This is a genomic window from Roseivirga sp. YIW32, assembly GCF_057219245.1.
In genome coordinates, this window is record NZ_JBXVVG010000002.1 from 1,037,647 (window position 1) to 1,152,989 (window position 115,343).

The following is a 115,343-nucleotide window of genomic DNA, read 5'->3' on the forward strand; positions in this document are numbered from 1 at the left end:
ATTGGTGGGTGTCAACAATTTTGGTTTTCGGCTACGGCATCATGTATTGGACCAATGGCTCAAAGAAGGCAGAATCATTCATGATGTGCTGGAACACCTGAGAGATGCGGCTTTTGATCCTGAATTCTATCGACCGCATGAAGAAGCGATCTTAACACAATTCAATATGGAAAATGGTACACAGCTCAGACTTAAAAAGAGAAGTTGGAAAAGAATTTTAGCATTAATCTCCTAACGAATTCACATGGCACAAGTAGAACCAAGTTTATCCCTGGCTAACCCAGAACCTGCACAAACCGATGCCTTGCAAAAGGTAGGGCTCACCTTGGCGGGCTTAGGTGTGCTGACTTTCTTTCTTGCCTGGGGGAACTTGCCCATACCCTCAACGCTTGGCTTAAGCTTCGCGATAGGGGGGATTTTGATTGGCACCACCTTGTATGCCTATCGTTTTTACATGAAACAACCACCAGGTATCAAGAACAACGGGGTCATGTTCAAGAGCCTAACCAGTCGTGGAGTTCTGGGTTGGATAACAGGAGTGATTTTGACCGCTTTCTATGTGATCATCTATTTTTATCCTGAGTATTTAGGTTATAAAGCGTCTGGAGCCAATGAAGGCTTTGTCGCACTTTTTGATCCGCTGAGCATGCTTTTCAAAGGAAAACCTGCCACTCAGTGGTTTTTGTATGGCACCATCTACACCCTGTCCATTGTGGCCTTAGGCATCAAGTTCTTGTTCAAGTACCGTGGCAATGCTTATCAGACCAAAAGAACATTGGTGGTGATGGCCGCCCAATTGTTCTTGGCTTACCTTATTCCCGAGGTCTTAGCTGGATTGAATTACAACGATGCAGTGAACGCACAAGGAGAGTATTTAGGCTATTATGACACAGACATCAAGAACATGTGGCCCTTGGATTACGACTATTTCTACGATTGGCACCTCGACGCTATGCAGCAAGAGGCTTATCAACCGGTAGGCGTGCTGTATTTGATCGTTGGGATAGCCATGTTCTTGGTGGTAACACCTATCGTCACCTATTTCGTGGGCAAGCGATGGTATTGTAGCTGGGTTTGCGGTTGTGGTGGACTGGCCGAAACGGCAGGTGATCCTTTTCGACATTTGTCCAGCAAAAAACTGAGCGCTTGGCAGCTGGAGCGCTGGTTGATTCACTCAGTGATGGTCTTTGTTTTTATCATGACGGCAGCTACGGTTTATGGCTATTTCTGGAATACAGGAGAGGTCTTTGGCTTGAATATCTACAACACCTTTCAAAAACCTTACGGATTTCTGATTGGAGCGACCTTCTCTGGTGTGATCGGTGTTGGTTTTTATCCATTATTGGGAAGTCGTGTCTGGTGCCGATTTGGTTGTCCGTTGGCGGGTTACATGGGCATCATTCAACGATTCAAGTCAAGATTTAGAATTACCACCAATGGCGGACAATGTATCTCTTGTGGTAACTGCTCTACTTATTGCGAGCAAGGCATTGATGTACGCGCCTATGCCCAGAAAGGACAAAACATTGTTCGCGCGAGCTGCGTGGGTTGTGGGATCTGCTCTGCGGTTTGTCCAAGAGGGGTATTGAAGTTAGAGAATGGACCTGAGGAAAAGCGTACAGAACTGCCTCCTATTATTATTGGGAATGACTCGTTCCGCGTGGCGGAATAACCCTGCCTCTTGAGTCTGAAGAGAGTTCAAGATGCAGACCTTAAGAATCAATGCTCATCAAAGCCCTGATCTGCCCAAGGTGATGTCTCAAATGAACGACGTAATCTTCCATCAATGACCCTAGTGTTGTGGGCTCATTCTCAGGAAATGTTTTGAATGCGATCTCATGGAGGTTGTGCTTCGTCCGGGCTTTATTTCTTACCTCTTCTTCGGTGATGCGCATCAAAAGAGCGATTTGCATATTGAGCTGACGCCAAGTAATGAGTAGGTCCTGCCAGTTTTGCATATGATACTCCTGAACTTCAACCCAATTGTCCTGATCGTAACCTTCCCCAATGAGTGCATCATTGTGTTGTGCTCTAACGAATCTACCATGATTGATGGTGGCGGAATCGATCAAGTGGCCTAGAATTTCCTTGGCGCACCATTTATCGGCGCTCGGTTTTAGTGCAACTTGTTCATCAGTGGCTAAGATCAGCTCTTCGAAAGCGGCTAGCGTGATCTCTTTGAGGTTGTAGTCGGTGTTCATGCTGCGAGTTTAGCGAAAACCCCTCAGAACGTCATGCCGGAAAATTAATTCTTACGTTTCTGTAAGAATTAATTTACCCGGTATCTGAATGAATGCAGTGAGAAATGAGATTCCAAATATTCTTCTTTGGCTCAAAGCTGCAAAGCAGAATTTTGGAATGACGGATGCGCTCAGAATGTGATGCTGGAAAATTAGGTCTTATGGTTTTACAAGAATTAATTTATCGGCATCTCAAATTTCTCAGAATAAAGGAGATTCCCGCTTTCGCGGGAATGACGAGTACAATTAAAAGCTCATCGGTACCTCAATGGCCAATACCTCTGCATAGGAACCAGCTTTTACTTGAAATGAATCCATTTCGCTGACGCCAACCGCATCGCGGGTATCTAATTTTTCACCAGCAGCGGTAACCTCACCATTCAAGACAAAGAAATAAACACCATTACCCGGATGCTTTACTTCATAGGTCAATTCAGCACCAGCGTCCAAATTGGCCAAGCTGAAGGTGGCATCTTGGTTGATCCATACGGCACTTTCCTCAGTTGGGGAAACCACCGTTTGCCATTTGTTCATGCGGTCTTCAGCAGAATAGCTTTTCTGCTCATAACGGGGTTCAATGTTTCGTTTCTTCGGGAATACCCAGATCTGCAAGAAATGTACTTCCTGATCCTTATTATGATTGAACTCGGAGTGCTGGATACCCGTTCCTGCTGACATGATCTGCACATCTCCTTGTCTAATCACTTCATTTCTTCCGGTAGAATCTTTATGCTCAAGGTCTCCTTCCAATGGAATCGAAACGATCTCCATGTTATCGTGTGGGTGAGTGCCGAAGCCCATGCCTTCTGCCACTTGGTCATCATTTAGCACCCGCAAAGCACCAAAATGCATGCGTTCTGGATTGTAATATCCTGCAAAGCTGAAGGTATGTCTACTCTTTAACCAACCGTGATCTGCCAATCCTCGACTGTCTGATCTATGTACTACAGTTTTCATTTATTGTCCTTTCTTTTATTTGTATGTATATACATACAATATACACATTTCGATAGGCTTTGGTTCCCTACGGCAGTTATTTCTTCAATTACATGCAATAGAGGAACTAAAGGCGGCTTCTTTGGTTTAGGCTAAGGTACTTTTTCTACATTTGCACCGATTTTGACGAGCCTAGCTGCATACAATATTAAGGTGATCATTCCTGCTTTCAATGAAGAAAGGTCTATCGGTAAAGTAATTGCTGATATTCCGGACTTTGTAAGCGAAGTGATCGTGGCCAATAACGGCTCAACAGATAAAACTGCCCAAGTAGCTCAAGCTGCCGGAGCCACGGTGGTCGATCAACCCATTCCAGGATACGGAAATGCTTGTTTGAAGGGTATGGAGTACGTCAAAGCAATGGAAGTACAGCCAGATGTGATTGTTTTTATTGATGGGGACTACTCAGATTATCCAGAACAATTACCTGAGGTAGTAGCACCAATCGTCCATGATGGAATGGACATGGTCATTGGATCCAGGGCGTTGGGGAATCGGGCGTCAGGTTCTATGACCTTCCCGCAGGTCTTTGGAAATTGGCTGGCCACTACCTTGATGCGATGGATCTATGGCGCTCGCTTCACAGATCTTGGCCCTTATCGAGCCATCAAATGGGACCGGTTATTGGAATTACAAATGCAAGACCGAACGTATGGCTGGACAGTAGAAATGCAAGTGAAAGCGGCAAAGAAGCAATATCGTTTTTGTGAAGTTCCTGTAAACTATAAAAAACGTATTGGTGTTAGCAAGGTGTCCGGAACTATCAAAGGAACCTTTATGGCGGGCTATAAGATCCTTTGGACTATCTTTAAATCGATTTAATGTATTGGCTAGAGCTTCTCATATTGACCTTGTATACCGGCGCCTTGTCCTTCATTTTTATCTACAGTCTGTCTCAATTGAATTTGGTCTATTCCTACAGGAAAGCCCAACGCAAAGGGCTTATTTCTGCCGCAGCCGAGATCCCGGCCAATTATGAATACCCCTTCGTTACGGTGCAGCTGCCTGTCTACAACGAATTGTATGTGGTTGAACGGCTAATTGATGCTGTCGCCTCTTTTGATTGGCCAAAGGACAAATTAGAGGTCCAGGTATTGGATGATTCTACAGATGAAACAGTGGAGCTCATTGCAAAAAAGGCATTGGAATGGCAGAAGAAGGGAGTCAATGTGCAACAAATTCGAAGAACTGACCGAAGAGGATTCAAAGCAGGAGCGCTCCAGTATGGTTTGTCCATTGCGAAGGGCGAGTTTATCCCGATCTTTGATGCAGATTTCGTTCCTGAGCCGGACTTTTTGAAAAAAACCATTCCACATTTTGGGCAAGATGCACGCATCGGGGTGGTCCAGACGCGTTGGGGACACATCAATGAAGATTACTCGCTTTTAACGCAGCTACAAGCTTTTGGCCTGAATACGCACTTTTTCGTTGAGCAGAACGGTCGCTCACAAGGCCAGCATTTTTTGAATTTCAACGGTACCGCTGGGGTTTGGCGAAAAGAATGCATTGCTGATGCTGGCGGATGGAAGGCAGATACGCTGACCGAAGATTTGGATCTGAGTTATCGTGCCCAGCTCAAGGGTTGGAAAATCTTCTATACCCCTGATGTGGTCGCTCCAGCAGAATTACCTGCGGCCATGAGCGCCATCAAATCACAGCAATACCGATGGACGAAGGGTGCTGCGGAGACTTCCAGAAAATTACTTCCCAAAGTGTTGCGATCTGCCCTTCCTTTGGGCACCAAATTTCACGCGACCTTTCACTTGCTGAATTCCGCGGTATTTATCTGTATTGTGGTAACCGCGCTTTTGAGTGTCCCCGTATTGTTTATTCGCAATTCCTCCGATAGTTGGAATTTGTTGATGAACATATCGATGGTCTTTTTGATGGGATATGTATTTTTGGCCATCTTCTACTGGAATGGGTTTAGTGATAAAAAACAAGGTTTTTGGAAGACCATGAGGCAGTTCATTCCGAAAATGTTCATGCTTCTTTCCGTCTTCTTAGGCTTGAGTATTCACAATGCCATGGCCGTCATTGAAGGCTTGATCGGTAAGAAAACACCCTTTGTAAGGACACCTAAGTTTAACATTACCGATAAAAAAGGTACATGGAAAGGGAATAAGTATTTCGCCAGAGGCATCAATCCAATGACGGTTCTGGAAGGGCTCTTGAGTATTTATTTTTTCGGTGGACTGGGCTTAGCCTTCTACTTTAACGACTTTGCCCTTTTACCCTTTCACTTGCTTCTGAGTTTAGGATTCCTTTTGGTATTTTACTATTCAGTTCAGCACACGCGCAATGCATAAGCAAAAGCAATCCATCTTATTCACGAGTCTCATTCTACTGGCGAGTATGTTACTGGCCATGGGATATTTTGTGCCTCGTGAAGAAACTGTTTTTCTCATATCAGGAATGGGATTGGCCTTTCTTGGCTTTTTCGTTTTTATGCGAAAGGCCGAAACAGAGGATGCGGAATTAGGCTATTATTGGGGTATTCTGGTCAGGGTCCTGCTGATCGCATCAATTCCAAAATTATCTGATGACGTGTATCGATTCATTTGGGACGGTCGTCTATTATTTAATTTGGAAGACCCCTACAAGTATTTGCCTGCACATTATTTAGGCAATGGACTAACTAGTGTGACAGAAGAACTTTTTCAAAAGATCAACTCTGCGGACTATTTATCGGTTTATCCCCCATTGAATCAAATGATCTTCTTTTTGGGTACCCTTTTTTCACCCAATTCTGAGATTTGGTCAATTGTGATTTTACGGGTCATTCTTTTGATCTTTGAGTTGGGGAATATGGTGTTGATCCAGCGTCTGTTGGCTCATTACAAACTCCCGCAGTCGTACGGCCTGCTGTACTGGTTGAACCCTTTGGTGATCTTGGAGTTAACCGGCAATCTTCACTTCGAAGGCATCGTGATATTCTTTTTGTTATTGGCTTTGTTGAAGTATGAGCAAGGTAAGCTGATGAGTTCTGCCATTTATTTTGGGCTCTCTGTGGCCACTAAATTTATTCCGCTCATCCTACTGCCCCTTTTGATTCGAAAGATCGGACTTAGGAAGGCATTTATTTATGGGATGATCGTTATGGCAACGGTAGCAATATCTTTCCTGCCACTGATCAATACAGCTCATGTTTGGGCCATTTGGGATAGCATGACCTTGTATTTCCAAAAATTCGAATTCAATGGCAGCATCTACTATCTGACACGGTGGTACGGGTTTGAAACGGAGGGTCACAACATCATTGCCAAGTCTGGAAAATGGATGATGTATGCAACATTGGCCTCCATCATCTGCTACTCTTTTTTGGCGAAACCAAAAGGCGCCTGGGTAGGGCAAATGGTGTGGGTATGGCTCCTTTACTTGCTTTTTGCCACAACCGTACATCCCTGGTATCTCATTCCGATGCTTTCCCTCAGTGTATTCAGCACCAAGCGCTTTCCAATGATCTGGTCTGTCATGATCTTCTTGACCTACATCAATTACATGGGAGGCGACTATACTGACCGGCTGGATGTAGTGATCCTTGAATATAGCATTGTCCTGATTGCCGTGCTTTTCGATTTATTCGGCGATCGTCTGAATCGTTGGTTCTTGAAGGCTGGAGAAAAGCCATTTTAACCAATTCCTGATGCATTGGCTATTCCCCCTTTATGTAAAGGGGGCTAGGGGGATTAGTCTTCTGTTTAGGTCATAGCGAGATGCTATGACCAGTTGTGGGGCGCTCAGACGAGCAGGGATTTGCCTAAGACAAATTTGAACGTCTTGCCGGAAAATGAATACTTAAGCTTGGGCAAGGATTCATTCATCAGGTGTCTTAATGTATCAATGATTTGAGATTCCACATATTTTTCTTTGCGCGTATAATCTGCAAAGAAAAATTCTGGAATGACGGTCCAAACGGTTAATCTTCCATCAACTTCTCTAGTATCTCTTGCGCAGCTTTAGCGATCACGGTGCCCGGCCCGAAGACCGCAGACACACCGGCATCAAAAAGAAACGCATAGTCATTCTGAGGAATGACTCCGCCAGCAATTACCATGATGTCCTCTCTGCCCAGTTTTTTTAGCTCATTGATCAGTTCAGGCACTAAGGTTTTGTGTCCCGCAGCCAAGCTAGAAGCGCCAACAACATGTACGTCGTTTTCAGCTGCCTGCAGAGCAACTTCTTGCGGCGTTTGGAAGAGTGGCCCAATGTCGACATCAAAGCCTAGGTCGGCAAAGCTGGTTGCGATCACCTTTGCTCCACGATCGTGTCCGTCTTGCCCCATTTTTGCCACCATGATCCGTGGCCTTCTACCGTCCAGTTCTGCAAACTGATCCGAAAGTTCACGCGCCTTGATAAAGTCTTTGTCTTCTTTCACCTCACTCGAATATACACCCGTTATTGATCGGGTTACTGCTTTGTGTCTGCCAAATTCTTTCTCCATGGCCATTGAGATCTCACCTAGGCTGGCTCTGACTCTTGCTGCTTCAACCGCCAATTCAAGTAAATTGCCTTTTCCCGTTTTAGCCGCTTCGCTAATGGAAGCCAATGTATGATCTACTGCATCCTGGTCTCTTTCGGCTTTGAGTTTAGCCAATCTTTCTAATTGTGCCTTTCTCACCGCCGTATTGTCCACTTCGAGCAGGTCGATCTCGGTCTTTTCATCCGTTTGGTATCGGTTGACCCCAACGATCACGTCTTTGCCTGAGTCAATCCGAGCTTGCTTTCTGGCGGCAGCTTCTTCAATTCGCATTTTTGGTAAGCCTTCTTCAATGGCTTTAGCAATACCTCCCAGTTCTTCAATCTCTTCAATATGGGCCCAGGCTTTTTTCACCAACTGGTCGGTGAGGTACTCCACATAGTAGGAGCCTCCCCACGGGTCGATGACATCCGTTATACCCGTTTCTTTTTGAAGATAGAGCTGTGTGTTCCGCGCTATTCGGGCCGAGAAGTCGGTTGGCAAGGCAATGGCTTCGTCGAGTGCATTGGTATGTAAGGACTGTGTATGTCCCAAGGCTGCTGCCATGGCTTCGACGCAGGTCCTTGCCACATTATTGAAAGGGTCTTGCTCAGTGAGGCTGTATCCTGAGGTTTGGCTATGTGTTCTCAAAGCCATTGATTTTGGGTTTTTTGGATTGAACTGCTTCACGAGCTTTGCCCATAAGAGGCGTCCGGCACGCATTTTCGCGATCTCCATGAAGTGGTTCATGCCAATGCCCCAGAAGAAGGATAGACGAGGGGCGAAGGCATCAATGTCGAGGCCCGCGGCGATACCCGTCCTTAAGTATTCTAATCCGTCGGCTAAGGTGTAAGCCAATTCGATATCCGCTGGTGCACCCGCTTCATGCATGTGATAACCAGAGATCGAGATACTATTAAAGCGAGGCATATGTTGGGCAGTGTATTCAAAAATATCACCAATGATGCGCATAGATGGAGCCGGTGGGTAGATGTAGGTATTGCGTACCATGAACTCCTTCAAAATGTCATTTTGTATGGTTCCACTCAATTGACCTTTATCCACTCCCTTTTCTTCAGCAGCGACGATGTAAAAGGCCATGATCGGAATCACAGCGCCATTCATGGTCATCGAAACAGACATTTTATCAAGTGGAATTTGATCGAATAACACTTCCATGTCTAAAATAGAGTCGATGGCGACACCGGCTTTTCCGACGTCCCCAACCACGCGTGGGTGATCAGAGTCATAGCCTCTATGGGTGGCAAGGTCAAAAGCTACCGACAATCCCTTTTGTCCAGCAGCTAAGTTTCTTCTGTAAAAGGTATTTGATTCTTCTGCAGTGGAAAAACCGGCATATTGCCTGATCGTCCAGGGTCTGATCGTGTACATAGAGGAGTAGGGGCCTCTTAAATAAGGAGGTAAACCGGCAATGAAACCCAAATGCTCAATATTTGCGGTATCTTCTTTGCCCAATACTGAAGGAACGGTGATGCCTTCGGCTGTCAGCCAGGTCTGTGGTTCGTTTGTTTCCGCCTGGGTCTGTGATGTTCCTCCGACCAAGTCTTGTGTTATGCGATCTATAAAGTAGGACCCTGCAGCAGGATCTACCACTTTACCCAAATGAGACTCCTCTCGCAGTAAGGTCGAAATGTTTCTTGCAATGCGTTCTGCTAATTCCGGTTTGGCCGGAAAAACAGGGTAAAAAGGTTGCACAATCACGCCGTCAACTCCACCAAGTACGGCCGACATCACTTGAGTGGTGGCGTGCAAAAGATGAGAGTGCATGTCGTCTATTTTTTCAGTGCAATCTGGTGTACAGCCGATAATGGAAAATCCATTACCAAAACGCTGTTTCAGCAACTGCCTCAGTGCCCTGAGTTTGGCAATTTCAAGGAAATAATCAGAGCCAAGTTCAGTATATACAGCCAATTGGTCGGCGGAGATACTTGGTTCGATTCGATCAACAAATTGATGGAGACTTGCTTTGAGGTCGCCGCCTGCCTTGAATCGGTAAGAAGAAGTCTTGAAATTCGGGAAGTGCTCTTGCTGAAAGGGAGTATGGTTGATGAGTTGCCCATGAATTTCCTCACGATGTGCTCCTACGCTGATGACGTAACTCCTGAACTGCTGGAAAAAGTGCGAAACTTCGATCTCTTCAGTCAGTTCGAAAGAGACCTGACAGAAAGGCAACTGAATGTCTTTTAATAGACTATTGAAGTTAGGAATGGCCCGACATCTGAAAAAGATGCCTTCTGCTCCATTATTCAAGGCTTCGAGTGCTTTCTTATTGGCCCTATTGTCGTCAACTACATTGATCAACTGAAAGTTGACCCAGAACCTATCACCGAATTTTTCAGGCTCGGGGTGTCGGTTACTATAATCGGCACTTTGGGGTAGGTCCTCTGCCGTGTAAAAGGGTTTGCCTTGAATTCCGCCTCGCCTCCAGTTTAATTCATTTACTGACTGTCCTTTAAGGTCTGCCGAAAGTTTATCAAGCCATTGCGATGCGGTTGCTTTTTCAAAATCGTTGAGAAGCTTCATAGGTCTACCGTAAGTTAATTGTTTGCTAAATTAATTCAGCAGTTGAAAGATAGCGTCATTTTCATCATTAATTGCTGACCTGCATCATACTTGCCCTAATGTGGAGTTATCCACAATTTTCAATGTGGATAACTTCAATGAGCATGGGGAAAACTATTTAAGGTCAATCGGGTTGATCTCCTTTTTTGTTCGTTCATTTTTTCACAAATTTGTCACCCTGCGTTTCAAAATTCTTGAAACAATTTATCAATCAGGTGAACGTAACTCGAATGGTTAAAAGCGACGTATCGGTATGGGAAGCATGTCTTGATCACATCAAGACCCAAGTAGGAGAGCAAAGTTTTAGAACATGGTTTGAGCCCATCAATCCGATCAACGTAGAGCAAAATGTACTGACCATCCAAGTACCCAGTCAGTTCTTTTATGAATACCTGGAAGAGCACTACGTGCATTTACTGAGAGAATGCATTCACAAGGCGCTTGGTCCTGAGGGAAGATTAGAATATTCCGTCATTGTGGATAGTGGGAGTGCACAGAACCAACCGGTTTCAGTGACACTACCGAACAACAAAACCCAGCAAAATGGCTGGAATAGAGAGCCTTCTGCTCCTCAGGTGTCGAATCCTTTTCAAATGCCTTCCTTAGAAGCAGAAAAGCGTTACTCCAATCTAAATCCGAATTACAGTTTCGAAAATTACATCGAAGGCGACTGTAACCGATTGGCACGGTCGGCAGGTATTGCTGTAGCCGAGAAGCCGGGCATCACCTCCTTCAATCCACTGATGATCTACGGCGGTGTGGGTTTGGGCAAAACGCATTTGGTCCAAGCGATCGGGAATACCATTGGAGCGCATTCGGATAAGAATTTTGTGCTGTATGTTTCGTCTGAGAAATTCACGACACAATTCACCGATGCCATTAAAAACAACAACATTCAGAGCTTTACAAATTTCTACTTGCAGGTAGATACTCTCATCATTGATGATGTACAGTTCTTCAGTGGAAAAGAGAAGACACAGGAGATGTTTTTCCACATTTTCAACCACTTACATCAGAATGGCAAGCAGATCATCATGAGTAGCGATTGTGCCCCAAGAGATTTAAAAGGACTGCAAGATCGTTTGCTCTCTCGATTCAAGTGGGGGTTAACGGCGGATCTTCAAATGCCGGATTTCGAAACCCGGATGGCAATCATCATGCGCAAGATGCAGTCCGACGGTATCTTTATTCCAGACGATGTGGTGGAATACTTGGCCTATTCTGTAGACACCAATGTACGGGAACTCGAAGGTGTGTTGATTTCTTTGATTGCACATGCCACCTTGAACAAAACGGACATTAACCTGGAGTTGGCGAAGCAAACCCTCAAGAATATCGTCCATGATATTGAATCTGAAGTTGGTATCGACTACATACAAAAATCTGTAGGTGAGTACTTCCAAATCTCCGTAGAGGATTTGAAAGACAAAACGAGAAAGAAAGAGATCGTGATTGCTCGCCAAGTGGCCATGTACCTTTGCAAGGAATACACCAACCACTCATTAAAATCGATCGGTTACCACTTTGGTGGAAGAGATCACTCCACCGTTATTCATGCCGTGCAGTCTGTTAGTGACATGATGGACATTGACTCGAAATTTGCCCACTCCATGGACGAATTGAAGAAGAAGATGCGGATGAAACAGATCTAAAGTTCGACTTCCTCTTTTTTATTTCTGTGTCGGATAAACTTTTCCAACACCACCGCCATAATAATGACCAAATAAAACTGTCCAAACAGCCCAATCAAAATAGATGCGCGATGCGCCACATCTGTTGTAGGCACGATATCACCGTAGCCTACGGTGAGTAAAGTGATAAAACTTAAGTAAAGCAATTGGTCGTTCGGTGGAATACTCGGGTCCAGCCCCTGAAAAGAACCCGGTAGATAAAACTCGATGGATAGAAATACAAAAAGACCAACGAGTCCTAAGCAAATGTAGCCGCTCATTAAACCAACCATTACATTATTACTCACATGTTTCGCATTCCACACTTGCGTTATGAGTTCAAAGGTGATAAGCACATAAAAGACGAAGAAGACAAAGAATCGCAAGGAGGTATTGATGGACTTTAGCTCTGAGTCGATGAGAACGATCTCAAGTACCGTAGTGAGTAAGCCAAAAAAGATCAGAACACTGCCAAATCGAAAGAGCAGCTTGTGATGTCTGCTGAGTTGAATGCCCGACAACAGATTCAATGCGTAGAAAATGGGCTCGACAACCGTATCGTAGAGACCAAAAGGGAAAAATACTGACCCGAAAAGCAAAACGAGTAAGGAGATAAAAAAGATCTCAAACCGATAAATAAAGAGTTTCGAATCTTGGCCGGGGAACAACATGGGGATCAATATGCTAATTTTTACATAAAAAAAACCTGATCCCGACGAATCGGAACCAGGGTAAGTTTAAAAACCCTTGCCTCTTATTTGATAGAGACAGATTGCATGAAAAGTTTCCCTTTTGTTTCTACTTTCAATGTGTAGGTTCCAGCTTCGAGAGCAGTTAGGTCAAAACGCGTTGTTTTGTAGCTAGTCACTCTTTCCGTCTTCAATTTTCTGTTCTCATTATCGAAGATGGTAACAAAGGCAAAAGCCTCTGATTCATTGGGCATGATGATGTCCAATTTCTCACCATTCTGACAGATCACAGGTTTCATGATCGTGACCTGATCGGCGACGTTTACAAAAGCCGAGTCATTGGTGATCACAATAGGTGTAGAGATGAAACTCTCTTTGTTCTCAATCTCTAATGCATAGTTTCCAGCTAATAGGTTGTTCATATCAAGTCTCTTACCGAAATCCTGACCATTTTTAGCTGAAGCACTATATAAGATTGAACCGTTTTCTAACTTTAGTTTGATCTGTGTATGATCACTTTCATGACCACCAATAATTACAGCAAAAGCTTTTGCTCCAGATCTTTCTACTTTAACATAAGGCTTACCATTGTTAGCAAGCGCAAGCGTTGATGCTACGACCATCGCAGCTGTCAACATGAATTTGTTTAGGTTTCTCATTTCATTAAATGTTTAATAACCAATTACATGACAAATGTAGGGCGCTTATCTGGACTAGAACACAACAGAATTGGCCAGTATGTGTTCTATATTAACCCATAACTATAAATGATTTATTATTGATGGTAATTACCAACATATTTTGGGTAAATTAGGACTGTTGTCGGAATCATAAGCGACCGATATTCGTTATACAGTCTTTATTATGAATAAATCAACATCCCCTTCTTTAGAGCAAATACTCCCCGCAGTGGGTAGTTCTTTTCTGGTCAGGCGTTTCTCGTCTTCTTGTGAGAACACCTTAGCTAATTGGCATTTTCATCCAGAGCTGGAGTTAGTTTTTGTCCATGGAGGATCGGGAAAGCGCCATATCGGAAAGAACGTATCTTATTTTAACGATGGTGATCTGGTGCTAATGGGTGCCAATTTGCCACACTATGGGTTTACAGATCGTTTAACGGGGAATCGTTCAGAAACGGTGGTTCAATTCAAAGAGGATTTTCTTGGCGATGGTTTTTTCAATATCCCTGAAATGAATGCGGTAAAGAAGTTATTTCGAATCGCAAAACAAGGCATCACCTTTCATGGCAAGACCAAAGAAATAGTAGGTAAGAAAATTGAAACCTTGTCGTGGATTGATCATTATGACCGACTGCTTGGTTTGCTCGAAATATTAAAAGAGTTAGCAAGGAGCGAAGAATACAACATTCTGAATGCCGATGGCGTGGCCTTGGCGGTCGATGCAAAGGAAAATGAGCGGATCAATACGGTCTACAACTACATTAGAGAACACTTTAAGGAGCCCATCTCCTTGGATGAAATTTCAGATCAAGTTCACATGACCACTCCTGCTTTTTGCAGATACTTTAAAAAGAACTCAAGAAAGACCTTTACCAAATTTGTGAATGAATACCGGATCGTGCATGCATCGAAGTTGTTGGCGGAGACTTCCATGTCAGTTACCGATGTGGCGTTTGAAAGTGGCTTCAATAATTTTTCTCATTTCAATAAGCGCTTCAGGGAGTTTACAGGAAAAAGCCCTTCTGAATACAGAAAGGCTTTTAAGAATGTCATTGTTGAGGGCTAGTGCTATTGGAAGGTATAGGTCAGTGTGCGTTCTCTGCCGTTGCGATCGATGATATCGATATAAATGCGCCCGTAATACTTTTCTAGGTAGGCAGCAACAGCCCTTGGATCTGCCGCGCCTCTACGGTTAATGGCAACGATCACATCTCCTTCTTCAAGATCGAGGCGCCTCAAAAAGCCTCTGTCTTTATTGATTGAGGTGACCTTAACGCCCACTTTCAATCGAAGGTCGTTCAACTCGCTTTTGGTCAATACGCGCATTTCGGCTCCTAAGAAATCCGAAAAATAGATATCATCGGCTTTGAGGGCATCAGACCCTAGGATCTCTGTGTTTCCCAAGGCATTTTCTAGAACCAGAGTGGTCTCACGCATGCGGCCATCCCGTTCAAAGGCGACAATCACTCGGTCTCCAGGCGACAGGCTACTCACAATTTCGTCGAACTTTGATTTGCTGTTCACCTCTACATTATTGATCATACGAATAACATCCCCTGATCGGAGACCCGCATTGTCACTGGCCCCATCCCTTTTCACTGATTTGACAAATACGCCATTCATTGAGCCTAAGCCTTCTTCTTTAGCCACTTGACTGTTGATGTCTGACAACTCAGCCCCGGTGTAGGCGATTTGTACCACTTTATATTTCTTGAGATCATCTACGATTTTCACCACCACGTCGGAGGGTACAGCAAAGCCATAGCCAGCATATGACCCCGTCCGTGAAATAATGGACGTATTGATACCTATAAGTTCACCATTGATATTAACGAGTGCTCCACCGCTATTCCCAGGGTTAATGGCGGCATCCGTTTGAATGTAGAGCTCGATGGGAAAATTTTGTCTGACCGCGTTCGCATCGCTTCCAATAGCACTGATAATCCCAGCGGTAACCGTGGAGGTGAGGTTGAATGGGTTCCCAACAGCCAATACCCAATCGCCTACTCTCGAACTTGAGCTTTTTCCTATGCTGATGGCTGGGAGGTCCTTCGCCTCGATCTTGAGTACGGCAATGTCCATATCAGGATCTGTTCCTATTAACTTCGCTTCGTAGGTACTTTTCTCATGTTGTACTTCGATGGCATCAGCTCCTTTTATCACGTGGTAGTTGGTAATGATGTAGCCATCTTCTGAGTAGATCACACCTGAACCTGAGCCAATAGGCATTTCTTCAGTCGGTAATTCTCTGCTTGAGAAGAAGTCGAGAAAGGAGATACTCCTTCTGCTTCGTTGTTTATTGATGATATACACCACACTATGGATGGATTTTTCAGCAGCCGTTCTGAAGTTGACTGCTTCAGCATCAAGGTCTTTTGGGTAATCGTTTGGTGCATAATCGAAAGCGCGAGCTTGCACGGCAGCAGGCACTTCACGAATGACCTCCGTGACCTTGTTCGGCTGTAAGAATTTTTGATAGACAAATGCGCCGGCCAATCCACTCACAAAGGCCACCATCACTAATTTGAATATACTTTTCATCAATTCTTTTTTATTCATTCAACTGCGATCACTAAAATTTAGTTTGATCACTTTTCAAACTTACGTTGAAGGCCAATTTCAAGTTGAGCTTTCTTGTTAATTAAAGTTAAACGACCGAAGTAAAGAGATTCAGCAAAGCCTTAGTCTCAGGGTTTCTCACCACAAATTTGCTGACCGTACAAAAAGGCATAAATTTGCACGGTTTTTAGCCATTCTTAAAGGCACCATTTTAAGCATTCATTTTTGAGTAATAAGAAGACAATCGCTATCCTCGGTTCTACTGGTTCCATTGGAACACAAGCACTTGAGGTTGTAGAAGCCAATCCCGATCATTTTGAGGTCGAGGTACTTACGGCTGGAAATAATGCGGATCTTTTGATCGAGCAGGCAATGGCGTTTGATCCGAATGTAGTAGTGATCGGCAATGAGGCGCTCTACCAAAAGGTTTTTGATGCCTTAGATCCAAAAGGTATTAAGGTGTACACAGGAGAACGGGCCCTGGAGCAGGTGGTGCAGATGGATACGATCGACATCGTGCTGACCGCTTTGGTAGGCTATGCCGGTCTGGCACCGACAATCAAAGCCATTGAAGCAGGCAAGCACATTGCCTTGGCTAATAAAGAGACGCTTGTAGTGGCGGGAGAATTGATCACCACCTTGGCAAAAGAGAAGGGGGTCAATATTTACCCTGTAGATTCAGAGCACTCGGCGATTTTTCAGTGCCTGGTTGGGGAATTTCACAATCCTATTGAAAAGATCATTCTTACGGCTTCTGGAGGTCCTTTTAGAGGGAAATCGAAAGAAGAGTTATTGACTGTAACCAAGAGGCAAGCCTTAAAGCATCCGAATTGGGACATGGGGGCAAAAATCACCATTGATTCGGCCTCATTGATGAACAAAGGACTAGAAGTGATTGAGGCGAAATGGCTATTTGGCTTAAAAGCCGAACAAATTGAAGTGATTGTCCATCCACAATCCATTGTGCATAGTTTGGTGCAGTTTGAGGACGGCAGCATGAAAGCTCAGATGGGTCTTCCCGATATGAAGTTGCCTATTCAGTTTGCCATGACTTATCCGGATAGACTCAAGTCAACTTTTCCACGATTCAACTTCTTAGATTATCCTTCCTTGACGTTTGAACAGCCGGATATGGATACTTTCAGAAACCTCAATTTGGCTTTTGAAGCGCTTGCGAAGGGTGGAAATATGCCCTGCATTCTCAATGCGGCAAATGAAATAGCCGTCGATAAATTTCTTAACGATCAGATCGGATTTCTAGAGATGTCGGATTTGGTTGAACATAGTATGCAAAAAATCTCTTTTATTGAACATCCTTCTTATGAGGACTACGTTCAGACAGATTACGAAACAAGACAATTAGCAAAAGCATTTAAAAATTAATGGAAACCTTAGTACAAGTAGCACAGCTCTTGCTGGCACTTTCGATTTTAGTGGGAATACATGAGGGCGGGCATATGCTTACGGCCAAAATGTTTGGGATGAAGGTTGAAAAATTCTTCATTGGTTTTCCTCCAACGCTCTTTTCATTTAAGAAGGGTGAGACAGAATATGGCCTGGGAGCAATTCCATTGGGAGGCTTCGTCAAGATCTCCGGAATGATTGACGAGTCGATGGATAAAGAACAAATGGCGCAACCGCCACAACCTTGGGAGTTTCGTTCAAAACCAGCTTGGCAGCGTCTCATTGTGATGTTGGGCGGTATCATTGTGAATGTTGTGGCAGGAGTGATTGCCATGATCATCTTAACTTACAACACAGGTGATGAATATTTTTCAAGTGAATTGGTGAAGGAAAATGGCATCCAAGCCTTCGAATATGGAGAAGATTTTGGTTTTCAAACAGGAGATAAGATCCTCAATATTAATGGAGAAGATTTTGAACGCGTGAGCGATTTGACAAGCCCTGACCTATTCCTTGACGCCGGTGCTTATATCACTGTGTTGAGAAATGGTGAAGAGCTAAAAATCAACATGCCGGATAATGCGTTGGATGTGCTGTCAAAAGATAAAGCCTTTAGATCTAAATTCATTTACCCTAGAATGCCCTTCGTGGTCGCTTATCCACCTGATCCGGAGTACCAAGCCAACTCAAACGCCAAAAAGGCAGGAATGCTTGTGGGAGATAAGATCGTTAAGATCGGAGAACAGCCAATCAACTATTGGGATCAGATGAAGCCAGCTTTGGCTTCATTCGCTGGTGATGTTGTGGATGTTAAAGTTGATCGATCAGGTGAATTACTTGATTTCAATATTCCAGTGAATAAGGATACTACCATTGGAATCGCCTTAGCGTCACTACTTGAAACTTCAGTGAATGAATACAGCTTTGGTGAAGCGGTGACCAAAGGAACCGTCGATGCTTTTGGACTTGTCATTACCAATGCACGTGCCATAGGAAAAATGTTCAGTGGAGATCTTTCAGCCAGAAGCCTAAGTGGCCCCATCGGGATCGTTGAACTATTCCCTACAGCATGGGATTGGAATCGTTTCTGGTATACCACTGCCTTTATTTCAATGATCTTAGCCTTTATGAATCTTTTGCCAATACCTGCTCTTGATGGTGGGCACGTGGTGTTCTTACTGTTCGAGATGGTGTCAGGAACGGCTCCTTCAGATAAGTTCTTAGAAGGAGCTCAAAAAGTGGGTATGATCATTTTATTGGGACTAATGGTCTTTGTCTTTGGGAATGATATCTTGAAACTCTTCGGGATATAAGAAAATATGTTCTAGTATAAAAAAGCCCTCAGCCGAGGGCTTTTTTAGTTATTGGTCGTTTCCTTTTGAGGATCTCGGTAAATATCAAACTCAACACGTCTATTCGTTTTTCGGTCTTCCTCCGTTTTTTCTTCCTTGACGATAGGTTTTTGGCTTCCATAACCCATGGCGCCTACGCGCTGTGGGGCAATGGCAATAGTAGCATTCAAAATATAGGTTTTGATGGCGTCTGCTCTTCTTTGGGATAAGATCTGATTGAAGATCTTGTCGCCGCTCGAGTCCGTATGGCCGTTGATCATCAAACTGAAATCAGGATGATCGATCAAAAAGTCAATGACCTTTTGAAGGTCTTCGTGCATCTCTGGAAGAATTTCCGCTTTTCCATTTTCAAATTCTAAAGAGGAGAATTCAAACTTACTCGAAACCCTTTCCACAACACCTTCAAAGGTTTTGTCTCCATCTAGGAAGAAGAATTCTTCAAAGCGGAAAATATCATCTCCTTGAATGACCAAGAGGTAATTTCGCTCATTGATCAGATCAAATTCAAAGGTGCCGTCTGCTCGAGCAAATTTTGGCGCTACTTCGACGCCTTCGTCAAGATCGATGATGGAGACCACAAGGTTTTTTGGGATCTTACCATAGACATCTTTTACGCTGCCTCTCAACTTGGTGGTGGCTAGGGGCTGGCCTTCCATGGGTAATGGAAAGGAGTATAGGTCCAAACCTTTCATGCTTTCTTCTGATCGCGCATAATAGATGTACTCCGATTTTCTGTCGATGCTAAAATAGAACTCAATCCCCTCCCCATTGACCAGTGGCCCGATATTGTAAGGCTCCGAGAAGCCTCCTGAGAACTTATAGGTTTTGTAGATGTCGTAATCACCAAAATTCAGGAGATGGCCATTGCTGCTGAAGTAGAGCACATTGTACAAAGGATGGAAGAAAGGGCTTACTTCATTGCCTCTTGTATTGACAATGGGCCCGAGGTTTTTGGGTTTTTGCCATTCCCCTTGATCGTTCATCGTGGTGTAGTAAAGATCCGACATGCCGAAACCACCGATTCTATCAGAAGAGAAATACAAGGTGTCCTCTGTCGTATTCAATGTAGGATGCGAATCCCAGTTGGCTGAATTTACTTTCTCTCCGAGATTCTCAGGTACCGTCCAAAAACTGGTATCGCGCAACACTTTGACCGTTTTGTATTCCAAGTCATCGGCTGGGTTCCTATTGATATTGCGGAGCACATAGGTAGAATCTGTTTCGATCTCTCCTTCAAAGAAACGCGTGACGTAGAGGTCGCAATTGCCTTGACCATCCGGTGCCCCACAACGCGTGAAGTATATCGTTTTGCCATCTTTGGTCATGTAACCAGACCCTTCCTTATAGCTACTGTGCGTTTGCGCTAAGATTTCTGCAGAAGACCAGTCGCCATCATTGAGCTTGGTGATGAAGAGATCTTCTCGCTCATTCTTTGTGATCCCGTCATAAACGGTGTTTCGTTTGGAGGTAAAGATGACGACAGAGTCATTCATGGCGACAACAGGAGCATAATCTTCTTGTGTAGAATTGACTAAGGCTCCCATTGTCTTCAATACACTTTTTGGAGGAATCAATGTATCCACTTGTCGCCTGAATTCAACCAACTCATAATAATAGTCTATCGGAACATAATACTCCTTCTTATTGGTATTCAATGAATCATAGCGAGCCAAAACCTCCGCAATATTCACGTCTTGACGGTGGTGTTTTAATACCATGGCGTATAGGGGTTTGGCCGCTTCGGCCGATCCGAAAACCTCAGTCAGCTTAGCCAATTGCCAGATGTAATCCGTCTGTAGCGCAAAATTCAGGGGCCCGAATTTCGACACGTATTCCTTCAATTCCGGATAAAGTGTTTCCCAGTCTCCCGCAGCGTCTAGTTTCTGCAGCCGCCTTTGGACCTTTTCATTACGATAAGCAGGATAGCTATTGATGTTGCCAAAATTGATTGGGCTGATTTCAATAGAGACTGAATCTGAGGAGAGTTCGACCTGCTGGGTCTTGTTTTTTTTCCAAAACTGACCACTTGAGCTCGTACTATACCCTATGAGTATCAATAATATGATGAATGATCGTTGTATCAATACTTCTGCCTTTTTTGAGTCACTTAGCTAGTGATGAAATTAAGCCAATTCGAGCACAAACAAAACAATATAACCTGACAGACCGTCATTTGGCATATTGCTTGTAATACCTATGTTCCGCAAAAAGCAGAAGTTTTTGCGTCAGATTGACACTCTTATATGAAATTAGATAGACAAACTATCGGATCCATACTGGCAGCCGAAATAGGGGATGAAGACAATGGTGATTTGATCCAACTCATCTCACCTGATGATGAGGAAACTAAAATCTCAGATCTTCCTGAAGAACTTCCCATTCTAACGGTTCGGAACACGGTCCTTTTTCCAGGTGTTTTGATCCCGATTACTGTGGGTCGTCAGAAATCCATCCGTCTGGTGAAACAAGCCTACAAAGGTGATAAAATCATTGGGGTACTTGCGCAACGGAATCCAGAAGTAGAAGAACCGAGTACAAAAGACCTCTATCGAATCGGTACGGTTGCTAAGATTGTCAAAATGCTGGTCTTGCCCGATGGCAACACCACCATAATTGTACAAGGGAAACAACGTTTTTCTGTGGATTCATTTACCTCAGAAACACCCTTCTTTAAGGCCAAGGTTAGCTATCTGGAAGAAAAATTTCCGAAGCGCTTGGGCAAAGAGTTGAAGGCAGTCATTCAATCCATTCGTGATGCAGCAAATCGCATCATGCAGCTCAACCCAGAGATTCCAAAAGAAGCACAAGTGGCCCTTGAAAATATTGAAAAGCCAAGTTTCCTTGTGCACTTCCTGTCTTCTAATATTAATTCGGAGCCAAAAGTAAAACAAGGGCTTCTTGAATTGAACGATGGCGCAGAACGTGCAACGGCCCTCTTGCAGCATTTGCTTAAAGAGGTTCAAATGCTTGAACTCAAGGCCGAAATACAAACCAAGGTACATTCGGATATCGACCAACAGCAGCGAGATTATTTCTTGAGGCAACAAATGAAGGTTTTGCAAGATGAGCTTGGCGAAGATGGTCCTGAAAGAGAAGTAGAAGCACTGCGCAAAAAGGGAGATGAGAAAAAATGGCCGAAGAAAGTTCACGACCATTTCAACAAGGAGCTGGATAAGATCTTGCGCATGAATCCCATGGCAGCAGAATACCCGATCACCATGAACTATGCAGAATTGATGACGGAGTTGCCTTGGGGCGATTTTTCTGAAGATGACCTCGACTTGAAGAAGGCACAAAAGGTCTTAGATCAGGATCATTACGGGCTTGAAAAAGTCAAAGACCGAATCCTAGAATATTTGGCCGTCCTCAAATTAAAGAATGATTTGAAGGGTCCCATACTTTGCTTATATGGGCCTCCAGGTGTAGGAAAAACCTCTCTGGGTAGGTCGATTGCTAAGGCCTTGGGTAGACAGTATGTCAGGATGTCCTTAGGAGGTGTTCATGACGAAGCAGAGATCAGAGGACATAGAAAAACCTATGTAGGCGCCATGCCAGGCAAGGTGATTCAAAACATCAAAAAGGCAAAGACCTCGAACCCAGTATTTGTATTGGATGAGATCGATAAGGTCAATTCGAATTTTCGCGGAGACCCTTCTTCTGCGCTGCTAGAGGTGCTTGATCCGGAGCAAAATCATGAGTTCACAGACAATTACCTGGAAGTAGAGTATGATTTATCTAAAGTGCTTTTCATCGCCACAGCAAACTCGTTGGATACCATACAACCGGCCTTAAGAGACCGAATGGAGATCATCGAAGTTTCAGGATATACCATCGAAGAAAAGATCGAGATCGCTAAAAAGCATTTGATTCCGAAACAGAAAAAAGAACATGGCCTGAAGGCGAAGGATGTTGCCTTTGATAAAAAAGCCATACAATTCATCATTGAAGGTTACACAAGAGAAAGTGGTGTCCGAAGCCTAGAGCGTGTCATTGGTTCAGTGATACGTTCGGTTGCCAAATCGATTGCCTTGGAAGATGACTACCCTCAAAAAATGACGCTTGAGTTCATTGAAAAGGTTTTGGGAGGGCAGCGTTTTGATAAGGAGATCTACTCGGATAACAAATTGGCTGGTGTAGTAACAGGGCTTGCTTGGACTTCGGTAGGAGGAGAAATTCTGTTTATTGAATCGAGTTTGAGCAAAGGCAAAGGCAAATTAACATTGTCTGGTCAATTGGGTGATGTAATGAAAGAGTCTGCTGTGGCAGCCATATCCTTCTTGAAATCCAATGCAGAGCACTATGGTATTGACTACCGAGTGTTTGATCAATATGACCTACATGTGCATGTTCCTGCTGGTGCTGTTCCAAAAGATGGACCTTCTGCTGGCATCACCATGCTCACAGCACTGGCCTCGGTCTTTACCCAAAGAAAAGTAAAGGCAAAGTTGGCCATGACGGGAGAGATTACCCTCAGAGGTAATGTGCTTCCTGTTGGGGGAATCAAAGAAAAAATACTGGCAGCAAGACGTGCTGGCATTAAGGAGATCATTTTGAGTCAACGCAACGAAAAAGACATCCTTGAAATTGAAGAGCGCTACAGAAAGAATTTGAGTTTCTATTTTGTCGAGCGTGCAGAAGAGGTGTTGGAACTGGCATTAACCAACCAAAAAGCGTCAAATCCTATCAAGTTTGATTTGAAAGATTAAGCGTTTTCTGGCAATAGAGCCTTATCTTACTTGCTGATGAGAAATGTGTTGCTGTTTATTTTGATGGTCACCTTGTGTAGGACTGGCCTTGCACAAATAGGTGGGCAACGTGTGTTCGAGTTTTTGAAGGTACCAAATAATGCACGATTGGCTGCTTTAGGTGGAACAAACATCACCAGTGGCTGGGACGATCTGACGCAATTTGCCAGTAACCCAGCCTTGATCAATTCAACATGGGAAAAGCAGGCGGCCCTGACACATTTAAGCTACTTCGCCGACATTAACAACACTTCCTTGAGCTACGCCAATAAGGTTAAGGAAATGGGCACTTGGGCTTTTAATCTGTCGTATTTCAACTATGGACGTTTTGATAGCTTTGATGAGCAAGGTGCATATCTCGGTGAGGTCAGCGCAAAGGACTATGCCTTGAGTGTGGGCTATGCCATGCAGTTCGGGGTTTTTTCGGCAGGGGCAAGTGCCAAGGTGGTGGTGTCTGATTTGGCAGGATTCAGGGCTTCAGGCTTGCTGGCGGATCTGGGTGGAACCTTTAAGCACCCTGAAAAGGACATGACGATCGGTTTAGCTGTTAAAAATTTGGGTTTTCTTTTTGCCGATTTTGAAGACAACCGAAATAGTCAGCTGCCCCTCGATATTCAGTTAGGATTCAGTTACAAGCCCGAATTCATGCCTTTTCGCTTCTCACTGACCACTAAAAATACGTTGAGAGACGACTTGGTTTATTTCGATCAACCCACAAATGGGTTTGGTCAGAGCGAATCTCCGGGCTTTAGTGAAGAATTATTTAGAAGACTTGTGGTGGGTACGGAATTATTGATCTCCCCAAGTTTCCAATTGCGTGTCGGTTACAACCATTTGCTTAGGCAAGAGTTGAAGTTGGAGAACGCAACCGGAGGAGCTGGACTCTCTTTCGGATTTATGATTAAAGTGAAAAGAATTGAGTTTGCCTATTCACGAGCTCTTTATCATGTAGCAGGTGGTAGCAACACCTTTCAACTCATGATCAACACGAGCGAACTCATTAAACGAAATACAAATGATTGATCAACAGTTTTTAACGCCACGTCAGATCGTGGCCGAATTAGATAAATACATCATCGGTCAAGCCGATGCGAAGAAGAATGTGGCCATTGCCTTGAGAAACCGTTGGCGAAGGATGCATGTGAAGGCGGAAATGCAAAAGGAGATCGTTCCGAACAATATTCTGTTGATCGGTGCCACTGGTGTGGGTAAAACAGAGATCGCCCGTCGCCTGGCAAAGATCGCTGATGCGCCTTTTACAAAAGTAGAAGCATCAAAGTTCACCGAAGTAGGCTATGTGGGACGTGATGTCGAAAGCATGGTGCGCGATTTGGTTGAGCAATCGGTGAAGCTGGTGAAGCAAGGACAGAAGGAAAAAGTAAGAGAGCGTGCTCAACAAAATGTTGAGGATGTCATTCTGGATGCATTGATTCCTCCTGTACGCAATATGTCGAAGCCAGTAGACCATCAGCAAGAGGATAAACCGGCTGCGGAAATGTCAGATGCGGAGCTCAATGAAAGGACACGTGAGCGTTTTAGGGAAAAAGTCAGGTCTGGTGAGATCGATGATCGTAAAATAGAGATTTCAATATCAGCCAATCAAGGCAACTTGGGCATGATCGGTGGCGGAATGGACGAAGCTTCTATGATCAATATCCAAGAGATGATCGGTAACATGATGCCGAAGAAGACCAAGAAAAGAAAAGTAACCATTGCTGAAGCGAAGAAGCTTTTGTTGGAAGAGGAGAGTGCGAAACTCATCGATATGGATGAAGTGAAGGAAGAGGCCATTCGTAAAGCAGAGAACACGGGCATCATTTTCATCGACGAAGTGGATAAGATCGCTGGTGGCGGTAAAAAGAATGGTGGCGGTGGACCAGATGTAAGCCGTGAAGGAGTTCAGCGCGATTTGTTACCCATAGTAGAAGGTTCTGCTGTGAACACAAAGTATGGGGTGATCAATACAGACCATATCCTCTTTGTTGCTGCGGGTGCTTTTCATGTATCGAAACCATCTGATCTGATCCCTGAGCTTCAAGGTCGTTTCCCGATCCGAGTAGAGCTTAATTCATTGACGAAGGAAGATTTTTATCAAATCTTGAAAGAACCAAAAAATGCCTTGACCAAGCAGTACCAAGCGCTGATTGAGTCGGAGGGTGTTTCATTGGACTACACGGATGAGGCACTGCATGAAATTGCTGAAATCGCTTTCCATGTGAACGAGGAGGTAGAGAATATTGGGGCAAGACGACTGCACACCGTCATGAGCAAGTTGTTGAACGATATCCTCTTCGATATTCCGGAAGAAATTCCGCCGAATGCAAAAGTATCGGTGACCAAAGAAATGGTTAGGGAGCGTTTGAATGGTTTGGTCAAAGACAGAGACCTGAGCGAATTCATACTTTAGCTCAGGCCAGGGCTAATGTCAGTGATGCCTTGATTTTGGGAAATCGTAATGGAATTGACGGCCACTAGCTTGCAGGATTTCGCTCCATGAGCTAATGTCAAAGGCAATTCCGAAAACGCTACAGGTTGGCAGATTCCATAGGTCGGCGTCACATAGGTCATTGATAAGGTCTGTTAAGCCAGGGTTATGCCCAAAAAGGGCAATGGTTGTAAATCGGTCATTTGTTTCAGAAACGACACGACGAAGGGTGTTCGAAGAGGCATGATAAATTTGTTGGTCTTGCCTGATCTGTTCAGGCTTGATGCCAAACGCCTTAGCATGCCCAATGGCCGTTAAGAAGGCTCTTTTGGCAGGAGATGATACAAACAAATCGATTGGAATGTCCAGATTTTTCAAGCGCTCTGCCATATCCGGAAGATCTCTTTTCCCTCTTTTGTTCAGTGGTCGATCAAAATCGGTTAGGTCAGGATTATCCCAACTTGATTTGGCGTGACGAATAATTAACAGTCTTTTCACAAGGGAATAGTTGGAAGCTTAGTACTTATGGCTACCTTTAGCCATTATTTAATTTATTACAATTTATTATGAAAACAGGTACCGTAAAATTCTTCAATGATGAAAAAGGTTTCGGATTCATCGTTGACGATGAGGACGGAAGCGAGGTGTTTTTGCACATCTCAGGCACAGTAGATGAAGTGACCAAGGGTGACTCAGTGTCTTTCGAAATCACAGAGGGCAGAAAAGGCCCTAATGCAACGAATGTCAGAAAAATATAAGTACGATTTATAGATTTTTGATTACCAACCCTGACTGTAAAGTCAGGGTTTTTTATTTCTCATCAATCGCTAATTCCAATTAATCATTCCAAATACTATCAGCAGTATAATAGCCACCTTCTCTCTCCCAAAACTCTCCATTTAAGAATCGATAGCCCTTATCCAATTGATTGATCTCCATCATTTCTAATTCACTCAAAGGAATATCGGCAGAAGACAAGTTAGCTTTTAAGCGTTCAGGATTGACTGACTTTGGAATAACGGCCGTACCTCTTGCTTCAGCCCATTTGATCAAAATTTGTGCAGGATGTACGTCGTGATTTTTTGCAATGGCTCTGATCTGAGGAATTTCAAAAAGATCAGGCTCATCGGCTCCTTTCATGCCAGCGGCTCTATCACGAGATCCTAAAGGCGAATACGCAGTATAAAGGATCTCATGCTTTTTGCAGAACTCAAGTAGTTCAAGTTGAGCCAACAAAGGATGTGATTCCACCTGATTCATCTCTGGTATGATGGAACCCTTGTCAATCAAAAGTTGAAGCTTGGGAATGTTAAAGTTCGAAACACCGATATGTTTGGCCAACCCTTTTTCAACAAGTTGTTCCATGGCTTTCCATGTGTCGATGAGAGGATATTCTTCTAAACTTGCAAACCCTGAAGCATCTTCTGAAAAGGTAACGCCAGGTTGATGCGCAATGGGCCAATGCATCAAATAGAGGTCGAGATAGTCAAGTTGCAGTGCATCTAAGGTTTCTTTGATGCCTTTTTCCACATCCTCAGGTGCATGAAACGAATTCCATAATTTAGAGGTCACAAAAAGCTCCTCTCTGGTGATGTCGCCATCAGCAAAAGCGTCGTTGAAAGCATTGCCGATCTCTGCTTCATTTTGATAGATCCATGCACAATCAATGTGTGTATAGCCCGCTTTGATGGCTTCTCGTACAGCGGCATACACTTCACCGGGTTCTGATTTCCATGTGCCTAAGCCAATAGCAGCTAGTTTATCTCCGTTTCTGAATGTTAGTTGGTTCATGTGGGATTACATTTTGTTTATTAATCAACACGGAAAGGTGAAAGCCGTTCAATTGTTTTTTGATAATGTTATTTCAAGCAGAGCAAGACAATATTTTCAACATGATGCGTTTGCGGGAACATATCAACAGGCTGAACTCTTTCCACAGAATATTTTTCATCCAATAGAGCCAAGTCTCTGGCCTGAGTGGCCGGGTTACAACTCACGTAGACAATCTTTTCAGCGGCTAGCTTCAATAACATATTGACTACATCGGCATGCATGCCTGCGCGAGGAGGGTCCGTGATGATGACGTCAGGACGGCTATGATTGGCGATGAACTCATCAGTCAACATGTCTTTCATGTCGCCGGCATAGAATGATGTATTTTGGATGTTATTCAAGGCTGCATTGGCTTGTGCGTCTTCAATGGCCGCTTCTACATATTCAATACCGATCACTTCTTTGGCATTCTTGGCTACGAAGTTTGCAATGGTTCCTGTACCTGTGTACAGATCGTAAACCACCTCCTTACCTGTCAATCCGGCGTAATCTCTTGCAATTTTATACAGTTCATAAGCCTGAAGGGCATTGGTTTGGTAAAATGATTTTGGTCCTACCTTGAATTGGATGCCTTCCATCTCTTCGATGATATGATCCTTTCCATAATAAGTTTTTACCTCAAGGTCATGAAAGGTTTCATTGGCTTTTCCATTGATCACATACATCAATGAAGTGATATCAGGAAATTCTTCCTTGATGAAATTGAGTAGGACTTCATTCTTCTCATCCTCGTATGCGAACTGAACGATAACCATCCACTCGCCGGTCACTGAATTGCGGATAATGAGGTTGCGTAGGTTGCCAGTTTTCTTGACCAGGTCATAGAAAGGAATGTCATTTTCTTTTGCGAATTGAGCAATCGCTAGGCGAATTTCATTGCTAGGTTCTGGTTGATGAAAGCATTTGTCGATCTCCAGGATCTTATCGAATCTTCCTGGAATATGAAAGCCTAAGCCCCGCCTGTCAATTTCACCTTCCTTGTCAATCTCTTCTCGAGTAAGCCATTTCCAATTGGTAAAGGTGTACTCCAATTTGTTTCGATAGAACTGTGTCTTCTCCGAACCTAGAATGGGGCTGATCTCTGGTAAAGCTACTTTAGCGATACGCTCTAAATTGTCGACAACTTGTTGGTGTTTATATTTCAGTTGAATCTCATAAGGGATATGCTGCCATTTGCAACCGCCACACGTGCCAAAATGCGCGCAAAAAGGCTCTGCTCTATCTTTCGAATATTCATGGAATTTGACAGGGATACCCTCCATGAAGCTTGGTTTTTTTCGCGTGACTTGCACATCGACCAAATCTCCTGGAGCAACCTTTTCAACAAAGACCACTTGCTCATCGACTCTTGCCACACACTTGCCTTCAGCCGCAATTCCCTCTATGCGCACCTTGGTTAACACCTTGCGTTTGCCCCTGTATTTTGCCATGGCACAAATGTAGAATTATCAGATGTAAATTGATAGGTAAGGAATAAAAGCTTCAAGTAGCGAGACCCTCTGTCCCTAAAGGGATGCCTAATTTTAACGCTCTAGTTCCCTTTTAGGAGTTAAGGTGAATAGAACCAAGCAATAAGCATCAAGCTTCACACACCAAGCATCCCACACCCAGCATCAAGCTTCCTGCGCCACTTACCCGAGCCAATCGTTTCCATAAACAATATCGGGGGATATCACTTTTGCCGACTGAAAATTTTACCTTTGCAGGCTGAATTGACAGCGTATGAATTTTACAGAAGCTTTTTCAATCATCGATAAAAATCGAATCAGTACGAAAAGCGATATTTTTTCCGGCTTAACCGTTGCCTTGGCGCTAGTGCCTGAAGCGGTTGCCTTTGCTTTTGTCGCAGGAATTTCCCCCATCGTGGGTCTTTATGGTGCTTTTATGATGGGTTTGATCACGTCGATCTTCGGTGGAAGACCAGGCATGATCTCTGGAGCAACAGGAGCCTTAGCTGTCGTGATGGTACACCTAGTGGCGGAAGGTGAAGCAATGGGAGCCGGGCAAGGACTCCAATTCTTGTTTGCCACGCTAATCCTAACGGGGATCATTCAGATGTCTGCGGGCTTTTTGAAACTGGGTAAATTCATTCGCTTGGTTCCACACCCAGTAATGATGGGCTTTGTCAATGGTTTGGCCATTGTCATTTTTATGTCTCAATTGGGCATGTTTAAAATGGGCGGAGAGTGGCTCACTGGCATGCAGCTCTACACCATGTTGGGATTGGTTTTATTGACCATGGCCATTATGATCTTTTTGCCTCGCTTGAATAAAGGAATTCCTGCCGCTTTAGTGGCCATATTGGTGGTGTCGGGTATCGTGATTTTCGGAGGTGTTGAAACCGCGACGGTCAAATCATTTATTCAAGATGGTGGAGGAGATGGCATTAAGGCTGGATTGCCCACCTTTAATGTTCCCTTGATCAGTTTGAATCTCGATACCTTTTTATTCATTTTGCCCTATGCTGGCATTTTGGCTGCGATTGGGCTCATCGAATCTTTAATGACTCTCAACCTGATCGATGAATTAACCGAAACACACGGCAGCGGTAATAGAGAGGCGATCGCTCAGGGCTTGGGTAATTTTGTCAATGGCTTTTTCGGTGGAATGGGTGGCTGTGCCATGATCGGGCAAAGTATCATCAACGTGAAATCTGGTGGTAGAGGAAGACTTTCTGGCCTAGTGGCGGCCTTGGCCTTATTGGCTTTTATTTTATTCGGCTCTGCCTACATCGAAATGGTACCTATCGCAGCCTTGGTCGGCGTGATGTTCATGGTGGTGATCGGCACCTTCGCTTGGTCAACCTTTAAAATTGTGAACAAAGTACCCCTAGCGGATGTGATCGTGATCTTGGTGGTAACGGTGCTCACCGTCATTTTTGATCTGGCCATTGCTGTTTTTGCAGGAGTCATCGTGTCAGCCTTGGTATTTGCCTGGCAAAACGCGCTTCGCATTCGTGCGCGTAAGCACGTAGATGAGCATGGTATCAAGCATTATGAGATCTTTGGTCCCTTATTTTTCGGCTCGGTCAGTTTATTCAACTCCAAGTTTGATGTAAAAGAAGACCCCGACGAGGTCATCATTGATTTTAAAGAATCGCGAATTGCCGATCAGTCGGCCATCGAGGCAATTAATAAATTGGCTGAGAAATATGACAAGGAGGGAAAGACCATCCACCTGAGGCATTTGAGCAAAGATTGTACGACATTGATCAGGAAAGCAGAGAAGATCTGTGATGTTAATGTTGTTGAAGATCCCGACTATTTTGTGGCGGTAGATGATTACAAACAGTACAAGGCCAAGCTCAAAATGGGTTGATCAATTCTTTTATCTTTGATTCAAATCGAGGTGCATGAAAGGTAAGGTAGCCATAGTAACAGGAGGTTCATCAGGTATTGGTAAGGCACTGGCCATCTCCTTTGCGAAAAGGGGAGCCAAGGTGGTCATCACGGGTAGGAGTGAGGAACGTTTGAACGAGGTGGCTACGGCATTGGATGCGCTCAATGCGCCTAATCTGTGCTTACAACTCGATGTGGCTTCGGAGAAGGATAACCGCCACCTAATTGAAGAAACCATCAAATCCTTTGGTCAGATCGATATTTTAGTCAATAACGCAGGCATCAGCATGCGGGCACTTTTTGAAGAAACGGAATTGGATGTGTTCAAAAAAGTGATGGACATTAATTTTTACGGAACGCTCTACGCCACCAAATTCGCCCTACCTCATGTGTTGAAAACAAAAGGGTCGATCGTTGGTGTTTCTTCCATCAATGGCTATCGAGGAACCCCGGCGCGCACAGCCTACACAGCATCTAAGTTTGCCATGAATGGCTTTTTCGAGTCGTTAAGGACAGAAGTCATGCATCGAGGGGTGCATGTGCTGGTTGCCTGTCCCGGATTTACAGGAACCAATATTCGAAAGGCTGCCTTAACTGCAGATGGTTCATCTCAAGGGGAGTCTCCACGAGATGAGGGCCAAATGATGTCTGCAGAAGAGGTCGCCGAAGGAATTATCAAAGCCATAATCAAGCGCAAACGGGATGTAGTGTTTACCACTCAAGGAAAATTGGCAGTATTCCTCAACAAGGTCATTCCTGGGCGAATGGACAAGATCGTTTTCAATGTTTTTGCCAAAGAACCCGATTCTCCCTTCGGAAAATAGTTACACGTAATCCTTGTCGCGGAAAGCGAGACTACTCTTTTCTTATTTCCTTTACACTGAGAACTATTTGTTATCTTAATTCCGATTAAGAATATAACCCTAAACAGATCATCTGGTGAAGGACATCCTTCAGGCATATCTCAAAAGACTGACTAACCTATCGGGCAATAACCGCTCATTGTTGCTGCATCGATTGATCCGCGATCAATTCATTGACCTGAATGACTTGGCCTACATCGATGGTAAGCCTGCTTGGCGTATTTTGGAGGAAGTGATCATACAAAAGACTTCTGTTAAGTTGGCTCCTTTATCCGATCCGAGAGACCCTAATTCGAATAAAAAGGCCGGCCTATTGAAGAGTCTAGCCAAAAAGGAGGAGTTCATTTTTCAAGAGTCTGGTGCTCGGGATCTTTACGTAGGATGGCCATTTGTGACCGGAAAATTCAATGATGACACCCTGGTTCGTGCTCCCTTGTGTTTTTTTCCAGTTGCTTTAGAGGTTGAAAAGGGTTACTGGGTACTTCAGCCAAAGAGCGAAGTAAGTGTGGGTTTAAATAAATCATTTTTATTAGCCTATGCTCATTTTAATGGTGTTTCTCTACCTGATGAATTGGTAGAGTTTACCTTTGATAATTTCGAAAAGGACAGCACCCGTTTTCGGAATCTTCTCTACGAAAAACTCACCGAGTCAAACGTTCAATTGCGGTTTAGCCGAAATTATTATGTCGATGAGGTGAACGAATTCCAGACCACCACAAAGAAGTCACTCTCAGAAGCCCATACGGGTGAGTTGAATGTGACGACCGAAGCAATTCTAGGTATTTTTCCTCAAGCAGATTCCTATCTGGTTCCCGATTATGACCACATGATCGCAGAGGATAAGTGGAAAGATTTGGATGCTTTCTTCACTGATAAGAGTTTGAATGCGCAAGCCTCTGATGGGGCAGTTGATTTGAGTCATTATTTCCTGACGATGGTCAAAGAGGAAGAGTCATATACTCCATTGCCCATCGATTCACACCAAGAGAATGCATTAAATGCCGTCAAAAGAGGTAATTCCGTGGTGGTGCAAGGGCCTCCGGGAACAGGCAAGTCACAACTCATTGGCAATTTGGTCTGCGACTTTATTGCTCGAGGCAAAAAAGTGCTGGTGGTTAGCCAAAAGCGTGCAGCGCTTGATGTGGTCTATGAGCGCTTGAAAGAATTAGAGTTAGAGGATTTTTTAGCCCTAGTGCATGATTTTAAAGCAGACCGAGCGGCAGTTTATCAAAAAATGGCCCGTCAAATTGATCGCTTACAAGACTATAGCCGGAGTAACGCAAACCTTGATGCCGTGCAGATCGACAGAAGCTTTAAAAAGGCAAGTCATCAAATTGAAGAGTCGATCGATCAATTGAATGAATACAAAGAAGCCTTATTCAGCGAAAAGGAATGTGGGCTTTCCGTAAAAGAGCTTTACCTCAGCTCTGACCCTGACCAACCAACCATGAATTTAACACAAGAATATGCCTCGTTGGATTTTAGGTCAATTGATTCCTTCTTAAAGCAACTCAGCCTCTTTATCGATTACTCAAAGCAATTGGATGACCGATCCCATCCATGGGTCGATCGAGTGAGTTTTGCCCATTTCGGTATAAATGAGTTAAAAAAGATACAAGCTGTCCTCGAAGAGATCCCACAAGAAGCCAGGCGCTTGGTCGAAGGGTTGCAATATATCGTGGGGGAAGAGGTCACCTACAATGACTGTAGAACGCTCAGTGAGAATTTAGATAAACTGAAGGAATTCAACGGTTTCTTGAAGAACAAAGAAGTTTACGCGTTATTCAAGCCCATGGTGGCTTTTCCAAATAAAGACACCGAATTGCTCTGGTTAAAAAACAGCAGAAACCTGATCAATGCATGCTTTGATGGGGCCGGAATTGAACGCTCATTGGATGCTTCAGCTATTGGTGAAATTCAGCTCATACTAAAGCAGCGGTTGGATGCTAAACGAACATTTTGGAAGTCCATTCGCTGGAACTTTTCCAAGCAAAAAACGAGGCTTGCCCGGGTGCTCGTGGCCAATGGCTTGAGCGATACAAAAGAAGACCTGAAAAACCTTACCGCACGCTTAGATAACCGATTGAACCTCCAGCATCAACTTACCAAACTAACCGCAGTAGGTTGGATCAACGAAGCCCCAACTTCACCAGATCAGACTTTGTTGAATCAGTGGTTAGATCAGTTGGTCATGGCAGTAGAGGCGAAGATGCGCTACGCCAATTTGACCAATTTCAAAGAGTACTTCAGTTTGGACCAACTTTCAGCAATGGAATTGAGAGCAAAGATCAATGCTATTCATGAGCATTTGAAAGAGCTACCAAGGCTGAGAGCCGTTTGGAACACCTATGTGCTTCCACGCCAGATCGATCTTTTGCTGACCGATGAAACGTATCGTAACGCACTCCAGAAGACACTTAAGAAGGACTTTGATGTACTTTGTGAGCTCGATCAGATCAGGGAGACATGTAACGAAGCAGAACGTGCAGTCCTAGAAAAGATAGGTGAGCACATGACGTCAAGTAAGGAGGAGCTTCTCATCTTATTTGACAACAGCTTGCGATTGGCTTGGATTGATCATATCGAGAGTAAATATCCTATGCTGAGAAGTGTGTCAACCTTGAAGTTTGAGAGTTTGGTAACCGACCTTCAAGAAGCGATTACTCAAAAACAAGAGGCGAGTCAGCACATCATGTTGCAACGAGTTCGAGAGACTACTTATGAGGGGATCGAGTTCAATCGCTTAAACAACCGGGTAACGTACAGAGACCTAGAGCATCAAGTGAATAAAAAACGGCAGGTGTGGCCTTTGCGGAAGATTCTGTCGAATTATGCAGAGGAGGTATTCAAATTATTGCCCTGTTGGTTAGCCTCACCAGAAACGGTGAGCACACTATTTCCAATGGAAACCGTATTCGACTTGGTTATTTTTGACGAGGCCAGTCAATGTTTTGCTGAGAAGGGCTTGCCGGCAATTTACAGAGGACGCCAGGCTGTCGTGGCTGGGGATGACCAGCAATTGCAGCCATTTGATTTGTACCGTGTGCGATGGGAAGATGAGCAAGAGGACATGGCACTGGAGGTTGATTCATTATTGAAATTAGCCAAAAACCATTTGATGCAAGTACGGCTGAAAGGGCATTATCGTAGTCAATCGAATGCTTTGATCGAGTTTTCAAACCGTCATTTTTATGATGGGCAGTTGAAGATGCTGCCTGCATTTGATCGCATAAATTTGAATGAGCCGGCGATTCAATACCATAAAGTGGCCGGTGTATGGCAAGACCAGCAAAATATAGAGGAGGCCAAAGCGGTTGTCGAATTGATTCAAAAAGAGCTACGGAGTAAACGGAACTTCTCCATTGGGGTGGTGACCTTTAATGCTCGCCAACAAGACCTGATCGCTGATCTGTTGGAAGAGCGAATAGCCAACCTACCGACTGATCTCTTGGTAAAGAACATTGAAAATGTTCAAGGAGATGAGCGAGACCTGATCATTTTTTCTACGGCCTATGCACCAGATGAAAAGGGTAAATTTAATGTGCAATTCGGTTCATTGAACCAAGCCGGAGGAGAGAATAGATTAAATGTGGCGGTCTCAAGGGCACGTGAAAAAGTGATCGTTGTGACCTCCATCATGCCTTCAGAATTAAAAGTGGAACAGACTAAAAATCCAGGGCCGAAGTTGTTGAAAGCATATTTAGCTTTTGCACAAGAGGTTTCGGAGGGGCGTTTCGAACCTTCGCCGAGAGAAGAGACCGAGCATTCGCCTCAATGGTACCTCAAGAACCAATTGAAAGCCTGGGAAAAGGAACTGCCGATAAAGTTTCAAGACGAAGGGAGTTATGCCGATTTATTGATGAAACGTCGTGGCAACTACGTGGGTGCCTTATTAACAGATGATAATGGGTTTTATCAATCACTCTCTACAAAGGATACCTTCGCCTATCAACCTGCTCTCTTAGAAGCAAAAGGCTGGCCTCATCGGCAAATGCATTCGAGGATATTTTGGTTGCAAAAAGAGCAAATGAAGTCTCGACTGGCGAATTTTGCTGAACAAGTGGTCGGCTAGTTTTCTTCCGGAACAATTCGAACTCCTGTAGACAGAATTCCCTCGAGCTCTACTTTGCGCATGTATTGTGCTAATCTAATGGAATATGTGCCTGCATAGGGGAATGGGTAAGCGTCAAGTCCTAATGTGTTGATTTGGTAAATACTATTGCCTTCACCTTTTGGTTTGCCGGTCTTTTGATCGTAGATGGTCAGCTCAACTAGGGTGTCTTGGAGCATACCGCCTGTGCTATCCAATAATTCCAATTTCACATAAAGATTGTAAAAGGGATAGTCCAAATTATTCCTGAGTTTCACCTCCACATCTTGAGTTTGGGCAGGAGCATCAAACTCGAAAGTGGCCAGGCTGTCCATGTGCCAAATGCCTTCGTCAAAGTCGACATCTGATTCAAAGGTCGAGCTGAGGTCGCAACTGGAGGCAGCCAAAAGGAGGAAAAGGAATAACCAAAAATGCTTAGGAATCATTTGTCTTCTTGCGTCTAAACGGCTTTTTGCGTCCTGTCTTGGGCTTTGCACTTTGTTGTTGATTCTTGGGAACTTGTTGTTGTTGCTTATTGTCTTGGTCATTCTGACGAGGTCCAACTTTCTTTTTTCTTCGCTGCTGGGATTTTCTTCTTTGTCTGTCGTCCTTTTTCTTAAAACGAGCATCCATTTTTTCCAGATCACTATTGATCTTGGCATCCTTGAGTTCGAGTTCTACTCTATCGAGGGTGAGGCTTTCCGGTGTTTCTCCTTTTTTGTTCAGGGCAATGATTTCTTTTACCCGTTGAGTTGAGATGGGGTGCCATGTGTTTTCATCCTTATAGCTGAACCACATCAATTTTCTGAAAATGTCAGTTTTCTCCAATCGGGCGTCGCCTTTCTTTGTTTTGAGGTACTTGATCTCAGGGATATCCTCGAGGGCGTCCATGTAGGTGTCCAGCTCGTAATTCAGGCAACACTTCAATCGACCACACTGACCAGAGAGCTTCGAAGGGTTTAAACTCAAGTTTTGATAGCGCGCAGCAGATGTGGAAACACTTTTAAAATCAGTGAGCCAAGTAGAGCAACAGAGCTCCCTGCCGCAAGAGCCAATGCCACCAAGACGGCCTGCTTCTTGCCTGAGGCTGATCTGGCGCATTTCGACACGAACCTTAAATTCTGCTGCCAGAAGTCTGATCAACCCTCTAAAATCTACACGTTCGTCTGCCGAATAGTAGAAAGTAGCTTTGGTGTTATCTGCTTGAAACTCGATGTCGGTCAGTTTCATCTTGAGCTTTTCCTCAAGAATGATATTTCTGGTTCTGTAAAGGGCTGGTAATTCTCTTTTTCGGGCTTCTTCGAACTTCTCTAGATCTGAAGGTGTGGCTTTGCGATAGATCTTTCGAATTTGATCGTCGTCTGCTACCCCCTTTTTCCGCATTTGGAGCCTGACCAATTCGCCCATCAATGCGACATACCCCAAATGATGTCCACCTTGAACATCTACAATGACAGGTTCGCCAGTTACGATGTCGAGTTGGTGCGCATTGCGGAAAAATTCTTTACGTCCATTTTTAAAACGAACTTCCACCACATCGAATACCTCGTGTGAAGGAATGTCCATGTTGGACAACCAATCAAAAGAATTGAGTTTGTTACAGCCGCCTGTTGCGCAACCTCCGTTGTTATTGCAACCTGCGGTACTACCTTCTACACCACAGCTACAACTCATGATCTATATCGAAGCCCAAAAGGGCGTTTTTTAATTGTTAATTAGTCTCAGGATATCTTGTCCGATGTCCTTTCGATGGTACTCATCGTCCCAAGTGATCTGACCAATGCCATTATACGCATTTTCCAGTGCATTTTCTACACTATTCCCTTTTCCTGTAACGGCAATTACACGACCTCCGCTGGTCAATATTTCTTCATTAGGTCCAGTTTTGGTTCCTGCATGAAAGACAAGTGCGTCTTTAACCTCATCGATGCCGTGAATGATATGACCTTTGGCATAACTGCCTGGGTAGCCTCCAGAAACCATTACGACAGTTGCCGCTGTCGATGGGTCTAAGGAATAATCCACCTGATCAAGTCGACCAGTGGTTGAGGCTTCCAATAAGTCGACAAGGTCAGAGTCAATTCTGGTCAGGACTGCCTGGGTCTCAGGGTCGCCCATTCTTACGTTGTATTCAATGACATAAGGTTCGCCGCCCATATTCATCAAGCCAATGAAAATAAATCCTTGGTAAAGAATGTCTTCCTCATTGAGCCCGTCTATGGTGGGTTTGATAATGCGTTCTTCTACTTTATCCATAAACGCTTGATCGACGAATGGAACAGGTGTAATTGCTCCCATGCCTCCAGTGTTGAGGCCTTTGTCATTTTCACCAATGCGTTTATAGTCCTTGGCTTCCGGTAAAATTTTATAGTTTTTTCCATCGGTTAGCACGAAGACAGAAACCTCAATGCCGTCCAAAAATTGCTCTACCACCACACGCGAAGAGGCCTCGCCAAACTTGGCATTTACCAGCATTTCTTTCAACGTATCTTGTGCTTCTTGTTGGGTCTCCGCAATGATGACTCCTTTACCGGCAGCAAGACCATCGGCCTTCAACACAACGGGGGTCGGATGGCTTCCAACATAGTTAAGGCCTTCTTCCAGGCTGTCTTTCGTAAAGGTTTTAGAACGGGCTGTGGGAATGCCGTATTTATCCATGAATTGCTTGGAGAAGTCTTTACTCCCTTCCAATTGTGCACCAGCTTTTGAAGGTCCGACAACACCAACATGCTGAAGTTCAGGTTGTTGGTCAAAATAGTCTTTGATGCCTTTGACCAGAGGGTCTTCTGGTCCCACAACTACGAGTTGAATTGAATTTGCTTTGACAAATTCAGCGATCGCATCAAAATCATTGACATCCAATGGAACATTTTTTCCGATCAAGGCAGTGCCTGCGTTTCCCGGAGCGATGAACAATTGATCACACTTCGCACTTTGAGCAATCTTCCAACTGAACGCATGTTCTCTACCGCCGCTTCCTAAGACAAGGATATTCATAGTCGTTACGCTTTTAAGATCGGTAAAGGTAATTAATCCGAGAAAAAGGCGACGGAATTAATTGGCGTATTCTGAAATGAATTTAATGCGTGCTAAACGCATGTCTTCTTCGTACAGATCCTCTTCCTCAAATTCTTCTAAGGCCTTGTCTATGTCATCCGATTCCGCATTCATAAAATAGTCCATGATCTCTTGGAGAAGCTCTTCGTCCATCAAAGTTTCCAGGTAGTAATCCAAGTTCAGCTTAGTCCCTGCAAAGCAAATGATCTCCATCTCTTCGATCAATTGGTCGAAAGTCCAGCTTTTTAGTTCAGCCATTTCTTCGAGATCCATTTTTTTATCGATCTGTTCAATGATGAAGATCTTGTTTTTCGACTTCGAACCGGAAGATTTGATGACAACCACATCCTCAATTTCAATGTCGTTGTCTTCTACGTACTTGTTGATCAGTTCAAGGAAAGGGGCTCCAAATTTATTGACTTTGCCCATTCCGATACCGTTGACATTGGCCAAAGCCTCCTTTGTCGTTGGGTATGTCGTGGCCATTTCTTGCAACGAAGGATCTTGTATGATCACGTAAGGTGGCAGGTTTCGCCCTTTTGCTACTCTTTTTCTTTCGGCTTTCAATAAGTCGTACAATACCTTGTCGTAAGAGTTGCCACTTCGGGCTCCGGCTGATACTTCATTCGATTCATCCTCCGCTTGGTCCACATCACTGTAGTCAAGGTCTTTAGTGATCTCAACTGGATGTGGAGCACGAAGGAACTCTTTACCTCTTCCCGTTAATTTTAAAAGCCCGATGTTCTCGATGTCCTTGCTGATGAATTCATTGAGTAACGTTTGCCTGATCACCGTTTTCCAGAACTGTTCGTCTTTGTCTTTTCCCTTGCCATATACGCTGAGCTGATCATGCTCATAGCTTTTGATGTACTGATTTTGGGAACCGCGTAGGACACTGATGAGGTGTGTCATGCCAAATCGCTCTTCTGTTTCTTGGACAGTTTGAATCGCTAGCTTAACATATTCTTGTCCGTCGAAGCTCTCTCGCTCGTAGCGACAATTGTCGCATAAGCCTGATTCTTTACAGTGTGTGTCTTCGTATTCTTCACCGAAATAATGGAGCAATTGTTTCCTACGACAAACAGCCGATTCGGCATAAGAAGACATTTCCTCTAGCAGAAGCTTTGCATTTTCTTTCTCAGTTACCGGTTTGTCCTTATTGAATTTCTCCAGTTTTAAAATGTCATTATAACTGTAGAACATGATGCATTGACCCTCTAAGCCATCGCGTCCTGCTCTACCCGTTTCTTGGTAATAGCCTTCTAAGGATTTTGGCACATCGTAATGGATAACGTATCGGACATCAGGCTTGTCTATGCCCATGCCGAAGGCGATGGTAGCAACGATCACATCGACCTCTTCATTCAGAAAGTCGTCTTGATTTCTCATCCGAACACCTGAGTCGAAGCCGGCATGATAAGGCCTTGCTTTAAAACCATTGACCTGCAAGAAGTTTGCGATCTCTTCAACCTTTTTGCGGCTGAGGCAATAAATTATTCCTGATTTTCCTTCGTTTTCCCGTATGAATTTGATCAGCTGCTTTTTGACGCCCTTCTTAGGACGAACTTCGTAATAAAGGTTTTCCCGATTAAATGAGGACTTGAACAGATCCGCATCTTCCATGTTCAAGTTGCGTTGAATGTCCAGCTGGACTTTTGGAGTTGCCGTAGCTGTCAGGGCGATTATGGGTACATCACCGATCTGATTGATGATGCTCTTGATCCGGCGATACTCCGGCCTGAAATCATGGCCCCATTCTGAGATACAGTGGGCTTCGTCAATCGCAGCAAAGGAAACATTCGCCTCTTTTAGGAAGTCGATGTTCTCTGGTTTGGTCAACGATTCAGGAGCAACGTAGAGAAGCTTGATTTCACCCGCAAGCGTAGATTTTTTTATTTTCTTGATCTCCGTTTTGGATAAGGTAGAGTTCAGAAACCGTGCATTGATGCCCACAGCATTCATTTGGTCTACCTGATTTTTCATTAGGGCGATGAGAGGGGAGATGACAATGGCCGTACCTTCTTGTACAATGGCGGGGATTTGATAGCACATGGATTTGCCCGCGCCTGTTGGCATGATCACAAAGGTGTTCTTGCCTGCCAGTAAATTGAGAATGATCTTCTCCTGATTCCCTCTGAATTGGTCGTATCCAAAGACTTTTTTGAGTGTTGCTCGTAATTCTTCAACCTTTACCATAAAGTTGTATCTAATTGAAAATTAGGATAGTCTTTCCTTATCTTTGTTCGACTCTTTAAAAAATAGTGTCTAATTGAAGATAACTAAAAATATCCAAACCATTGCTAGGTCAACTTTGGTCGATGAGGCCAATGCGATCACAAAAATAACGGAATACATCGATGAACAGTTCGAAAACGTTGTCGAAACTATTCTGAACACCAATGGTCGTGTCATTGTCACCGGAATTGGCAAAAGCGCCATCGTGGCTAGCAAGATCGTTGCAACTCTTAACTCCACAGGTACCCCTTCTGTTTTCATGCATGCGGCAGATGCCATCCATGGCGATTTGGGCATAATACAAGCGCATGATGTAGTGATCTGTATTTCTAAGAGTGGCAATACAGAAGAGATCAAAGTGTTGGTTCCTTTATTGCGACGATTGGGCGTGAAAATCGTTGGCTTGGTGAGCAACATGGATTCTTTTGTGGCCAAACAGGCCGATTATGTATTGAATGCCACCATCGATCAGGAAGCCGATCCAAATAATTTAGCTCCAACAACGAGTACAACGGTACACATGGCCCTAGGTGATGCCCTTGCCATTTGTTTGTTGCAGGCCAGAGGCTTCTCCTCTCAAGATTTCGCCAAATTTCACCCGGGTGGTTCACTGGGTAAACAGCTGTATTTAAAAGTTGATGATATTTATCCTAAGAATGAACTGCCATTGGTAGATGAAGACCTCAAGATCAAAGAGAGCATTGTCATCATCTCGCAAAAGAGATTGGGTGCGGCAGCGGTTGTGGACAAGAACAATGAGCTGCTAGGGATATTTACGGACGGTGATTTGAGGAGAATGCTCGAAAAGTACAACGATTTTAGCAGTTTGCGTATAAAAGAAGTAATGACGGCAAACCCTGTGACCATCGAAAAGGGGGAATATGCCATCAGAGCACTTAACCTCATGCGCGCTCATGACATCAACCAGTTGATCGTTGTTGAAGGGAAACATGTGGTTGGGTTTTTACATATTAATGACCTCATAAACGAAGGGATAGTCTGATGCCAAATAATTACGTCGTTATCATGGCTGGTGGAATTGGAAGTCGATTCTGGCCTTACAGCCGCGCAGAGAAGCCAAAGCAATTTTTAGATGTACTCGGAACAGGTCGATCATTGATTCAAATGACCTACGATCGGTTTTTGAACATTACAGGGAGTGAAAACATTTTTGTGATCACCAATAAGCGGTACAAGTCTTTGGTTAAAGAGCAATTGCCAGAACTGACAGATGATCAAGTGCTGCTAGAGCCAATAGGTAGAAATACCGCAGCGGCTGTCGCCTACCCAGCGTATAAAATAAAAGAGAAGGACCCGGAAGGAGTGATGATCGTCGCGCCATCCGACCATGTCGTGTTCAAGGAAAAAATCTTCAAAGACAACATTACCACGGCAGTGAAAGCCGCCAAGGGAAGTGAAAAATTGATCACCTTAGGCATTGTTCCAAGTCGGCCTGAAACGGGGTATGGCTATATCCAATACCATTCAAGTCCTTTGAAGAAGGTGAAGAAAGTCAAGACCTTTACGGAGAAACCTGAATTGGAATTGGCACAGAAATTCATTGATTCCGGCGATTTTGTCTGGAACGCTGGTATATTCATTTGGTCGATAGATTCCATTACAAAGGCATTTGAACGACATCTAGAGGATATCGCAGAGGTATTCAAAGAGGGTGCCGCAAGCTACTATACAGCACAAGAGCAAGACTTCATAGATCGAGCCTATTCTCAATGCAAAAGCATTTCGATCGATTACGGAATTATGGAAAAGTCGGAAGACGTTTACATGGTCAAAGGTAAATTCGATTGGTCTGATTTAGGCAGTTGGGATTCCCTACACGACATCAAGGACAAAGATGATAATGGGAACGTGGTAGACGGCAATGTACTCTTATACGATACAAAAAATTCCTACATCAAAGGACCTGATGATTTGTTGATCGTAGTCCAAGACCTTGACGGTTACCTGGTCACAAAGTCAGATAATGTCATCTTGATCTGCAAGAAAGATGCAGAAAAGAAATTCAGGGACTTCCTTAGCGATGCCAAAGAAAAAGGGGAAGGGTTTGCCTAATTCCGCTGCCTGATGGTTTCATAAATAAACACACCGGTTGCCACTGAAACATTTAAGGAGTCGATCTTCCCACTCATGGGTAGCTTGGCTTGCTGATCAGACATTTTCATGTATTCGTCTGAAATGCCTTCTTCTTCAGACCCCATCAATAAACCGATCGGACCACTCAGGTCTGTATTGAAGACCAGCTCATCGGCTTTTTCAGTACAAGCCACCACCTTTATGCCATTTTGCTGAAGCTCTCTGATCGTATCTTTTAAATTCATCGAACGAATCACGGCAATGTGATTAAGCGCACCAGCGGAGGTTTTCATGGCATCTGCACCAATTTGTGCACTGCCACGGGAAGGAACAATGATACCATGAACACCAGCGCATTCTGCCGTTCTGGCTATTGCACCGAAATTTCTTACGTCCGTTATGCGGTCCAAAATGATCAGAAAAGGATCTATCGCTTGAGCATAAGCAGAAGAGATCACATGATCCAGCGAAGCAAATTGAATAGGACTCACAAAGGCAATGGTGCCTTGGTGGTTTTTCCGCGTAATGCGATTCAATTTCTCAATCGGGACTTTCTGATAAGGTATTTTCCGTTGATGGCAGAGCTGCAAAAGCTCGCTGCTCAGGTCGTTCTGCAGATCGCGCTGAACCATCAATTTATCAATCTCTTTGCCTGCTTCGATGGCTTCTATGACCGCTCGTGTCCCGTAAATAAAATCCGTAGTTGTTCTTCTTTCCATTATTCAATGATTCTGCCTGATCGCCATTGCGTAACCGCGGTCATCCAATCTTCTTTGTAGCGGTTTCCTCTGATTAAGTTGTAGGTAACTGCTCCCTCATTTTCTACTCTATCAAAAACAAACCGAAGTCGACCACCATTGCCTGATGAGTATACCCAGAGCTCAGTTTTTTCATTTCGAAATACCTGAAGTGGATTTCCGAAGATCAGATAGATCATTCCTCGATCTGTCTTCCATCCATCGCGGTCTGTGGTAAAAAGTCTTCCCGCCTTGCGAATTCTCCTGTAGAAGTATTTTATAAAGTCCTTGGCAACCCGTTGGTTGCTGGATATCGTGTTTTGCACGAATTCCTCAAATCCATCGCGGCTGTCTTTGGCCTCTTGAAGGGCCGTGTACTCGTCGTTTGTGCTCAAAAAGATCAGCGGCCGGGCAAGCTTATTGTAATCGTTGAAAAAGGGATAATAGGGGTCTGTGACCAGTAAATAGAGACTTTGCTGTCTTTCTTTCGACGCACTTATTTTATAATATCCTTCATTGTAAAAAGTGAAAAGCTCATTTTGCTCTGTGCCATATAGCGTGTCTAATACCACAGGCTCAGCGGGTTCAATTGCCGTGTCATCAAATGGAGGCATTGGGATACCCGCATTCACTTGAAAGCCGGTGAGTTCAAAGTTACCATCCTCACGGAATACATCGCGTATACGAACTTTGTCACCTTTATTGACATAGGAAGAGAAATAAGGGATGTCTGTTTCAGGCTGAAAAAGCATGAATGGTGGAGCCGTTCGAGAACCGATCACTAAAGGAATATCGTATTTGAACCTTCTATTTTTCGGGATATTGTAAATGTCAAGTACGATGAGCTGCTTTGAGTCCGTTTCGACTTCAAATTGATAAATGAATTCTCTAATACCGGTGAAAAGAATAGCACTGGAGTCTAACTGGATTTCTGTGTTGGGTTCTTTTTCTGCTGTGTAATTGCTTCTGAGGTCATAGGTCAGCAGGTAGTCCGACACTTTCACATTCCCACTATTTAGGCTGAATTTTAGGTAAACCTTATGTTTGCCTTCATCGGAGGCTACTTTGTGCTCGATCAAAAATTCGTGATCAAGATCGTAGAGATAACCTATCTCAGAAGAATTCATTCGGCTTTGACCGAGCGTCGTCAGGCAGCTGAAGAGAATGAATAAGGTAATGTGCAGACGCATGCTTCAAAGTTATCGTTTAATTAGACATACTTGTTAATCAATATAAAAATCAAGCGGGTTTAAGCGAAACAATTCTATTCCATTAAATTTGGCCAAATTTCTACTATGGGGACCTACACAACTGAAATTGCTTCTGACAAAATCGTTTCGGATAACCCAATCCATCAACGTTTATTGCAAGCCTATTATTTGGCTAAGCCTTACATCAAAGGGAATTTGCTTGAATTGGGTTGCGGTGAAGGTAGAGGGGTTGAACTTCTTGCCCCTTTGGCAGACAATTATTTGGCTCTGGATAAGATCGGTGAAGTCATCGATGAATTGAAGCAGAAATATCCAGCGGTTGATTTTCAACAAGCGGTTTTCCCGCCTTTTTCAAGCCTGGAAGAGAATAGCTTCGACACCATTGTCTCATTTCAAGTCATAGAGCATGTGAAGAAAGACGCGGAGTTCTTGTCGGAGATCTACCGTGTTTTGAAACCTGGGGGCCGAGCAGTGTTGACGACTCCAAACATAAAGAAAACGCTAACACGTAATCCTTGGCATGAACGAGAGTATACGGCTCAACAACTTAAAACACTCGCACAGCGATATTTTCAGAAGGTGGAAATAAGGGGTGTGGCGGGGAATGAGAAGGTCATGGAATACTATGAAGAGAACAAAAGATCGGTGCAGAAGATTACGCGCTTCGATGTATTCAATCTACAATATAGATTGCCTGCTGCTCTTCTTCGAATACCCTACGACCTCTTGAATCGAATGAATCGAAATAAGTTGAATCAGGGCAACAGCACATTGGTGGCCACTATTCAACACGACGATTATTTCTTGACAGATAAGGCCAGCGAGGCCCTGGATCTTTTTCTGGTATTGGAAAAATAATTAGCCATTTTTGATAAAAACGCATTGTCATATGAAGAACATGTTAGTTGCTTTAATGTCTGTATTGCTATCACAGGCTGTGATGGCACAAGACCTGAGTAAAGCCTACGAAAAAGTAGTGGATGGAGTCGTGGTGATCATGACCCAAGAAAGTGAGGTGCTTCGTCAAAGTGGCCAAGAGATCAAAGTGGGCGTTTCCGGTTTAGGTACCGGTTTTTTAGTCGATGACCTATACATCATGACCGCTTCGCATGTGGTGCATACAGCAGAGACCATTATGATCAAGTTCAGCGATGGGGAAGAGATACCCGCTGATGTGGTGAGCGATTACAAAGTGGCCGATCTTGCTTTGCTCAAGTTGAAATGGAAAAGCAAGAGTGGTAAAGTGCTGACGCTAGGCGATTCAGATGCGCTGAAAATCGGAGAGCAGGTCTTTATCATTGGGGCACCGCTTGGGCTTACTTACTCCTTTTCCTCAGGTTATGTAAGTGGTCGGCAAACGAGCCAAAAAAGGACAAGCGCATTGGTGAAGGCCGAGTTTATCCAAACAGATGCTTCTATTAATCATGGCAATTCAGGTGGCCCAATGTTCAACACAAAGGGTGAAGTTGTCGGAATTGTGAGTTCTATTCTGTCACAGTCAGGTGGATTTGAAGGAATTGGCTTTGCGGCGAGCTCCAATATCGCTAAGGATTTGCTTCTTGATAACCATGCCATGTGGACCGGAATAGATGGTAAGGTTATTTCTGGCGAACTGGCTAAAATTCTAAACCTGCCTCAGCCGGAAGGTTTATTGGTTCAAAAAGTTGTTTTGCTTTCCCCTATGGGCTTGATGGGTGTGAAGGGAGGAAGTTTTAAAGTCATGATAGACGATGAAGAGATCCTTCTGGGCGGAGATGTGATTTTAGCAATTAATGGTGTTCAGCTGTCCACATCGCCCAAATCGCTCGACTCCATTGCCGAAATCTTAAGCGCCAACAATCAGAATCCGCTCGAATTGACTGTCCTACGAGCTGGAAAAATCGTTACACTAAAGCAGCAGTAAAAAGAAAGGCGAGCATTGCTCGCCTTCATGGATTAAAAATTACTTCTCAAATTCAGTTGATCTTCCTGGCTTTGGAGCATGGACAGCACCTGCTGAGATTCTTCCAATAAGCCAGCATTACGTAAGATCAGACTGATGTACTGCAGGCCTCTCATTTTTGCTCTAAAAGAAAAATCGAAGCGCCCTTTTTCTTGCTGGTAAGCAATTTCATCATTGAACTGTTTCGCCATGGCCAAAGCCATCTCTTTCCCTTTTTCTACTTCTCCAATATCTAGGTAGCCTTGAATGAAACCAATGGAGGACACATCATAAGGAACAGATTCAATTGGCATTTTGGCCATTCCGAAATCCAGCACTTCTTTGGCTTTTGTTGAATCACCTTCCATTATTAACGCTTCGGCTAGGGTAGTGATCATCGAGCGGTGATTCTGCACAAAGCCTCGGTAGTCCTCGTTAAGGTTGGTGTTGGGGTTATCAAGCCCTCTGAAACGCATTTTATTCATCACGTTGTCATACATGACTTCGGTATTGACCAAGTCTTGCAAACCTGCAGGTTTACGGATTGGCAACAGCCTGTATGCCATGCCTTCCTGTACCAGATAAGGAGAGATGTCGAAATTGACCGCATTCTCTGAGGTATAATTGAAATAGATCGGTCTTTCCCAATTGTTCTGAGCGATAAGGTCGAGCATCATCAGTTGCCCTTTATCTAAATATGGACTTTCAAGGTCACCGTTTTCGTTCATATTGAATGTGAAGAACATGCGTGGTGTGATGTATTGCTCCAAACTTTCTGGCACAATATTCATCTCTTTTACCTGAGCCGTATCGACATCAAGCAATAAAGACTTGGCCGGAACCAACATGACTTCATTGCCGGAGGTAAAGGTTCTCTTGAACGACTTAACGTCACGTTTCACAATGTCTAGGTACTGGGCGAGATCCACCGCTTGTCCCTCAAATTGTGGCTGTTCCTGAATGAATAGTACATCGTTCTTTCCTTGCCTGTAGTTCTCTTTGGTTAATGAATACTTGAAGGCAGGAGAATCATTCATGTCTGTTGCCGTCTGATCCACATACCAATCCGTGTTGTAGTAACTCAACACCACGACACGAACATCTGTTCTAAAGCCCTCCACTTCCTGGATGTACCATAAAGGGAAGGTGTCATTGTCTCCACCCGTGAATAAAATAGCATTGGGTGCAACAGAGGCCAAAAAGTTTCTCGCTGAGTCAACAGAGAAATACCGATCTGATCGGTCATGATCGTCCCAGTTTTGGGCAGCCAAGATCAATGGTGCCACTAGCCCTAAGGCGATGGCTGCAGGGGCAAGCTTTTCGCTTCGCTTCGCTATGGCTTGGCCAATGGCCAAGATGGATAAACCGATCCAGATGGCGAAAACGTAATAGGAACCCGCATAAATGTAGTCCCTTTCTCTAGGTTCAACAGGTGGTGAGTTCAAGTAAATGACCAAGGCCACTCCGGTTAAAACAAAAAACATCAGGGTAGCAGCAAACCTTTTGGGGTCTTTGTTGAATTGGAAGAAGAAGCCGATCAATCCCAAGATGAAAGGAATCATATAGTATTGATTTCTTCCTTTGTTGTTAACGATGGTTTCAGGAACCCCCTTATCAGAAGCAAGCGGGCCTAACCAATCGGCATCCTGTATATCACTTTCTCTCCCACTAAAATTGAACATGAAATACCTGAGGTACATGTGCCCGATCTGATGCGAGAACATGAAATACAGGTTATCGGCGAAGGAGGGTTTTTGCCCCGGCCTCAGCCCTGTTATTTGCATATACTTTTGAATGTGGGATGGAGATGGACTCCACATGCGAGGCAACAATGTCTGGTATGCCGGATCGTAATCTACTTCGGTCTTGTAATCAGCAACACGGTATTCATCTTCCGCCTTGTAGTAGATCGGTGCACCCTGTCGGATGTCGGTCTGCTGGGCATTAAAGTATTGACCATAGACTAAGGGTCTGCTGCCATATTGTTCTCGTTTGAGGTAAGAAACGAAGGTCATCACATCTTCCGGGTTGTTTTGATCGATCGGAGGATTAGCTTGAGATCGAATCAATATAACGGCATAGCAGCTGTATCCGATAAGGACAAAGGCCATCGACAAAATCAGGGTATTCCAATTGGGTAAGTCTTTTTTTGCTGTGTAGCGTAAGCCGAGCACAATAAGAGCGATCACCAGAAGCGTTAAAAAGAGTGCACCGGAACCAAAAGGAAGACCAAATGTATTTACGAAAGTGATCTCAAATTTTCCGGCAATGGTCGGCAAGCCCGGAATAATGAAGGAGTTGATGAATAACACCAAGAAAAGGCTAAAACCAATCGCGGCTATTGCTCCCAACCAAGTCGGGTTTTTATATTTTTTGAAATAATAGATGAGTCCAAGCGCAGGCAAGGTCACGAGTCCTAACAAATGCACTCCAGTTGAAAGCCCTAACATGTATGCAATGAAGAGCAACCATTTGTTACCGCTGCTTTCGTCATCCACCAGTTCCCACTTGAGCATGGCCCAAAACACCACAGCGGTAAAGAAGGAGGACATGGCATAGACCTCACCTTCAACGGCAGAAAACCAGAAGGAGTCAGTAAAAGTGAAAGCCAAGGCACCAACGGCTCCGGCACCAGCCAGCATGATCTTCTGATAGGCTGTTTCTTCGCCAATTTGTGCGTTGAGTAATTTTCTGCCCAACATCACGATCGACCAATACAAAAAGAGTATGGTAAAGGCGGAGGCCAAAACGCTCGACATATTGACCCAATAAGCAACTTGTTCCACGTCACCCATCGCAAGCATCGAGAACAATCGTCCGATCAACATGAAAAGTGGAGCACCTGGTGGGTGCGATACTTCAAGTTTGTAAGCTATGGCGATAAACTCTCCACAATCCCAAAAACTTGCTGTTCGTTCTACGGTGAGCACATATACGATCAGTGAAACTGCAAATACGACCCAACCAGTGATGTTGTTCAGCTTTTTAAATTCCATCTATTACCAGCTTTAGGGCGTGAAAATAGTAAAAATATGTGTGGCTAGGCGTTAAAAAGTATTAATCGTACACCGTGGCATAAAACCACAACCAAAAAAGAAAAAGAGGGACGTAGGTGGTGAAGACTATGGCATTGGCCACCGATTTTTTCTTGCGTGCTGCGAAATCAATTCCATAGGTCAAAATGATCCAATAGGCCACCTCAAACAGATTCAAGCTTTGGTTAACATAAATGTACTTGTCCTGAACCGATTCATAATCGAAAAAGGACATCAGTGAAAACGGATAAAAAGCCTGGAATTCAAAATAATTGGTTTCGGGCTGGATGAGAATGAACCACAAGGTCTTGAGTAAGGTAGGAATGAAAAAGACCAATTCTGCGACCATAGCGATTTTCCAACATTTGCTGTAGCTAACCTTATACCCCCACATAAAACAGCCTGTCCATAGAATAAAAGCAATGACCGTGAATTTTAATCCGTACATCACTGGCACACCTAAAATTTTCAAGCCGGCAATAAGGCGTAGGATAAGCATTTCAGTGCCCTGAGCAAATTGAAATGCAGGTATTTGAGCAATAATGAAGCTTTGCTGAATGAACAGAAGAAGAATGTACAAAACACAGATGACCCCAAAAAAGAGGTACATGTTAAAGTCTGTGTAACTGCGGACTTTTAGCTCTAACTCACTATAAGGTCTTGGCATGATGCTAAACTACAATGAAAATTCGCACGTTGTAATAAAAATGTGTCAGGGCATGGTGATGAGGATAAGCGAAGCTAATTTTGTGATCAAATGAAAAGAGTACGGAAGTATTTGTTAGGGCTTATTCTGTTCGTCCTATGCGCAGGGGTCAACGCTCAGCCAACCGATAGTACCAAGTACTTGCTCTTGGATTTTGCCCTTCAACTGGAGATCACAGATGCCATTGATCACATGTACAACTTTGACTTTGGCAAGGCGGAAGTCGAATTTGCTTGGATCAAATACAACCACCCGGAACACCCCTTGTCCTACTTTTTGTATGGCATTTCTACCTGGTGGCAAATGATGCCCAATCTCGATGAAAGAGGTCCACTTTACGGAGACGAATTCTTGGCTTACATGGATACCACCATTACAAAGGCCGAGCAGTTACTAGAGGTAGAGGAAGATAATGCGGAGGCGTATTTCTTTTTGGCTGGGGCCTATGGGTTCAAAGGAAGATATTTTTCAGACCTAAAGAGCTGGGGTAAATCAACGAACGTCGGAAGACTCGCCTTGAAGTATCTTGAGCGTTCACGAGAATTTACCGACATCAGTCCAGAGATCCTTTTTGGCGACGGTCTCTTTAATTACTATGCTATTTATATAAAGGAGAATTACCCTTTGCTGCGCCCTGTTTTGGCTTTTTTTCCAAAAGGAGACAAGGAATTAGGTGTTCAGCAGCTTGAGGAAGTGGCGACTAATGCCTTTTACACGAGGGTTGAAGCAGTGTACTTCCTGATGCGCATCAAGGCCTTTGATCTGAACGAGACTTTCGAAGCGTTGAGGCTGGCAGAGTACATCTACCAGAAGTATCCGAATAACCCCTATTTCCATCGTTTCTATGCACGGATGCTTTTTGCTGCGGGACAATGCACCCAGTCAGCGGAAGTCTCCTATGAAATATTGGAACGTATAAAAGACCGGCAATTAGGGTACGAGGCTGTTAGCGGGAGGTATGCTGCTTTCTTTTTGGGTCAGCTGTATCGCTCGCAAAAGAATGACGAGGAAGCGGAAAGATATTTCCGCCAGGTCATCAGCTTTACTGAAAAAGTCGAGCAGGAAGAATCAGGTTATTATTTGAATGCGCAACTCTACTTGGCCAAAGCTGAGTTGGAAAGAGAAGAATACGAAAGCGTCTTGGAGCGCATTGATATCATAAGAGATAACACCAAAAGAAAAGAGTGGATCAATAAAGAAGCCCGAGATTTGAAAAAATTAGTGAGAAAAGAGCGTTAATTTTTGGATTAAAGATAGAATTATATTCTATATAACACTTTTAAACAAAATATTATTTTGCTTACTTCGTGCTATGAATGCTGGTTTAAAATTAGATAAGATTGATAGGAAGATCTTGGATATCCTTCAATCAAACGCCAAGATCACCAATGCACAGTTATCAAAGGAGATCGGTCTATCTCCGGCCCCTACATTAGAGCGGGTGAAAAAACTTGAAAACTCAGGGATTATTAAAAGTTACCATGCCAAACTCGATACGGATAAAATTGGTATGGGGGTAAGTACATTTGTCTATGTCACACTTAAAGGACATAACAAACAGAATATTGAAGTCTTTATTGAAGCGATCTCAAGCATCGATGAGATCATTGAATGTCATCACATCACCGGTTCTGGAGATTTTGTACTCAAAGTAATTGCAGCCGATATTTCATCCTACCAGAAACTCATGCTAGAAAGGGTAAGTGATATTTCTGTTGTCGACAATCTGCAATCAATGGTCATTCTTTCTACATTTAAGGATAGTAAGGTCTTACCTATTCCGGAGTAACTGATCAATGACAAAAGACAAGAAGCAGATACTTGATACGCCGCAGATCACACAGATCATCACCAGAATGGCCTATCAGATCTATGAGCAAAATTACAAGGCAGAGAAGCTTTACTTTTTTGGAATTGCACAAAATGGCTTGAAGTTAGCCCAGTTGATCGTAGAAGAGCTTTCCAAAATAGCGGATATCCAGACTGAAACACTCTTGATGGACATCGACAAATCGGCGAGAAGTCAACCTAACCTTGATCATGTAAGTATGCCAACGGGTGAACGCCTGTACATTATTGTGGTCGATGATGTGTTGAATTCGGGTCGAACAATGATGCATGCGTTTGACCCTTTGCTAAAGCTCCACATCGAAAAACTGCAAACCTGCGTCTTGGTGAATAGAAGTCATAAACGGTTTCCCATCGCAGTAGATTTCAAGGGAATGGAGTTAGGAACTACAATTGAAGAGCATATTGAAGTCCAATTGGAAGAGGATCATTATTCTGCTTTTTTGTATTAACTTTCTACAATCAATCAAAATTTAAACTCTTTATTTCATGACAATGAAAGAGCAAAACACGGGAGTTCTAGTTGAGAGCGTTGAAGGTCTCAGCAAAGAGCTAACCCAGGTTTGGGAAACTGTACAGCAATACGCTACAGAGTTTGGTCTTAGTCTAATTGGAGCTGTCGCGGTATTGGTTATCGGCCGATGGTTGATCAAAGGAATTATTCGTCGATTCAACAAGGTATTAGAAAAACGAAATGTTGATCCTACCATTATTCCGACAGTCAAAGGCGTTGTCAATGGAGCGTTAATAATTGCCCTCCTTTTGGCCGTCATAGGTATGCTGGGGATAGATACCACGGGACTGATCGCCGTATTTGGTGCTGCCGGTTTAGCCATCGGTCTTGCTCTGCAAGGCTCCTTAGCCAATTTTGCAGGGGGTATCCTGATCTTAACTTTAAAACCTTTCAAAGCAGGGGATTTTGTAGAGGTCAATGGACAATCAGGCTCAGTGCATGGCGTTAGCATCATCAACACCGTATTAAAGACACCTGATAATAAAACAATTTATTTGCCAAATGGAGCTGTCGCAGGTGCCAACATTACCAATTACACCGAAGAGGGTAAGCGTAGATGGGACAAGGTCTATGGTATCGGTTACGGCGATGATTTTGAAAAAGCTAAAAAGATCATTTCTGACTTATTAGCAGCTGATGAGCGTGTTCACAAAGATCCGGCTCCTTTTGTGAGAGTTGGAAATTTGGGAGATAGCAGCGTGGACATCACTGTTCGAGCCTGGGTCGATACACCCGAATACTGGAATGTCAATTTTGACATGATTGAAAAGGTAAAGAAGGAATTCGACGCCCAAGGCATTTCAATTCCATTCCCTCAAAGGGACGTACACATTTACAACGAACAGTAAGTGGTTTGAGAAAATTCAAGGAGCTTCGGCTCCTTTTTTTATACTCACAGCTTAGCCCGCAATGGCGAATAGGGTTTTCAATGTCGCTTGAGGGCTATGCGGTTGGTGGTTGAATTCTGTATATTTATTGCCCAATTAGAAGCCTATGTCTATTCATAAATCTGAGATCAAGAAGATCACCACACACCAACTGCAAGCCATGAAAGATCGAGGAGAGAAGATCTCGATGCTCACAGCGTATGATTTTTCAATGGCACAGTTAATTGATTCAGCAGGAGTAGACATCATCCTGGTGGGCGACTCGGCCTCTAATGTCATGGCCGGACACGAAACGACCTTACCTATTACATTAGACCAAATGATCTACCATGCAGGTTCCGTGGTTCGAGCTGTGAGCCGCGCCTTTGTTGTGGTGGATATTCCTTTTGGTTCTTATCAAGGGAATTCCTCTGAGGCCTTACGGTCTGCCATCCGGATCATGAAGGAGTCAGGAGCACATTCCGTAAAAATGGAAGGCGGCGAAGAAATCAAGGAATCTGTTTTGCGTGTATTAAGTGCTGGTGTTCCTGTCATGGGTCACTTAGGATTAACACCTCAATCGATTTACAAATTTGGAACCTATGCAGTGAGAGCTAAGGAGGAGGATGAAGCCAATAAGCTCATTCGTGACGCCAAGTGCTTAGAAGACTGTGGTTGTTTTGCTATCGTGTTGGAGAAGATTCCAGCCGACTTGGCCAAACGGGTAGCAGAAACAGTAAATATTCCAGTAATTGGAATTGGTGCAGGTTCTGATGTGGATGGTCAGGTGCTTGTGATGCACGACATGCTGGGGATCACTAAAGAGTTCAAGCCTCGCTTTTTGAGACAATATGCAGACGTGGGCAGTATAGTGACAGAAGCGGTGACGAACTACATCAAAGACGTTAAGTCGAAAGACTTTCCGAATGAAAAAGAAAGTTATTGATAGCAAGAATCGTTTGACCAGATATGTCACTGCTGATGGGATCACCCAACTTGTGCAGAAATAGTTGAAAGGAATGAACAAATTGCCCCTGATGGGGCTTTTTTATGGGAGAAGCATTATGGAAAAAAAATTTCTACCCTTATTCCCTTTGAAGTTAGTTGCCTTTCCGGGAGAGCAGCTTAATCTTCACATTTTTGAGCCACGTTACAAGCAGCTCATTTCAGAATGCGTGGAGCAGCAAAGTACTTTTGGTATTCCTGTTTTCAATGAGGTTATCTTAGACTATGGCGCTGAGATGGAGGTGGTGAAGATCGTAAAGTCCTATGAGGGTGGAGAGATGGATATCACTACCCGATGCGTTTCTGCATTCAAGCTCGAGCGTTTTGACGAAAAGGTAGCAGGGAAACTGTATTCCGGGGGGCTGGTGCAGCCGATTGTTGATCATCAGAATGGCAACGAAGAGCAATGGGCCGAATTAAGACGCCTAGCTAAAGAATTGATCAGCGTGCTTCATATGGAAGAAGATTTTGATGTGGATCTCTTGGGGAATTCATTTGAATTAGCACACAAATTAGGCTTATCTTTAGATCAAGAATACGACATGTTGCAAATGCCCGAGGAAGCGCGGAGGCAAGAATACATGATCAATCATTTGAAAAGAGCTATTCCACTCATCAAAGAGATGGAAAACGCCAAAGAGCGTATTCGAATGAATGGTCATTTTCAGCATCATGATCCATTGAACTTTTAAGCATGATACAACCCACGGTCGCAGATTTTGATACCATTTTGATCTTCATCATTGGGGGTTTGGCTTTTGCTGTCATTGGTATTTATGTGGCAAAAATGATTCGACCGAATAGACCGAATTATGAGAAGCTCACCACTTACGAATCAGGCGAAGATACAATCGGTTCTGCCTGGGGGCGTTTCAATATGAAGTTCTACGTCGTCGCTCTGATTTTCTTGTTGTTTGAAGTAGAGATTTTATACCTTTTTCCCTGGAGTGTCATTTTCGGAGATGCACAATTGATAGCTGAAACCAACGGGTTGTGGGCTCGATTCGCCATCATAGAAATGTTCATTTTCATCTTTGTATTGAGTCTTGGGCTCGCTTATGCATGGAAAAAGGGCTTCCTCGATTGGGTAAAACCAAGCACACAAGTATCCGATTTCAAATCGAAGATCCCTTCGTCAGCATATAAAAGGTATCAATAATGGGATTGCTTGATCAAAAATTGGCTCAGGGTGGCATCGTCATCACAAGAATTGAGGACTTGATCAATTGGGCCAGGTTGTCTTCGATGTGGCCCATGGGCTTTGGTACGGCATGTTGTGCGATCGAATTCATGAGTGCCCAGTCCACTCCCTATGATCTGGATCGATTGGGCATTATTCCAAGGGCTAGTCCGAGGCAATCCGATGTCATGATTGTTGCTGGCACCGTTACTTTCAAAATGGCCGATCGCGTCCGACGCTTGTATGAACAAATGGCTGAACCTCGCTATGTGATTTCAATGGGATCATGTTCTAATTGTGGAGGCCCCTATTGGGAGCATGGATACCATGTAGTGAAAGGTGTAGACCGAATCATACCGGTAGATGTATATGTGCCAGGTTGTCCTCCCAGACCAGAAGCGTTGATTGGTGGGTTGATGAAATTACAAGAAAAGATCAGAGGAGAATCCATCGTGGCTCCCAAAGCGATACAAAAAATTATGGAGGCGGGTAAATGAAATTTGATAAGATCATAACCGTGCTTACCAATCAGTTTGGAGAGGATTCGATACTGTCGAAAGATACCACTTCGACTCCTGAGTCCATTCGAATTGAGCCAAGCAAGCTGCTCGAAGTTATGGGCTTTCTGCAAGCGGACGAGCGATTGTATTTTGATAGCCTCTCTTGCTTAACAGCAGTTGACAACGGGGTAGAAAGCGATTCGATGGAGTTGATCTATAATCTCTATTCCATTCCATATGATCACCACTTAATGGTAAAGGTAATGCTTGATCGTGCCTCGCCTTCAGTTGATTCCTTGGTACCACTTTGGAAAACGGCGGACTGGCATGAGCGCGAAGCCTATGACTTAATGGGGATTAATTTTAATGGGCATCCGGACCTTAGGAGGATACTAATGCCGGCTGATTGGGATGGTCACCCGCTGAGGAAAGATTATGAAGAGCAAACCTACTATCGTGGGGTAAAAGTAAAATACTAGTGGCAGGGACTGTACAGTACATATTTGATGACAAAAACCTGAGGAATTCGGAGCCTGCCAAATTCAAACAGGAGGACCTGAGCTCAGAGGAGATGATCGTCAATATCGGTCCTCAGCATCCCTCAACTCACGGGGTGCTCAGGTTAGAGGTGCTTACGCGAGGTGAGGAGATCTCTGAAGTGATCCCTCATTTGGGTTATTTGCATCGCTGCTTTGAGAAGCATGCCGAGAATTTGCCATTCAATCAAACTCTACCTTTTGTCGACCGCATGGATTACCTGGCGGCCATGAATTCAGAGCATGCCTATGTAATGGGAGTAGAGCGCATGTTGGGGATTGAAAATCAGCTGCCCAAGCGCGTAGAATATATTCGTGTGCTTGTAGCCGAGTTGAATCGTTTGGCGTCTCATTTTGTAGCACTGGGTAGCTATGGAATGGACATGGGTGCGGTAACGGCTTTTTTCTGGATGATGCGCGACCGAGAGCACATTCTGAGGTTATTGGAATGGATCTCAGGCGCACGCATGCTCTATAACTACATTTGGGTAGGCGGGTTGTTTTATGACCTACCGGTCGGCTTTGAAGAGCGTTGTCTGGAGTTTGTCAATTATTTAAGACCCAAGCTGGTGGAATTGGATGAGTTATTGATCGAGAACAAGATCTTTATTGACAGAACCGCCAATGTGGGTGTTCTTCCTCTTGACTTAGCCATCAATTATGGGATTACAGGCCCCATGCTTAGAGGCTCTGGGCTCAAGTTTGATCTGAGAAAAGTAGATGGTTATTCCGTTTATCCAGCCTTGGACTTTGATGTTCCAGTAGGAAAAGGCGAGATGGGTAAAGTGGGAGACTGTTGGGATCGAACCTGGGTTCGAGCTCAGGAATGCAAAGAATCAGTGAAGCTCATAGAACAATGCCTGCAACAACTAACGGGAGATCATAAGAGGACAAGGGATTTTGATCCTCGCGCTGCTGTTCCAAAGAAAATTCGTCCCAAGGCAATGGATTTTTACATAAGAGCGGAGAATCCGAAGGGCGAGTTAGGGTTTTTCTTCAGAAGCGATGGTCGTTCGGATGTGCCCTTACGCGTTAAGGCCAGAGGGCCAAGTTTCACCAATCTTTCGGTAATCAATGAGTTGGCCAAAGGCGGCCTAATTGCTGATCTGATCGCTGTGATCGGATCCATTGACATCGTTTTAGGCGAGGTAGACCGTTAAAGCAAAGCTTTTAGGTTCGACTCACGAATGAATGCAGATTGACCTTTCCATCGGATCTTGATCCAAATGTCTTGCTGGTCAATGATCTCAACTTTATGACCTTGCCGCACAACTTCAACCAAAGTGGAGGCCGCTGAAGGACCTGACATAATGAAGGCATCATTTTTCATGATGATTCCTTTCGGCTTTTCAGAGGTGAAATTGAGTACATAAACCGCAACGATAAGGACTAAGGCCAAGCTCGTGATGAGGCTAAATGATCGTTCCTGATGCTTTTGGTATTTCCTCATCATCATGGCGAGCACGATGCCAGCTAATGTGATCAAAACCAAATAGATCAGGTATCGATTCTCTTCAATGAGTTGTTGAAATTTCTGGTATTCGGTCCATTCATACCCCTCAAGAGCATTTACTTGGGCCAGCTGCGCCATTTTATCGATGACCTTTTCGTCCGCCGTAAAACGATAATAATCATGTAAGTAATAAAGCGCATTTCCCAAATTATCTTGGGCTTCTTCGCTAAAAGCCATCTTCAAAAGCATTGCGGGAGTGGCTTTTCCCGAACGATATACGTCTTGATAAAGGGCATAAGACTGTGTGTAGCGCTTACTGTTGAATAGTGAATCAGCTACCTCAAGACTAGGCTTAACCTCTTGAGCATCAATTGATAATGTCCCGATCAAGAGCAGGGTGATAAGTCGAGCAAATAATTTCAAAGCGCTGTTTTGTATTTAAATTTTAAGCCGTTACCTTTGCAACCGCAATTAAAGGAAACGACCTTAAAACGACAATATTTTTCTTGATCTGGTAGCTCAGTTGGTAGAGCATCTCCCTTTTAAGGAGAGGGTCCTGGGTTCGAGCCCCAGCCAGATCACATCTTAAGGCTTCACAATGTGTGAAGCCTTTTTTGTTGTTGCAATATAGCGACGACAAATGGCTAGAAGCATACCATTCACATCAATTAACAAATAGGATGTGTCGGTGAAGTTTCTCCTCGCACGCATCATTATTTCACTTGATTTCCGTTAATTGGCTGAAGAAATAGTTCATGAACGGAGATCAACGACCAATTGGTGTTTTCGATAGTGGAATGGGTGGCCTAACCGTGGCCCATGCCATCAGTAAGGTGCTGCCAGAGGAGCAGCTTGTGTACTTTGGAGATTCCGCCCATTTGCCTTACGGCGATAAATCTGCCGCCACGATCCAAGCCTATTCCATTAAAATTTGTGATGTGCTCTTGCAAAAGGGCTGTAAACTCATTTTGATTGCCTGCAACTCGGCTTCAGCAGCGGCTTTCGAACTCATCAAAGCCTATGTTGGTACCAGAGCTGAAGTCATGAATGTCATCGATCCAGTCATCACGCATACGGTTGAGCACTACTCGGGAAAAAAAGTAGGATTGATTGGTACGAAGCAAACGGTAGGTTCCAGTGTGTACGATTATCAGTTGAGCCTAAAAGATCCAAGTATTGATTTTGGGGGATTGGCTACCCCACTGTTGGTGCCAATGATCGAAGAGCATTTTTATAGCAATCAGATCTCTGAGGCCATCATCAATGAATACCTTTCCAATCAATTACTGAAAGAAATTGATGCACTGATTTTAGGATGTACGCACTATCCACTGATTAAAAATGAAATAGACAACTACTATCAAGGAAGTGTTGATGTGATCGACTCCTCTATGATCGTCGCCAATGCACTCAAGACCTTTTTAAATGAAAAGAACATGAGGGCCGAGAAACGAACACAAGCCAATGAATTCTTGGTTTCTGACATTACCCCGTCTTTTGAAAAAGCTGCAGAAATGTTCTTTCACGCTAAGGTGCCTTTGACAAAACATATGCTTTGGGAATAAGTTAGGTCTTCGACTGATTCAATTCGCATAGCTATTGATTAAATTAGTCGTTTCTTTGCACAGCATAAGCGACAAACTAACGTGAGCGCATTTTTATTTTTTCTAACCTTTCTGTTGACCTACACTGTCTTTGCGGTCTATGCTGAACGTAAAATTTCGGCATTCATTCAAGATCGCTATGGGCCAATGGAGACGGGTTATTACGGCTTGCTCCAGACCATAGCTGATTTGTTGAAGCTTCTTCAAAAAGAAGACATTGTTCCGTTTAAGGCAGACAGGCACATCTTTAAGCCAGCACCACTCATCATTTTCACAGCAGTTTTCGCCGGCTTTGCGGTTTTGCCTTTAACCGCTGATTTTATGGGGTCTGGCACTGAATTGGGGGTGTTTTATTTGTTGGCGATCGTGAGTTTAGATGTCTTGGGAATTATGTTGGCTGGCTGGGGCTCGAATAGTAAATATGCACTCTTTGGGGCTATGCGCTCCATTGCGCAGATCATTTCCTATGAAATTCCGCTGGGACTAACGGTCCTTTGCGTGGTGATGGTGTCACAGACCTTGAGTCTTCAAGAAATTGTCTTTCAACAAGGGGTCTTATGGCCGTCAATAGCACCGGAGGCCACAAATTTTCTTTTTGGCATAAAGGCATTGGGAGTTGAAACAACTCAAATTGGAGGCGTTTTGACCTGGAACATCCTCCGAGCGCCTGTATTGCTGCCTGCCTTTCTTATCTTTTACATCGCTGCTCTGGCAGAGGCGAATCGGGCACCCTTTGATATTCCTGAGGCAGAATCAGAATTAGTGGCAGGATTTCATGTGGAGTATTCCGGTTTTCGTTGGGCCATGATCATGCTATCAGAATATGGCATGATGCTATTGGTCTCATTTCTGATGGCGATATTATTTTTGGGTGGATGGAATACGCCTTTGCCCAATATAGGATCGGTTGCCCTTGCCGACTGGACTACGGGCAGTCCGGGCTCACTATCAGGTCATCTTTGGGGAGCTTTTTGGATGATTTCAAAAGCGCTGATGCTCGTAGCTTCACAGATCTGGGTGCGTTGGACCTACCCTCGCTTACGATTGGACCAACTAATGAATCTGAGTTGGAAATACTTGACGCCAGCGTCAATACTTTTGGTATTATTGTCTGCGCTGTATAGACTGCTGATGATATGATGGAATATTTCAGAAATATCGCCATTGCTTCAAAGACCTTGAAAAAAGGACTTGACCTCACGCTAAGACATTTAAAAGATGCAACAAGTCAGCGAGACCCCTTATCGCCTAACGAAGAGAATTACTTTGAAAAGCAGAATGCCATTTTCACGGTACAATACCCTAAGGAGGTGCTTCCTGTCCCTACCGTCGGTCGATACAAACTCCACAATGAAATTGAGGACTGTATCGTATGCGATAAATGTGCTAAGATTTGTCCGGTCGATTGCATTGATATTGAACCGGTCAGAGCGACCGAGGAATTTGGAAAGACATCCGATGGTACGGCTAAGCGCATTTATGCCGCTAAGTTCGATATCGACATGGCCAAGTGCTGCTTCTGCGGCCTGTGTACAACGGTTTGTCCGACGGAGTGCCTGACCATGACCGATGAATATGACTTTAGTACCTTCGATATCAAAGAGCATAATTTTGAATTCGGTAACATGACGCCTATCGAGATCCTTCAAAAGAAGGAGGAGCTGGCAGCTTTTCAAAAGAAGAAGGAAGAAGCCATTTCGGCCAAGTCTACTGGGGTTGTGAAGCCTAAAGTTCCAGGTGCCAAACCAGCTATCCAACCGAAGGCTACAAGCACGGCAAAACCTATGGTCAAGCCTCGTGTACCTGGCGGGTCGAAAAAAGAAGAGGTGAGTGATCAGCAACCCAAGGTTAGCTTTAGGCCTAAAATGCAGGTTAAAAAACCAGTGATCAAGCCTAAGGTTACTACCGATAAGTCAGAGGAAAAGTCGGATGAAGAGCCAACTAATCAACTAAAGCTGAATAAAACCGATACAGTTCAAGGGAAAGGCCAAGAAGAAAAGAAGGAAGCACCACCCAAAAGTGCGCGTCCGAAAATTCCAATGAAGCCCAAAATTCCACCTAAAAAGAAGGAAGACTAGATGGACGTTTCACTGATCTTATTTTATGTCTTTGGAGTGCTTACGGCGCTATGTGCGCTTTTTGTGGCGGTTACCCGTAACATCATTTATGCGGCATTTGCTTTGATCATGTGTTTATTCTTTCTCGCTGGAGTTTATATTTTTTTAGGAGCAACATTCATTGCCATTGTACAGATTCTCGTGTACTTGGGAGGGATACTGGTTTTGCTATTATTCGGTGTTTTGCTCACCAATAGATTGAAGGGCGAGAAGCTCGTCAGCGCCACACGTTCAAAGTTTTTTGGTTCCGTACTGGCCTTAGCTGTTTTTTTAGTCTTGATCAAAGGTGTGCTGAGTGCAAATTTTGTCGAATCTGCATGGATGCAACAAGAACAGTCCGCCACCACTAGCCTCAAAGCATTTGGTTTGAATCTAATGACAGAGTATGTATTGGCCTTTGAGTTGATCGGTTTGCTCTTGTTGATTGCTTTGATTGGGGCTGTCTACATTGCTGGAAATAGAAAGGAGGTAAGCAATGCCAATTAACTTCTTGCTCTTTTTGGGTGCGATCCTCTTCTGCTGTGGCTTGTACATAGTGGTTGCCAAGAAAAACGTTATCATGGTGCTCATCGGCATTGAACTGATGTTAAACGCGGCAAATCTTAATCTAGTCACCTTCAGTGCTTTCGATGCTGGCGAATTGCAAGGGCAAGTGTTCAGCCTCTTTGTGATAACTGTTGCCGCTGCTGAAGCTGCAGTCGGATTGGCCTTGGTAGTGAAGGTTTATCAATACTTCAAGTCAAGTGATTTATCAGACATAAGTGATTTAAAAGGGTGATCGATCTGAAGGACATATTGACACTCCAAACCGGACCAGATTTTCATTGGTTGCTCGTATTGCTGGCTTTGCCCTTCATCAGCTTTCTTTTCAGTGGGTACTTTGGCAAAAGAGGGCCTATTGTTGCGACGTTGCTTGTTGGATTGAATTTGCTTTTGTCGATTTACCTCACCGTCCTTCATCTCAATGACGGCTATCAAATATTTCGTGGGGAATGGTTTCGAATAGGCGATTATCAATTCACCTACAGTCTGATCATTGATGAGTTGATGCTGCTGATGTCCATTGTGGTGAATTTCATTTCCTTATTAGTTCATGTATTCTCCCTAGAGTACATGCGGCATGATGGACGCATCGCAACCTACTTTAGGTACTTGGGCTTGTTCACGTTCTCGATGATGGGAATTGTGTTGTTCTATGACTTACTGATCATTTTTATTTTCTGGGAATTGGTGGGTCTTTCTTCTTATCTTCTCATTGGTTTCTGGTTTAAAAAGCGTGCGGCATCAGTAGCCGCCAATAAGGCATTCATCATCAACCGAATTGGCGATGTGGGATTCATTACCGGTATCATGATCCTTTTTACTCAATTTGGTTCTTTGGATCTCGAAGCAGTCAAATCATTGATGATGTTGAGCGAAATTGAAGGTGATCAATGGGTCATCAGCTTTCTAAATGCAGGAGAACAGATCTACCATAACTTGGACGGTCGGTGGTTGAGTGCTGCGGGGATCGCTTTGTTTTGTGGTGCTGTGGGAAAATCAGCACAGTTTCCTTTGCAAGTATGGTTGCCTGACGCCATGGAGGGGCCTACTCCTGTATCGGCTTTGATCCATGCGGCAACCATGGTCGCGGCAGGCGTTTACCTGCTGGCACGAATTTTTGTGATCCTCGATGCACAAGCCCTTGAAGTCGTTGCCATTGTCGGTGCGATCACCGCATTCATGGCCGCGATCGCTGCCTTATCTCAGTTTGATATTAAAAAAGTGCTGGCATACAGTACGGTTTCGCAATTGGGATACATGGTCATGGCAATGGGTGTAGGAGCCTATTCAGCAAGTATATTTCACTTGTTGACTCATGCTTTTTTTAAGGCGGGCCTTTTTCTTTCTGCAGGAATCATTATCCATCAATTGCATAAGCTTGAAAATGAGGAGATCAAGTTCGACACCCAAGACATGCGCGTGATGGGAGGATTAAGAGAGTACATGCCGAAGACATTCTTCCTGTTTTTGATCTGTTCACTATCCTTGATCGGCCTGCCCGGTTTTGCGGGCTTCTTGTCGAAAGATGAGATCTTATTGAACCTATCGGTATGGACCGATAACAAGGGAGGAGGGTTTTATATTCCAGAAGTATTGGCTTTTGCAACAGTGGTTTTTACCGCATTTTATACCCTGCGAATGATCCTGCTTGTTTTCTTTGGAGCGTTTAGACTCCCAACAATTCTACCCGATGTTCAACTGAAGTTGAGACCAAAAGATGGTAATGCCTTGTTGATTGTGCCGGTGCTAGTTCTTGCCTTGTTATCCACGAGTCTTTGGCTAGGGATCACCCTGGATGGGAGAGCTACTTGGTTGGCTCAGCTCATCGAAACACCGATTTACCTGGTTCCTGTGAGTTATGCAGCACAAAGTTTAGTGGAAATTCCTGAGGAACTTTTTCATGATATGCATAGCATTGTGATGATTGTCTCGCTGCTTCTGGCGACTGCAGGAATGCTCATGGGGTATTTTGCTTTTAGACCTGGTGCCAAAATGCAACAGCGTTTTGTTGAACGAAGAGAACCCGCAGGGCCTTTGGCTCAGATCTCGTTTTATCATTGGTACCAGGATGCCTTATACAATAAAATCATCTTGCCTTTTCTGTTGATCAGCGCGAATTGTTTGGCTTGGTTTGACGAGCAGATACTTGACCGAATAGTTGTGGGCTTTGCAAAAGCGCAAGTGGTCTTTGCTCAGGTTGTTCGTTGGTTCGATGCGTACATCGTAGACGGGTTGGTTCATTTTAGTTCCAATTCGATTGGCAGAATGGGAATGCTGACCAAATCCATGCAAACGGGAAAGGTGCAGTCGTTTATTGTGCTTAGTTTTGTTTTTGTTCTATTAATATTGTTGTTGCTCATTTTCTGATATGGCCAACCTGCTATCCTATATTGTTTTTGTTCCTTTGCTTGCGGCGGCCCTTGTCGCAGTTTTGCCGAAAAAATTTGCCTCGACATACAAGTGGATCGCTTTAGGCGCAATGCTGATCTCACTCGGTTTAAGCCTGTTGCTTACCTTCTCTTTTGAGCGGGCAACTTCCGGAGCCATCAGCGAAGAGTCGCACCTTCAGTTTGTAGAAAAAGCAGACTGGTTTTCCTTCTCATTGGGCTCCTTTGGGGAGGTGTCTGTCGATTATTTCCTAGGTGTTGACGGCATTAACGTCAGTTTGATTCTCTTAGCCGCCATTGTTCTGTTCATTGGAGTGATCTCTTCCTGGAAGATGCATAAGCAACTGAAAGGATATTTTGGGCTTTATTTGCTGCTGTCTTCTTCGGTATTGGGTTGTTTTTTGGCGCTCGATTTCTTTCTCTTTTACCTATTCTTTGAATTCATGCTCTTACCGATGTATTTCCTCATCGGAATTTGGGGAGGACCAAGAAAGGAGTATGCCTCCATCAAATTTTTCCTTTACACCTTAGTGGGTTCAATTTTTATTCTGATCGTCATGATCGGACTGTACAATTCTGTCTTCGATCCACTGAAAACAGCAGAGCGAATGGAGATGGATACCATGAATCTACCGGAAGTGGTCATTATCGATCAAGTTCAGGAGATGGTGAAAAATGGTGAGGTCGAACAGGGTGATCTTGTCAAGTCATTTAACATGATCTACATGGCCGATGAAAGAAACTATGTACCGGGGTCATTTTTGGAGGTTTCAGGAATTGCAAAAGTTTTTAATCAACCTGCCCGATGGATCGCTTTTCTGGCACTTCTGATTGGTTTTGCGATTAAACTACCGGCCTTCCCTTTTCATACGTGGTTGCCGGATGCGCACGTGGAGGCACCTACACCTATATCGGTGGTGCTGGCGGGAATTTTATTGAAAATAGGCGGTTATGGCATTATCCGGACAGCCTATGCCATGTTCCCTGATGCGGCCTTTCATTACGCCTGGCTCATCGGCTTTTTCGGCATGTTCTCAATTCTTTACGGGGCAATGAATGCATTGGCTCAGAAGGACCTGAAAAAGCTCATCGCCTACAGTTCGGTTTCTCACATGGGATTTGTCTTGCTAGGCCTGGCATCCATGACAGTCGAAGGAGTATCAGGCGCGATCTATCAGATGTTTTCCCACGGATTGATTTCTGCTATGTTGTTTCTAATTGCCGGGGTCTTGTATGATAGAACACATGATCGATTGATAGAAAATTACGGCGGTCTCGCGATTCGACTTCCGCAATACACAGTGTTTACCGCAATAGCCTTTTTTGCTTCTTTAGGCTTACCTGGATTTTCAGGGTTTATCGCAGAAGTAACCGTATTCATCGGTGCATTTAAATCGGATATGGTTAATGGTGCTATTCCTTTTTGGATGCCAATTGTAGCGGCTATTGGACTGATTTTAGCTGCCGGATATTATCTCTGGACCTTGCAACGGATGTTCTTTGGTGATTTTTGGATCAAAGACAAGAATTGGCTGGATAGGTTGACTGATCTGAATGCAAGAGAATATGCGATGTTCATTCCTTTAGTGATCCTCATTGTCCTCTTTGGTATTTATCCGGCTGCACTTTTCGACATGATGAATGAATCAGTGATGGCTTTTGTCGAACACATTAGCCCGGGGGCAGGAAGATGAGCATTGGCTTGTTACAAAGTGGTGGACTAACCGATTGGCTGAATCAGATCATCAACAGCACGAGGTGGTTGATGCCTGAACTAATTGTCACCTCCACCTTGATCCTCTTGATCTGCTTTGATTTGCTCTTGAACAAGCAAAAAAGAATAGCACTAGCACTTATAGGATTCATAGGATTGGGCTGCACCTTCTTTGCGCTCTTGGAGCAGTGGGAAGTGGTTGAAACGATGACCTTTTTCAACCGAATGCTAAAGCTTTCCAATCTGTCTGTCTTACTAAAAATGTTGTTCACCTTGGCTGCTGTATTGGTGCTTGTCCTCATGAACCTGCAACAAGCAGAGGAAAGGCAGTTGAGTACACGTTCAAGCGAGCAGTATGTCATGCTATTGACCATGCTCGTTGGGTCTTTTCTGATGACAATGACGATGAACTTACTGTTGATCTATATTGCCATAGAGTTAGTGTCCATTGCCTCGTACATCATTACTACCCTTCATCCGAATAAGGATAGATCAGAAGCTGCACTTAAGTATTTGATCTTTGGGGCAGTAGCCTCTGCATTGATGCTCTACGGAATGAGCTGGCTTTACGGCTTTACCGGGACCTTACAATTGGATTCAGACAGTTTTTATGCTGGATTGATCACGGCTGATCCTTTTGCTTTGGGAATTGCACTCTTGCTGACCTTAAGTGGTGTCCTTTTCAAATTAGGAGCTTTTCCAATGCACTTGTGGTCTCCCGATGTGTACCAGGCGGCCCCAACTCCTATTGTTGCTTTTTTCTCGGTTGTCCCAAAATTAGCCGCTTTGACTATTATGCTAAGGTTGGTGGTCTATGTAGGTGATTTATGGGATTGGACCTTGACACTAGGTGTTTTAGCCATCGCTTCGATGCTGGTCGGAAATCTATCTGCGCTTTGGCAGCAGGACGCAAAAAGGATGTTGGCCTTTTCTTCTATTGCACATGCTGGTTTCTTGCTTATGGGGCTAGCAGTGCAATCAGAAACGGGTAATCAAGCATTTCTCTTTTATGGGTTGATCTATGCCATCATGAATTTTGCTGCCTTTACCTTGATCTTACTCTTTGAGCGACTAACGGGCACGTCTACCATGAGTGAATGGAAAGGATTGGGAAAAGCCTTTGCACTGCCTTCCATTTTACTGTTGGTCACTATGGTGTCCTTGACCGGACTTCCACCAACAGCCGGCTTTAATGCCAAGCTATACCTCTTTTCAGCACTATGGGAAGGTTATTTGAGCACAAACTCAAGTCTAATGTTATGGCTATTCATCATAGGTCTTTTCAATACCGTGATCTCACTGTTTTACTACTTGAAAATTCCCTACCTCTTATTTTTCAAGAGTACTTCAAGCCTGACGACCAATAAAGTGTCAGCACCACTTGGTATTATGGGCACTCTTTTGGTGCTGCCATTGTTACTTTTATTCTTTAGGTCTGATTGGTTTGTTGACCTAATGAATACTATTAATTTTACATTTTAGATCTTGACATGAGCGAGCCTATCAAACATGAATGTGGAATAGCCCATATTCGCCTCAGAAAGCCTCTTCAGTACTATATTGACAAATATGGTACACACAAGTATGCGGTAAGTAAGCTTTACATGATGATGCAAAAGCAATCGAACCGAGGGCAAGATGGCGTAGGGGTAGCCAATATCAAGATCGGCGTGCCGCCAGGCAAGCGATACATCAGTCGTTACCGCACGATCAACTCTAATCCCGTCGATGAGATTTTTGGGAAGATTGCCAGAAAGTATGCCAAGGCCAGAAAGAAAGAAGGCTTTGATGCCAATGATGCAGATTGGTTAAAGAATAATATTGGGTTTTCAGGCGAAGCATGGTTGGGCCATTTGCGCTACGGTACACATGGAAAGAATTCGATCGAAAGTTGTCACCCCTTTTTGAGACAAAACAACTGGAGAAGCCGCAACCTAGTGATGGCGGGCAATTTCAACATGACCAATGTTGATGAGCTATTTGATGTGCTTATCGGATTAGGTCAGCACCCAAAGGAGAAAACCGATACCGTAACGGTCATGGAAAAGATCGGTCACTTTTTGGATGAGGAAAACCAACGCATTTTCGATAAGTACAAGAACAAGCTGGAAAATGCCGAAGTTACAGAGAAGATAGAAACAGAAATGGATATTCAGCGTATCCTCAAAAGGTCGTTCAAAGACTTTGACGGAGGATATGCGATGGTGGGTCTTTTGGGCCATGGAGCTTCTTTTGTCGTACGAGATCCGAATGGCATTCGACCGGCATTCAAATACATTGATGACGAAGTAGTGGTCGTTGCCTCAGAAAAACAAGCGATCAAAGCGGCCTTTAATGTGAAGTATAACGAGATCTCTGAGATTGAAAGAGGGCACGCCTTGATCATTGAACGAGATGGTGCTTTCTCTGAGGTCCCCGTCATTAAGCAAAAGGAATTAACCGCCTGTTCATTTGAGCGCATCTATTTTTCAAGAGGCAATGATCCTGAAATTTACCAAGAGCGCAAAATGCTGGGAAAACTCTTGGTTCCACAAATCTTAAAGGCCATCAACTTTGACTTGAAGAATACGGTCTTTTCATATATCCCTAATTCAGCGGAGGTTTCTTTTTTAGGGATGATGCAGGGGCTGGATGAGTACCTCACCAAAAAGCAAAAAGAGATCATTATTGATGGTAAGCCCTCATTGGATGACATCGATAACTTGTTAAGCTTTCGACCTAGGGTAGAAAAGCTGGTGATCAAAGACGCCAAGCTTCGCACCTTCATTGCCGATGATAATAGCCGTGATGACTTGGTTGCCAATGTGTATGACACCACCTATGAGGTCATCAGAAAGGGAATCGATACCTTGGTTGTTATTGATGATTCCATTGTTCGTGGAACTACTTTAGAAAAGAGCATTTTAAAAATGCTTGACAAACTAGAGCCCAAAAAGATTGTAGTGGTATCTTCTGCACCCCAGATCCGATACCCCGATTGTTATGGAATCGATATGTCCAAGATCAAAGAATTCGTTGCTTTCCGAGCAATGCAGGCCCTTTTGAAAGAACGGCTGATCGAAAACAAAATGGATGAGGCTTACCATAAGGTCTTAGCGAATATTGATAGCAAAAAGCAGTCTAACTTTGTACAGGAGTTGTATGATCAGTTTACTGATGATGAACTCTCGGCGAAGATCACAGAGATTGTAAGACCCAGCGACTTAAAGGCAGAGTTAGAAGTGATTTACCAGACAGTTGATAACTTGCACAAAGCTTGTCCAAATAACCTAGGCGATTGGTACTTCACCGGAAATTACCCCACGCCTGGGGGAATGCGGGTTGTCAATAAAGCCTTCATGAACTTCATGGAAGGGAAAGAAGTTCGCGCCTATTAGAGCCTAGACTTGATACTTCATAGAGGGGAAAATCTATTGTAAGACAAATCTAATTTTCCTCTGATTTTAGCAGGATTGAATGATAGATAAGAACTTGGCCGATCATTGATCGGCCTTTTTGCACAATAAAAAAGCCGCTCATTGAGCGGCTCACTTAAAAACTCATTAGTTAAGATTAAACGGAGAAGCTTTCTCCGCATCCACAAGTTCTGTTTGCGTTTGGATTAATGAACTGAAAGCCTTTACCGTTCAATCCATCTGAAAAATCCAGTGTGGTGCCCAACAAGTAAAGTAAGCTTTTACGGTCTACCAATACCTTAATGCCTTTGTCTTCAAAAATTTGGTCTTTCTCATTGATTTCAGCATCAAACTCCAGATCATACATCAAACCTGAGCAGCCACCTCCTTGCACAGCCACTCGAATGTTATGGTTATCGGTTTTCCCTTCTTTGGCTCTCAGCTCTACGATCTTCTCTCTCGCTGTTTCTGTTACATTGATCATTATGCTACTGGGTTAAGTACTACACTAAATATGGTAATGGTGTTGATGTCTCTGCCATAATAAAGCTTATCAAGGGCATCATACATGTTGGTGGCGGTGAAATATGAAGTATGCAATTCCGTTTCGTCCTTGGCAATCCACTGAATGGTGTAGCTGTTGAACTTGTCCTTGTAAGATTTTACATGGTCAAGCATCTTACTCAGTGCATCCACTTTGTCAATCCCTAGTTCTGAATGGAACAAGAAGGATTGGTTGTGCCTCGGATTGATGGTGATCAGGTCTAGCTTGATCTTACCATCTATCGTCTGAAACTCAAAGCTCAATTCACTTCCTTGAATCCCCAAATGAGCTTCAATTTTCTTCTGGAGCTTTACGCTTTCAACGTGAATGTCACTTCCTGTGCCTGTCATATTCATGTTGTGCCTTTATCGCCTATACAGCTGACATTAAACAGGTTTTGAAACCAATAAGTTCATTACCTTGGCACAAAGATAATAGATGAAATTTAATTGAATACCATGAGGAAGATTGAGCACATCGGCATAGCTGTTAAATCATTGGAGTCTTCAAATGAGTTGTTCGCCAAACTTTTCGGTGAACCTCATTATAAAGTAGAGGAAGTGGCTTCTGAGGGCGTCAGCACAAGCTTTTTTAAAGTAGGCCCAAATAAGATCGAGCTTTTAGAAGCGACCAATCCCCATAGTCCGATCGCAAAATTTATTGAAAAAAGAGGCGAAGGAATTCACCATATCGCTTATGACGTTGAGGATATTCACACAGAAATGAAGCGACTGGAAGAGGAAGGATTCACTTTATTGAATAAGGAACCCAAGAGGGGTGCCGATAACAAACTGGTCTGCTTCCTTCATCCAAAAACCACTAACGGCGTATTGATCGAACTTTGTCAGGAGGCCGTTTAGGCCTGGCGTCTAACAAGCTAGCTTGCTAATCGTGAGATTGGCATTAATCCTTACCTTTGTGGCAGAATTGGAAAAGCATGACTGAAAAGCGCACGGAATTGGCTTCATTAGGAGAGTTTGGCTTGATCGACCGACTGGCTGAAGGGGTAGAACTCAAGAATCAAACCACAATAAAGGGTATTGGAGACGATGCCGCAGTAATTAAGACTTCCGAGAAGGGTTTGGGACTACTTTCCGCAGATATGTTGTTGGAAGGTGTTCACTTTGATCTATCGTATGCTCCTCTTCCTCATTTAGGCTACAAGGCAGTAGCAGTAAACGTATCCGATATTGCGGCAATGAACGGAGTCCCGGAGCAGATCACCATCTCGTTGGGCTTAAGCAATCGGTTCTCTGTAGAGGCCGTAGAAGCTTTATACAAAGGCATTCATGCTGCAGCAAAAGATTTTGATGTCGATATCGTCGGAGGCGATACGACTGCATCAACTGCGGGTTTGATCATTTCCGTTTCAGTATTTGGTTCAGTTCAAGAAGAGTCCATAGCCTATCGCAAAGGGTCGGCTCACAACGATATCCTTTGCGCTACTGGGGACTTGGGTGCTGCTTTTGTCGGATTGCAAGTGTTGGAACGAGAAAAGCAAACCTTTTTGGCCAACCCTAACATGCAGCCTCAACTTGATAAATATCAATACATTGTTCAGCGTCAATTGAAGCCGAAAGCGAGGATGGACATTATTCACGAACTGAAAACACTAGGTATTGTGCCTTCGGCAATGATCGATATTTCAGATGGTCTGGCGTCAGAATGCCTACACCTTTCTCATCATTCAGGAGTAGGCTTCGCTATTTATGAAGACAAGCTACCCATTGATAAACAAACCTTTGATACCGCTGTAGAATTCAATATCGACCCGATCACTGCAGTTTTGAATGGTGGTGAAGATTACGAATTGCTTTTTACCATCAGCCAAAAAGACCACGATAAACTGGAGAAACATCCCGATATCCATTTCATAGGCCACGCGCAAAAGTTGGAAAAGGGAAATTTCTTGGTAACGAAAAATCAGAATGCAGTTCCCCTAAAAGCGCAAGGCTGGGATCATCTATCCAATCAGCAATAGCACTACAATGGCAAGGCTGAAAAAGGTACTGATGATGGCCGCATTAAATTTACGTTCAGCACTTAGCGTGGGAAATAATCCCGTACTCGCAGCCAGAAAAGTCACGATCACAAAAAGATAGGTGACCCACACAAAACGTTGATTTCGGATGTAATCGCTTTGCTTTGAAAGTCGAAAGGACAGATTCCCATAAATCAGACTCTTTTCTAGCTCAGCAAATGCTGGGGGGCGGTCAAGCTGCTGTAAATCCGAACCGGAAACTTCGAGTAATCCAATATCTGTAGAAAGCAGGTATTTATCGACATCGTAAAGGTCGCCGGTGACCATTATTTTCTGTTGGATCGAATTGACAGCATACGTGCCAATAGGCCGACTGACAAAGAAGTCTAGGATAAGTGTAAGCGCGAAGCACATCATCAAGATGTTCAGAACAGTTGCTGTCTTTTCTGTCGCTTGATAGTTGGTCGGCGGATACTGAGGGGTTCTGGGTTGGAATCTAAAATCATCAGTACCCTCAGCTTGCCGTCGCCTCAATATTTCACGCAGCTTTTCTTGGCTTAAGGCGATTTCTACTTGCCTTAGGTGCTCATCATACGCCATCCGCTTTTGTCTTTCAATGAGTACCACATAAGCGTCGTTGATCCTGTGAAAAGCTGCTTCCGCTTGTGATGATGGGTTCACATCGGGATGAAGGTCTTTGGCTAAATTCCGATAGGCTCTCTTGATTTCAGCTGTAGTTGCGTTTTTTTCGACGCCCAGTATGTGGTAAAAGTCTTTCGACATATCTTTGAACAGCGCTTACGATTTGCTAAAACTATGGAAGCCTTACAGTATTACAACGGGAAGTACCTTAAAAAGAATGAAATTTCCATTTCTCCAGATGATGTAGGCTTTTCGAGAGGCTATGCGGTCTTTGAATACTTTCGTGTCGAGCATAATACGCCACTATTCATCGAAGATCACTTGGATCGGTTGTGGGCATCGGCGCAGGCATTTCAACTGGAGATTCCTGAAACGAGGCAAGGGATTAAGAACATCGTTTCGACATTGATCGAAAAAAATCAACTGGGGATCAGCGCAATGAAGCTGATGGTGACAGGAGGAGTTTCACCAAATGGGTTTTCTCCAGGCGAACCCACTTTTTTGATGATGCACCTTCCTTTCGTTCAACCTGACGCACGCCTTTATACTGATGGGGCTTCGTTGATGACGCATGCATACCACAGAGATCTGCCTCAGGTAAAGTCAGTGGCCTATGCCCAAGCCTTGGCCCTGGAAAAAGAATGGAAGCTGAAGGGACATGTAGATGTATTGTATTTCCAAAATGAATGGATATCGGAAGTGTCAAGAAGCAATGTCTTTGTCGTAAAATCAGGTCGAATTAAGACCAACAAGCAAGATGTTCTGGCTGGCGTGACTCAAAAAAATGTCATGCTTGCGGTGCGGAATACTTTCCCTCTTGATATCGGAAACATCAAACTGCAAGACGTATTGGACGCGGATGAACTCTTCATTACGAGCACAACCAAAAGAGTTTTACCGATCACGCGAGTAGACGAACATTCAATAGGAACAGGAAGGCCCGGCGAAATCACGAAGGAAGTGAGCAGGCTGTTTGAGGAGCAGGTTAAAAAGCAATGGGCTGAGTCGCTTTAGTAGCACGTATTTCAAAGCCAATGATGTCAAGTAACACATCGCTGACGGTTATGGGTAGGCGTTTTTCAAGCTTTTTGTATCGATAGTTCAAGACTTGTCCATTTTCGGCTTGATAGGCGATTCTACCGGCTTGTTGATCATGTTGGTAAAATCTCACCTCATAGATGGTCTTTTCAATTCCATCAGTATACGAGTTGTTGATCTTCCAGCTAATGTCTGTCCCCATGTTGGTCAATTTATCCAGCATGTTCTTGACAATCTCCTGATTTTCCTCCATTCTATTGGTCTTTGTTAGCGGTTCCCTGCGCATATGAGAACGCGTAAATGGTCCAATAGTTATTCTTCTTCAGGGTACGGAACAAAAAGAAAATTGGTAAAGTCAGGTTCTACCACAAATAAGCAGCAGAATTCATCGGGATTTTTATAGGCATTTTTGAAGGCTTCCACATCGTCGATGAGTTTTCGCTGGATGAATTCATCAATGTAGGTGATGTAATAGTTCCAGTCGATGGCCATTTCTTCTTTTTTGATCAATTGCTGACCAATAGGAATATCCGTTTTAGCAATAGGAAAAATAGGAAAATCTGAAAAGCCTCTTTTTTTGACCTGATAGGCTGCTTCTTTAAGGGTGTCTGCTACCAAAACAAAGTCTTTGGTGATGGTCCCTAAATATTTACCATTTAATTCCGGGTCGTTTTCCATACTGCAAATTTAAAAGATTGGAGAATTTTGAATCCCCTTATGCCTTATATTTAATCATGAGAAATGAAAAGAAGAGACAGAAGTTTGTTTATTTCTTTGCCGAGTTGGTCATTCTAATAGTTGGTATTTCTGCTTCATTTTTGCTCAATGAATACCGTATCGGTCAAAAAGAACGGGTAATGGAACAAGAGATGTTAGTCAACTTCCAAAAGAATTTGGTGGTTGATAGCATGAGATTAAGTTCAAATATTGCTGTCTTAGAAAAACAACTTGAGTTTGCTGAGAAGCTATTAACAAGCGAAAAGGGGGTGTATAGTGACTCATTGTTTATCCACACCGTGTCGTTGCTGAACTATGCTCCTTTTTCGTCCAATGATCTTACCTACCAGCAAATGGAAAGCACAGGAACCTCAAACTTGATCAGGAATGAAGACCTCATGAATAAACTCGTGGGTTTGTATGAAAATGGATTTGAGACGGTCGTGCTTTGGAGCAACATAGACGGCGACCATGTAAAGGGGCGGGTGATTCCCTTTGTTGAAGATAATTTTCCATTTGTTAAAGGGCTGAATTATCCCTCAGCTGATGCATCGACAAAAAGATCTTTTGTCAAGGCCGTTCAATCAGATAAGTTCATGCACCTGATTCAATTTGGACAATCATATAAGGCGAGCACCTTGGCTGTTTTCAAAGAAGCGCTCTACGATCTTAGGGAAGTGTTGGCGCTTCTTGATAGTGAAATTGAATCTATTGCCGACTAGCCTATTTAGAGAACAATCGTTGATCTAATGAGAATTTGCCGGGTCCTGTAAACAGGATGCTCAGATAACCGATCAAATAGAGGACTGACTTTTCTTGAGAACTAAATGGATCATCTCCATGCTGAATCTGCCAAGCGACCAGCATGGTGATGACTAAAGGGACAACAGCATAACGTGTTGTTAAACCAAGCATCAGCAGAATCGAGCAAAAGAATTCAGCAAAAGTTGCCATCGTCAGGGATGCTTCAACACCCAAGCCCAATGGATCGCTAAAGCGCCATTCACCGTTGATAATACGCATAAGCTTAGGATACCCATGGGTTAACATAGCGGCGCTCAAGAGAACGCGAAGAATCAACAGACCCAGACTGAGGCTTGTTGATGGATTTCCGGTGTGGAGTAATTTTTTAAGCATGACCGAATTACATTTCGTATGAATTAAAGTGCTACGTTGATTAGTTGCAATACTCTTTTATGTAGTCGGTGGCTAAGGGATCTAAAAAAGTTGCGCCCATCTGAAAATCTTCACAGGCCGATCGCAAGGTGTTGCTGTTGTAGTTGATCTTCGCCATGCCTCGCCGTGTATAGGCTTCACCATATTCTGGATTTTTATCTAAAGCATTATTAAAGGACTCAATGGCGGCAGAATAATGCTCGTAGACAAAGAAAACCATGGCTTTGTTGAAATGGGCAACAGGAAGTTCAGGGTCGATGGCCAATGCTTGATCGAAGTCTTCAATTCCCATTGGCCCTAGTCCACCTCTGGCATAAGCAGCTCCGCGGCTGATCAAGGCTTCCACATTTTTAGGATCTTTCCGTATCACTCTGGATAGGTCGAAAATGGCATCTTGGTTTTTACCCTCCTTCACAAATGCACGACCTCTCAGGGTTAAGGCATCTACATTGTCCTCGTCTGCCTCGATAAGTACGTTCATATCACCAATGACAGCTGTATAGTTTTCCAATTCAAAATTACATCGAGCCCTGCCTAACATTGCCTTAAAGGTATTCCAACGTAAAAGCACCAACTGATTGTAATCGTCATAAGCTTCTTGGTAGTGCTCTAAGGCTTCATGCGCCTTTGCTCGGTTGAATAGGGCAAAATAATCATCCGTGTCTATCTGGATCACTCGACTATAATCAGTTATCGCTGATTCGAAATCCCCATTTAGAAAATGATCATCTGCCTCTTCTCTGACGGCTTCCATGTCACAAGAGAAAATGAGGAGGGTGGTGAGCGCTAAGAACCAACTAAATCTCGGCATTGATCAAATAAACTAACTTATTAGTTTTATTTAAAGAAAAACGACTAAAATCTTAGTAATGCCCTTGATATTTTCGAGTAAACCACTCAAAAGAGAGCAATAGGGCCAGAATGAAAAGCCATAGGGGGTTGTTGATGAGTGGGTCAAGACGTTGTGAAGACCTGGTGATTGGTTTCGGGTTTAGCTCGTTTACATCTGAAATTAGTTGTTCGAGCTGGGCGAGTTGGTAAAATGTGCCTCCCGAGTTTTGTGCGATGTTCCGTAGCAATTGATGATCTGCTGTCAAATCAATGTCTTCCAATGCAAGCTGTTCAACGGTAAAGCTGCCTCTACTTATTTCCAGCTGACCATTCAGTCGTGTACTAGCTTCATACGAATAAACACCGGGCTTGAGGCCTCGAATAGTGAACTCATTACTTGGTGTATTGACATAATTATACTCTTCTACTTCATTTTGCTCATTCCGAAGTTTTAAGGAGATGGTGTAGTCATAAACTGGTTCGTAAAGTTCATTATACACATTGGTGACGAATTCGATCGCTTCAGAGTTAGTGAAACGCTCTTTGATTGAGTTGACCTCGAAATTAGTTTTGTTCTCTGTGGTGGCCAAGAATTGAATGAGTTTGCCAAATAATTCATCAAATAAGGCTGAATTTGTATAGAGCGCATTTTCTTGAAGTCGCCATTTCCAAAAACCGGAACCTGAAAAAACAGCAGATTTTCTTTCCCCATCATTGAGAACCGACAATAGGGGCCTATTGGTTTGTGCATTTCCAATGCGCTGATACAAAAGTACGATAGCATTATTTTTAAGTTCAAAACTGCCATAGGGTACAGTGAGCGGAGGATATTCATTCAATCTAGAGAGCAGGTTTTCTTCGATGTTGAAAAGATCAAACGAAGGCGAATAATTAGCCGAGACTTGATCAGTTTGTCCGAGGTTGCGGTAGTTCAGCACCGGGTTTCGTTGATTGATATTGTCAAGCTCTTGTGTGCCGGTGATGAAGAAAGTATTGCTGTCATCAATCCAGTGATCAATGGCTTCGGGAAGCGCATTGAAACCTGGAAGTTCGTGATAAATGACCAAGTCAAAAGGGCCCTCTGGAAAATCCTGGGTGACAGACTGAAGCCACACAGAAACCTCGGTGCCTTCTTTGGCTTCAATTATTGAGCGTAGCGCTTTAATGTCGGGATGAGGTGCAGCGGCTGCGATTAGGATCTTTTGCTCGCTATCAATGACCTCTACAAAGAGGGTTCTGGTGTTGTTGACGTAGGTGCTTTCATCCGCTTGAGGCATCAACTTTACTTGATAGCTTCTGATCCCTACTTCACCAGCATCCAATAGAAATTCTACAGAATTGATCTGTTGGTCTCCTGTGGGACGATACGCTTTTTTCTCGATTACCTTTCCGCCACTGATGATCTCAACGGTGAGCGATTGATTCACAAATCCGTTGTTGTAAAGGTCTACGACCAAGGGGAATCGCTTGCCTTGATAGACCACCTTGTTCGCATTCACACGTTTTATGCTTAGGTCTTTTGCCGGAATGGTATCTCCTAAACCTACCGTATATATGGCTTGGGTAGATGTGAAAAACTGAGGAGATGTACCATAGTTGTTGATGCCGTCAGAAAGCAGTACCGTGGCCGCTAAATTCTGCTGTTCAAAATCTTTAGAGATGTCTTGAAGCACCCGGTTCAGGTCAGTACTTTGTGCATCAAATCTAAGGGCCTCAGCTGAATTGAGGTAGGAGGTTAAATCGCGCAATTGAACATTGAGGCCATTTCTGGACATTCCTTGCTGCAGTGTTTCAAGCAGACGCAGCAGATCAGTGGAATCATTGTTAGCTGCAATAGAGGCAGAATTGTCCATGACGATCACTGCTATTGGGGCTTCCTCTTCAAATGAGAGTTGATTGAGTAGTGGCCCTACGATCAAAAAGGCTAAAAAACTAACCGTTAGAAATCGGGCACTAGCAAGCAGCCAATTGACTTTTTTCGACCAAGGACTTTCTTTCTTGTAAAGTAAAGCGGAATAAAGGACGCCTAGAAAAAGGCAAAGAGGAATGAACCACGGAGAAAATTCCGTTTTCAGGGTTGTTATGGCAAGTGAAAGTTGGATCGAATTCAATTTTTATGGATAGTGTTCGGTCAACGTATAATAACGGTTAAAAACGAGATTTGGTCATTGACCGAAGCACTTTTTACCAATGGTTTGATGAGCGGAAATTAGGTGAGCATTCCACCATCAACTAATAAGGTTTGACCGGTCACATAGGCGGACATGTCTGAGGCTAAAAACACACAAGCATTGGCCACATCTTCCGGAGTGCCCCCTCTTTTTAATGGAATGCCATCTCTCCAGCCTTGAACGGTTTTTTCATCAAGGGTATCCGTCATTTCGGTTTCAATGAAGCCTGGTGCTACGGCATTCGATCGAATTCCACGCGAACCCAATTCTAAGGCCACAGATTTTGTGAACCCAATGATTCCCGCTTTGGATGCAGCATAATTGGCTTGTCCCGCATTTCCTTTAACACCGACAACAGAGGTGATGTTGATGATGGAACCGGCGCGCTGCTTCATCATGGTTCTTGTGGCGGCTTTTACCGTATTGAAGCAAGACTTCAAGTTGACGTTGATCACCTCGTCCCAGCTTTCTTCATTCATGCGCATCAATAAGTTGTCTCTCGTGATGCCCGCATTATTGACGATCACATCGAGGCTTCCAAATTCAGCAACAACTGCATTGACCAATTCTTCCGCTGCGGCAAAATCCGCTGCATTGGAGCGATAGCCCTTGACCTTTGTGCCGTGTACCGAAAGCTCACCCTCAAGTGCTTCGCCTTTCTCTACACTGGATAAATAGGTGAAAGCCACATTTGCACCTTCTTTTGCGAAACTGGTTGCAATGGCTTTTCCAATACCTTTTGATGCTCCAGTGATCAATGCCGTTTTTCCATTCAATAAACCCATATATGCTATTCGTTAATGTACTTCTCTTGAAATTTCCGTTACGTTTTAATAATGGGTCAAATTAAGTGAAAAGCATTAACTAGTCCAATTCTACTATTTTTTTAAGAATGCTTTTGGATTAACTTTGCGACTCTCAAAAACAGATAATAATAGCATTATGGCATCTAAATACGACCTTATTGTAATTGGTAGTGGACCCGGCGGTTACGTAGCAGCAATTCGTGCTTCACAATTGGGCATGAAAGTAGGAGTGGTTGAGCGCTCTGAACTTGGCGGTATTTGTTTGAACTGGGGTTGTATACCCACCAAAGCTCTTTTGAAAAGTGCACAAGTCTTTGAATACGTGAAACATGCTGCCGATTATGGGGTGAGCGTGAAGGATGCTGCGGTTGACTTTTCCGGAATGGTAAAGAGGAGTAGAGACGTTGCCGGCGGAATGAGTAAAGGAATTCAGTTTCTTTTCAAGAAGAATAAGATCGATCATATTGAAGGTTTTGGGAAACTGAAGGCAGGAAAAAAAGTAGAAGTGACCGCTGAAGATGGTACTAAAACCGATTATAGTGCGGATCACATCATCGTGGCTACCGGAGGCCGTTCACGAGAATTACCGGCTTTGCCCATAGATAACGAGAAGATCATCGGCTATCGTAAAGCCATGGTCATGGACAAGCAGCCAAAATCAATGGTGATCGTAGGTTCTGGTGCTATCGGGGTAGAATTTGCCTATTTCTACAATAGCATCGGTACAGAAGTTACGATCGTCGAATACATGGATAGAATTGTGCCTGTGGAGGACGAGGAAGTTTCTAAGCAATTGGAACGCATCTATAAAAAAGCGGGCATGAAGATCATGACAAATGCTGAAGTGACCGCTGTGGATACCAAAGGCAAAGGATGTAAGGTAACGGTCAAAACGAAAAAGGGAGATGAAACCCTGTCCTGCGACGTGGTGCTTTCAGCAGTCGGTGTTGCAACCAATTTAGAAGGTATTGGACTAGAAGATGTAGGCGTTGCCACCGACAAGGGAAAAGTCATTGTGGATGACTACTACAAAACAAATATTCCTGGAGTCTATGCCATTGGTGATATTGTTCACGGTCCTGCTCTGGCTCACGTTGCCTCAGCAGAGGGCATAATCTGTGTGGAGAAGATCGCTGGGCAGCATACAGAACCACTAGACTATAATAACATTCCGGGGTGTACCTATTGTCAGCCAGAAATCGCCTCAGTGGGGTACACCGAGAAGGCAGCGAAAGAAGCTGGCTATGAGGTGAAAGTAGGTAAATTCCCATTCTCAGCCTCTGGTAAGGCCAAAGCCGGCGGTGTGAGCGATGGCTTTGTGAAGGTGATTTTTGATGCGAAATACGGTGAATGGTTAGGTGCTCACATGATTGGGGCCAATGTCACAGAGATGATCGCTGAAGTAGTGGCGGCAAGAAAGCTGGAGACCACGAGTCACGAAATCATCAAGACGGTTCACCCACATCCAACGATGTCGGAAGCCGTTATGGAAGCAGCAGCAGCAGCCTATGACGAAGTGATACATCTTTAGAGACTAGTCAGAGGGCTTGCACATTAGCTTAACAACCCACCATATGAACGAAGAACTCCTTGTCTCAAAGCTTAAGGCCAAGGACAAGGAGGCATAGGCTTATTTATATGACCAATATGGAGCCGCTCTCAATGGTGTTGTGCTTCGTATTGTCGAAGATGAAGAGGTCACACAAGAAGTAGTGCAAGATATTTTCTTAAAGATCTGGGAGAAGATTGATCGCTATGATGCCAAAAAAAGGCGCTTGTTCACTTGGATGCTGAATTTGAGTCGGAATGCTGCAATTGACAAAATTCGTTCAAAAGAAATAAAGAAGGTTGCTAAAACCGATACAGTAGAAGATAACGTATATACGATCGAACAGCGAAACAATGTGGAGATGTCGATCGATGGGATAGGAGTAAGGGATGTGTTAGCGGGATTGGTCGAAGATCAGCGATTTGTGATAAGAAAGATTTATTTTGAAGGCTATACGCACATGGAAATTGCCGATGAATTCGATATCCCTTTGGGAACGGTAAAGTCACAGCTAAGGTCGGCGCTCAAACATTTGAAAAAGAAGTTAACTGATTAAGTGGATACTCAAGATTACATATCGTCCGGTATACTAGAAGCCTATGTGCTTGATGGCCTTTCTCCAGAAGAGCGCTTGGAGGTGGAGGGGATGTTTGCGAAATATCCTGAGCTGAAAGCTGAGTTGACAAAGATTGAGGAGTCGCTTGAAGTACTCGCATTGAAAACGGCTGTTGCCCCTGCTAAGGGACTAAAGCAGTCGATTTTAGACGCTGTTGATGGCTTAGAAAATGCAGAGGATAGGCCAGATGAGACTGCAGTTGCCAATTCACTAGACGAGACCAAATTGGTTCCAATCAATAGGCCAACATCCGTTTGGTCTTACGTCGCTGCTGCGGCAATTGCCCTGGCTTTGGTGTCTTCATTTACGGCCTATAATTATTATGCAAGATGGAAGGCTGCAGAATCCTTGTATACGGCATTGCTGGATGACAGTCAACAAATGGCTAGCCAATACAATCGAGTCAATCAGCGACTTGATGACCTGTCTAAAGATCTGAATGTGATCAGCGATCAAGCCTTCCAGCGAATCAATATGGGGTCAGTCATTGAAGGACAAGGCTACAGTGCAAGTGTTTTTTGGAATACACAAACCCAAGAGGTCTATTTGAATATCGTTGAGTTGAAAATGTTGGCGGATAACCAGCAGTATCAACTTTGGGCAATTGTTGATGGGCAACCGGTAGATATGGGTGTTTTCAATGGTGACGATGAGGGGCTATTGCAAATGAAATCTGTTGCCAATGCAGCGACTTTTGCCGTAACCATTGAGCCAAAAGGAGGGAGTCAAAACCCAACCCTAGATGCCATGCAAGTGGCAGGGAATGTGGGTTAAGAGAGTTGTGCTTTTTTATACACTACCCATCGCTGGAGATCCACTATTAATGTAATTGTCAACTGTGAACATGTCGAGAAGAACTACGCTTTGGATATTTTTGAGTTGTTCGGTCATCAGCTCAGTCCTGCTGCTATTGGTCCATGGATCGGAACTTGAAGCGATTCTTGCCAACCCCCAGAACCTGTTTGCTGTTGAAACGGTCATGTATTTAACCGGTCTAGGCGGTTTGTACTTTGGTTGGAGATTGATCGATCATAAGTTTCCTGGAAAGAATAAGTGAGTATGAACATTGACATTACCACACCGGCTTTGCTATTCCCCGCCATTACCTTATTGCTTCTGGCTTATACGAACCGTTTTGTTGCCTTAGCCACATTGGCCAGAGGGTTAAGACAGCGCTTCAAAGATGCACCAGAAGTAGATCAAGCCTTACTGGGTCAGATCAAAAACCTGAAAGCACGCTTGCTCCTGATTCGCAACATGCAAGCCCTTGGCATAGCCAGTTTTTTTAGTTGCGTATTGTGCATGGTGCTTATGTACTTGGGCAGGCAACAAATTGCTGATTATGTGTTTGGTTTAAGCCTTTTTCTTCTTTTGGGCTCTTTATTACTCTCTTTTGTAGAAACGCAAATTAGTACAAGAGCCATTTCAATTGAATTGAGTGATTTGGAAAATCAGTCTCGGCAGAGTTAGCCACAAATTAACTTATCCATACAAGTTGTATAGTTTGCCTGGTCTGAGACTGGGCTTTTTTTTTGGTCCAAACGTCAATTTTTTTATAAAAAAACTTGTCTAGACAATAAAATTGATTAGTTTTACGCATGATTTACCTCCAAAATGGAATTCGGTAAGGCTCTCTTTCATCTTAACAATAACCTGGGCTACAACCTTTATCGGGCCTATTTACTCTTTCATAGAGAGTTGATACGAGCGTTAAGGGGCTATGGGGTTACTCCCGAGCAGTGGCAGGTATTGATCATTTTGTGGAACCACGGGAGCGTTACGCCAACTCAAATCAGTAGGGTAACGCTCCAGGATCTGCCGACAATCTCAAGGATGTTGGTCAGAATGGAACGAGACGATTGGGTCATTCGTGAGCAAAATGAAGAAGATGGCAGGTCCTTTCACATGGTGTTGACGGAGAAGGGAAGGAAGAGCAAAAATGAAATGATCATACAGCTTGATAATCATTTTGCGAGGTATTTAAAAGATGTGCCAAAAGAGGTGCATGAAGGTATTAAAAAGGAACTTCAGCAACTGAGGAGCCTTTTAGGAGACTACACACCCATAACGTGACAGACGGTCCGGTCATTTGAGAAGCATTCGTAGTGGCTTCATGGTCTTCATATGTTTAGGTTGATTGAAGATTACCGGTGCAGGACATGTACGATGTGCTGCACCGGAAATGACTTTTTAGCCCCCTCTCTATTTTCTCTTCTGATTCCTTCTTAGTTTTCGAAAAAAAAAATCGATATGCGTGGTTTACAATTCCTTGCACTTTTTTTCTTACTGACTTCTTGCGATGTATTGATCAAAAAGGGGAGCTATGAAAGCAGTCCTTCGTCGTTTCGTTCAACTGGCTTTGAAGAGGAAGGTCTTTCTAGTTTTTTTTCATGGTCTGAGGACCGTATTCCACTGGTTAGTGCACATCGCGGTGGGCCTTATCCAGGATTTCCGGAAAATGCGATTGAAACATTTGAGCATGTCCTTCAACAGACACCTGCGATTATAGAATGTGACATTGCCATGACCAAGGACTCTATTTTGATCTTGATGCATGATAATACCTTAGACCGAACTACAACTGGGTCGGGCTATGTGAACCTTCAGGATTGGAGTACCTTACAAGAAGTGAAATTAAAGGATAACCTTGGTCAGGTGACTAATTTTCAAATCCCCACGCTAGACGAGGTTTTGAAGTGGGGCAAAGGAAAGGCTTTATTTACTTTGGACGTAAAACGTGGGGTGCCTTTTGAGCGAGTGGTTGCGGCGATTCAGGCGCATCAAATGGAAAATTTTGCAGCGGTGATCTCTTACAATGCCAACGACGCTGCTAACATTCATGCGCTGGATGAGTCCTTGATGATTTCAGTGAGTATTCGGGATAGTGCTTCTTATGTTGCGCACAGCAGTTTGGGGGTTCCAGATGAGCGCATGATCGCCTTTGTCGGTGTTTCAGAACCAGCACCCGATGTATACAATTTTCTTCATCAAAAAGGAATCACCACGATACTAGGGGTTTTGGGTAACTTGGACAAGAGGGCAGTGGCCAAAGGCGATGCACTTTATGGTGGATTCATTGAAAACGGTGCAGATGTTTTAGCGACCGATAGACCGTTAGAGGCGGCTGAGGTCATTAAATCCTACTGGCCGGCAAAAAGTGATAAATATAAATTCATTGTAAAGTGATTGACTTAAGAAGTGATACGGTAACAAAGCCTACTCCAAAAATGCATCAAGAAATGATGCGGGCGAAAGTAGGGGATGATATGTTTGGCGAAGATCCGACCGTAGCAGCATTAGAAGACTATGCGGCGAAGCTTTTTGGTTATGACGGGGCCTTATATTGTCCCTCTGGAACCATGACCAACCAAATCGCCATCCGCTTACACTGCCAGCTGCAAGATGAGGTAATCTGTCACAAGTATTCTCACATCTATCTCTACGAAAGTGGAGGTATCATGGCAAATTCAGGGGCATCTGTCCGTTTGCTTGAAGGCGAGCGTGGCCTCATAACTGCCGAAGATGTAAAGGCGGCCATACAACCTGATGATATCCATGCTCCTAATTCGCGCCTAGTATCGCTGGAGAACACCATGAACAAGGGAGGAGGAAGTTGCTATGACTTAGAAGAGATCTATGCGATTCGAGAGACCTGTCATGAACATGGGCTTGCATTGCACCTCGATGGCGCCAGGTTATTCAATGCGCTTGTGCACAAGGGGCATAAACCAAAACAATTCGGCGAAATTTTCGACACCGTATCGATCTGTTTATCCAAGGGATTAGGTGCACCGGTGGGATCAATTCTCTTGGGAAGTCATCAGGACATCAAACGCGCGAAGCGCATTCGTAAAGTCATGGGAGGTGCCTGGCGACAGGCAGGCTATATCGCTGCCGCAGGCTTATATGCCTTGGAAAATCACATTGATCGACTAGTCGAAGATCACATCAAAGCGCAAAAAATGGCTGACGTATTGATGAAACAAGACTATGTTGCCCAAGTGATGCCTTGTGAAACCAACATCTTAATCTTCGAGCTGAATGAAAAATATACCACTCAGTCTTTTTTGGAGAAGCTTGCTGAGCACAATATTCATGCCTTTGCATTTGGTCCTCAATTGATTCGTTTCGTGACCCATCTCGATTTTACAGAAGAGCAATTAGCCACCACGATTAACATCCTACAAACACTGTGAAATGAGAAATTATTGGTTGATACTGCTCGTGGGTTGTCTTATTTCTTGCGGAACACCAGATAAATCGTCAGAAGTGATGGAGTCTAAAGAAGAGATCTTATTCGTTGGAACCTACACCAAAAAAGAAGGCCACGTGGATGGGCAAGGGGAGGGCATTTATGTTTATTCAATGAATAAGAAAACCGGAGCACTCCGATACCTCAATGTTTCTGATGCCATCACTAGCCCCTCTTATTTGGCAGTTCATCCGAACGGTGAGTACGTGTATGCAGTCAATGAATTTGATGGAGGAGAGGAGTCCTTTGCCACATTAACGGCCCTCCAATACAATCCAGAAGAGCATAGTCTGAATTGGCTGAATGAAGTATCCAGTTTAGGCCAATACCCATGTCATCTTTCCATTGACAATTCTGGAAAATTTGTGATGGCGGCAAACTATGTTGGGGGTAGCGTTGCGCTTTATCCAATACAAGAAGATGGTTCACTCGATGAATATTCGTCCTACCGGAAACATGATGGAGGTTCTTCTCATCCCCGGCAAGAGGCACCACATGCGCATCAAATCATACAGCACCCTCGGTTGGGTTTTGTCATTGCTGTTGATCTTGGGGCTGATAAATTGTACGAGTACAAGCTGGACACCTTATCACAAACCTTGGATTTTGTTCGAGAGTATCCTAACGGCCCAAAAATGTCTGGACCTCGACACATTGCGTTTCATCCTACCCTTAATGTCTCCTATACCTTGAATGAGTTGATCGGTACGATTGAGGTAACGGCACTTCGGGATTCTGCACGCTACATTGGCAACATGCAGGTGATCAGTACACAAGAAAATGGCGATGGGCGTGATGCAGCAAGTGCCGCAATTAAAATTCATCCCAATGGAAAGTTCTTATATGCCTCGAATCGGGGTGAGCTCAATGATATTGCCATTTTCTCAATTGGTGATCAGGGGCAATTGAAGCCTTTGGGCAGGCAATCGAGTTTAGGAAGGACCCCAAGAGATTTTGAGATTGATCCGTCGGGCAGGTTTTTGTTAGTGGCTAATCAAGATGACAATACCATCATTACGTTTGGCATAGATCAAGAAACCGGTTTGCTTTCTGAGACTGGTTATGTCGCTGAGGTGCCAACTCCTGTTTGTCTTAAATTCCTGACAAGGCAATAACCACTTTATATTCCCTTCAAGTATTGTTTGATCAAAAGTTGGTGATGATGCGCGTGGTAAATGGTGAAGTAAAACAACTCCCTAATGGTGATCTTCCCTAATAAGGGATGAGGAACTACAAATTCGTCCAATTGAGCTTCCGACCATTTCGCTAGTTTCTGGTCAATGGTTTCAACTTGTTGTTTAAGTTTTTTATTCAGTTCGAGGGCTTGTGAAAAGACTACTTGGCTGGGGCTAAAGCTTGCTGGAGCTACGTACGTATTGCCTTCTAAACGACTCCGGTATTTTTCGACGACCTCATCATAGGTCCACGACGGACGATTGGCTTTGCCAAACTTATACTTGATCAAAAATTTAGGCATACCCAACCCTTTGGCCATGGGCTTGAGCGATTTGATCAAATGCAATGTCTGCTCTCCGGCATTCCATTTCCCATCAGGAGCATATTCGTACTCATCTTTGGACAGTGTCTTGACGTAAGCCGAATATTCTTGATAGCTTTCTTCCAACCTCGCTTTGATCTCCGCCTTGTTCATGTTGGAAAATTAAAAGGAAATCATGAAATGGATAATCGATATGGATTTTTAATTTCGATTCATGAAGTATGCCCAAAAACCTTTAGCGGAACGAATTCGACCTCAAACCTTAGACGATTTGATCGGTCAAGCTCATTTGGTAGGTAAGGAGGGCGTGCTACGAAAGGCGATCGATGCCGGAAGAATTCCATCAATGATCCTTTGGGGCCCACCCGGTGTTGGGAAAACGACCATAGCGAATATCATAGCCAATTCGGTACAAGCGCCTTTTTTTACCTTAAGCGCCATCAGCTCTGGTGTCAAGGAAGTCCGTGAAGTCATTCAAAAGGCAAAATACCAGTCGAATACCATCTTGTTCATCGATGAGATTCATCGATTTAATAAATCGCAACAGGATGCCTTGCTAGGGGCTGTAGAGAAGGGCGATATCACATTGATCGGTGCGACCACTGAAAATCCCTCCTTTGAAGTAAATTCGGCACTTCTATCCAGGTCTCAGGTCTATACTCTCAAATCCCTCTCAAAAGATGACCTTTTTCAGCTGATAGAGTTGGCTCTGAAGAAGGATGAGTTCTTAAAAAATAAGGCCGTTGAGTTAAAAGAAACACAAGCCTTGTTTACCATTGCTGGAGGAGACGCGCGAAAACTGCTGAATTTGTTGGATTTGGTGATTGAGAATGTACCTGAAGAACAAGTTGTCATCACTGATGCCTTGGTCAAGAAAGTAGCGCAACAACGAGTAGCTACTTACGACAAAGCGGGTGACATGCACTATGACGTGATTTCCGCATTCATTAAGTCGATCCGAGGCAGCGATCCGAACGCGGCGGTTTATTATTTGGCTAGGATGATCGAAGGTGGAGAAGACATTAAATACATCGCTAGGCGATTGGTTATTTTGGCCTCAGAAGACATTGGTAACGCGAACCCTACTGCCCTGGTCATTGCGACGAATGCGTTTCAAGCGGTCTCTATGATCGGCTATCCGGAAGGTAGGATCATTCTTTCTCAAGCAGTGACTTATCTGGCTTCCTCACCCAAAAGCAACGCGGCGTACTTGGCCATTAATCAAGCGCAGCGGATTGTCCAACAAACAGGAGACTTGCCCATTCCCATGCCCATAAGGAATGCACCTACAAAACTAATGAAGGAGGAAGGCTATGGTCGAGGATATCAATATGCACACGACCATCCGGGGAATTTTGTGCAACAGGAGTTTTTACCTGTAGAACTAAGTGGCACAACCTTTTATGAACCTGGAAATAATGCAAGGGAAGAAGAAATGCGCAAGCGGCTTAAGGCCATGTGGAAAGAGAAGTACGGATACTAGTTGCAAACATTCCGTTTCCTTTGGCAATAAAGAGATAGACAATACCCTTTATTCGTCCATTCGATCAAAATATACCTTTATTACCTCCATTTCGCCTTCTCTACTCCAGATCATTTGACTTCCTTCAAATGCGATCGACCAGCCTACTTTGGTGTTTTCCGCATCATTTATCGTCCAGAGCCAAGGTGAATGCGCTTCGATATGCCAAATGCCAGTTTCCACTCGATTGCCATCTTTGTCGTATTTACGATACCTTCTGTCCCATCCAAAGTAATAGCTATTTGGCTCCATTTGATAGTATGATTTAACTTCCTTGGTTTCCAGGTCAAGCCCTTCGGCTTTTTCATTTCTCCAGTTTCCAACGATTAAATCCCATGGCGCCAGTGGTTTTTTACTTGCCTTTTTTAAACGAACGGTTACCTCTACTCCGTCTTCTAGACGCCTCCAGGTCATCATCGTTTCGTTTGCCGTCAGAAGCACTTCGAAAGGTCCAAAAGGATCTATGCGATCTCCATCTTGTTGGTACAATTGCTTATTCTCTTGATCGAACGTCCATGAGCCTCTTAAGTTGGTAATACCGCCATTTCCTCCCATCAATAGGCCATTTTCTTTGAAATCAAACCACTTTGCAGTAGGCGTTCGCTGTTCATTTCCTACGGTAACATTTTCAACTACCCAAAGGGCGACCACTGGGGCCTTGACAAATGTCATTTGGCCTGTTTTTACCTTCGCAATGTCGTAGTAGCTCTGGCCAGTCAAGGAAATACTCAATAAGAGAAAAAGGGGTATGAGTAATTTGGACATGAATAAAGCTATTCATTCAGTGGAACAAACTCAATGTATTCGATGAAATTTACTCTCCGCTCCATGCAGGAGCATCTGTCACTCTTTCGAGTTCCCACCGAATGGGATCTTTCTGCGTCTCCTCGATGATCAAATGACCCTCTTCATTGAGGTAAAGCGCTCTCCAATTATTGGCTATTTCTCTGTGCTGGTCTGTAAGGACTAGAAAACCAGCAGTACCCCCTTCACCAAAAATTGCAAGTCGGTTCCCCTTAGCATCAAATCGCCACCATGCTTTCTTGGGTTTTGCGTCTGTCGAGTAGTTCCAAATTAATCTACCTTGCGGTTTGCCCGACTCTGAATCGGAAATGTAGTAGAACGTAAGCTCCGAATTCTCCGCCCATTGATCGGCAGGTACACCATATTGATCGATGCTATTGACATAAGCAAATTGTGCAGTTAAGAAGTCAATATCAGGGCGGTTTGGCGAGAGCTCAGTCAACGAATCGTCACTGCAGGATACCGCAAGAAGTAACGAAAATAAAACGGCATACAGCTTATTAGTGAATGTCATCGACGTAAGTGTGTATGTGAAGATACTATTTTTCGATAAAGTAATGTCAAGTCGAGGATACATCTGTCTTTTTGGTTTTCTCCAATTCGAGTTGCTTGATTCAAAAAACTTGCAAACCTTTATAGAAAAGCCATTGCTCATGTTTCGAAACGCCATCTACTTTGCTCAACTCCTTGCCTTTTCTATCTTAGTCAGCAGTTGCGGTTCTACCACGAATGAACCTGTCGTTGCTATTGATACATTGGACATCAACCGGCACTTAGCTGTATTGGCTTCTGACGATTTCATGGGTCGGAAACCATTCACCGAAGGAGAAGAGAAGACTATTGACTACCTGGCCTCAGAACTAAAGATGATGGGTGTGGCTCCGGGTAATGGGGAATCATTTTTTCAAGATGTTCCCCTGGTCGAGATCAAAGGAACTCAGTCGCCAGAAATGCTTGTAACGGGAAAGGGCAAGACCATGCGGTTTCGAACGAACAGGGACGTGGTCGTGTACACTCAGCGAGCGACAGAAGCTGCAGAGATAAAGGATTCTGAACTGGTTTATGCAGGCTATGGAATCGTAGCCCCTGAGTATGATTGGAATGATTACGAAGGGCTGGACGTCACAGGAAAAACAGTCATTGTTTTGGTCAATGACCCAGGGTTTAGCAGTGGTGATAGTACCCTGTTCAAAGGAGAAGAAATGACTTACTACGGCCGTTGGACTTATAAGTACGAAGAGGCAGCTCGACAAGGAGCTGCAGGCGTACTGATCGTTCATGAAACTGTACCTGCAGGTTATCCTTGGCTGGTAGTTGAAAGCTCTTGGACTGGGGCTAAGCTCAATTTAGACGCGAAGAATCCACCCTATCAATCTGCAATACAAGGCTGGATCACTCGAAATACAGCGGTGGAATTGTTTCGTGCTGCCGGCATCGAGAACTATTCTTCACTCGCCAAAAGCAAAGATTTTAAACCTGTGCCCATGGGTTTGAAGGCTTCGGTTGGTGTCAAAAATGAGATCAAACGAGATGTGTCGAAGAATGTTGTGGGCATGGTCAAAGGGTCGGAGCGACCAGACGAGTACATCATTTATTCAGCACATTGGGACCATATAGGAGTTGGTGAACCTATCGATGGAGATTCTATTTACAATGGCGCCCTCGATAATGCCAGTGGCACCACAGGCTTGTTGATGATCGCAGAGCAATTTGCAAAACCAGAAAACCAACCCGAAAGATCTGTCGTGTTTCTATTCGTAACAGCGGAAGAACAAGGCCTTTTGGGCTCTGCATATTATGCGCAAGATCCGATTTTTCCACTTAATCAAACGGTCGCCAACATCAACCTGGATGGCTTGCCAGCTTTTGGTGAAATGAAAGACTTGACCATAACGGGTTATGGGCAATCGGAACTGGATGACTACGCTAAAGCCGAGGCTCAAAAACAAGGGCGATATGTTATTCCTGATCCTGATCCGGGCAAGGGATATTTTTTTCGTTCAGATCATTTTAGCTTCGCCAAAGTGGGCATTCCAGCACTTTATGCATCCGGTTCCTATGAGCACATGACAAAAGGAGTGGACTTCGTTAATGAGAAAATAGAGGAGTATCTTTCGGTAAAGTATCATCAGCCACAGGATAATTATGAGCCCGAATCTTGGGACCTGAAAGGGATTGCACAAGATGCCACCTTACTATTCAAGGTGGGTTATCGCTTGGCAAATGAGAAGTATTTTCCTCAGTGGAATGAAAGCTCAGAATTCAGGGCGAAACGTGAGCAGGATATGAGCATGAAGAAGCGATAGTCTATCGTTCAAAAATGACTTCTTCGTTAGGTACTCTGAAGCGCTCAGAATAAATACCCTCTTCTAATCCCGGTCCGCAGCCGATGACCATGACGATCTCTGCTTTTCGAGGCAGCTTCAAAAATCGTTTGATGCGTAGAGAGTCCATGCCTTCCATGGGACAAGTATCATAACCTTCGGCAGTCATGCTCATCATGAAATTTTGTGCCGCCAAAGCAGCACTCTTGTGTACGGATATGCGCAGATCAGCACGATTGCCGTGCCGTACCATGGGGCGTTTCAAACCCACAAAGAAGTAGATGAGTTTTTTGCCGAGTCCCCATAGGTCCAACCAGTCGGTCCAATAATATTTTGGGATCAGTTTTTTATAGTAATTCATGGCTCTTTTCGCCTGCTTGTTGCTGCTATCGGGGTAAACACGTTCCATTTCTGCTACTAGTGCCTTTTGGCGTTTAGGCCAAAGGTCACGCCGCGCGACAAAAACGACTAGCTCACGAGCAGTTTTTGCAGCCCCTTGGTTCATGCACATCCAAGCGACCTTTTTTAGTGCATCAGGTGATTTGATCCGATAAAATTCCCAGAGCTGCATGTTGCTGCTGTTGGGTGCCAGTACACTCCGTTCTAAGCTCCGTTTTACCGCATCATGATCGAAGGTGGCTTGTTGATCGTATTTGCGAACGGACCTTCTGGCATTAACGAGTTGGTCAAAAATTTCTGCGTTTTTTTGCATATCAATAAATCAAAGGAACCAGTGTTTGAGACAATACAACCAAAAGTAAAATAGCAATGATGTTGAGCAAGACACCGGCTCTGAGCATGTCCTTCATTCGAATCATTCCACTAGAAAAAACGATAGCGTTTGGAGGAGTAGAGATCGGCATCATGAATGCATAGCTTGATGCAAGGGTGACGGGTACTGTAAGGTACATCGGGTTCATTTCCAAACTTTGAGAAATACCGATCACGACAGGTAAGAAAATAACCACAAGTGCAACATTACTCATTACTTCCGTCATGAATAACATAAAGGCAGTAAGCCCTGCTATAAGCAAGATGGGGTTAAGTTCACCCGAACCGGCAATTTGTTCACCGATCACCTCGACTATATGAGATTTCTCCATGGCTTTCGCCAGGCTGAGTCCACCTCCAAAAAGGAGCAAAATTCCCCAAGGAAGCTTTTTTGTGTACTCCCATTCCATCAAGAATTGTCCTTTTTTCAAGTCTAATGGAGTGATGAACATCAACGTTCCACCTGCAATAGCGATCATGGCATCACTCAAAAGAGCGGTGCCAAGCAATTCGTTAATACTCCCACGAAGAATCCAAGTTAAGGCTGTAGTAATAAAGATTAAGGCTACTCTTTTTTCGGCTTTGGTCATTTTACCTAAAGCCCTGAGTTGTTCGTCAATTACCCTTGTTGAGTCTGTAAGCTGTCCGATATGACTGGGAAAAAGGACTCTCGTGATCATGAAATAAACAACAGCAAGCATGACCAAACAAATGGGTAAGCCAATGGCAAGGTACTTGGAGAAGGTGACCTCGTAGCCTAAAAGATCACTCATAAAGCCCACCCAAGCGACATTAGGTGGTGTTCCAATAATGGTGGCAGTTCCTCCTACATTCGCTGCGTAGGCGATGGAGAGCATCAAGCCCAAAGCAAAACGCTTTTGCCCTTTGCTGGATGTTTCGTTGATAGACAGTAGGTTGGTGATGGAAAGGGCAATCGGCAGCATCATAACGGTGGTTGCTGTATTGCTGATCCACATGCTGATAAAAGCTGTAGTTAGCATGAACCCGAGAATGACACCATTTGGATTGGTACCGGTTTTTTTTATAATGCTTAATGCGATACGCTTATGCAGGTTATGCCTTTCCATTCCTAAGCCCAGCATAAACCCTCCCATAAAAAGAAATATGATCTTATTCGCATAGGGCTGAGTTGCTTCATCGATGGTGAAAACTCCCGCCAAGGGGAATAGTATAATGGGCAATAGCGCGGTAACGGGAATGGGCGCTGCTTCAGTGATCCACCATACGATCATCCAAAGGGCAATGCCAATGACACGCCAGGCGTCAGCCCCCAAAAAGTCATTGGGTTGGTAAATAAAAAAGAGCAAACAGATCAGAGGCCCTAGAAATAGGCCGAAGATTTTGGCTCCATGAAATGTTGGTGCTTGCAAAGGGTTTCCTGGTTTATAGATGCCTAATGAATAAAGCTTATGAATTCAGTAGTGCTTTTGTGTTCCAAGATAAAAACTTAACGGAGGAAAATAGACAAGTCCTTGACGAATGGTCTGCATGGTTTGGATGAGCCGGGAACGAAAAAAGCCCCATAAAGGGGCTTTTCTCTTCTTCAACCTTAAAATACTAAACTAACTAACTATTTTCTTTTCCTTGGTTGTCATTGAATATGTTCCTAGAGAAGTGAACGATTCAACTGGCAAACATTTACTATAGAGACGATGAATTCCTTCCTATGGTTACAACTTGCTGGCTTTTTTTAGTTAAAAAATGTGAAGGTATAGTGCTATTGTTCAAAGCCGCTGCAAGCAAATCCTCCCGAGATTCACTGGACTTCAAATAACCCTTTGGCCGTGCGGTTTTTAGTTCTATTTTTGCCACAAATTCAAAGCGATAGCCATGAGCGTTCTAGTCAATAAAGATTCAAAAGTAATTGTTCAAGGATTTACCGGTTCTGAAGGTACTTTCCACGCAGGACAAATGATTGAATACGGTACAAATGTAGTAGGTGGAGTGACACCAGGTAAAGGAGGACAATCTCATCTGGATCGTCCTGTCTTCAATACTGTCCAAGAGGCTGTTGATAAGGCTGGTGCTAATGTTTCGATCATTTTCGTGCCCCCTGCGTTTGCTGCTGATGCCATTATGGAGGCTGCTGATGCTGGAATTAAGGTGATCATCGCGATCACAGAAGGTATTCCTGTCAAGGATATGGTCACGGCCAAGGAGTATATTAAGAATAGAGACGTTACTTTAATAGGCCCTAATTGCCCGGGTGTAATTACCCCAGGTGAAGCAAAAGTTGGTATTATGCCAGGTTTTGTCTTTGAAAAGGGTAGAGTAGGACTTGTATCAAAATCAGGTACACTAACTTATGAGGCGGCAGATCAATTGGCAAAAGCGGGCTTGGGCATTTCAACAGCCATTGGAATTGGTGGTGATCCAATAATTGGAACACCAACGAAAGAAGCGGTTCAGCTGCTGATGGAAGATGATGAAACAGATGCCATCGTAATGATTGGTGAGATTGGAGGAAATTATGAGGCCCTTGCTGCTGAATACATCAAGAGCACTGGAAATAAAAAACCTGTTGTCGGCTTTATTGCAGGTCAAACAGCACCTCCTGGTCGTAGGATGGGACATGCCGGAGCAATCATTGGCGGCGCAGACGACACAGCTGAGGCGAAGATGAAGATCATGGCGAGCTGTGGGATCCATGTGGTGAAATCTCCAGCAGATATTGGAGAGACCATGGCAAAAGTAATGAAAGGTTAGATCAAGCTATTACAGCGTAGCAATAAAATGAAGAAAGGCGTCGAAAGACGCCTTTTTTAATGCTTAATGATGATCTTTTTACTGAGAACAAGTGCATCATGAATCAAAGAGATCAGATAGACACCATTCTCATAATTACCCACTCGGATCTGCATAATGTCTAAGTTACCCCTCACCGTAGAGAAGATTACCCGACCTTTCATATCACTGATCTCAATGAGTTGAACTCTCAATGGAATCGTCCTTAGGTCTACATTCACCACATCCGAGGTTGGATTTGGGTAAAGGTTTAGCTGACTATTCTCGAATGGATTTTCATCGATATCTGTGATCACTTGTTCACCGGTACCGAGCAACTCCACCGAATAACCACCAATATTCGTGATGATCAGGAGCTGTCCCTGGTAATTTCTATCATCACTTGGTTTGAATGAGAGCTGTAGTTGACGTGTTTCCCCAACAGCAATCGCATCAAATTGCTCGGCTAGCGAGAATCCTTGAGGAAGCTGAATGTTATTGATTTGAACGTCCAACTCACCCGTATTGGTAATCGCTAACGGTAGTACGATGCTGTTTCCAACGTCAGTTGATCCAAAATCAAGTTTTTGTTCAAGGCTGATTTGGCCTTCTAGTTCATTTCTAACTTCAATGGCCAATACTTCTTCTACCGATGCACCTCCTTGGTCAACTGCCCGAAGATGAATGGATAGTAAGGTGTCTTTTTCATAATCAATTTCACCTTTGGTGAAGATGCGATTGTTTTCGATGATAAATAGGCTGTTGTCTTCAGCACCCGTACCGTCAACTAAATCAATGGTATGCGTGTCGTTCGCATCTTCATCTTGTACGGTGAGGTTTGAAACAAGTGTGCCGATTTCTACATTCTCAAAGAGTTGCAAAGTTCTTGATGCACGGATGGCAGTAGGCGCATCATTCATATCTTTCACATTGATCGTGAATACAGAAACAATGGTATTGCCTGCGTTGTCTTCAGCAAGTACTCTAATAGAGTAGGAGCTCTTCTCTTCATGATTTAGAGGAGTTTTCTTGATTAACTGATTCTCGACTATAGAGAACAGCTGATTCCCTTCAGCACCTTTTCCATCCACGAATCGGAAAACTTGTTGATCATTGGTATCTGGATCATTCGTCTCAAAACTACCCACAGGTGTATTGGCCTCGGCATTTTCATCTATTACGCTTTCCGTAATGGTCAATGCAGTGCCTTCCTCATTCACATCAAGAATATTTAATTTGAAGGCAAGATCATTTTCTTCTTTTTGATTGTAGATCTCCGACATGATAAGAAAAGCATCTTGCGAAAAGCTTAAGGCATTTTTTTCTGTTAGGAATTCTTCCAAGGCCAGTCCTTCTTTTAGTAAGTTGTCTTCCTGTCCCAAGGCAGCAAAATAGTTCATTTTGGCAATGGCAAAATCAACATTCAAAGGGATAGGATCACTCGGTTGTATTTGTTCAGTTGCGTTGGAAATTAAGTCAGGAATTTTGGTCAGTTGATTCGTTTTTGTGTAGAGATCAATCAGCGAAACAAAACTCGATTTTTTCAAATCTGGATTAAATGTAGGACCACTATATGCCAAGGATCGCTCAAAATAAAAGATCGCAGAGTCATATTGTTCTAATTCGTAAAAAGCACGTGCTCTATTTTTATCTACCGCAATCGGCATTGAACCCGTTAGGAACTCAGGGTCAATGGTGTTGAAGGCATCCAAAGCCCTTTGATAGTACCTCAGGTCAAGCAATATTTGTCCCATGTTCATGTAGCTAAAAGCTAAACTTCTGCTCATGGTGCCTTCATCCGAGAGTGAAATCAGCATTTCAGAGTGGTATATGGCTGAGGCATAATCTTGCGCTCTTCTGTAAACATTGATCATGTTGGCATGAGCCGCTCTTTTATGCGCTACCTCTGCCTCTTCAGCATCTATTTCATCTAAGGTTTCTTCAAAGAAAACTACTGCTTTTTCAAGGTCACCGGTACGGGTATAAGCAATACCTAAGTAATTTCTACAGCGATAATATAGATTAGGTACGTTCAGGTTCTTCAGTTGTGCGGTGCTCTCTTCAAAAAGCGAGATGGCCTCGTCAAGTTGATTGTTCGCAAATAAATCAACGGCTTTCATAAAGGTCTGCCCGGCATTCACAAGTTCAGGACTGCTAAAGTCACTGCTTGACAGGGAGTCGGCATAAAACTTTAGGGAATCACCATTGGTACGTCCGAGGCAAATGCCAAGTTGGATAAGGCCTTCAATTTTACGCTCCTCGGACGTTGCGGCAAGGATATCGGATTTCAACTCTTCGAACGAAACATCTTGTCCCAGAAGCCAAGTGCTACTAACAAGGAGCTGCAGTAAGAAGATACAAATTGTCTTTTTCATTCGCTGAATAGACTCAAAATGTAAGTTTTGTTTACAACATCGGCAAGAGAATTTTGTTCTCCTTTGGGCTTTAGAGCCTAAAAAAAGGGGTTTTTCCATCCCTCTTATTTAAGTCTAAATTTTTATCCAAATTATTTAGCGTAATTCACGGCACGCATCTCTCTGATCACCGTTACCTTAATTTGACCAGGGTATTGCATTTCCTTTTCGATCTTCTGAGAAATATCGAAAGATAGCTGGCCGGCCTTGCTGTCAGAAACGGATTCTGCGTCGACCATTACCCTTAGCTCTCTGCCTGCTTGGATAGCATAGCACTTGTTTACCCCATCAAAATTGAGGGCAAGGCTTTCGAGTTCCTTAAGTCTTTTGATATAGGACTCCATGACCTCTCTTCTCGCTCCAGGTCGGGCACCACTGATGGCATCGCAGGCTTGCACAAGAGGGGAGATCATGTTTTTCATTTCGATCTCATCGTGGTGTGCGCCTATCGCATTGCAGACGTCCGGATGCTCTTTGTACTTTTTAGCCAATTCCATTCCGAGAATCGCGTGAGGGATTTCAGGTTCTTCTGGCCAAACTTTTCCAATGTCGTGCAACAAACCGGCACGTTTAGCTTTTTTGGGATTTAGCCCCAACTCACTCGCCATGGTTGCACAAAGATTGGCCACTTCTCTCGAGTGTTGCAATAAGTTTTGACCATAGGATGACCTAAATCTCATGCGGCCAACCATCTTGATAAGCTCTGGGTGTAAACCGTGGATACCGAGATCAATGACTGTTCTTTCACCTATTTCGGCAATCTCTTCTTCAATGTTTTTGGTCGTTTTGGCTACGATCTCTTCTATCCGAGCTGGGTGAATTCTTCCATCTTGCACAAGCCGGTGAAGTGATAACCGTGCGATCTCTCTTCTCACGGGATCAAAACCGGAGATGATGATGGCTTCAGGTGTATCGTCTACAATGATTTCCACGCCTGTAGAAGCTTCTAAGGCACGGATATTTCTTCCTTCACGACCAATGACCTTTCCTTTGATGTCGTCACTTTCAATATTAAAAATGGACACACAGTTTTCTATGGCATGCTCTGTCGCAGTACGTTGGATCGATTGGATCACAATCTTCTTCGCTTCCTTAGCACCGGAAAGTTTCGCTTCGTCAATGATGTCTTTGACTAGTGCTGAAGCTTTTGATTCGGCCTCATCCTTCAAGGTTTCGATGAGTTGTTCCCTTGCTTCATCAGCCGATAGCTGAGCAACTTTCTCGAGTGCCTTGATCTTTTGTTCGACTTTTGCTTCGAGGTCTTGCTTTCTTTTTTGCACGATTTCCATCTGGGCATCCAAGTTTTCCCTCATGCTGTCAAGCTCCGCCTCTTTTCGCTGTGTTTTTTCTTGAAGCTTGGATAAGTGCGCTTCTTTTTGTTTCAGCTTGTTTTCATTGCTGATGATCTGATTCTTCTTTCGATTGGCTTCTTCTTCAAAATCTGATTTTAGTTTGAGGTATTTTTCTTTGGCCTCTAGAATTTTATCCTTCTTGATGCTTTCCGCAGTAATTTCAGCCTCTTTGATGATTAGCTTTCTTTTTTCTTCTAATTCTTGTACCGCCTTACGATTTAATTTTTGCATCCAAAAGCGACCAAGAAAAAAACCAATGGCTATCGCTGCGATGGCAACTGGTATAATGGTTATGTCTCCCATAGGTATATAAAATGGGGTAGAAGAAGAAGGAGCTTAATTAGATCACTTGATAGCGCTTTTGATCATTTCATTCAGCGCATCTATTTTGGAGTCGGCCGTTGTATCTAGGGTTGTCATCTCCTCTTCATTTTTGAGTTTAGCAACCATGCTATCAAATGCGACCATTGCTAAAAGGTCTTCTTTGTCGTCTATACCGAATTGTTCGCGGTAGGAACGAAGTTTTTCATTGATGAATTTACCCGCATTCCTCACCCTCGCTTCCTCTTCGGGTTTGACTTTCATTGGATACTCTCGGTCTCCAATTTTTATTTTTATTGATAGAAGATCCATATTTCTCAGTGCTAGCTCAAGTAAGAGATGCACTTATCTATCTCCTTGATGTATTCGTTCAATCTATTTTTAAGCTCGATAGAATCTTCTTTTTCTACCGATGTATTGTTTACAAGTTTAGACATTTTGTCCTGATTTTGAAAATCAGAAAGTTTCGTCTCTAAGTCATCAATTCTTTGCTTCAACACTTGCCGTTCCTGCGTTAAAACGGCGTTTTCTTCTGCCTGACGCTGGTAAGCCTTGAGCAATGCCTCAACATTTGCTTGAAGTTGTTCTAGTCGTTGATCAAATGTAGAAGCATTCATGTTATGTACGTATTGTTGCGTTCAGCTCTTTTTCAAAGCCCTTGATCAAGCGAGACATCGTTTTATCAATGACCTTGTCTGTTAATGTTTTCTCTTGATCTTGTAAGAAAAAACTTATGGCGTAAGCTTTTTGATTTTCTCCAATCTTATCTCCTTCATACACGTCAAAAACCTGGATGTCTTTGATAAGTTCTCGCTCTAATTTGTTTGTCAGTTGTCTAATCTCATCAAATTTTACTGATTTATCAACAACGAGTGACAAATCTCTTTTTACTTCCGGGAACTTCGAGATAGACTGAAAGGTCGGGTTGAGTGGGTACTGTTTCTTGAGATAAGTCCAGTCGATCACTGCATAAAAGACCTCTTGATTGATCTTGAACGATTGCATTGGCCTTTTCCCGACTCGGCCTATTTTGGCCATCGTCTTATGATTCAACGAGAGCTCAACACCGTAATCAAAGAGATCATTAGAGAGTTCCTTTGTTTCAAGGGTTGACAGATTGAATTTATTCATGAGTTGGCTAAGTACTTCAGCCAGATCATGATAAGTCAATGGTCGTTCTTCCCCCATCCAATGTGCAGAATGGTTGTTTCCGGTTGCAAACAAAGCCAAAACCTGACGTTCTTTGTATTTGCCATTAATGAGGTGGTATGTGGTGCCAAATTCGAAAATCTTCAGGTCTCGTTGTTTTCTTTTGACATTCCGCTCTATGACTTCCAGCCCATGAAAGATAAGGTCTTGTCGCATTACATTGAGTTCTTCACTGAGTGAATTTAGAATATTGACGTCCTCGTTGGAATTGATGGATGCAACTGAAGCTGAATAGGCTTTTTTGGTGAGCGAATTGGTTACCACTTCATGAAACCCTGTTCCGGAAAGAAGCCTCGATATTTCGAGTTTCAGGGAGTCGTTACTTTTCTTTGGAAAATGTGAAAGAAAAGTGCTGCTCAGATGGTCCTCTAGCGGGATGTTGTTGTACCCGTAGATCCTTAATATTTCTTCAATGATGTCTGCTTCTCTTTGAACGTCAACACGATAAGGAGGGACAATCGCCATGAATTTTTCTTCGTTGATGGGTTCGATATGTATTTCTAGGCTACGAAGAATTTTATGGACATTGTCCGTATCCATTGCTTTCCCTATCAAGCGATCAATGTTCTTGTATTTCACCTCAATTCTAAAATCCTCAATTGGATTAGGATAGATGTCGTTGATATCAGAGCTGATCTCGCCCCCTGTCAATTCTTTAATGAGTAAAGCAGCAAATTTCAATGCTGTCACCGTCATGTTTGGATCAGTTCCTCTCTCATACCGAAAGGCAGCATCTGTTTTCAATTGGTGCTTCTGCGAGGTTTTTCGAATACTGTCTGGTGAAAAATAGGCGACTTCTAGAAAAACGTGTTGGGTTTGTTCTGTTACACCTGATTTAATTCCTCCAAATACACCGGCGATACACATGCCTTCGTTCTCGTTACAGATCATCAGGTCATTCGCTGATAGCTTTCGTTCCACTTCATCCAAGGTTTTAAAAGTGGTGCCTTCGACCAAGGTTTTCACAATGACATGATCTCCCGAGATCGCATCGGCGTCAAAAGCATGCATGGGTTGGCCAAGTGCATGAAGTGCATAATTCGTGACATCGACTACATTGTTGGTGGGGTTTATGCCAATTGCTTTTAGCCTGCGCTGAAGCCATTCGGGTGAAGCTTTTACCTCAACATTACTGATGGTAATTGAGGTATACCTTGGACATGCCTCTTTGTCTTCCACCGTGACTTTGATCGGTCGATTGTTATTGTCGGCATGAAAGCCCGATAGATTGGGCATTTTAATTTCCCTATCCAATAGCGCTCGCAAATCACGTGCAGTACCTAAGTGTGAGGCTCCGTCGGCACGATTTGGGGTTAATCCGATCTCAAAAACTTGATCTGACTGCAGATTGAAATAGGTAGTGGCGGGTGTTCCGTTCTCGAGAGTAGTGTCCAATACCAGTATTCCATCATGTCCTTCTCCTAGTCCAATTTCATCTTCAGCACAGAGCATGCCTTCAGAAACCTCACCTCTGATTTTGGCTTTTTTAATTTGAAAAGGTTCGCCTTTAGCGGGGTAGAGGGTCGCCCCAACTGTTGCGACCACTACTTTTTGCCCTACAGCTACGTTAGGTGCTCCACATACAATCGGAGAGAGTTTTTCTTGACCGATATCTACTGTGGTGACAGATAGCTTGTCGGCGTTGGGGTGTTTTTGGCAGCTTTTTACTTCACCAATGACCAAGCCTTTTAGTCCTCCTTTGACGGCTTCTACTTCCTCTAAACCTTCTACTTCTAAACCTGACTGGGTGAGAAGTGCAGAAATTTCTTCTGGCGTCTCATTTAGTTCGATAAAATCCTTTAGCCAATTGAGGGAGATCTTCATGGATGCTGCGCATTTTGATTCTGTTTTCTAACAGAATCTATGTGTTCAATAACAATTTTAAGAAGGGCAAAAATAATGATTTAAGCGTTCTAAACTACCTAGTAATTGCTTTTGTAAAGCTTTTCTCCTGCTGAGATTTTTACGGGGATAAAATTTTCTCGAGGTGGAATGGGGCAGCTGTACTCGTCATTAAAGTGGCAATAAGGGTTGTAAGCGTTATTAAAATCAATGATGACGGAATTGGTGTTTCTAAACATGACATCCAGGTATCTTCCTCCACCATAAGTTTCAATATCGCTTGTTTCATCAGCAAACATCAGAGAGAGCCGATTAGGGTCTTTTTCCTCCCAGTCTTGGTAGAGTAACACCTGATGTTCCTGACCTTGCAATTCAAAGAATGCTTTGGCAAAGGGGATGTACTTCAATTGTTCCCCGGTGGTAGAAGGAATGAATACAGGTTGTCTGTTTTCAAGCCTCTCGATGCGAGCCGTAAGTCGATAGCTGGGGTTTACAGCATAGTATTTCAACCCTTCAAAGGAACGTTTATCCTCATCAGTGAGCGGTGAGGTTGAGGAGAGCATGAAGCCATTTCTGTCAATTCTTTCCTGTTCAATTCGACCAATGTAGCTTTCTTCACTTTCGCCAATGGTCAGGAAATTGAGAATCGTTACACCTATGATGGCGATGATGAGGATCACAAAAATGGTATTCCGTTTCATTGGGGCGAAATTATAACCAATTAAAAAGGAAAAGAAGCCTTTTGTTCAAATTAGCCCTTCATCTGCAAAGCTAAAATAGCCTTCATTCGTGAAGATCAAATGATCCAATACGGGTATTTCCAAAAGTTGACCTGATGAAACCATCTTGCTCGTGAGTTTTTGGTCTGCTTGACTTGGTTTTAAATTACCACTCGGGTGATTATGGATCAAGACAATGCCTGATGCCAGATCTTCCAGTGCAATTTTGAAAATGACTTTGGGATCAGCTACCGTACCCGAAACACCTCCTTGAGAAATCAGTCGGCTTTGGATCACTTTATTGTTACGGTTCAAACAGAGGATCCAGAATTGTTCGATGGGTTGATCTAACAGCTTGGGCTTTATGAAATCATAAACGTCTTGGCTAGCGCGGATCTGTTTTCTTAGCTCACTGTTACTCTCGCCTCTTCTTCGTCCCAACTCTAAGGCGCTGATGATCGCGATGGCCTTTGCTTCACCAATTCCATTGAACTGCATCAAATCCTTAACGGTGTATTTGGCTAATTGATGAAGGTTGTGATCGGCATGAGCTAAAATTTGTTTTGCCAGCTCAACAGCAGATAGTTTGCGATTACCTGAACCGATGAGTATGGCAATAAGCTCTGCGTCCGTTAAATGTGTGCGTCCTTTGAGGAGGAGCTTTTCTCTGGGACGGTCTTCTTCAGCCCATTCCAGGATCTTTAGGCCTTTCTCCATGATGATAAAATGAAGAAAAAATATGAAAATGAAAAGTAATTAGGAAAGAAAAGGTATAAAAAAACCGGACCCATAGGACCGGTTAAGCGGTTTGCTATTCTTTAAAGGCTATTAACAAGCTTTGTCAGTTTCGACTTGTTATTAGCGGCTTTATTCTTGTGAATAATGTTTTTCTTTGCCAGTCTATCCAGCATGCTGGTAACTGTTTTCAAAAGCTCTTGTGCTTCAGTCTTATCCGTCGTGCTTCTCAATCGTTTGATGAAGGTACGGGTAGTCTTGTGCTGATACCTGTTTCTCAAACGTTTTGCCTCGTTTGATCTGATTCTTTTTAATGCTGACTTGTGATTTGCCATTTCTTAAAATTACTTCCGCTTTTCTAATTGGGATGCAAAGATAGGTCAATTTGTGATATCATCAAAAATGCTACGAAATATTTACCACTAGAAATGAAATTTTCTTTGGAGGAATAAAGCCAGTCCTCCCTAATAAAGCCTTTTTCGCTAAATTTTGTATCTTCCTTCTGTTTTAAATTACACGGTTATGACTGTCATCCCTTCATTTTTTTGCGCTTTTCTGTTCGCTATTTCCCCAACATCAGCCTTTGAATCTGAGACTGCCAATGCCTTGGAAGGGGCATGGGAAATGAACTTACCATCAGATCAATCATCTAATATGCGTACTGTCATGACGATACAAGCGCCTTATGTGTTCATTTCCTCTTTTAATGTGGAAAGCAAAGAGTTTTTTGAATCTCAAGGAGGGATGATCGAGATATTAGGGAATACCATCAATTACACGGTTGAGTTTCATACTGCGGATGGCAATGAGATAGGTAAGTCGTATCAAATCACAACCGAGATCAATAGAAACCAACTTGTGGCATCTATTGAAGTGGATGGCGCAAGTCAATCCGTCAATTACACGAGAATTGATGCCGGTAACTCTGATCTAGCAGGTGCATGGAGGATCACAGAGCGAATGCGCAATGGGGAAATGCAAAAAATGCGCTTGGGCTCTAGAAAGACGATCAAAATGATCACCGGAACCCGTTTTCAGTGGGTGGCCTTCGATCCTGAGTCAAAGTCCTTTTCTGGAACAGGAGGAGGAACTGTAACCTTGAAAGAGGGAAAATACACCGAACATATTGAATTCTTTTCAAGAAATTCTGATCGTGTAGGGGCCAGTTTAACCTTTGATTATGAGGTCAATGGTGACCGGTGGGTGCATAGTGGATTAAACTCTACAGGAAGTCCAATCAAGGAAATCTGGACCCGTCAATAGACCTCAATCAACCTTCACATTTGTGAGTGAGCCAATAGTGAACTATTTACTTTGCTGGATCACTTGTTCGATGGATTCTGCCGAAATGTTCATGTGTGAATCGTTGTGAATCGCTTTGCCATTTTTCACTAGAATGATCTGTGGAGATTCATGATAGACCTCAAAGCGCTGGGCAATTTCATTCGATAAATTTCGGTAGCTAATCAAGTCGAGAAAATAGGTTTTGACCTCGTTAAGCTCCTCTTTCCAGCCTCGTTCTAGTCGGTTTAATGCCATTCCCGAAATGCCACACCTTGTGCTGTGTTTATAGATCAGCACATGCTGTTCGTGGCTTTCTTCAACAAGAGTGTGGAGTTGCTCCAACTCTTCTAAAGGTTGCCACTCAATTGAGGTTGTCGATGCACCTGATTTTTTCCAGAACATATTAATAGGCGTTTAGCGCTTGTAATTTTTCTAAAAGTCTTTTTTGAGGTAAAAAGTTCTCTTCTAGGGTTTTGGTGAATGGCACTGGTGTATCTAAACTTCCTTCTCTCATTACCGGGGCATCTAAATATTCAAAGCAATGTTCTGATATCCAGGCAGCGATCTCAGCGCCTATTCCTCCAGTCAGTGTGTCTTCATGTAAGACCAATGCTTTATTTGTCTTCATAACAGAGGATTTGACTGTTTCCATGTCCCAGGGAAGCAGCGTTCTAAGGTCGACGATATCAGCATCGATTTTCAATTCACTGCAGGCTTCAAGTGCCCAATGCACGCCCATGCCATAGGTGATAATACTTAACTCTTCTCCTTCTGCCGCCAAGGCTGCTTTTCCAACTTCAACGGTATAGTAGTCATCAGCTACTTCTTGACTATGCGAACGGTATAATGCCTTATGCTCAAAAAACAGGTATGGGTTCGGATCTTCGATGGCAGCATTGAGTAAGCCCTTCGCATCGCTCGCATTGGAGGGATAGACAATTTTTAATCCCGGAACATGAAAGAACCACGCTTCGTTCGACTGGGAATGAAAAGGTCCTGCACCAACACCCGCACCGGTTGGCATGCGCACTACCACATCGGCATTCTGACCCCAGCGGTAATGAATCTTTGCCAAATTATTGACGATCTGATTGAAGCCACAGGTGACGAAATCGGCAAATTGCATTTCGACCATGGATTTGAACCCACTGATACTCAGCCCCAAGGCAGTTCCAATGATCGCGGATTCACAAAGGGGGGTGTTTCTAACGCGTTCTTTACCAAACATTTGGGTAAACCCTTCGGTGATTTTGAAAACACCTCCATAGTCTGCAATGTCTTGCCCCATCAATACGAGATTGGGGTATTTTTCCATGCTTTGCTTTAAGGCCTCTGAAATGGCATCCACAAAGCGTTTTTCTGACCTCTCATTCCCCTTTGGTGGATGGGGCTTTAAGGTGTAGTCAGCAAATAGATCATCGAGCTCTCGAGCCGTTTGGGCTTTTGGTAGTTCTTCGGCATAGGCAGTATTTAATCCGGTTTCGATCTCTGCCTTGATCTGTGCTCGTATTTCTTTTTCTACTTGGTCGTTAAGTATTCCCTGTTTGTAGAGGTAGGCTTGGTAATTCTCAACGGGGTCTTTCTTTGCCCATTTTTCCATCAGCTCATTCGGTACGTATTTTGTCCCACTCGCTTCTTCATGGCCGCGCATTCTAAAGGTTAAGGCTTCAATCAGTATCGGTTTGGGCTTCTTTCGGATCTTTGCAACTTGTGCTTTTATGGTGCGATGTACTTCGAGGATATTGTTGCCGTCCACTTGAATGGCCTCCATTCCGTAGCCCGGGCCCTTGTCGATGAATTGCTTGAACCGGAACTGTTCCGTACTCGGTGTTGACAAACCATAGCCGTTGTTTTCCACAACGAAGATGACGGGTAAGTCCCAAACAGCGGCCACATTCAATGCTTCATGAAAGTCTCCTTCTGAGCTCGCGCCGTCTCCAGTAAAAACCAGGGTCGCCTTTTGTTGCTTACTGAGTTTGTGTGCTAAGGCAATGCCGTCAGCCAAGGCCATTTGTGGACCAAGATGTGAGATCATACCGACGATGTGGTGTTCCGTTGAACCAAAGTGGAAGGACCGATCTCTACCTTTCGTAAAGCCACTGAGTTTGCCTTGAAATTGAGTAAAAAGGCGGTTGTAAGGGACTTGTCTACCTGTGAAAACACCTAAATTTCGGTGCATAGGCAGAATAAACTCGTCGTTGGCTAAAGCTTGCACGGCTCCGACAGAAACGGCCTCTTGACCAATACCGGAAAACCATTTGCTAATCTTTCCCTGCCTCAGCAGGATCAGCATTTTTTCCTCAATTATTCGTGGACGAAGCAATTGCTCATATAAGTGAAGCAATTCTTCGTTAGTGTAGCCTGCCTTGTTGAATCTCATAGGTTCGGAGATGAATTGAGCAAAATTAAAGTAATGGTGCAAAGGCGGAAATTAAAGGGCATTATTTTTAAATTCGCCTCAAATCTGTTTATGATCCCATTCGAAAGATTTCAACTCGAAAATGGCCTGACGGTCATTGTTCATCAAGATAAGTCGTCACCAATGGCGGTTCTTAATTTGCTCTACAAAGTGGGGGCTAGAAATGAATCACCTGAAAAGACAGGTTTTGCGCACCTTTTCGAGCATTTGATGTTTGGTGGCTCAAAACATGTTCCTTCATTTGATGAGCCGCTGCAACGAGTGGGCGGTGATAACAATGCCTTTACTTCAAACGATATCACCAATTATTACATTACGGTGCCTTCGGCAAATTTGGAGACAGCGTTTTGGTTGGAGTCAGACCGCATGCTCAGCTTAAGCTTTGATCCCAACGTTTTGGAAGTACAACGTGCAGTCGTCATTGAAGAATTCAAGCAACGTTATTTGAATCAACCCTATGGTGATGTTTGGTTGAAGCTTCGACCCTTGGCTTACGATCAGCACCCATACCAGTGGCCTACTATAGGCAAAGAAATCAGTCATATTGAAGAGGCGACCTTGGAAGATGTGAAAGCGTTTTTTAAGCGTTTTTATGTGCCAAATAATGCGGTATTGGTCGTAGCAGGAGATGTCAATCTAGATGAGGTCCGTAGGCTTTCAGAGAAATGGTTTGGTCCTATTCCCCAAGGGCAGCAAGATTTGGTTGAAATAAAGCCTGAACCAAAACAGCAGCAATACAAAATTCTTGAGACAAGCGCGGATGTTCCTCTAGACGCGTTTTACTTGTCCTTTCACATGAGCGGAAGAAATGACCGAAATTATCATTCGACCGATCTGTTGAGTGATGTATTGGGTCGGGGTAAATCAAGTCTGTTGTATCAAGAGCTGGTTGAGAAGCAGCCGATCTTCAATTCGATCAATGCATTCGTTACGGGTAATGTGGATCCCGGACTACTGACAATTCAAGGAAAGCTTAATGAGGGAGTGAGTATGGAAAAGGCAGAAGAAGCCGTATGGGCATTACTTGAGGAATTAAAAGTGAAAGGGATTTCTAGAGAGGAATTGCAAAAAGTAAAAAATAAAGCCGAGGCTTCTCAGGTCTTTTCTGATCTGGAGTTGCTCAATCGAGCCATGAACTTGGCTTTTGCCGAAATGCTCGGTGATGCTGAGTTGGCAAACCAGGAAATTGGAAAAATTAGGGCGGTGACCAGGCAGCAAGTGGCTGAAGTGGCCAACGAGCTGTTGACAAAGGAGAATGCCTCATTACTGAAGTACAAAGCGAAAAGAAGAAGCGCATGAAAATCAGAGTAGGATTTGGGTATGACGTTCATCAATTGGCGGATGGTGAAGAATTTTGGCTAGGAGGAATTTTGGTTCCCCACACACAGGGTGCCGTTGGGCATTCTGATGCCGATGTCTTGATTCACGTCATTTGTGATGCACTGCTTGGCGCGGCAAATATGCGAGACATTGGATATCATTTTTCCGATCAAGACCCGAAATTCAAAGGGATTGATAGTAAGATCCTTTTGAAAGAAGTGATCGAATTGATCAATACAAAGGGCTACCACGTAGGAAATATTGATTCTACCATTGCATTACAAGAACCAAAGGTCAACCCACACATTCCTGCAATGAAGAAATGCCTGGCAGAGGTTATGGGGATAGATGAAGATGACATATCGATAAAAGCTACAACCACTGAAAAATTAGGCTTTGTCGGAAAAAAGGAAGGCGTGGCGGCATACGCTGCTGTATTGATCCAAAAAGACTAAATGTTAAAGGCCAAGCTTATCGTAACCGAGGATGGCTCACACTCGCTTTACATTCGCGAGATGAATGAAACGTATCATTCAACCCATGGGGCATTAACGGAGTCTCAGTATGTGTTTTTAAAGGAAGGAGTAGAATACACGCTTCTGCAAGAAAATCATCAACGTGTTCGAATTTTAGAAGTTGGTTTTGGAACGGGATTAAATGCCTTGATGATGCTTGAATTTGCTCGGCAGCATCCAGCTCTTTCGATCGATTATCTCACTTTAGAGCCTTTTCCCCTGAGCGAAGACCTCTTTAGTCGGTTGAATTTTGCTGAATATCTTCCTCATGTGATGAATGAAGAATTGTTGAGAATGCATGAAATGCCTTCAAAGGAGGAGGCCGTCTTTGATAATTTCAGGTTCCTCAAGTACCAAGAGAAGGTGGAGGAAGTCACACTCAACAGAGAGTCGGAAGTAGTGTTTTTTGATGCTTTTGCCCCCAATAAACAAGGAGAGGTATGGAACCTTAGTGTTTTGGAAAAATTACATGATTGCCTAGTAAAAGGCGGTGTTTTGGTGACTTATTGCGCACAGGGGCAGTTCAAACGCAACCTTAAAGCAGCCGGTTTTGAAGTGGAAACCTTAAAGGGGCCGCCAGGCAAAAAGGAAATGGTTCGTGGGATAAAAAATTAAAACAACCATCTCTTTCGCATGCTGATTTGTGAAGATAATCGCGAAGAGTTGTATCTTCTTTCACTTAATTATTGCGTATGATCTCCCAGCGTTCCTTACCAGCGGTTATTTTTCTACTGTCTTTTTGTATCACTCTCTCATGTCAAACGTCAAATGCCGTGAATTTCAGTCAAAATGAAGATGGAATCTATTTGGCTCATAAGCCAAGTATTCCTAAGGGGGCTGTCCGATTAACCATAGAGTTCACCTCTGCAATTGAGGAGGTGGAAGGCGCATTTTTTGCCGATGCTAACGTATTAGCGGTGAACGGTTTTGGAGAGACCTTTGCCACGGTAAGACCTAGAAAGGGAGAATCCATTCGACTGAGTGTAGTAGGTTCTATTGAAGGAAGAGCCTTTAAGAAAGGGGATAAAGTCAAGTTAGACGCCATGACACCTGTGCTAAAAGAAGGTCAAACATTAACCATCTCAATGCTTTAATATGAAAAAGAGCAGCAAAAGACTAATTCTACCAATAGCAGTAGTCCTGATTTTTTTCATTGTGCTTTTTTCGAAGGAGACAAGAACATTTCGATGGGAAGAGAATAGCCTTGTTGTCACGGAAATGACGGAAGAGGATGAAGCGGAGGAAAAGTATGAGAGTCCTTGGGATCGAAACGCTTTTGAATTGAAAAAATTGAGAGATCCAAACACCGGAAAGATCCCTGTACAAATTGGATTGAAAGAAAGGGAGTTCATCAAGGAGCAACAAGATCGCATCAAACCAGCTGTGCGCACAGTGAAAGGTCAATTTAAAGCAGAGTCTACTGCGGCTACGGCTAATGCGAATTTTATCAATCGAGGTCCTTGGAATATCGGTGGCCGCACGAGGGCCTTGGCTATCGATATTGCGGATGAGAACACCATTTTAGCCGGAGGAATTTCAGGTGGTGTTTGGAAGTCTGTAGATCAAGGAGCTACATGGACACGCACGTCAAAACTCGATCAGCACCCAGGAGTTACCGCCATCATTCAAGACCGTCGAAGTGGCCAAAATTCTACTTGGTATTATGGTACCGGTGAACGCAGGGGTAATTCTGCTTCGGGGGACGGGGCCTTTTACTTTGGTAATGGCATCTATAAATCGACTGATAATGGAAGCAATTGGACGCTAATCCCGACAACAGCGGTCAATGGCACCTCAGGAACAGACCCTGTGAATACACTTACCGCATTTACGCTGCTTGATGAATTGGCTATGGATTATTCAAATACGACCGAGACAGAGCTTTATGCAGCAGGTGCAGGCAGTATCGTTCGGACAACGGATGGTTTCCAGACGTTTACGACAGTATTAGGAGCTACCAATAATCCGAACAACATGGCCGACGTGCTGGTCACCTCCACAGGTGTCGTGTATGCGACCGTTGGGCGTCAAAGCGCAAATGGGGCCGGAGGGCAAGATGGTGTGTGGCGCTCCGCCGATGGTATTAATTGGACAGAGATTACGCCAAACGGCATTGAAGCAGGCTATTTGCGGTTGGAATTGGGAATAGATCCGCAGAATGAGAACAACATCTGGTTGGTAAGTGATCGAACCCTATTCAAGTGGGATGATGCAGCAAAAAGCTGGACAAATTTGAGTGCAGCGCTGGCAATACCCTCTGATCCTGACAGTCGACAAGGCTTGACCGATTTTACGACACAGCAGTATTATGACCAATTGGTTACGGTTCATCCGAATAATAGTGATGTTGTGTTCATTGGAGGAACTAACTTATTCAGATCTACGGATGGCTTCCAAACCACTACCAATAAGACACAGATTGCAGGGTACAGCCCCGCTCAAAATATCAGTTTCTTATATCCAAATCATCATCCTGACCTACACAAGGCAGTTTTCTTCCCTTCAGACCCGAATAAAATGATCACCGGAGACGATGGGGGTGTTCATCTCACCACAAACAATTTGGCCAATAATGCCAACTTTCCGGTCACGTGGCAGTCGTTGAATAATGGATACCTCTCTACCCAATTCTATCATATTGGACTCAATACCATTGACATTGCCAATCCTTTTATCATTGGTGGAATGCAAGACAACGGAACTTATTTCACAACCTCCCAAGACCCGACCAATGATTGGGGAAGAGCAGGTGGAGGAGATGGAGCCTGGTCGGCCATAACGTACAACTCGTTTTTTGTTTCTTCCCAAAAAGGCAATGTAGATCGCATTGAGATCGTAAATAATGCGGTTGACTTCAATAATGCTGTGTCCATTGTGCCTGTTCATGAAAGCCAACGAGAAGAGGAGTTTTTATTCGTGAACCCTTTCGCATTCAATGAAGTCAATCAAGACCAAGTCGTGATCGGTGGTTTGGAGCGTGCCTTTTTCGCCAAGGACATCCGCACCAACCCAGGTGCAGGTGATTGGATTGAAATTACTAGTCCTGAGTTGACAGGGTCAAATGCAAATATTACTGCGATGGGCTTTTCCGTCGAGCCGGAGGGTGTTCTCTACATGGGAACAGATTTTGGTCAAGTACTAAAGGTGACCAATACGCAAGGCATTGAGAGTAATGTGCAAGCAGAGGATCTGCCCACAGGTAGTATGCCTGACGGTTACATTGGTGCGATCAAGGTTGACCCCGCTGATGCCAATCACGTGATCGTCACCTTCACCAATTATGGGGTGATCAGCATTTGGGAAAGTACTGATGGCGGGCAAAATTGGTCGAGCATTGCCGGAAACCTCGAGGAAAATGCCGATGGATCGGGCGTGGGCCCTTCGGTACGTTCGTTTGAGATCATGCCTGACGGTAATGGCGGTAACTATTACTTTGCAGGTACTTCTGTCGGTTTATACATGACCCAAACCTTGGCTGGCGCCAATACGGTTTGGACACAGCAATCTCCGGATGGCATAGGCGATGTGGTGGTCAGTTGGATTCAAGTCCGACCGATCGAAGGATTAGTGGTGGCGAGTACGCACGGCAATGGTGTTTTTTCAGCCTCTTATGATGTAGGAAAGAATGCCTTCATTCATTATGCTTTTGATGCGCAGAATGTGTCTTATGATATCATGGCCAATCGAAGTTTCGATCAAAACCGTCCTTTGGCATATCAATGGTTGAGGAACGGAGAAATTATAAGCGGAGAAGACGGAAATACCCTTACGGTTACCAATGGAGGAGCATATCAATTGCGGTTGTTTTTCCAAGACCAGCAAAATACACTATCGAATACCATCAACATCAACTTAGATGGAGATGCTCCAGAAATTACTTCCATTGCCAGAATGAATCCAACCGATGAAGATGTTACCGTCACAGAGGTAACGTTTCAGGTAACTTTCAATGAGAATGTGAAAAATGTAGATGCATCTGATTTTGTGACCACGGGAAGCGCGGCCGGTGATGTAGCCAATGTGACCCGTGAGACCGATGCGATTTATCATGTAAGTATTGACAATATCAGAGGAAAGGGTGCCTTAGGGCTAAGTGTCATAGGAGCAACGGATATTCTGGACGAGTCCGATAACCTTTTCAGTGGACGGATACTGAGTGCAGAGACCTATAGCATTGTAGATGGTGTTTCACCAACGGTTTCGATCACAAGATTCGATCCTGTGAGTGCAGTGACCAATCAGGCGGAGGTGACTTTCCGTATCGAATTCAATGAACCCATTGTCAACTTTGGCACCACCGATCTTCAATTCATCGCAGGGTCTTCCGGCGCAACTTTGGGAAGCCTGAGGCAAGCCGAAGCAGGACGTGTATTTGAAATGGAGATCATTGAAATACAAGAGGATGGGCCATTGGGTATTGAGTTTCGAGCAGAACAAGACATTGAAGATGAAAGCGGGAATGCCTTCGATGGTCAGATTCAGTCGAATGAAACCTATACCATAGAGAATATCATCACCTCGATTGATGAGAGATATTTAGGAGGTAAGTCCATTGTAGTTGATCGAAACCCGTCCGATGGTTTATTCACCTTGGTTTTCCCAAGCCATTTTATTGGAGACTTTGAACTTGGTGTTGTGAATG

103 protein-coding genes, 1 tRNA gene and 2 pseudogenes (2 of these 106 only partly in view) are annotated in these 115,343 nt (G+C 43.8%); 62 read left to right on the top strand and 44 right to left on the bottom strand.

Annotated features, from left to right (window positions below; genetic code table 11):
• A protein-coding gene (locus tag AC2D6U_RS13385; RefSeq protein WP_484721494.1) for an NAD(P)/FAD-dependent oxidoreductase crosses the window boundary here: on the top strand, positions 1–235 show its 3' portion. 1,100 nt of this gene lie to the left of the window's left edge; 235 of the gene's 1,335 nt are visible here — the last part of the coding sequence; the start codon falls outside the window, past its left edge; the stop codon is at positions 233–235.
• A 9-nt stretch (positions 236–244) separates the two neighbouring features.
• Complete coding sequence (locus AC2D6U_RS13390; protein WP_484721495.1) at positions 245–1,672, top strand: 4Fe-4S binding protein; 1,428 nt, start codon at positions 245–247, stop codon at positions 1,670–1,672.
• A 40-nt stretch (positions 1,673–1,712) separates the two neighbouring features.
• Here the strand turns inward: AC2D6U_RS13390 and AC2D6U_RS13395 are convergent, their stop codons facing one another.
• Entirely contained in the window at positions 1,713–2,201 is a 489-nt protein-coding gene (locus AC2D6U_RS13395) for a DinB family protein (RefSeq protein WP_484721496.1), read from the bottom strand.
• Positions 2,202–2,486: 285 nt separating this feature from the next.
• Positions 2,487–3,197, bottom strand: a complete 711-nt coding sequence (locus AC2D6U_RS13400; protein WP_484721497.1) for a pirin family protein — start codon at positions 3,195–3,197, stop codon at positions 2,487–2,489.
• A 162-nt stretch (positions 3,198–3,359) separates the two neighbouring features.
• Between AC2D6U_RS13400 and AC2D6U_RS13405 the strand changes: the two genes are divergently transcribed.
• From AC2D6U_RS13405 to AC2D6U_RS13415, 3 genes are read left to right on the top strand one after another with little or no spacing between them, the layout of a single operon-like run.
• Positions 3,360–4,058 (top strand): glycosyltransferase family 2 protein, encoded by a 699-nt coding sequence (locus AC2D6U_RS13405; RefSeq protein ID WP_484721498.1) that lies wholly within the window; start codon positions 3,360–3,362, stop codon positions 4,056–4,058.
• The gene (locus tag AC2D6U_RS13410; RefSeq protein ID WP_484721499.1) at positions 4,058–5,545 is read left to right on the top strand and encodes a cellulose synthase family protein; all 1,488 of its coding nucleotides are present in this window, start codon (positions 4,058–4,060) and stop codon (positions 5,543–5,545) included. Before AC2D6U_RS13405 ends, AC2D6U_RS13410 begins: the two co-directional genes overlap by 1 nt.
• Positions 5,538–6,872 carry an MptA/MptB family glycosyltransferase gene (locus AC2D6U_RS13415; RefSeq protein WP_484721500.1) on the top strand — a complete coding sequence of 445 codons (1,335 nt, stop codon included), beginning with the start codon at positions 5,538–5,540 and terminating at the stop codon, positions 6,870–6,872. Before AC2D6U_RS13410 ends, AC2D6U_RS13415 begins: the two co-directional genes overlap by 8 nt.
• A 283-nt stretch (positions 6,873–7,155) precedes the next feature.
• On the opposite strand, the gene scpA is transcribed toward AC2D6U_RS13415, so the two are convergent.
• Positions 7,156–9,258 (bottom strand): methylmalonyl-CoA mutase, encoded by a 2,103-nt coding sequence (scpA, locus tag AC2D6U_RS13420; protein ID WP_484721777.1) that lies wholly within the window; start codon positions 9,256–9,258, stop codon positions 7,156–7,158.
• Positions 9,259–10,239, bottom strand: a pseudogene (locus AC2D6U_RS13425) (methylmalonyl-CoA mutase family protein); the annotation flags it as partial.
• Positions 10,240–10,508: 269 nt separating this feature from the next.
• On the opposite strand from AC2D6U_RS13425, the gene dnaA reads away from it, so the two are divergent.
• Positions 10,509–11,930: a chromosomal replication initiator protein DnaA gene (gene dnaA, locus AC2D6U_RS13430; protein WP_484721778.1), complete on the top strand. Its 1,422-nt coding sequence runs from the start codon at positions 10,509–10,511 to the stop codon at positions 11,928–11,930.
• Here the strand turns inward: dnaA and AC2D6U_RS13435 are convergent.
• Both AC2D6U_RS13435 and AC2D6U_RS13440 read right to left on the bottom strand, forming a co-directional pair.
• Positions 11,927–12,619 carry a potassium channel family protein gene (locus tag AC2D6U_RS13435; protein WP_484721501.1) on the bottom strand — a complete coding sequence of 231 codons (693 nt, stop codon included), beginning with the start codon at positions 12,617–12,619 and terminating at the stop codon, positions 11,927–11,929. The genes dnaA and AC2D6U_RS13435 overlap by 4 nt on opposite strands.
• An 83-nt stretch (positions 12,620–12,702) precedes the next feature.
• Positions 12,703–13,296, bottom strand: a complete 594-nt coding sequence (locus AC2D6U_RS13440) for a hypothetical protein (RefSeq protein WP_484721502.1) — start codon at positions 13,294–13,296, stop codon at positions 12,703–12,705.
• Between the two features lie 205 nt (positions 13,297–13,501).
• Between AC2D6U_RS13440 and AC2D6U_RS13445 the strand changes: the two genes are divergently transcribed.
• Complete coding sequence (locus AC2D6U_RS13445) at positions 13,502–14,383, top strand: AraC family transcriptional regulator (protein ID WP_484721503.1); 882 nt, start codon at positions 13,502–13,504, stop codon at positions 14,381–14,383.
• Positions 14,384–14,385: 2 nt separating this feature from the next.
• Here AC2D6U_RS13445 and AC2D6U_RS13450 read toward each other — a convergent pair whose 3' ends face one another.
• Complete coding sequence (locus AC2D6U_RS13450; protein ID WP_484721504.1) at positions 14,386–15,858, bottom strand: trypsin-like peptidase domain-containing protein; 1,473 nt, start codon at positions 15,856–15,858, stop codon at positions 14,386–14,388.
• Positions 15,859–16,101: 243 nt separating this feature from the next.
• Between AC2D6U_RS13450 and AC2D6U_RS13455 the strand changes: the two genes are divergently transcribed.
• Both AC2D6U_RS13455 and rseP read left to right on the top strand, forming a co-directional pair.
• Complete coding sequence (locus AC2D6U_RS13455) at positions 16,102–17,259, top strand: 1-deoxy-D-xylulose-5-phosphate reductoisomerase (RefSeq protein ID WP_484721505.1); 1,158 nt, start codon at positions 16,102–16,104, stop codon at positions 17,257–17,259.
• Positions 17,259–18,593: an RIP metalloprotease RseP gene (gene rseP, locus AC2D6U_RS13460; RefSeq protein WP_484721506.1), complete on the top strand. Its 1,335-nt coding sequence runs from the start codon at positions 17,259–17,261 to the stop codon at positions 18,591–18,593. The genes AC2D6U_RS13455 and rseP overlap by 1 nt, the downstream gene beginning before the upstream one ends.
• Before the next feature lie 44 nt (positions 18,594–18,637).
• On the opposite strand, the gene AC2D6U_RS13465 is transcribed toward rseP, so the two are convergent.
• A complete protein-coding gene (locus AC2D6U_RS13465) occupies positions 18,638–20,716 on the bottom strand; it encodes an OmpA family protein (protein ID WP_484721507.1) in 2,079 nt (692 codons plus the stop codon).
• Between the two features lie 159 nt (positions 20,717–20,875).
• Here AC2D6U_RS13465 and lon point away from each other — a divergent pair, with 159 nt between their 5' ends.
• The 3 genes from lon to hslU are packed head-to-tail and all read left to right on the top strand — an operon-like array spanning position 20,876 to position 25,784.
• Positions 20,876–23,338 (top strand): endopeptidase La, encoded by a 2,463-nt coding sequence (gene lon / locus AC2D6U_RS13470; protein WP_484721508.1) that lies wholly within the window; start codon positions 20,876–20,878, stop codon positions 23,336–23,338.
• A 36-nt stretch (positions 23,339–23,374) separates the two neighbouring features.
• Entirely contained in the window at positions 23,375–24,400 is a 1,026-nt protein-coding gene (gene porQ, locus AC2D6U_RS13475; protein WP_484721509.1) for a type IX secretion system protein PorQ, read from the top strand.
• Positions 24,393–25,784, top strand: a complete 1,392-nt coding sequence (hslU, locus tag AC2D6U_RS13480; protein WP_484721510.1) for an ATP-dependent protease ATPase subunit HslU — start codon at positions 24,393–24,395, stop codon at positions 25,782–25,784. Before porQ ends, hslU begins: the two co-directional genes overlap by 8 nt.
• A gap of 18 nt (positions 25,785–25,802) precedes the next feature.
• Here hslU and AC2D6U_RS13485 read toward each other — a convergent pair whose 3' ends face one another.
• Entirely contained in the window at positions 25,803–26,300 is a 498-nt protein-coding gene (locus AC2D6U_RS13485) for a SixA phosphatase family protein (RefSeq protein WP_484721511.1), read from the bottom strand.
• Between the two features lie 68 nt (positions 26,301–26,368).
• Here AC2D6U_RS13485 and AC2D6U_RS13490 point away from each other — a divergent pair, with 68 nt between their 5' ends.
• Positions 26,369–26,560 carry a cold-shock protein gene (locus AC2D6U_RS13490; RefSeq protein WP_484721512.1) on the top strand — a complete coding sequence of 64 codons (192 nt, stop codon included), beginning with the start codon at positions 26,369–26,371 and terminating at the stop codon, positions 26,558–26,560.
• Between the two features lie 79 nt (positions 26,561–26,639).
• Here the strand turns inward: AC2D6U_RS13490 and AC2D6U_RS13495 are convergent, their stop codons facing one another.
• Together AC2D6U_RS13495 and rlmD are read right to left on the bottom strand one after the other, a co-directional pair.
• Entirely contained in the window at positions 26,640–27,593 is a 954-nt protein-coding gene (locus tag AC2D6U_RS13495; RefSeq protein ID WP_484721513.1) for an aldo/keto reductase, read from the bottom strand.
• A 68-nt stretch (positions 27,594–27,661) separates the two neighbouring features.
• On the bottom strand, positions 27,662–29,065 hold the full coding sequence (rlmD, locus tag AC2D6U_RS13500) for a 23S rRNA (uracil(1939)-C(5))-methyltransferase RlmD (protein ID WP_484721514.1): 1,404 nt from the start codon (positions 29,063–29,065) through the stop codon (positions 27,662–27,664).
• Between the two features lie 292 nt (positions 29,066–29,357).
• Between rlmD and AC2D6U_RS13505 the strand changes: the two genes are divergently transcribed.
• The 3 genes from AC2D6U_RS13505 to AC2D6U_RS13515 all read left to right on the top strand — a co-directional run bounded on the left by AC2D6U_RS13505 (position 29,358) and on the right by AC2D6U_RS13515 (position 35,908).
• The gene (locus AC2D6U_RS13505; protein ID WP_484721515.1) at positions 29,358–30,953 is read left to right on the top strand and encodes a SulP family inorganic anion transporter; all 1,596 of its coding nucleotides are present in this window, start codon (positions 29,358–29,360) and stop codon (positions 30,951–30,953) included.
• Positions 30,954–30,987: 34 nt separating this feature from the next.
• A complete protein-coding gene (locus tag AC2D6U_RS13510; protein WP_484721516.1) occupies positions 30,988–31,797 on the top strand; it encodes an SDR family oxidoreductase in 810 nt (269 codons plus the stop codon).
• A 115-nt stretch (positions 31,798–31,912) separates the two neighbouring features.
• On the top strand, positions 31,913–35,908 hold the full coding sequence (locus tag AC2D6U_RS13515) for a DEAD/DEAH box helicase (RefSeq protein WP_484721517.1): 3,996 nt from the start codon (positions 31,913–31,915) through the stop codon (positions 35,906–35,908).
• On the opposite strand, the gene AC2D6U_RS13520 is transcribed toward AC2D6U_RS13515, so the two are convergent.
• From AC2D6U_RS13520 to recQ, 4 genes are read right to left on the bottom strand one after another with little or no spacing between them, the layout of a single operon-like run.
• Entirely contained in the window at positions 35,905–36,372 is a 468-nt protein-coding gene (locus AC2D6U_RS13520) for a gliding motility lipoprotein GldH (protein WP_484721518.1), read from the bottom strand. The two genes, AC2D6U_RS13515 and AC2D6U_RS13520, sit on opposite strands and share 4 nt — an antisense overlap.
• A complete protein-coding gene (locus AC2D6U_RS13525; RefSeq protein WP_484721519.1) occupies positions 36,362–37,600 on the bottom strand; it encodes a PSP1 domain-containing protein in 1,239 nt (412 codons plus the stop codon). The genes AC2D6U_RS13520 and AC2D6U_RS13525 overlap by 11 nt, the downstream gene beginning before the upstream one ends.
• 30 nt (positions 37,601–37,630) lie before the next feature.
• The gene (gene purD / locus AC2D6U_RS13530; protein WP_484721520.1) at positions 37,631–38,923 is read right to left on the bottom strand and encodes a phosphoribosylamine--glycine ligase; all 1,293 of its coding nucleotides are present in this window, start codon (positions 38,921–38,923) and stop codon (positions 37,631–37,633) included.
• Between the two features lie 57 nt (positions 38,924–38,980).
• Complete coding sequence (gene recQ, locus AC2D6U_RS13535) at positions 38,981–41,179, bottom strand: DNA helicase RecQ (protein ID WP_484721521.1); 2,199 nt, start codon at positions 41,177–41,179, stop codon at positions 38,981–38,983.
• Positions 41,180–41,252: 73 nt separating this feature from the next.
• On the opposite strand from recQ, the gene AC2D6U_RS13540 reads away from it, so the two are divergent.
• On the top strand, positions 41,253–42,221 hold the full coding sequence (locus AC2D6U_RS13540) for a KpsF/GutQ family sugar-phosphate isomerase (RefSeq protein ID WP_484721522.1): 969 nt from the start codon (positions 41,253–41,255) through the stop codon (positions 42,219–42,221).
• Positions 42,221–43,291 (top strand): mannose-1-phosphate guanylyltransferase, encoded by a 1,071-nt coding sequence (locus tag AC2D6U_RS13545; RefSeq protein WP_484721523.1) that lies wholly within the window; start codon positions 42,221–42,223, stop codon positions 43,289–43,291. The genes AC2D6U_RS13540 and AC2D6U_RS13545 overlap by 1 nt, the downstream gene beginning before the upstream one ends.
• Here the strand turns inward: AC2D6U_RS13545 and rlmB are convergent.
• Together rlmB and AC2D6U_RS13555 are read right to left on the bottom strand one after the other, a co-directional pair.
• The gene (gene rlmB, locus AC2D6U_RS13550; protein ID WP_484721524.1) at positions 43,288–44,031 is read right to left on the bottom strand and encodes a 23S rRNA (guanosine(2251)-2'-O)-methyltransferase RlmB; all 744 of its coding nucleotides are present in this window, start codon (positions 44,029–44,031) and stop codon (positions 43,288–43,290) included. The genes AC2D6U_RS13545 and rlmB overlap by 4 nt on opposite strands.
• Positions 44,031–45,239, bottom strand: coding sequence for a GWxTD domain-containing protein (locus AC2D6U_RS13555; RefSeq protein WP_484721525.1), 1,209 nt, complete (start codon positions 45,237–45,239; stop codon positions 44,031–44,033). Before AC2D6U_RS13555 ends, rlmB begins: the two co-directional genes overlap by 1 nt.
• A 105-nt stretch (positions 45,240–45,344) precedes the next feature.
• Between AC2D6U_RS13555 and AC2D6U_RS13560 the strand changes: the two genes are divergently transcribed.
• Together AC2D6U_RS13560 and AC2D6U_RS13565 are read left to right on the top strand one after the other, a co-directional pair.
• Entirely contained in the window at positions 45,345–46,118 is a 774-nt protein-coding gene (locus AC2D6U_RS13560) for a class I SAM-dependent methyltransferase (RefSeq protein WP_484721526.1), read from the top strand.
• Positions 46,119–46,149: 31 nt separating this feature from the next.
• Entirely contained in the window at positions 46,150–47,163 is a 1,014-nt protein-coding gene (locus AC2D6U_RS13565; protein ID WP_484721527.1) for a S1C family serine protease, read from the top strand.
• 32 nt (positions 47,164–47,195) lie between these two features.
• On the opposite strand, the gene AC2D6U_RS13570 is transcribed toward AC2D6U_RS13565, so the two are convergent.
• Positions 47,196–50,177, bottom strand: coding sequence for a glycosyltransferase family 117 protein (locus AC2D6U_RS13570; RefSeq protein ID WP_484721528.1), 2,982 nt, complete (start codon positions 50,175–50,177; stop codon positions 47,196–47,198).
• Positions 50,178–50,238: 61 nt separating this feature from the next.
• Positions 50,239–50,883, bottom strand: a complete 645-nt coding sequence (locus AC2D6U_RS13575; protein WP_484721529.1) for a hypothetical protein — start codon at positions 50,881–50,883, stop codon at positions 50,239–50,241.
• A gap of 90 nt (positions 50,884–50,973) precedes the next feature.
• Here AC2D6U_RS13575 and AC2D6U_RS13580 point away from each other — a divergent pair, with 90 nt between their 5' ends.
• The 10 genes from AC2D6U_RS13580 to AC2D6U_RS13625 all read left to right on the top strand — a co-directional run bounded on the left by AC2D6U_RS13580 (position 50,974) and on the right by AC2D6U_RS13625 (position 58,531).
• Positions 50,974–52,161 carry a tetratricopeptide repeat protein gene (locus AC2D6U_RS13580; protein WP_484721530.1) on the top strand — a complete coding sequence of 396 codons (1,188 nt, stop codon included), beginning with the start codon at positions 50,974–50,976 and terminating at the stop codon, positions 52,159–52,161.
• Positions 52,162–52,234: 73 nt separating this feature from the next.
• A complete protein-coding gene (locus AC2D6U_RS13585) occupies positions 52,235–52,711 on the top strand; it encodes an Lrp/AsnC family transcriptional regulator (RefSeq protein ID WP_484721531.1) in 477 nt (158 codons plus the stop codon).
• Between the two features lie 7 nt (positions 52,712–52,718).
• On the top strand, positions 52,719–53,222 hold the full coding sequence (locus AC2D6U_RS13590) for a phosphoribosyltransferase family protein (RefSeq protein ID WP_484721532.1): 504 nt from the start codon (positions 52,719–52,721) through the stop codon (positions 53,220–53,222).
• Positions 53,223–53,265: 43 nt separating this feature from the next.
• Positions 53,266–54,132: a mechanosensitive ion channel family protein gene (locus AC2D6U_RS13595; RefSeq protein WP_484721533.1), complete on the top strand. Its 867-nt coding sequence runs from the start codon at positions 53,266–53,268 to the stop codon at positions 54,130–54,132.
• Between the two features lie 145 nt (positions 54,133–54,277).
• The gene (panB, locus tag AC2D6U_RS13600; RefSeq protein WP_484721534.1) at positions 54,278–55,096 is read left to right on the top strand and encodes a 3-methyl-2-oxobutanoate hydroxymethyltransferase; all 819 of its coding nucleotides are present in this window, start codon (positions 54,278–54,280) and stop codon (positions 55,094–55,096) included.
• 118 nt (positions 55,097–55,214) lie between these two features.
• The gene (locus AC2D6U_RS13605; RefSeq protein ID WP_484721535.1) at positions 55,215–55,847 is read left to right on the top strand and encodes an LON peptidase substrate-binding domain-containing protein; all 633 of its coding nucleotides are present in this window, start codon (positions 55,215–55,217) and stop codon (positions 55,845–55,847) included.
• 2 nt (positions 55,848–55,849) lie between these two features.
• Positions 55,850–56,314 (top strand): NADH-quinone oxidoreductase subunit A, encoded by a 465-nt coding sequence (locus AC2D6U_RS13610; protein WP_484721536.1) that lies wholly within the window; start codon positions 55,850–55,852, stop codon positions 56,312–56,314.
• Entirely contained in the window at positions 56,314–56,832 is a 519-nt protein-coding gene (gene nuoB, locus AC2D6U_RS13615) for an NADH-quinone oxidoreductase subunit NuoB (protein ID WP_484721537.1), read from the top strand. Before AC2D6U_RS13610 ends, nuoB begins: the two co-directional genes overlap by 1 nt.
• A complete protein-coding gene (locus AC2D6U_RS13620) occupies positions 56,829–57,314 on the top strand; it encodes an NADH-quinone oxidoreductase subunit C (protein WP_484721538.1) in 486 nt (161 codons plus the stop codon). Before nuoB ends, AC2D6U_RS13620 begins: the two co-directional genes overlap by 4 nt.
• A complete protein-coding gene (locus AC2D6U_RS13625) occupies positions 57,314–58,531 on the top strand; it encodes an NADH-quinone oxidoreductase subunit D (protein ID WP_484721539.1) in 1,218 nt (405 codons plus the stop codon). Before AC2D6U_RS13620 ends, AC2D6U_RS13625 begins: the two co-directional genes overlap by 1 nt.
• Here the strand turns inward: AC2D6U_RS13625 and AC2D6U_RS13630 are convergent.
• A complete protein-coding gene (locus AC2D6U_RS13630) occupies positions 58,528–59,247 on the bottom strand; it encodes an SH3 domain-containing protein (protein ID WP_484721540.1) in 720 nt (239 codons plus the stop codon). The genes AC2D6U_RS13625 and AC2D6U_RS13630 overlap by 4 nt on opposite strands.
• 85 nt (positions 59,248–59,332) lie before the next feature.
• Here AC2D6U_RS13630 and AC2D6U_RS13635 point away from each other — a divergent pair.
• The 10 genes from AC2D6U_RS13635 to AC2D6U_RS13680 all read left to right on the top strand — a co-directional run bounded on the left by AC2D6U_RS13635 (position 59,333) and on the right by AC2D6U_RS13680 (position 70,566).
• A tRNA-Lys gene (locus AC2D6U_RS13635) sits at positions 59,333–59,405 on the top strand.
• A gap of 174 nt (positions 59,406–59,579) precedes the next feature.
• Complete coding sequence (gene murI / locus AC2D6U_RS13640) at positions 59,580–60,389, top strand: glutamate racemase (RefSeq protein WP_484721541.1); 810 nt, start codon at positions 59,580–59,582, stop codon at positions 60,387–60,389.
• 81 nt (positions 60,390–60,470) lie between these two features.
• On the top strand, positions 60,471–61,568 hold the full coding sequence (locus AC2D6U_RS13645; protein WP_484721542.1) for a complex I subunit 1/NuoH family protein: 1,098 nt from the start codon (positions 60,471–60,473) through the stop codon (positions 61,566–61,568).
• The gene (locus AC2D6U_RS13650; RefSeq protein ID WP_484721543.1) at positions 61,565–62,506 is read left to right on the top strand and encodes a 4Fe-4S dicluster domain-containing protein; all 942 of its coding nucleotides are present in this window, start codon (positions 61,565–61,567) and stop codon (positions 62,504–62,506) included. Before AC2D6U_RS13645 ends, AC2D6U_RS13650 begins: the two co-directional genes overlap by 4 nt.
• Positions 62,507–63,031 (top strand): NADH-quinone oxidoreductase subunit J family protein, encoded by a 525-nt coding sequence (locus AC2D6U_RS13655; RefSeq protein WP_484721544.1) that lies wholly within the window; start codon positions 62,507–62,509, stop codon positions 63,029–63,031. It abuts the gene before it with no gap.
• The gene (gene nuoK / locus AC2D6U_RS13660) at positions 63,021–63,323 is read left to right on the top strand and encodes an NADH-quinone oxidoreductase subunit NuoK (RefSeq protein WP_484721545.1); all 303 of its coding nucleotides are present in this window, start codon (positions 63,021–63,023) and stop codon (positions 63,321–63,323) included. The genes AC2D6U_RS13655 and nuoK overlap by 11 nt, the downstream gene beginning before the upstream one ends.
• Positions 63,320–65,455, top strand: coding sequence for an NADH-quinone oxidoreductase subunit L (gene nuoL, locus AC2D6U_RS13665; RefSeq protein ID WP_484721546.1), 2,136 nt, complete (start codon positions 63,320–63,322; stop codon positions 65,453–65,455). Before nuoK ends, nuoL begins: the two co-directional genes overlap by 4 nt.
• A gap of 1 nt (position 65,456) precedes the next feature.
• The gene (locus tag AC2D6U_RS13670) at positions 65,457–67,169 is read left to right on the top strand and encodes a complex I subunit 4 family protein (RefSeq protein WP_484721547.1); all 1,713 of its coding nucleotides are present in this window, start codon (positions 65,457–65,459) and stop codon (positions 67,167–67,169) included.
• Entirely contained in the window at positions 67,166–68,671 is a 1,506-nt protein-coding gene (locus AC2D6U_RS13675) for an NADH-quinone oxidoreductase subunit N (RefSeq protein WP_484721548.1), read from the top strand. The genes AC2D6U_RS13670 and AC2D6U_RS13675 overlap by 4 nt, the downstream gene beginning before the upstream one ends.
• 8 nt (positions 68,672–68,679) lie before the next feature.
• Positions 68,680–70,566, top strand: a complete 1,887-nt coding sequence (locus AC2D6U_RS13680; RefSeq protein WP_484721549.1) for an amidophosphoribosyltransferase — start codon at positions 68,680–68,682, stop codon at positions 70,564–70,566.
• A 175-nt stretch (positions 70,567–70,741) separates the two neighbouring features.
• On the opposite strand, the gene AC2D6U_RS13685 is transcribed toward AC2D6U_RS13680, so the two are convergent.
• A complete protein-coding gene (locus tag AC2D6U_RS13685; RefSeq protein WP_484721550.1) occupies positions 70,742–71,068 on the bottom strand; it encodes a HesB/IscA family protein in 327 nt (108 codons plus the stop codon).
• Positions 71,068–71,484 (bottom strand): hypothetical protein, encoded by a 417-nt coding sequence (locus tag AC2D6U_RS13690; protein WP_484721551.1) that lies wholly within the window; start codon positions 71,482–71,484, stop codon positions 71,068–71,070. The genes AC2D6U_RS13685 and AC2D6U_RS13690 overlap by 1 nt, the downstream gene beginning before the upstream one ends.
• A 102-nt stretch (positions 71,485–71,586) precedes the next feature.
• Between AC2D6U_RS13690 and mce the strand changes: the two genes are divergently transcribed.
• Positions 71,587–71,988, top strand: a complete 402-nt coding sequence (gene mce / locus AC2D6U_RS13695) for a methylmalonyl-CoA epimerase (protein ID WP_484721552.1) — start codon at positions 71,587–71,589, stop codon at positions 71,986–71,988.
• A 77-nt stretch (positions 71,989–72,065) separates the two neighbouring features.
• Positions 72,066–73,109, top strand: a complete 1,044-nt coding sequence (gene thiL, locus AC2D6U_RS13700) for a thiamine-phosphate kinase (RefSeq protein WP_484721553.1) — start codon at positions 72,066–72,068, stop codon at positions 73,107–73,109.
• Here the strand turns inward: thiL and AC2D6U_RS13705 are convergent.
• The gene (locus tag AC2D6U_RS13705; protein ID WP_484721554.1) at positions 73,092–73,892 is read right to left on the bottom strand and encodes a J domain-containing protein; all 801 of its coding nucleotides are present in this window, start codon (positions 73,890–73,892) and stop codon (positions 73,092–73,094) included. The genes thiL and AC2D6U_RS13705 overlap by 18 nt on opposite strands.
• Before the next feature lie 33 nt (positions 73,893–73,925).
• Here AC2D6U_RS13705 and AC2D6U_RS13710 point away from each other — a divergent pair, with 33 nt between their 5' ends.
• On the top strand, positions 73,926–74,765 hold the full coding sequence (locus AC2D6U_RS13710; RefSeq protein WP_484721555.1) for an aminotransferase class IV: 840 nt from the start codon (positions 73,926–73,928) through the stop codon (positions 74,763–74,765).
• Here the strand turns inward: AC2D6U_RS13710 and AC2D6U_RS13715 are convergent.
• Both AC2D6U_RS13715 and AC2D6U_RS13720 read right to left on the bottom strand, forming a co-directional pair.
• On the bottom strand, positions 74,737–75,075 hold the full coding sequence (locus AC2D6U_RS13715) for a hypothetical protein (RefSeq protein ID WP_484721556.1): 339 nt from the start codon (positions 75,073–75,075) through the stop codon (positions 74,737–74,739). The two genes, AC2D6U_RS13710 and AC2D6U_RS13715, sit on opposite strands and share 29 nt — an antisense overlap.
• A 26-nt stretch (positions 75,076–75,101) precedes the next feature.
• Complete coding sequence (locus AC2D6U_RS13720; RefSeq protein WP_484721557.1) at positions 75,102–75,467, bottom strand: hypothetical protein; 366 nt, start codon at positions 75,465–75,467, stop codon at positions 75,102–75,104.
• A gap of 56 nt (positions 75,468–75,523) precedes the next feature.
• Here AC2D6U_RS13720 and AC2D6U_RS13725 point away from each other — a divergent pair, with 56 nt between their 5' ends.
• A complete protein-coding gene (locus tag AC2D6U_RS13725; RefSeq protein WP_484721558.1) occupies positions 75,524–76,228 on the top strand; it encodes a hypothetical protein in 705 nt (234 codons plus the stop codon).
• Position 76,229: 1 nt separating this feature from the next.
• Here the strand turns inward: AC2D6U_RS13725 and AC2D6U_RS13730 are convergent, their stop codons facing one another.
• The 4 genes from AC2D6U_RS13730 to fabG all read right to left on the bottom strand — a co-directional run bounded on the left by AC2D6U_RS13730 (position 76,230) and on the right by fabG (position 80,469).
• A complete protein-coding gene (locus AC2D6U_RS13730) occupies positions 76,230–76,643 on the bottom strand; it encodes a DoxX family protein (protein WP_484721559.1) in 414 nt (137 codons plus the stop codon).
• Between the two features lie 40 nt (positions 76,644–76,683).
• On the bottom strand, positions 76,684–77,493 hold the full coding sequence (locus AC2D6U_RS13735) for a tetratricopeptide repeat protein (RefSeq protein ID WP_484721560.1): 810 nt from the start codon (positions 77,491–77,493) through the stop codon (positions 76,684–76,686).
• 52 nt (positions 77,494–77,545) lie between these two features.
• Positions 77,546–79,624 (bottom strand): hypothetical protein, encoded by a 2,079-nt coding sequence (locus AC2D6U_RS13740; protein WP_484721561.1) that lies wholly within the window; start codon positions 79,622–79,624, stop codon positions 77,546–77,548.
• A 98-nt stretch (positions 79,625–79,722) separates the two neighbouring features.
• The gene (gene fabG, locus AC2D6U_RS13745; protein ID WP_484721562.1) at positions 79,723–80,469 is read right to left on the bottom strand and encodes a 3-oxoacyl-[acyl-carrier-protein] reductase; all 747 of its coding nucleotides are present in this window, start codon (positions 80,467–80,469) and stop codon (positions 79,723–79,725) included.
• A 157-nt stretch (positions 80,470–80,626) separates the two neighbouring features.
• Between fabG and lpdA the strand changes: the two genes are divergently transcribed.
• The 9 genes and pseudogenes from lpdA to AC2D6U_RS13790 all read left to right on the top strand — a co-directional run bounded on the left by lpdA (position 80,627) and on the right by AC2D6U_RS13790 (position 88,022).
• Positions 80,627–82,021, top strand: coding sequence for a dihydrolipoyl dehydrogenase (gene lpdA / locus AC2D6U_RS13750; protein WP_484721563.1), 1,395 nt, complete (start codon positions 80,627–80,629; stop codon positions 82,019–82,021).
• Positions 82,022–82,133: 112 nt separating this feature from the next.
• A pseudogene (locus tag AC2D6U_RS13755) lies at positions 82,134–82,595 on the top strand (RNA polymerase sigma factor); the annotation flags it as partial.
• A complete protein-coding gene (locus AC2D6U_RS13760) occupies positions 82,596–83,429 on the top strand; it encodes an anti-sigma factor (protein WP_484721564.1) in 834 nt (277 codons plus the stop codon).
• A 70-nt stretch (positions 83,430–83,499) separates the two neighbouring features.
• Positions 83,500–83,712 (top strand): hypothetical protein, encoded by a 213-nt coding sequence (locus tag AC2D6U_RS13765; protein ID WP_484721565.1) that lies wholly within the window; start codon positions 83,500–83,502, stop codon positions 83,710–83,712.
• A gap of 2 nt (positions 83,713–83,714) precedes the next feature.
• On the top strand, positions 83,715–84,125 hold the full coding sequence (locus tag AC2D6U_RS13770) for a DUF2721 domain-containing protein (RefSeq protein WP_484721566.1): 411 nt from the start codon (positions 83,715–83,717) through the stop codon (positions 84,123–84,125).
• Positions 84,126–84,269: 144 nt separating this feature from the next.
• Positions 84,270–84,728 (top strand): MarR family winged helix-turn-helix transcriptional regulator, encoded by a 459-nt coding sequence (locus tag AC2D6U_RS13775; RefSeq protein ID WP_484721567.1) that lies wholly within the window; start codon positions 84,270–84,272, stop codon positions 84,726–84,728.
• Between the two features lie 177 nt (positions 84,729–84,905).
• Positions 84,906–85,841, top strand: coding sequence for a glycerophosphodiester phosphodiesterase family protein (locus AC2D6U_RS13780; RefSeq protein WP_484721568.1), 936 nt, complete (start codon positions 84,906–84,908; stop codon positions 85,839–85,841).
• Positions 85,838–86,851 carry a threonine aldolase family protein gene (locus AC2D6U_RS13785; protein WP_484721569.1) on the top strand — a complete coding sequence of 338 codons (1,014 nt, stop codon included), beginning with the start codon at positions 85,838–85,840 and terminating at the stop codon, positions 86,849–86,851. Before AC2D6U_RS13780 ends, AC2D6U_RS13785 begins: the two co-directional genes overlap by 4 nt.
• A 1-nt stretch (position 86,852) precedes the next feature.
• The gene (locus tag AC2D6U_RS13790) at positions 86,853–88,022 is read left to right on the top strand and encodes a lactonase family protein (protein ID WP_484721570.1); all 1,170 of its coding nucleotides are present in this window, start codon (positions 86,853–86,855) and stop codon (positions 88,020–88,022) included.
• A gap of 5 nt (positions 88,023–88,027) precedes the next feature.
• On the opposite strand, the gene AC2D6U_RS13795 is transcribed toward AC2D6U_RS13790, so the two are convergent.
• The gene (locus tag AC2D6U_RS13795; RefSeq protein WP_484721571.1) at positions 88,028–88,558 is read right to left on the bottom strand and encodes a DinB family protein; all 531 of its coding nucleotides are present in this window, start codon (positions 88,556–88,558) and stop codon (positions 88,028–88,030) included.
• A gap of 61 nt (positions 88,559–88,619) precedes the next feature.
• Here AC2D6U_RS13795 and AC2D6U_RS13800 point away from each other — a divergent pair, with 61 nt between their 5' ends.
• Positions 88,620–89,888: a replication-associated recombination protein A gene (locus AC2D6U_RS13800; RefSeq protein WP_484721572.1), complete on the top strand. Its 1,269-nt coding sequence runs from the start codon at positions 88,620–88,622 to the stop codon at positions 89,886–89,888.
• A 48-nt stretch (positions 89,889–89,936) separates the two neighbouring features.
• On the opposite strand, the gene AC2D6U_RS13805 is transcribed toward AC2D6U_RS13800, so the two are convergent.
• Positions 89,937–90,692 (bottom strand): hypothetical protein, encoded by a 756-nt coding sequence (locus AC2D6U_RS13805; protein ID WP_484721573.1) that lies wholly within the window; start codon positions 90,690–90,692, stop codon positions 89,937–89,939.
• A 49-nt stretch (positions 90,693–90,741) separates the two neighbouring features.
• Positions 90,742–91,245 (bottom strand): hypothetical protein, encoded by a 504-nt coding sequence (locus tag AC2D6U_RS13810; RefSeq protein ID WP_484721574.1) that lies wholly within the window; start codon positions 91,243–91,245, stop codon positions 90,742–90,744.
• A 139-nt stretch (positions 91,246–91,384) separates the two neighbouring features.
• On the opposite strand from AC2D6U_RS13810, the gene AC2D6U_RS13815 reads away from it, so the two are divergent.
• On the top strand, positions 91,385–93,037 hold the full coding sequence (locus AC2D6U_RS13815; protein ID WP_484721575.1) for a M28 family metallopeptidase: 1,653 nt from the start codon (positions 91,385–91,387) through the stop codon (positions 93,035–93,037).
• A 1-nt stretch (position 93,038) separates the two neighbouring features.
• Here AC2D6U_RS13815 and AC2D6U_RS13820 read toward each other — a convergent pair whose 3' ends face one another.
• Both AC2D6U_RS13820 and AC2D6U_RS13825 read right to left on the bottom strand, forming a co-directional pair.
• Entirely contained in the window at positions 93,039–93,767 is a 729-nt protein-coding gene (locus tag AC2D6U_RS13820) for a nitroreductase family protein (protein WP_484721576.1), read from the bottom strand.
• Between the two features lies 1 nt (position 93,768).
• Positions 93,769–95,217 carry an SLC13 family permease gene (locus AC2D6U_RS13825; protein ID WP_484721577.1) on the bottom strand — a complete coding sequence of 483 codons (1,449 nt, stop codon included), beginning with the start codon at positions 95,215–95,217 and terminating at the stop codon, positions 93,769–93,771.
• Positions 95,218–95,677: 460 nt separating this feature from the next.
• Between AC2D6U_RS13825 and sucD the strand changes: the two genes are divergently transcribed.
• The gene (gene sucD, locus AC2D6U_RS13830) at positions 95,678–96,553 is read left to right on the top strand and encodes a succinate--CoA ligase subunit alpha (protein WP_484721578.1); all 876 of its coding nucleotides are present in this window, start codon (positions 95,678–95,680) and stop codon (positions 96,551–96,553) included.
• Positions 96,554–96,609: 56 nt separating this feature from the next.
• Here sucD and AC2D6U_RS13835 read toward each other — a convergent pair whose 3' ends face one another.
• The 8 genes from AC2D6U_RS13835 to rpsT form a co-directional block, all read right to left on the bottom strand.
• Complete coding sequence (locus tag AC2D6U_RS13835) at positions 96,610–98,946, bottom strand: cadherin domain-containing protein (RefSeq protein WP_484721579.1); 2,337 nt, start codon at positions 98,944–98,946, stop codon at positions 96,610–96,612.
• 131 nt (positions 98,947–99,077) lie between these two features.
• On the bottom strand, positions 99,078–100,640 hold the full coding sequence (rny, locus tag AC2D6U_RS13840; protein WP_484721580.1) for a ribonuclease Y: 1,563 nt from the start codon (positions 100,638–100,640) through the stop codon (positions 99,078–99,080).
• A 42-nt stretch (positions 100,641–100,682) separates the two neighbouring features.
• Positions 100,683–100,970 carry a cell division protein ZapA gene (locus AC2D6U_RS13845; RefSeq protein ID WP_484721581.1) on the bottom strand — a complete coding sequence of 96 codons (288 nt, stop codon included), beginning with the start codon at positions 100,968–100,970 and terminating at the stop codon, positions 100,683–100,685.
• An 11-nt stretch (positions 100,971–100,981) separates the two neighbouring features.
• Positions 100,982–101,275, bottom strand: coding sequence for a hypothetical protein (locus AC2D6U_RS13850; RefSeq protein WP_484721582.1), 294 nt, complete (start codon positions 101,273–101,275; stop codon positions 100,982–100,984).
• Position 101,276: 1 nt separating this feature from the next.
• Positions 101,277–103,691: a phenylalanine--tRNA ligase subunit beta gene (pheT, locus tag AC2D6U_RS13855; protein ID WP_484721583.1), complete on the bottom strand. Its 2,415-nt coding sequence runs from the start codon at positions 103,689–103,691 to the stop codon at positions 101,277–101,279.
• Between the two features lie 98 nt (positions 103,692–103,789).
• Positions 103,790–104,410 (bottom strand): DUF1684 domain-containing protein, encoded by a 621-nt coding sequence (locus AC2D6U_RS13860; protein ID WP_484721584.1) that lies wholly within the window; start codon positions 104,408–104,410, stop codon positions 103,790–103,792.
• A 45-nt stretch (positions 104,411–104,455) separates the two neighbouring features.
• Positions 104,456–105,145 (bottom strand): RadC family protein, encoded by a 690-nt coding sequence (radC, locus tag AC2D6U_RS13865; protein ID WP_484721585.1) that lies wholly within the window; start codon positions 105,143–105,145, stop codon positions 104,456–104,458.
• A 101-nt stretch (positions 105,146–105,246) separates the two neighbouring features.
• A complete protein-coding gene (rpsT, locus tag AC2D6U_RS13870) occupies positions 105,247–105,498 on the bottom strand; it encodes a 30S ribosomal protein S20 (RefSeq protein WP_484721586.1) in 252 nt (83 codons plus the stop codon).
• Between the two features lie 187 nt (positions 105,499–105,685).
• Here rpsT and AC2D6U_RS13875 point away from each other — a divergent pair, with 187 nt between their 5' ends.
• Positions 105,686–106,426 carry a membrane or secreted protein gene (locus tag AC2D6U_RS13875; protein ID WP_484721587.1) on the top strand — a complete coding sequence of 247 codons (741 nt, stop codon included), beginning with the start codon at positions 105,686–105,688 and terminating at the stop codon, positions 106,424–106,426.
• A gap of 42 nt (positions 106,427–106,468) precedes the next feature.
• On the opposite strand, the gene ytxJ is transcribed toward AC2D6U_RS13875, so the two are convergent.
• Both ytxJ and AC2D6U_RS13885 read right to left on the bottom strand, forming a co-directional pair.
• Positions 106,469–106,849 (bottom strand): bacillithiol system redox-active protein YtxJ, encoded by a 381-nt coding sequence (ytxJ, locus tag AC2D6U_RS13880; RefSeq protein ID WP_484721588.1) that lies wholly within the window; start codon positions 106,847–106,849, stop codon positions 106,469–106,471.
• 1 nt (position 106,850) lies between these two features.
• Positions 106,851–108,827, bottom strand: a complete 1,977-nt coding sequence (locus tag AC2D6U_RS13885; RefSeq protein WP_484721589.1) for an alpha-ketoacid dehydrogenase subunit alpha/beta — start codon at positions 108,825–108,827, stop codon at positions 106,851–106,853.
• A 90-nt stretch (positions 108,828–108,917) separates the two neighbouring features.
• Between AC2D6U_RS13885 and AC2D6U_RS13890 the strand changes: the two genes are divergently transcribed.
• From AC2D6U_RS13890 to AC2D6U_RS13910, 5 genes are all read left to right on the top strand, one after another.
• The gene (locus AC2D6U_RS13890) at positions 108,918–110,165 is read left to right on the top strand and encodes a M16 family metallopeptidase (RefSeq protein WP_484721590.1); all 1,248 of its coding nucleotides are present in this window, start codon (positions 108,918–108,920) and stop codon (positions 110,163–110,165) included.
• Complete coding sequence (ispF, locus tag AC2D6U_RS13895) at positions 110,162–110,641, top strand: 2-C-methyl-D-erythritol 2,4-cyclodiphosphate synthase (protein WP_484721591.1); 480 nt, start codon at positions 110,162–110,164, stop codon at positions 110,639–110,641. Before AC2D6U_RS13890 ends, ispF begins: the two co-directional genes overlap by 4 nt.
• Positions 110,642–111,316, top strand: a complete 675-nt coding sequence (mnmC2, locus tag AC2D6U_RS13900) for a tRNA (5-methylaminomethyl-2-thiouridine)(34)-methyltransferase MnmC2 (RefSeq protein ID WP_484721592.1) — start codon at positions 110,642–110,644, stop codon at positions 111,314–111,316.
• Between the two features lie 158 nt (positions 111,317–111,474).
• The gene (locus tag AC2D6U_RS13905; RefSeq protein WP_484721593.1) at positions 111,475–111,795 is read left to right on the top strand and encodes a hypothetical protein; all 321 of its coding nucleotides are present in this window, start codon (positions 111,475–111,477) and stop codon (positions 111,793–111,795) included.
• A 1-nt stretch (position 111,796) separates the two neighbouring features.
• Positions 111,797–115,343: the 5' portion of a hypothetical protein gene (locus AC2D6U_RS13910; RefSeq protein ID WP_484721594.1), read on the top strand. It continues 158 nt past the right edge of the window; 3,547 of the gene's 3,705 nt are visible here — the first part of the coding sequence; its start codon is at positions 111,797–111,799; its stop codon lies off the right edge, out of view.

Bases quoted from the DNA above. Each gene is read 5' to 3' on its own strand.
- AC2D6U_RS13390 (WP_484721495.1), top strand. From the start codon at position 245: ATGGCACAAGTAGAACCAAGTTTATCCCTGGCTAACCCAGAACCTGCA.
- AC2D6U_RS13395 (WP_484721496.1), bottom strand. From the start codon at position 2,201: ATGAACACCGACTACAACCTCAAAGAGATCACGCTAGCCGCTTTCGAA.
- AC2D6U_RS13400 (WP_484721497.1), bottom strand. From the start codon at position 3,197: ATGAAAACTGTAGTACATAGATCAGACAGTCGAGGATTGGCAGATCAC.
- AC2D6U_RS13410 (WP_484721499.1), top strand. From the start codon at position 4,058: ATGTATTGGCTAGAGCTTCTCATATTGACCTTGTATACCGGCGCCTTG.
- AC2D6U_RS13415 (WP_484721500.1), top strand. From the start codon at position 5,538: ATGCATAAGCAAAAGCAATCCATCTTATTCACGAGTCTCATTCTACTG.
- dnaA (WP_484721778.1), top strand. From the start codon at position 10,509: ATGGTTAAAAGCGACGTATCGGTATGGGAAGCATGTCTTGATCACATC.
- AC2D6U_RS13435 (WP_484721501.1), bottom strand. From the start codon at position 12,619: ATGTTGTTCCCCGGCCAAGATTCGAAACTCTTTATTTATCGGTTTGAG.
- AC2D6U_RS13440 (WP_484721502.1), bottom strand. From the start codon at position 13,296: ATGAGAAACCTAAACAAATTCATGTTGACAGCTGCGATGGTCGTAGCA.
- AC2D6U_RS13445 (WP_484721503.1), top strand. From the start codon at position 13,502: ATGAATAAATCAACATCCCCTTCTTTAGAGCAAATACTCCCCGCAGTG.
- AC2D6U_RS13450 (WP_484721504.1), bottom strand. From the start codon at position 15,858: ATGAAAAGTATATTCAAATTAGTGATGGTGGCCTTTGTGAGTGGATTG.
- rseP (WP_484721506.1), top strand. From the start codon at position 17,259: ATGGAAACCTTAGTACAAGTAGCACAGCTCTTGCTGGCACTTTCGATT.
- lon (WP_484721508.1), top strand. From the start codon at position 20,876: ATGAAATTAGATAGACAAACTATCGGATCCATACTGGCAGCCGAAATA.
- porQ (WP_484721509.1), top strand. From the start codon at position 23,375: ATGAGAAATGTGTTGCTGTTTATTTTGATGGTCACCTTGTGTAGGACT.
- hslU (WP_484721510.1), top strand. From the start codon at position 24,393: ATGATTGATCAACAGTTTTTAACGCCACGTCAGATCGTGGCCGAATTA.
- AC2D6U_RS13490 (WP_484721512.1), top strand. From the start codon at position 26,369: ATGAAAACAGGTACCGTAAAATTCTTCAATGATGAAAAAGGTTTCGGA.
- AC2D6U_RS13495 (WP_484721513.1), bottom strand. From the start codon at position 27,593: ATGAACCAACTAACATTCAGAAACGGAGATAAACTAGCTGCTATTGGC.
- rlmD (WP_484721514.1), bottom strand. From the start codon at position 29,065: ATGGCAAAATACAGGGGCAAACGCAAGGTGTTAACCAAGGTGCGCATA.
- AC2D6U_RS13505 (WP_484721515.1), top strand. From the start codon at position 29,358: ATGAATTTTACAGAAGCTTTTTCAATCATCGATAAAAATCGAATCAGT.
- AC2D6U_RS13510 (WP_484721516.1), top strand. From the start codon at position 30,988: ATGAAAGGTAAGGTAGCCATAGTAACAGGAGGTTCATCAGGTATTGGT.
- AC2D6U_RS13520 (WP_484721518.1), bottom strand. From the start codon at position 36,372: ATGATTCCTAAGCATTTTTGGTTATTCCTTTTCCTCCTTTTGGCTGCC.
- AC2D6U_RS13525 (WP_484721519.1), bottom strand. From the start codon at position 37,600: ATGAGTTGTAGCTGTGGTGTAGAAGGTAGTACCGCAGGTTGCAATAAC.
- purD (WP_484721520.1), bottom strand. From the start codon at position 38,923: ATGAATATCCTTGTCTTAGGAAGCGGCGGTAGAGAACATGCGTTCAGT.
- recQ (WP_484721521.1), bottom strand. From the start codon at position 41,179: ATGGTAAAGGTTGAAGAATTACGAGCAACACTCAAAAAAGTCTTTGGA.
- AC2D6U_RS13545 (WP_484721523.1), top strand. From the start codon at position 42,221: ATGCCAAATAATTACGTCGTTATCATGGCTGGTGGAATTGGAAGTCGA.
- rlmB (WP_484721524.1), bottom strand. From the start codon at position 44,031: ATGGAAAGAAGAACAACTACGGATTTTATTTACGGGACACGAGCGGTC.
- AC2D6U_RS13555 (WP_484721525.1), bottom strand. From the start codon at position 45,239: ATGCGTCTGCACATTACCTTATTCATTCTCTTCAGCTGCCTGACGACG.
- AC2D6U_RS13560 (WP_484721526.1), top strand. From the start codon at position 45,345: ATGGGGACCTACACAACTGAAATTGCTTCTGACAAAATCGTTTCGGAT.
- AC2D6U_RS13565 (WP_484721527.1), top strand. From the start codon at position 46,150: ATGAAGAACATGTTAGTTGCTTTAATGTCTGTATTGCTATCACAGGCT.
- AC2D6U_RS13570 (WP_484721528.1), bottom strand. From the start codon at position 50,177: ATGGAATTTAAAAAGCTGAACAACATCACTGGTTGGGTCGTATTTGCA.
- AC2D6U_RS13575 (WP_484721529.1), bottom strand. From the start codon at position 50,883: ATGCCAAGACCTTATAGTGAGTTAGAGCTAAAAGTCCGCAGTTACACA.
- AC2D6U_RS13580 (WP_484721530.1), top strand. From the start codon at position 50,974: ATGAAAAGAGTACGGAAGTATTTGTTAGGGCTTATTCTGTTCGTCCTA.
- AC2D6U_RS13585 (WP_484721531.1), top strand. From the start codon at position 52,235: ATGAATGCTGGTTTAAAATTAGATAAGATTGATAGGAAGATCTTGGAT.
- AC2D6U_RS13590 (WP_484721532.1), top strand. From the start codon at position 52,719: ATGACAAAAGACAAGAAGCAGATACTTGATACGCCGCAGATCACACAG.
- AC2D6U_RS13595 (WP_484721533.1), top strand. From the start codon at position 53,266: ATGAAAGAGCAAAACACGGGAGTTCTAGTTGAGAGCGTTGAAGGTCTC.
- panB (WP_484721534.1), top strand. From the start codon at position 54,278: ATGTCTATTCATAAATCTGAGATCAAGAAGATCACCACACACCAACTG.
- AC2D6U_RS13605 (WP_484721535.1), top strand. From the start codon at position 55,215: ATGGAAAAAAAATTTCTACCCTTATTCCCTTTGAAGTTAGTTGCCTTT.
- AC2D6U_RS13610 (WP_484721536.1), top strand. From the start codon at position 55,850: ATGATACAACCCACGGTCGCAGATTTTGATACCATTTTGATCTTCATC.
- nuoB (WP_484721537.1), top strand. From the start codon at position 56,314: ATGGGATTGCTTGATCAAAAATTGGCTCAGGGTGGCATCGTCATCACA.
- AC2D6U_RS13620 (WP_484721538.1), top strand. From the start codon at position 56,829: ATGAAATTTGATAAGATCATAACCGTGCTTACCAATCAGTTTGGAGAG.
- murI (WP_484721541.1), top strand. From the start codon at position 59,580: ATGAACGGAGATCAACGACCAATTGGTGTTTTCGATAGTGGAATGGGT.
- AC2D6U_RS13650 (WP_484721543.1), top strand. From the start codon at position 61,565: ATGATGGAATATTTCAGAAATATCGCCATTGCTTCAAAGACCTTGAAA.
- AC2D6U_RS13655 (WP_484721544.1), top strand. From the start codon at position 62,507: ATGGACGTTTCACTGATCTTATTTTATGTCTTTGGAGTGCTTACGGCG.
- nuoK (WP_484721545.1), top strand. From the start codon at position 63,021: ATGCCAATTAACTTCTTGCTCTTTTTGGGTGCGATCCTCTTCTGCTGT.
- AC2D6U_RS13670 (WP_484721547.1), top strand. From the start codon at position 65,457: ATGGCCAACCTGCTATCCTATATTGTTTTTGTTCCTTTGCTTGCGGCG.
- AC2D6U_RS13675 (WP_484721548.1), top strand. From the start codon at position 67,166: ATGAGCATTGGCTTGTTACAAAGTGGTGGACTAACCGATTGGCTGAAT.
- AC2D6U_RS13680 (WP_484721549.1), top strand. From the start codon at position 68,680: ATGAGCGAGCCTATCAAACATGAATGTGGAATAGCCCATATTCGCCTC.
- AC2D6U_RS13685 (WP_484721550.1), bottom strand. From the start codon at position 71,068: ATGATCAATGTAACAGAAACAGCGAGAGAGAAGATCGTAGAGCTGAGA.
- AC2D6U_RS13690 (WP_484721551.1), bottom strand. From the start codon at position 71,484: ATGAATATGACAGGCACAGGAAGTGACATTCACGTTGAAAGCGTAAAG.
- mce (WP_484721552.1), top strand. From the start codon at position 71,587: ATGAGGAAGATTGAGCACATCGGCATAGCTGTTAAATCATTGGAGTCT.
- thiL (WP_484721553.1), top strand. From the start codon at position 72,066: ATGACTGAAAAGCGCACGGAATTGGCTTCATTAGGAGAGTTTGGCTTG.
- AC2D6U_RS13705 (WP_484721554.1), bottom strand. From the start codon at position 73,892: ATGTCGAAAGACTTTTACCACATACTGGGCGTCGAAAAAAACGCAACT.
- AC2D6U_RS13710 (WP_484721555.1), top strand. From the start codon at position 73,926: ATGGAAGCCTTACAGTATTACAACGGGAAGTACCTTAAAAAGAATGAA.
- AC2D6U_RS13715 (WP_484721556.1), bottom strand. From the start codon at position 75,075: ATGCGCAGGGAACCGCTAACAAAGACCAATAGAATGGAGGAAAATCAG.
- AC2D6U_RS13720 (WP_484721557.1), bottom strand. From the start codon at position 75,467: ATGGAAAACGACCCGGAATTAAATGGTAAATATTTAGGGACCATCACC.
- AC2D6U_RS13725 (WP_484721558.1), top strand. From the start codon at position 75,524: ATGAGAAATGAAAAGAAGAGACAGAAGTTTGTTTATTTCTTTGCCGAG.
- AC2D6U_RS13730 (WP_484721559.1), bottom strand. From the start codon at position 76,643: ATGCTTAAAAAATTACTCCACACCGGAAATCCATCAACAAGCCTCAGT.
- AC2D6U_RS13735 (WP_484721560.1), bottom strand. From the start codon at position 77,493: ATGCCGAGATTTAGTTGGTTCTTAGCGCTCACCACCCTCCTCATTTTC.
- fabG (WP_484721562.1), bottom strand. From the start codon at position 80,469: ATGGGTTTATTGAATGGAAAAACGGCATTGATCACTGGAGCATCAAAA.
- lpdA (WP_484721563.1), top strand. From the start codon at position 80,627: ATGGCATCTAAATACGACCTTATTGTAATTGGTAGTGGACCCGGCGGT.
- AC2D6U_RS13765 (WP_484721565.1), top strand. From the start codon at position 83,500: ATGTCGAGAAGAACTACGCTTTGGATATTTTTGAGTTGTTCGGTCATC.
- AC2D6U_RS13770 (WP_484721566.1), top strand. From the start codon at position 83,715: ATGAACATTGACATTACCACACCGGCTTTGCTATTCCCCGCCATTACC.
- AC2D6U_RS13775 (WP_484721567.1), top strand. From the start codon at position 84,270: ATGGAATTCGGTAAGGCTCTCTTTCATCTTAACAATAACCTGGGCTAC.
- AC2D6U_RS13780 (WP_484721568.1), top strand. From the start codon at position 84,906: ATGCGTGGTTTACAATTCCTTGCACTTTTTTTCTTACTGACTTCTTGC.
- AC2D6U_RS13790 (WP_484721570.1), top strand. From the start codon at position 86,853: ATGAGAAATTATTGGTTGATACTGCTCGTGGGTTGTCTTATTTCTTGC.
- AC2D6U_RS13795 (WP_484721571.1), bottom strand. From the start codon at position 88,558: ATGAACAAGGCGGAGATCAAAGCGAGGTTGGAAGAAAGCTATCAAGAA.
- AC2D6U_RS13800 (WP_484721572.1), top strand. From the start codon at position 88,620: ATGAAGTATGCCCAAAAACCTTTAGCGGAACGAATTCGACCTCAAACC.
- AC2D6U_RS13805 (WP_484721573.1), bottom strand. From the start codon at position 90,692: ATGTCCAAATTACTCATACCCCTTTTTCTCTTATTGAGTATTTCCTTG.
- AC2D6U_RS13810 (WP_484721574.1), bottom strand. From the start codon at position 91,245: ATGACATTCACTAATAAGCTGTATGCCGTTTTATTTTCGTTACTTCTT.
- AC2D6U_RS13815 (WP_484721575.1), top strand. From the start codon at position 91,385: ATGTTTCGAAACGCCATCTACTTTGCTCAACTCCTTGCCTTTTCTATC.
- AC2D6U_RS13820 (WP_484721576.1), bottom strand. From the start codon at position 93,767: ATGCAAAAAAACGCAGAAATTTTTGACCAACTCGTTAATGCCAGAAGG.
- sucD (WP_484721578.1), top strand. From the start codon at position 95,678: ATGAGCGTTCTAGTCAATAAAGATTCAAAAGTAATTGTTCAAGGATTT.
- AC2D6U_RS13835 (WP_484721579.1), bottom strand. From the start codon at position 98,946: ATGAAAAAGACAATTTGTATCTTCTTACTGCAGCTCCTTGTTAGTAGC.
- rny (WP_484721580.1), bottom strand. From the start codon at position 100,640: ATGGGAGACATAACCATTATACCAGTTGCCATCGCAGCGATAGCCATT.
- AC2D6U_RS13845 (WP_484721581.1), bottom strand. From the start codon at position 100,970: ATGGATCTTCTATCAATAAAAATAAAAATTGGAGACCGAGAGTATCCA.
- AC2D6U_RS13850 (WP_484721582.1), bottom strand. From the start codon at position 101,275: ATGAATGCTTCTACATTTGATCAACGACTAGAACAACTTCAAGCAAAT.
- pheT (WP_484721583.1), bottom strand. From the start codon at position 103,691: ATGAAGATCTCCCTCAATTGGCTAAAGGATTTTATCGAACTAAATGAG.
- AC2D6U_RS13860 (WP_484721584.1), bottom strand. From the start codon at position 104,410: ATGAAACGGAATACCATTTTTGTGATCCTCATCATCGCCATCATAGGT.
- radC (WP_484721585.1), bottom strand. From the start codon at position 105,145: ATGGAGAAAGGCCTAAAGATCCTGGAATGGGCTGAAGAAGACCGTCCC.
- rpsT (WP_484721586.1), bottom strand. From the start codon at position 105,498: ATGGCAAATCACAAGTCAGCATTAAAAAGAATCAGATCAAACGAGGCA.
- AC2D6U_RS13875 (WP_484721587.1), top strand. From the start codon at position 105,686: ATGACTGTCATCCCTTCATTTTTTTGCGCTTTTCTGTTCGCTATTTCC.
- ytxJ (WP_484721588.1), bottom strand. From the start codon at position 106,849: ATGTTCTGGAAAAAATCAGGTGCATCGACAACCTCAATTGAGTGGCAA.
- AC2D6U_RS13885 (WP_484721589.1), bottom strand. From the start codon at position 108,827: ATGAGATTCAACAAGGCAGGCTACACTAACGAAGAATTGCTTCACTTA.
- AC2D6U_RS13890 (WP_484721590.1), top strand. From the start codon at position 108,918: ATGATCCCATTCGAAAGATTTCAACTCGAAAATGGCCTGACGGTCATT.
- ispF (WP_484721591.1), top strand. From the start codon at position 110,162: ATGAAAATCAGAGTAGGATTTGGGTATGACGTTCATCAATTGGCGGAT.
- mnmC2 (WP_484721592.1), top strand. From the start codon at position 110,642: ATGTTAAAGGCCAAGCTTATCGTAACCGAGGATGGCTCACACTCGCTT.